This is a genomic window from Pseudomonas sp. McL0111 (assembly GCF_052567255.1).
In genome coordinates, this window is record NZ_CP199585.1 from 1,526,573 (window position 1) to 1,641,915 (window position 115,343).

Sequence of the window (115,343 nt, forward strand, 5' to 3'; positions counted from 1 at the left end):
ATTCTCTCGCCTGGCTGGAATGTCGAAATCAGCTCATCAGGGTGCGCAGGGTTGATCGCGGGACAATCGGCGCATCGCTTCCAACCCGGCGCCAACACATAGAAGCCGTCGATCCGGGTCAAGGCATCTGTGTCACGATTAAAACTCACAGAGGCTTGAAGCGCCGAACGCTGATCCAACACATACAGAGTGTCGGCATCATACTTTCCAGATTCGACAATCCGGTTCGCTGTGCGCTGCATAGCCTCCTGAGCCACCGCACTGACCCGTCCCAGATAAACGGCATCCGTTGCCAGGTTGTACTTGCTCGCATAATCAGACAGCGTCATCCAATGAGTCGAAAAATTTTGAGGCACCACCCATCGCACCTTCTGATAGTGCAACGCCGCATCGCGCCAGAAGGGGTCGACCAGAGGCGTGGTCCATTCCTTACCTGGCGAGGCCATCAACTGACTGCGGGTGTTTGCCCACCCGGCACGGGTATCGGCAATCTGCAGCACCATTGCTGATGCCAACAGCATGATTGCCGTGTGTGGACGATGTTCACGGGCAATCAGAAAAACAACAGCGAAGATGGCCGCATACATGACGGGCCAGATCATCCGCCCGGAGGCTCGAAAGACACTCGCCATCGCAACGACGGCATCAGGTAACGCGTAGTCGAACTCAAACGCGCCAATGCCTACCTTGTTGGAAAAAGCAAAAACCATCAGCCCGACCAACGCCAGTATCAATACCCAGCGATTAAGCATTGCGTTGAAAATACTGGTTTTGCTCGACACCAGCAGCGGTAACGCGCAGACCAGCAGAAACATTACCCCCAGCCCAGGGAATGCCATGCCGTCCCCATCGCCAGCGACCCCCGGGAGAGCCGGTAAAACGTATGACCAACCAGCGGATGTAAAGAACGTCAGAGCGTTCGCTCGGAACAATCCAAATCCAATGGAAGCCAGACCGGGCCCCTGGAGAACGAAATAACCCGCTTGCCAGCAACACGCGGCGGTCAGTAATAACAGGCAGAACAGTTCGATAAGTGCCTTGCGTACGGTAAATTGATAGTGGGTGGTTCTATGCAGGAGATCGGCAATCCAGATCAGTGCAATCATCGCCAGTAAATAGGCGTGCACCAGTGCCGCTACCGCCAGCAACAGGCCCCAAGCCGTCGAGCGTTTGCCGTTCTCAGGGCGTAAAGCCAGATACAGCGCGGCCAGGATAAGAAAATGCCCGGCAAGGGATAGATGCACTCCCATCCGCACGATCATCGCCGGATTAAAGAGAAACAGCACCGAGCCAAGTAAACGCACGGGCACATTGACCGTGGCCAGCCCCATCAATTTCCAGGCAAACCAGCTTTGCAAAACAAAACACATCAACAGCCAAAGCCCGAAATACTGGAAAGGCTCCGGAAGTAAAGAGGTAAACGGTTTGAAGACGAAGGCAAACAGCGGATTTGAGTCCGAAAAGATGATGGCGTTGCTCAACTCCAGCCCGTACGAAGGGTTAAGTCCCAGTGGAAACGACCAAGGCGCATTCCTGAAAAAAGCCCAGCCCAGATAGTGTGTGGCGGGATCACTGTGACCCAGCCACGCAATGTTCTGGGGATTTAGCGCTCGGGGTCCGATGACAATAAAAAAAGCCAGAATCCCCAACATTGCCGGTAATAGATTGACCGGCAGCCGTTTGACCCAATCCTTCATCGATACACGTCCATTTGTCAGGCTTAAAGGAGAGTCTGGAGTTGAGCTGCATCGTACGCAAAAAAAAGCCCGCTTGCGCGGGCCTCTTCTTGGCTTGACCGACCACCCCGATAGGGTGACCGAATCATCGTACCGGATCAGAAATCCAGGTTCGAAACCGCCAGAGCGTTGCTCTCGATGAAATCACGGCGAGGTTCGACCGCATCACCCATCAGGGTGTTGAAGATCTGGTCTGCGCCAATGGCGTCTTCGATGGTCACTTTCAGCATCCGGCGCTGCGCTGGGTCCATGGTGGTTTCCCACAGCTGATCCGGGTTCATTTCGCCCAGACCTTTGTATCGCTGGATGGTGTGACGCTTGGTGCTTTCAGCCATCAGCCATTCAAGGGCTTCCTTGAACTCGGTGACCGGCTTCTTGCGTTCGCCGCGCTGGATGTACGCGCCGTCGTCGAGCAAGGTGCTCAATTGAGCGCCCAGCGAAACCACGGTTTTGTAATCATTGCTGCCGAAGAAGTCACGGTTGAAGGTGATGTAGTTCGACAGGCCGTGGGAGATCAATTCGACCTCTGGCAGCCACACGCCACGTTCACGATCTTCACGCAGGCTGGCCTTGTAGACCAGACCGGATTTTTCGACAGTGCGCAGGCGGGTTTCGTACTTGGCCAGCCAGGTCTGCATCGCGGCGTGGTCGCCGAGCATTTCCAGGCTGACGGCCGGCAGGTAGATGAAGTGCTCGGTCAGCTCCTGCGGGTACAGGCGCGACAAACGCTTGAGGGTCTTCATCACCAGACGGAAATCATTCACCAGACGTTCCAGCGCTTCACCGGAGATGCCCGGGGCTTCGTCGTTCAGGTGCAGGCTCGCATCTTCCAGGGCCGACTGCGTCATGTACTCTTCCATGGCGTCATCGTCTTTGATGTATTGCTCTTGCTTGCCTTTCTTGACCTTGTACAGCGGCGGCTGGGCGATGTAGATGTAGCCGCGCTCGATCAGCTCCGGCAACTGACGGAAGAAGAAGGTCAGCAGCAGGGTACGGATGTGCGAACCGTCGACGTCAGCATCGGTCATGATGATGATGTTGTGATAACGCAGCTTGTCGATGTTGTACTCGTCGCGACCGATACCGCAGCCCAGCGCGGTAATCAAGGTGCCCACTTCTTGCGAAGAGATCATCTTGTCGAAGCGTGCTTTCTCGACGTTGAGGATCTTGCCCTTGAGCGGCAGGATCGCTTGCGTGCGGCGGTTACGTCCCTGCTTGGCGGAACCGCCAGCAGAGTCACCTTCCACGAGGTACAGTTCGGACAGTGCCGGGTCTTTTTCCTGGCAGTCAGCCAGTTTGCCCGGCAGGCCGGCGATGTCCAGCGCGCCTTTGCGGCGGGTCATCTCACGAGCCTTGCGCGCGGCTTCACGAGCACGCGCGGCGTCGATCATCTTGCCGACGACCAGCTTGGCTTCGTTCGGGTTTTCCAGCAGGAAGTCGGAGAAGTACTTGCCCATTTCCTGTTCGACCGCGGTCTTCACTTCGGAAGAAACCAGCTTGTCTTTGGTCTGGGAGCTGAACTTCGGGTCTGGTACTTTCACCGAAATGATCGCGGTCAAACCTTCACGGGCATCGTCACCGGTGGTGGCGACTTTGTGCTTCTTCGCCAGGCCTTCCGCTTCGATGTAAGTATTGAGGTTACGCGTCAGTGCGGAACGGAAACCCACCAGGTGGGTGCCGCCATCGCGCTGTGGAATGTTGTTGGTGAAGCACAACAGGTTCTCGTTGAAGCTGTCGTTCCACTGCAGGGCGATTTCCACGCCGATGCCGTCTTCACGCTGGATGTTGAAGTGGAACACCTGGTTGACCGCAGTCTTGTTGGTGTTCAGGTATTCAACGAATGCACGCAGGCCGCCTTCGTACTTGAACAGCTCTTCCTTGCCGCTGCGCTCGTCCTTGAGGACGATGCCAACACCGGAGTTGAGGAAGGACAGTTCACGAATCCGCTTGGCCAGGATGTCCCAGCTGAAGTGGATGTTCTTGAAGGTGTCGGCGGACGGTTTGAAATGGATCTGGGTACCGGTCGATTCGCTGTCGCCAACGATTTTCATCGGCTCTTGCGGAACACCGTGGACGTAGGTCTGTTCCCAGATCTTGCCGCTGCGGCGAACGGTCAGGATCAGCTCTTCCGACAGTGCGTTCACTACCGAAACACCTACACCGTGCAGGCCGCCGGATACTTTGTAGGAGTTGTCGTCGAACTTACCGCCAGCGTGGAGGACGGTCATGATGACCTCGGCGGCGGAAACGCCTTCCTCTTTGTGCACGTCTACCGGGATGCCACGGCCGTTGTCGCGAACGGTGATGGACTCATCCGGGTGGATAATGATGCTGATGTCGTCGCAGTGGCCGGCGAGGGCTTCGTCGATCGAGTTGTCGACCACTTCGAACACCATGTGGTGCAGACCGCTGCCATCGTCGGTGTCACCAATGTACATACCGGGACGTTTGCGTACGGCATCCAGGCCTTTCAGCACTTTAATGCTCGTTGAGTCGTACGTATTTTCTTCGCTCAATGCCTTCACTCCCGATGGTCGTGGGTCTGGGTGATACGGCCTTGTTCCACGTGGAACAAAGCGACTGGCGTTTCCGTCTGCCAGCCTTCCCTCAATAATTCGTGATCTACACAGGTGATGAAAACCTGGCAGCGTAAGTCTTCCAGCAAGCGGCACAGCGCGCGACGGTGGTTCTCGTCCAGTTCGGACGGCAAGTCATCCACCAGATAAATACACTGACCGCGTCGGGCCTGGCTCACCAGATGCCCCTGGGCAATTCGCAAGGCACAGACCACCAACTTCTGCTGACCCCGGGACAAGATGTCCGCGGCATTGTGTGCGCCCAATCTAAGACGCAAATCAGCGCGTTGTGGTCCGGCCTGGGTATGACCCATTTGCTGGTCCCGCTGTAGGGAACCTGCAAGTACGGCACTTAATTCCCGGTCTTTGTCCCAGCCTCGGTAATAGCTGAGCGTCAAACCTTCAAGCTCAACCAGTTCGCTCAAGGTTTGTTCAAAGACTGGTTTCAAGGCTTTGATGTAAGCGCGGCGGTATTCATCGATTTCAGCGCTGGCCTGGCACAGTTCCCTGTCCCAAACCGCTTGCGAAACGGCGTCAAGTGTACCATGCCGCAGCCAAGAGTTTCTCTGGCGCAGGGCCTTCTGCAAGCGCTGCCAGGTCGCCATGAATCGCGGTTCGACGTGGAACACACCCCAGTCGAGAAACTGCCGGCGAATCTTCGGCGCACCCTCCAGCAAGCGGAAGCTGTCTGGGTTGATCAACTGCAGCGGCAGGATCTCCGCCAGTTGCGCAGCGCTGCGGGCGTTTTGGCCGTCGATACGGATCTGGAACTCGCCCTGACGGTCGCGAGATATCCCCAGAGCGCTATGTCCGCCCTCGGCCAATTCGACCTGGCCGAACACGGTGCAGGCGAGCTGCTCGTACTGAATCACCGGCAATAGCCGCGTGCTACGAAACGAACGGGCAAGCCCCAGCAGATGAATGGCTTCCAGAACACTGGTTTTGCCGCTGCCGTTGGCGCCGTAAAGAATGTTGATTCGGGGGGAGGGGGAGAAGGTCACCGGGTGCAGATTGCGCACCGCGGTGACCGAGACGCGACTTAAGGACATCTAGTTTCTGCTGATTACAGGCGCATCGGCATAACAACATAAGCCGAGTCGTCATTGTCGGACTCTTGCACCAGCGCACTGCTGTTGGAGTCGGACAGGATCAGGCGAACCTGTTCAGTGGTCATCACGCCCAGCACGTCGAGCAGATAGCTCACGTTGAAGCCGATTTCCAGGTTGCCGCCGTTGTACTCGACGCCCACTTCTTCTTCCGCTTCTTCCTGCTCCGGGTTGTTGGCCTGGATCTTCAATTGACCGTTGGCCAGTTGCAGACGGATACCGCGGTACTTCTCGTTGGACAGAATCGCGGTACGGCTGAATGCTTCGCGCAATGCCTGACGGTCGCCCAGTACCAGCTTGTCGCCGCCCTTTGGCAGAACGCGCTCGTAGTCCGGGAATTTACCGTCGACCAGTTTCGAGGTGAAGGTGAACTCACCGGTGGTAGCGCGGATGTGGTGTTGACCCAGCACGATGCTGACGTTGCCGTCCGGCTCGGTGAGCAGACGCGCCAGTTCGAGGATACCTTTGCGCGGCACGATCACCTGGTGGCGATCCGGCTGACCGATATCGGCCTGCATCGAGCACATCGCCAGACGGTGGCCGTCGGTGGCCACAGCACGGATCACGCCGGCCGAGACTTCCAGCAGCATGCCGTTGAGGTAATAACGCACGTCCTGCTGGGCCATGGCGAAGCTGGTGCGTTCGATCAAACGACGCAGTTTGCTCTGCTCCAGAGTACAAGTCAGCGAACCCGGGCCTTCTTCCACAGTCGGGAAGTCGTTGGATGGCAGGGTCGACAGGGTGAAGCGGCTACGACCGGCCTTCACGACCAGTTTCTGCTCGTCGACCTTGATGTCGATCAGTGCATCGTTGGGCAGGCTTTTGCAGATATCCATCAGCTTGCGCGCAGGCACGGTGATGGAACCTGTTTCAGCCGGCTCCTCAAGTTGCACGCGACCAACCAGCTCGACTTCCAGGTCGGTACCGGTCAGCGACAGTTGCTGGCCTTCGACAACCAGCAGCACGTTGGACAGTACCGGCAAGGTCTGTCGGCGCTCGACGACGCCTGCGACCAGTTGCAGGGGTTTCAACAGGGCTTCGCGTTGAATGGTGAAATGCATGGTCTAGTCCCTTGCCTTAATAAGCTGCGCTGGTGTTCATCAAGTAGTCAGTGTACGCAGCAGGTTCTTGTAGTCCTCGCGGATGTCCGCGTCGGATTCCTTAAGTTCGTTGATCTTGCGGCAGGCGTGCAAAACAGTCGTGTGGTCGCGGCCGCCAAACACATCGCCGATTTCCGGCAGGCTGTGGTTGGTCAATTCTTTTGACAACGCCATGGCGACCTGACGCGGACGAGCCACCGAGCGCGAACGGCGCTTGGACAGCAAGTCGGAGATCTTGATCTTGTAGTACTCGGCGACAGTGCGCTGAATGTTATCCACAGAGACCAGTTTGTCCTGCAACGCCAACAAGTCTTTCAAGGATTCACGAATCAACTCGATGGTGATGTCGCGACCCATGAAGTGCGAGTGGGCGATCACGCGTTTCAGCGCGCCTTCCAGCTCACGGACGTTGGAGCGGATTCGCTGGGCAATGAAGAACGCGGCGTCGTGCGGCAACTCGACTTTGGCCTGGTCGGCCTTCTTCATCAAGATCGCGACGCGGGTTTCCAGTTCCGGCGGCTCGACGGCAACCGTCAGGCCCCAGCCGAAGCGGGATTTGAGGCGCTCTTCAAGGCCTTCGATTTCTTTCGGATAGCGGTCACTGGTGAGAATGACCTGCTGGCCACCTTCAAGCAGGGCGTTGAAGGTGTGGAAAAACTCTTCCTGTGAGCGCTCTTTGCGGGCGAAGAACTGAATGTCATCGATGAGCAAGGCGTCGACCGAACGGTAGAAGCGCTTGAACTCGTTGATCGCGTTCAGTTGCAGGGCCTTGACCATGTCGGCCACGAAGCGCTCGGAATGCAGGTACACGACCTTGGCATTCGGGTTCTTCTTTAATAGATGGTTACCCACAGCGTGCATCAAGTGAGTCTTACCCAAACCAACGCCGCCATAAAGGAACAGCGGGTTGTAACCATGCTTCGGGTTATCCGCCACTTGCCAGGCCGCCGCGCGGGCGAGCTGGTTGGATTTACCTTCGACGAAATTCTCGAACGTAAACGTGCGGTTGAGGTAGCTGGTGTGCTTGAGCGCGCCTTCGACCTGCACGGTGCGCTGTTCGGCGCGAACCGGGGCCTGTTGCGAACTGGCACCGGCCATCGGATCAAAGCTGTCGCGGGACGGCTCTTCACTGATTTCGGCGGATTTCTGCGTGGCACGTTTCGCCGGGGCTGCCGTCGGGGCAGGCGCTGGCGAGCTGACCGGCACAGCATTGGCCTGTACCTGGGAAGCTTGCGCGGCGGCCAACGGTGCATTCGGAGCGGCACGCGGTGCCGAGCTGCGCTTGCTGCCTATTAATAAGGAAAGCGCAGGCGCCATGCCATTGCCATGCTCATCCAGCAGTTCAAGGACACGGCCCAGGTACTTTTCGTTGACCCAGTCCAGCACAAAACGGTTCGGTGCATACACGCGCAACTCGTCGCCTTCGGCTTCGACCTGTAGTGGACGGATCCAGGTGTTGAATTGTTGGGCAGGCAGCTCTTCGCGCAAAAGCTCCACGCACTGCTGCCAAAGTTCCACTGACACGGATATCCCCTAAGTTGAAAGCCGGTGAGGCAAAAACAAGCGGCCATTGTAGCTGCGAGCCGCCCACTTATCCACATGCAGGTTGCTCGTCGCCCATGATTTATCAATGCGTTGAACCAGAAAAAGGCGACCAACGGTGTGTGCATAAGCTCTGTGGATAACCGCCTCTAAGGGCACTGGACAACTGGGGGTTGAACTCGGTGGATAACCAGCCTGTGGATAACAGGCCATTCCACACACAGGTTATCCGATAGCGCAGCACAGGCTGACCACGGTTTTCCACTGTAGTTGTCATTCTCTGTACATCAGGTAAAACAACGGCTGAAGGTAGTTATCCACAGACGATGGCGTCCCTAGCTTTTATAAGCTTTACAGAAAAGCTTTAAATAATTCCCTTCTTTATTTCTATATCTAGTGATCAGGGTTTCGACCCGAATAGCCGTGCAGATCTATTTATAAGGAAACGCTGGTTGGAAATTGACCTGAAGGCTTGCTTTCTCTAGAATCCCCGGTCTCTTAAAACGGGGGCCATTCCGGCCCGTTGTGGACGAACCAGGTAACACGACAATGAAACGTACTTTCCAACCAAGCACTATCAAACGCGCTCGTACCCACGGTTTCCGTGCTCGCATGGCTACCAAGAACGGCCGCGCAGTCCTGTCGCGTCGTCGCGCCAAAGGTCGTGCGCGTCTGGCAGTTTGATAATCCGGTACTGGAGGTGAGTCAGGACTTCAGTCGGGAAAAGCGTTTGCTTACCCCCCGGCATTTCAAGGCAGTCTTTGACTCCCCTACCGGCAAGGTTCCGGGGAAAAATCTCCTGCTCCTTGCGCGCAACAACGATCTCGATCACCCCCGTCTCGGGCTGGTTATCGGGAAAAAGAGCGTAAAGCTCTCCGTCGAGCGCAATCGCCTCAAACGTCTGATGCGCGAATCGTTTCGCCTGCACCAGGATTCTCTGGTCGGCTGGGACATAGTTATCGTCGCGCGCAAAGGTTTGGGTGACGTAGAGAACCCCGAATTGATTCAGCATTTCGGCAAACTCTGGAAACGTCTTGCACGCAGCAAGCCTGTTCCAGAAGTCAAAGCCGAAACTGTAGGGGTAGACAGTCCCGATGCGTAAACTGGCACTCGTTCCGATCCAGTTTTATCGCTACGCCATTAGTCCTTTGATGGCCAGTCACTGTCGTTTCTACCCCAGTTGTTCCTGCTACGCGTATGAAGCCATCGAAAATCATGGCCTTCTGCGCGGTGGCTGGCTGACCTTTCGTCGTTTAGGTCGCTGTCATCCGTGGAATCCCGGTGGTTATGACCCGGTTCCGCCTATCCCTACCTCCCGTTCTTCTTCGATGGCCGAGTAATCATGGATATCAAACGCACGATCCTGATCGTCGCCCTCGCAATCGTGGCTTACGTTATGGTTCTTAAATGGAACCAGGACTATGGCCAGGCTGCCTTGCCGACTCAGAATGTTGCTTCCAGTACGACCACATCTGGCCTGCCGGATACCGTTCCTGGCAATAATGCTGCTGCCAGTGACGACATTCCACGCGCCGCAAACGATACCAGCGCACCTGCCGAAACTCCGGTCGCTGCCAGCAAGGATCTGATCCAGATCAAAACCGACGTGCTCGATCTCGCGATCGATCCACAAGGTGGCGATGTTGCTCAACTGACTTTGCCTCTGTATCCACGTCGCCAGGATCGTCCTGATGTTCCGTTCCAGCTGTTCGATAACGGCGGCGAGCGTGTTTATCTGGCACAAAGTGGTCTGATCGGCACCAACGGCCCGGATGCAAATCCGGCCGGTCGTCCGGTTTACTCCTCGGAGAAGAAGACTTATCAACTGGCTGACGGTCAGGACCAACTGGTCGTAGACCTCAAGTTCAGCAAGGACGGCGTCAATTACATCAAGCGTTTCACTCTGAAACGTGGCCTGTATGACGTAAACGTGTCCTACATTGTGGATAACCAGAGCGCTCAGCCGTGGAACGGGGCAATGTTTGCCCAGTTGAAACGCGACGCCAGCGGTGATCCATCGTCCACAACAGCGACCGGTACTGCGACGTACCTCGGCGCTGCCCTGTGGACAAGTTCCGAGCCGTACAAGAAAGTGTCCATGAAGGACATGGACAAGGCCCAACTGAAAGAAACCGTCACCGGTGGTTGGGTAGCATGGCTGCAACACTACTTCGTGACTGCATGGATTCCGGAGAAGGGCGAAAACAACATCGTCCAGACCCGTAAAGACAGCAAAGGCAACTACATCATCGGTTACACCGGTCCTACACTGACCGCTGCTCCAGGTGCCAAAGTTGAAACCAGCGCTATTCTTTACGCAGGTCCGAAAAGCCAGGCAGTTCTGAAAGAGTTGTCCCCAGGTCTGGAACTGACTGTCGACTACGGCATTCTGTGGTTCATTGCTCAACCAATCTTCTGGTTGCTGCAACATATCCACGCCATTGTCGGTAACTGGGGCTGGTCGATCATCTTCCTGACCATGCTGATCAAAGGCTTGTTCTTCCCTCTGTCGGCTGCCAGCTACAAATCGATGGCGCGCATGCGTGCTGTTGCTCCAAAACTGGCCGCACTGAAAGAACAACATGGTGATGACCGGCAGAAAATGTCGCAATCCATGATGGAGCTGTACAAGAAAGAGAAGATCAATCCACTGGGCGGCTGCTTGCCGATCCTCGTGCAGATGCCGGTTTTCCTTTCGCTGTACTGGGTTCTGCTCGAAAGCGTGGAAATGCGCCAAGCGCCGTTCATGCTGTGGATCACTGACCTGTCGATCAAGGACCCGTTCTTCATTCTGCCGATCATCATGGGCGCGACCATGTTCATCCAGCAGCAGTTGAACCCGACTCCTCCGGATCCGATGCAGGCGAAGGTCATGAAAATGATGCCAATCATCTTCACCTTCTTCTTCCTGTGGTTCCCGGCTGGTCTGGTGCTGTACTGGGTTGTGAACAACTGCCTGTCGATCACCCAACAGTGGTACATCACGCGTAAGATCGAAGCGGCGACGAAAAAAGCCGAGGCGTAACTTGCACTGTGGATAACACCACTCAAAACGCCCCCTAGTGGGGCGTTTTGCTATCTGTCACTTTTGTCTGGATTCCGGTTTATGAGCGTACCTCGTGAAACCATTGCTGCCATTGCCACTGCCCAAGGCCGAGGCGGTGTGGGTATCGTCCGTATTTCCGGGCCGTTGGCGAGTGCCGCGGCGCAGGCCATCAGTGGCCGCGAACTGAAACCGCGATATGCGCATTATGGCCCGTTTTTCAGTGATGACCGGCAAGTGCTGGATGAAGGTCTGGCGCTGTATTTCCCCGGCCCCAACTCGTTTACCGGCGAAGACGTGCTGGAATTACAGGGTCATGGCGGCCCGATCGTTCTGGATATGTTGCTCAAACGTTGCCTGGAACTGGGATGTCGTCTGGCCCGGCCGGGCGAATTCAGCGAGCGAGCCTTCCTCAACGACAAACTCGACCTGGCCCAGGCCGAGGCGATTGCCGACTTGATCGAGGCCAGTTCTGCACAAGCGGCGCGCAATGCCCTGCGTTCTTTGCAAGGCGCGTTTTCCCAGCGTGTGCATAACCTTACTGAGCAGTTGATAGGTCTGCGCATTTACGTCGAGGCTGCAATCGACTTTCCGGAAGAGGAAATCGACTTCCTCGCCGATGGCCACGTGCTGAGCATGCTCGACAAGGTACGCGACGAGTTATCCACCGTGCTGCGCGAAGCCGGGCAGGGTGCGTTGCTGCGCGACGGCATGACCGTAGTGATCGCAGGCCGGCCGAATGCCGGCAAATCCAGCCTGTTGAATGCCTTGGCCGGTCGCGAAGCCGCAATCGTTACCGAGATTGCCGGCACCACCCGGGACATTTTGCGTGAACATATCCACATCGATGGCATGCCGCTGCACGTAGTGGATACCGCTGGTCTGCGTGATACCGATGATCAGGTGGAAAAGATCGGCGTGGAACGCGCATTGAAAGCCATCAGCGAAGCAGATCGCGTGCTGTTGGTGGTGGATGCCACTGCTCCTGAAGCTGCAGATCCGTTCGCCTTGTGGCCGGAATTCCTCGAAACCCGTCCCGATCCGGCAAAAGTTACCTTGATCCGCAACAAGGCTGACCTGACCGGGGAGGCGATTGCCCTGGAAATCTGTACCGATGGCCACGTGACCATCAGCCTGAGCGCAAAGTCGGCCGGTGAAGGCCTGGAGTTGCTGCGCGATCATCTCAAGGCCTGCATGGGCTATGAACAGACGTCGGAAAGCAGCTTCAGTGCGCGACGCCGGCATCTGGAAGCATTACGTCATGCCAGTTCTGCACTGGAACATGGCCGCGCTCAGCTGACATTGGCGGGCGCCGGCGAGCTGTTGGCTGAAGATTTACGTCAGGCACAGCATTCGCTCGGTGAAATCACCGGGGCATTCAGCTCCGATGATCTGCTGGGACGGATCTTTTCCAGCTTCTGCATCGGTAAGTAACTCAGCCGCTGCATTCAAACGGGCCCATTCGGGCCCGTTTTTGTTTTCCCTTTCCAAATAAACCAACCCGAGTGCCCGACTGAATCTTCAGGCGAGCGCTTTTCTCGTGTCTGGAATTCCTTCAATCAACGATTTTCTGTGGATTAAGCCCTGTGAATAACTGCCACTGAGGTCAGTTGATAACAGGGCCTGAAAACTGGATATAACCGTGCCTGTGGATAACCATCCCATTCATCCACAGGCTTAGACCGGTTATCCAAGGGCCTTATTGGCACATGGACACAGGGTTTTGAATCTCTGTACATATTGAATATAAAGGCCTGTAGAGATCTATCCACAGAAAGGTGCCCCAGTAAAAATAAACATAAAAACAAAGGTTTTATAAATTTCTTTCTTTTTTATTCTTTTAACCGCGAGTTCTCCACAGCTGGTTAAATTTTGTGCAAAGGGTTCTTTAGGAAGGGCGAAGTCCCTATACTTGTCGACCAGGTTCAGAAACCTGATCTCAAACTATTCCTGAATTACCTACTTAAGCAGGCACGAGGTGCGTGGTGGATTTCCCTTCCCGTTTTGAAGTGATCGTCATCGGCGGCGGTCATGCCGGTACCGAGGCAGCACTGGCGTCAGCACGTATGGGGGCAAAAACCCTGTTGCTGACGCATAACGTGGAAACCCTCGGTGCAATGAGCTGCAACCCGGCCATCGGTGGCATCGGCAAAAGCCATCTGGTCAAGGAAATCGATGCCCTCGGCGGCGCGATGGCCACGGCTACCGATCTGGGCGGCATCCAGTTTCGTGTGTTGAACAGCCGCAAAGGCCCGGCCGTACGGGCGACCCGTGCGCAAGCTGACCGGATTCTCTACAAAGCCGCTGTCCGCGAAATCCTCGAAAACCAGCCGAACCTGTGGATATTTCAACAGGCAGCCGATGACTTGATCGTCGAGCAGGAGCAAGTACGCGGTGTTGTCACCCAAATGGGTCTGCGTTTCTTCGCAGATTCCGTGGTGTTGACCACTGGTACGTTCCTCGGTGGACTTATCCACATCGGTTTGCAGAATTTTTCCGGCGGTCGCGCCGGTGATCCGCCGTCGATTGCCCTGGCTCACCGCCTGCGTGAACTGCCGCTGCGTGTGGGTCGCCTGAAAACCGGGACCCCGCCGCGCATTGACGGCCGGTCTGTGGATTTCTCGGTGATGAGCGAGCAACCGGGCGATACGCCGATTCCCGTGATGTCGTTCATGGGCAACAAAGAACAACATCCACGGCAGGTCAGTTGCTGGATTACCCACACCAACGCCCGCACCCACGAAATCATTGCCGCGAACCTCGACCGTTCGCCGATGTATTCCGCTGCCGGCGAGATCGAAGGCATTGGCCCGCGTTATTGCCCGTCGATCGAAGACAAGATCCACCGCTTTGCCGACAAGGAAAGCCATCAGGTGTTCATCGAACCGGAAGGTTTGACCACCCATGAGCTGTACCCGAACGGGATATCCACAAGCTTGCCGTTCGACGTGCAATTGCAGATCGTGCAATCGATCCGCGGTATGGAAAACGCGCACATCGTGCGTCCGGGTTATGCCATCGAGTACGACTACTTCGATCCGCGTGATCTGAAGTACAGCCTGGAAACCAAAGTCATTGGCGGTCTGTTCTTCGCCGGGCAAATCAACGGCACCACCGGTTACGAAGAAGCCGGCGCCCAGGGGTTGCTGGCCGGGGCCAACGCTGCGCTGCGCGCGCAGGGCAAAGAAGCTTGGTGCCCGCGTCGCGATGAGGCGTACATCGGCGTGTTGGTCGACGACCTGATCACCCTCGGTACCCAAGAGCCGTACCGCATGTTCACTTCCCGTGCGGAGTACCGCCTGATTCTTCGCGAGGACAACGCCGATCTGCGTCTGACCGAAAAAGGTCGCGAGCTGGGTCTGGTCGATGACGCGCGTTGGGCGGCCTTCTGCAAGAAACGCGAAAGTATCGAAATTGAAGAGCAGCGCCTGAAAAGCACCTGGGTTCGCCCGGGCACGCAACAGGGCGATGCGATTGCTGAAAAATTCGGCACGCCGCTGACCCACGAGTACAACTTGCTCAATCTGCTGAGCCGTCCGGAAATCGACTACGCTGGTCTGGTCGAAGTGACCGGGCACGGCGCCGAAGATCCACAGGTTGCCGAGCAGGTCGAGATCAAAACCAAATACGCCGGTTACATCGACCGTCAACAGGACGAAATCGCCCGTCTGCGCGCCAGTGAAGACACGAAACTGCCTGTGGATATCGATTACACCAACATTTCCGGTCTCTCCAAGGAGATCCAGGGCAAGCTCGGCGCGACTCGTCCCGAGACGCTGGGTCAGGCTTCGCGGATTCCGGGCGTGACCCCGGCAGCGATTTCGCTGTTGATGATTCATTTGAAAAAACGCGGCGCGGGCCGTCAGTTGGAGCAAAGCGCTTGAGTTCTAAGGTCACTTCGCAACACGCCGAAGAGTTATCCACAGGAGCCCGTGAACTCGGGATCAATCTGAGTGAAACCCAGCACGAATTGCTGCTGGGTTATCTGGCCCTGTTGATCAAATGGAACCAGGCTTACAACCTGACTGCGGTGCGCGATCCCGACGAAATGGTTTCGCGGCACTTGCTCGACAGTCTCAGCGTAATGTCGTTTATCGAAAACGGCCGCTGGCTCGACGTCGGCAGCGGCGGCGGCATGCCGGGGATTCCGTTGGCGATCCTGTTTCCCGACTCGCAAGTGACCTGTCTGGACAGCAACGGCAAGAAAACCCGCTTCCTGACCCAGGTCAAACTCGAACTCAAACTGGATAACCTGCAAGTTATCCACAGCCGCGTCGAATCTTTCCAGCCTGCACAGCCATTCAACGGGATCATTTCCCGGGCTTTCAGCAGCATGGAGAACTTCAGCAACTGGACTCGCCACCTCGGCGACACCAATACGCGCTGGCTGGCAATGAAGGGCGTTCATCCGGCCGATGAGCTGGTAGCATTGCCGGCAGACTTCCACCTCGATAGCGAACACGCCTTGGCCGTACCCGGTTGCCAAGGCCAACGCCATCTGCTGATACTGCGCCGCACGGCATGATTGGGAACACAAGCAAGAATGGCTAAGGTATTCGCGATAGCGAACCAAAAGGGTGGTGTGGGCAAGACCACCACCTGCATCAACCTCGCAGCATCGCTGGTCGCGACCAAGCGCCGGGTGCTGTTGATCGATCTCGATCCACAGGGCAACGCCACCATGGGTAGCGGTGTGGATAAACACGGCCTGGAAAACTCGGTTTATGACCTGCTGATCGGCGAATGCGATCTGGCTCAGGCCATGCACTACTCCGAACACGGTGGTTATCAACTGCTGCCGGCCAACCGCGACCTGACTGCCGCCGAAGTGGTTCTGCTGGAAATGCAGATGAAGGAAAGCCGCCTGCGCAGTGCGCTGGCGCCGATCCGCGAAAACTACGATTACATTCTGATCGACTGCCCGCCGTCGCTGTCGATGCTCACGCTGAACGCACTGGTTGCCGCCGACGGGGTAATTATCCCCATGCAGTGCGAGTACTTTGCGCTCGAAGGTTTGAGCGACCTTGTGGATAACATCAAGCGTATCGCCGAACTGCTGAACCCGAATCTCAAGGTCGAAGGCCTGCTGCGGACCATGTACGACCCGCGCCTGAGCCTGATGAACGATGTTTCGGCGCAGCTCAAGGAACACTTCGGCGAGCAGCTGTACGACACGGTGATCCCGCGCAACATCCGCTTGGCCGAAGCCCCGAGTTACGGCATGCCGGCTCTGGCCTACGACAAGCAATCACGCGGCGCGCTGGCCTACCTGGCCCTGGCGGGCGAGATGGTTCGCCGTCAGCGTAAAAATTCACGCATCGCCGCCGCTCAGGCAACTTAAGGAATCCCCATGGCCGTCAAGAAACGAGGTCTCGGACGTGGACTGGATGCACTGCTGAGCGGTCCGACTGTCAGCTCTCTGGAAGAGCAGGCAGTTCAGGCCGATCAGCGCGAGTTGCAGCACCTGCCGCTGGACCTGATCCAGCGCGGCAAATATCAGCCGCGCCGGGACATGGACCCGCAGGCGCTGGAAGAACTGGCGAATTCGATCAAGGCGCAAGGCGTCATGCAGCCGATTGTGGTCCGCCCAATCGGCGCAGGTCGTTTTGAAATCATCGCTGGTGAACGCCGCTGGCGTGCGAGCCAGCAGGCTGGCCAGGAAACCATCCCGGCGATGGTTCGCGATGTGCCGGATGAAACCGCGATCGCCATGGCGCTGATCGAGAACATCCAGCGCGAAGACCTGAACCCGATCGAAGAAGCGATTGCCCTGCAACGCTTGCAGCAGGAATTCCAGCTGACCCAGCAACAGGTCGCCGAGGCTGTGGGCAAGTCCCGTGTCACTGTCGCCAACCTGTTGCGCTTGATTGCGTTGCCTGAAGTGATCAAGACCATGCTGTCCCACGGTGACCTGGAAATGGGTCATGCCCGTGCATTGCTCGGTCTGCCGGAGAATCAGCAGGTGGAAGGGGCGCGACATGTTGTCGCACGAGGCCTGACTGTGCGCCAAACCGAGGCACTGGTTCGCCAGTGGTTGAGTGGTAAACCGGAGCCTGTGGAAGCAGCAAAACCAGACCCGGATATCGCTCGCCTCGAACAGCGCCTGGCCGAGCGCCTAGGCTCTGCGGTGCAGATTCGCCACGGCAAGAAGGGAAAAGGTCAGTTGGTGATCGGTTACAACTCCCTCGATGAGCTTCAGGGTGTGCTCGCGCACATCCGCTGAAACATTTCCTCATGTAGCGCGCAGTCGGAAATCACTACCTGACAGTTGAATAGGGGCAGAACCGCCCCTATACTCTGCGCGCATTTTGTCGGCACAAATTATGCCAAGTTATTGAATTCTGGCAGCCGACCATTGGAGAGCAATAGTGATGGAAACCCGCAAGCCAAACCGCCTGCCGTTCCATCGCATGGCAGTTTTTCCGGTGTTGATGGCTCAGTTTGTCGTTTTGCTCATTGCTGCTTTGGCGCTTTGGCAATGGCACGGAGTCGTAGCCGGATACTCGGGACTTTGCGGAGGCCTGATAGCCTTGCTGCCCAATGTTTATTTCGCTCACAAGGCATTTCGGTTTTCCGGCGCCCGAGCAGCCCAGTCCATCGTCCGGTCTTTTTATGCCGGCGAGGCAGGCAAATTGATTTTGACGGCAGTGCTGTTTGCACTGGTGTTTGCAGGTGTGAAGCCATTGGCGCCGATAGCAGTATTCGGTGTCTTCGTGCTGACTCAGTCAGTCAGCTGGTTCGCTCCCCTGCTGATGAGAACAAGACTTTCGAGACCTTAGGGCGTTTGAGGCAACCATGGCAGAAACAACCGCTTCGGGCTATATCCAGCACCACTTGCAGAACCTGACCTTCGGTCAGCTACCTAACGGCGGCTGGGGCTTTGCCCATACCGCAGCAGAAGCCAAAGAAATGGGCTTCTGGGCTTTCCACGTCGATACCCTCGGCTGGTCGGTCGCGTTGGGTCTGATCTTCGTTCTTCTTTTCCGCATGGCGGCAAAGAAGGCGACTTCCGGTCAGCCTGGTGCTTTGCAGAACTTCGTTGAAGTATTGGTCGAATTCGTCGATGGCAGCGTGAAAGACAGCTTCCATGGCCGTAGCCCGGTGATTGCACCGTTGGCACTGACCATCTTCGTCTGGGTGTTCCTGATGAACGCCGTCGACCTGGTACCGGTCGACTGGATTCCTCAGCTGGCCATCCTGATCTCCGGCGACCACCACATCCCGTTCCGTGCCGTGTCGACTACCGACCCGAACGCGACACTGGGCATGGCGCTCTCGGTTTTCGCACTGATCATTTTCTACAGCATCAAGGTCAAGGGCATCGGCGGCTTCATCGGCGAACTGACCCTGCACCCGTTCGGCAGCAAGAACATCTTCGTTCAAGCCCTGCTGATCCCGGTGAACTTCCTGCTGGAATTCGTGACCCTGATCGCCAAGCCGATCTCTCTGGCTCTGCGTCTGTTCGGCAACATGTATGCCGGCGAGCTGGTGTTCATTCTGATCGCTGTGATGTTCGGCAGCGGCCTGCTCTGGCTCAGCGGCCTGGGCGTTGTTCTGCAGTGGGCGTGGGCTGTGTTCCACATCCTGATCATCACGCTGCAGGCGTTCATCTTCATGATGCTGACCATCGTCTACCTGTCGATGGCGCACGAAGAAAACCATTAAGACTGGTTTCGACTAGTCTGATGTCCCTCCCCGTCAAACGGGAGGGGGCTCCTGACGGGGCCGCTGAAACGATTTGTTTTACCCGCTTTAAATTAAAAAAACCTAAACCATACGACGTAAAAGTCGGGAGGAAAGATGGAAACTGTAGTTGGTCTAACCGCTATCGCTGTTGCACTGTTGATCGGCCTGGGCGCACTGGGTACCGCAATTGGTTTCGGCCTGCTGGGCGGCAAGTTCCTGGAAGGCGCAGCGCGTCAGCCAGAAATGGTTCCAATGCTGCAAGTTAAAATGTTCATCGTTGCCGGTCTGCTCGACGCCGTAACCATGATCGGTGTTGGTATCGCTCTGTTCTTCACCTTTGCGAACCCGTTCGTTGGTCAGATCGCTGGCTAATTACCCGGATTCTTCCGAGTAATTTGATGTGATGGACAACGTAACTGCGAGGTGTTGGCGTGAACATTAATGCGACCCTGATTGGCCAGTCCGTTGCGTTCCTGATTTTTGTACTGTTCTGCATGAAGTTTGTATGGCCTCCGGTCATCGCAGCTCTGCACGAACGTCAAAAGAAGATCGCTGATGGTCTGGACGCTGCCAGCCGAGCAGCTCGCGACCTGGAGTTGGCCCAAGAGAAAGCGGGTCAACAACTGCGCGAAGCGAAAGCTCAGGCAGCTGAAATCATCGAGCAAGCCAAGAAACGCGGTAACCAGATTGTCGAAGAGGCCGTTGAAAAGGCCCGTGTCGATGCTGACCGTGTGAAGGTTCAGGCTCAAGCCGAGATCGAACAGGAACTGAACAGTGTCAAAGACAAGCTGCGTGCCCAAGTGGGTTTGCTGGCTGTCGGCGGCGCCGAGAAGATCCTGGGTGCCACAATCGATCAAAACGCGCACGCAGAGCTGGTTAACCAACTGGCTGCTGAAATCTAAGCGAGGGCGATCATGGCAGAACTGACCACGTTGGCCCGACCTTACGCTAAGGCGGCCTTCGAGCACGCTCAGGCCCACCAGCAACTGGCCAATTGGTCAGCCATGCTCGGCCTGGCTGCAGCGGTGTCACAAGATGACACCATGCAGCGCGTGCTCAAGGCCCCGCGACTGACGAGCGCAGAAAAGGCCGCCACGTTTATTGACGTGTGCGGCGACAAGTTTGATGCCAAGGCTCAGAACTTCATTAACGTCGTTGCCGAAAACGACCGTCTCCCGCTTCTGCCGGAGATCGCCGCTCTTTTCGACCTGTACAAGGCCGAACAAGAGAAATCGGTAGACGTTGAAGTGACCAGTGCTTTTGCATTGAACCAAGAACAGCAAGACAAACTCGCCAAGGTTCTCAGTGCACGACTCAACCGGGAAGTGCGCCTGCAAGTTGCGGAGGATGCTGCCCTTATAGGTGGTGTCGTAATCCGCGCCGGCGACCTGGTTATCGATGGCTCGATTCGCGGCAAAATCGCGAAACTTGCCGAAGCATTGAAATCTTGAGTTTGAAGGGGCAGCAGAGCAATGCAGCAACTCAATCCTTCCGAAATAAGTGAAATTATCAAGGGCCGCATCGACAAGCTCGATGTGACCTCCCAAGCCCGTAACGAAGGCACTGTCGTCAGCGTATCTGACGGCATCGTGCGGATTCACGGTCTGGCCGACGTAATGTACGGCGAGATGATCGAGTTTCCGGGCGGCGTCTACGGTATGGCCCTCAACCTGGAGCAGGACTCCGTAGGTGCCGTTGTATTGGGCGCATACCAGTCTCTGGCTGAAGGCATGAGCGCCAAGTGCACCGGCCGCATCCTCGAAGTTCCTGTTGGTAAGGAACTGCTGGGTCGCGTAGTCGACGCACTGGGTAACCCAGTTGACGGCAAAGGTCCTCTGGGCAACACCGAGACCGACGCGGTCGAGAAAGTTGCTCCAGGCGTGATCTGGCGTAAGTCGGTAGACCAGCCTGTACAGACTGGCTACAAGGCTGTCGATGCCATGATCCCTGTCGGCCGTGGCCAGCGTGAGCTGATCATCGGCGACCGTCAGATCGGTAAAACCGCTCTGGCAATCGACGCGATCATCAACCAGAAAGACAGCGGCATTTTCTGCGTCTACGTAGCAATCGGTCAGAAACAATCGACCATCGCCAACGTGGTTCGCAAGCTGGAAGAAAACGGCGCCCTGGCCAACACGATCATCGTGGCTGCCAGTGCTTCGGAATCTCCTGCGCTGCAATTCCTGGCACCGTACTCCGGTTGCACCATGGGTGAATTCTTCCGCGACCGCGGTGAAGACGCGCTGATCGTTTATGACGATCTGTCCAAGCAAGCAGTGGCTTACCGCCAGATTTCCCTGCTGCTGCGCCGTCCACCAGGCCGTGAAGCTTACCCAGGCGACGTGTTCTATCTCCACTCCCGTCTGCTGGAGCGCGCATCCCGCGTTTCGGAAGAATACGTAGAGAAGTTCACCAATGGCGCAGTGACCGGCAAAACCGGTTCCCTGACCGCACTGCCAATCATCGAAACCCAGGCTGGCGACGTTTCCGCGTTCGTTCCGACCAACGTGATTTCCATCACCGACGGTCAGATCTTCCTGGAATCGGCCATGTTCAACTCGGGCATCCGCCCTGCAGTGAACGCCGGTGTTTCGGTATCCCGTGTGGGTGGTGCCGCTCAGACCAAGATCATCAAGAAGCTGTCCGGTGGTATCCGTACCGCTCTGGCTCAGTACCGTGAGCTGGCGGCATTCGCCCAGTTCGCTTCTGACCTGGACGAAGCGACCCGTAAGCAACTTGAGCATGGTCAGCGCGTTACCGAGCTGATGAAGCAGAAGCAATACGCTCCAATGTCGATTGCTGACATGGCGCTGTCGCTGTATGCCGCTGAGCGTGGGTTCCTGACCGACGTTGAAATCGCCAAGATCGGCAGCTTCGAACAAGCGCTGATTGCTTTCTTCAACCGCGATCACGCCGAATTGATGGCGAAGATCAACGTGAAAGGTGACTTCAATGACGATATCGATGCTGGCATGAAAGCCGGTATCGAGAAGTTCAAGGCCACCCAAACCTGGTAAGCCGCAGCGGGAGCCGCAAGGCTCCCGCTTGCTAACCTGATAGGTGTTACATGGCAGGCGCAAAAGAGATTCGCAGTAAGATTGCGAGCATCAAAAGCACGCAAAAGATTACCAGCGCCATGGAAAAAGTGGCGGTCAGCAAAATGCGCAAGGCACAAATGCGCATGGCTGCTAGCCGTCCTTATGCGGAGCGTATCCGCCAGGTAATTGGGCATCTGGCCAACGCCAACCCGGAATACCGCCACCCGTTCATGATCGACCGCGCAATCAAGCGTGTCGGTTATGTCGTAGTGAGCAGTGACCGTGGTTTGTGCGGCGGCTTGAACACCAACCTGTTCAAGGCCCTGGTCAAGGACATGGCGGTAAACCGCGAAAACGGCGTCGAGATTGATCTGTGTGTTGTTGGTAGCAAGGGTGCGGCCTTTTTCCGCAACTTCGGCGGTAACGTCGTTGCAGCTATCAGCCACCTGGGTGAAGAGCCGTCGATCAATGATCTGATCGGCAGCGTCAAGGTGATGCTGGATGCCTACCTGGACGGCCGTATTGACCGCCTGTCCGTGGTGTCCAACAAGTTCATCAACACCATGACGCAACAGCCTACCGTGGAGCAGTTGATTCCACTGGTGGCAACCCCGGATCAGGATCTCAAGCACCACTGGGACTATCTCTACGAACCGGACGCCAAAGAGCTGCTTGACGGCTTGATGGTTCGCTACGTGGAGTCGCAGGTCTACCAGGCGGTGGTCGAGAACAACGCGGCTGAACAAGCTGCGCGGATGATCGCGATGAAGAACGCTACCGACAACGCCGGTGATTTGATCAGCGATTTGCAGCTGATCTACAACAAGGCGCGTCAGGCTGCGATCACCCAAGAGATCTCGGAAATCGTCGGCGGCGCTGCCGCGGTTTAACGGTTCAAATATTCAGAGGATCCAGCTATGAGTAGCGGACGTATCGTTCAAATCATCGGCGCCGTTATCGACGTGGAATTTCCACGCGACAGCGTACCGAGCATCTACAACGCTTTGAAAGTACAAAGCGATGCCGGCACCACTCTGGAAGTTCAGCAGCAGCTGGGCGACGGCGTGGTTCGTACCATTGCGATGGGTTCCACCGAAGGCTTGAAGCGCGGTCTGGAAGTTACCGACTCTGGCGCAGCCATCTCCGTACCGGTCGGTAAAGCGACTCTGGGCCGGATCATGGACGTCCTCGGTAACCCGATCGACGAAGCTGGCCCGATCGACACCGAAGAGCGTTGGGGCATTCACCGTCCAGCGCCTTCGTTCGCTGAACAGGCAGGCGGCAACGACCTGCTGGAAACCGGCATCAAGGTTATCGACCTGGTTTGCCCGTTTGCCAAAGGCGGTAAAGTCGGTCTGTTCGGTGGTGCCGGTGTAGGCAAAACCGTAAACATGATGGAACTGATCCGTAACATCGCCATCGAGCACAGCGGTTATTCCGTGTTCGCCGGTGTGGGTGAGCGTACTCGTGAGGGTAACGACTTCTACCACGAGATGAAGGACTCCAACGTTCTGGACAAAGTGGCACTGGTTTACGGTCAGATGAACGAGCCGCCGGGTAACCGTCTGCGCGTAGCACTGACCGGCCTGACCATGGCCGAGAAGTTCCGTGACGAAGGTAACGACGTTCTGCTGTTCGTCGACAACATCTATCGTTACACCCTGGCCGGTACTGAAGTATCCGCACTGCTGGGCCGTATGCCTTCGGCAGTAGGTTACCAGCCGACTCTGGCTGAAGAGATGGGCGTTCTGCAAGAACGTATCACTTCGACCAAAGAAGGTTCGATCACTTCGATCCAGGCGGTATACGTACCTGCGGATGACTTGACTGACCCGTCGCCAGCGACCACCTTCGCCCACTTGGACGCCACCGTCGTTCTGTCCCGTGACATCGCTTCCCTGGGTATCTACCCGGCGGTCGATCCACTCGACTCGACTTCGCGCCAGCTGGACCCGAACGTAATCGGCCAGGAACACTACGACACCGCTCGCGGCGTTCAGTACGTTCTGCAGCGTTACAAAGAACTGAAGGACATCATTGCGATCCTGGGTATGGACGAGCTGTCGGAAGCCGACAAGCAGTTGGTAAACCGTGCTCGTAAGATCCAGCGTTTCTTGTCGCAGCCGTTCTTCGTGGCTGAAGTCTTCACCGGTGCCTCGGGTAAATACGTTTCCCTGAAAGACACCATTGCTGGCTTCAAAGGCATCCTCAACGGTGACTACGACCACCTGCCAGAACAAGCGTTCTACATGGTCGGCGGCATCGAAGAAGCGATCGAGAAAGCCAAGAAACTGTAATCCTGGCGCCCGGCAACGGGCGCTCATTAGGTTGAGGCAATCAGATGGCTATGACAGTCCATTGCGATATCGTCAGCGCGGAAGGGGAAATCTTTTCCGGCCTGGTCGAGATGGTGATTGCGCACGGTGCACTGGGTGATCTTGGTATCGCTCTGGGTCACGCGCCGCTGATCACTAATCTGAAGCCGGGTCCGATCCGCCTGATCAAGCAAGGTGGCGAAGCCGAGGTGTTCTACATCTCTGGTGGTTTCCTCGAGGTTCAGCCGAACATGGTCAAGGTACTTGCCGACACCGTGCAACGTGCTGCCGACCTGGATGAAGCTCAGGCTCAAGCAGCTCTCAAGGCTGCCGAAGCTGCATTGCATGAAAAGAGCGCAGATTTCGACTACGGAGCTGCGTCCGCACGTCTGGCCGAGGCCGCAGCTCAGCTGCGTACCGTCCAGCAGATCCGCAAGAAGTTCGGCGGTTAATTCGCCAGCGACTTGTTGTGTGATTGATTAAAAAGGGTAGCCTCGGCTACCCTTTTTTCTTTTCCGAATTCAAAACCCGGTCGCAGTTGCTGACCACCCAGGATTGGTAGCCAGTCATGTCTCTCGAAATCGTTATCCTCGCGGCCGGTCAAGGCACCCGTATGCGCTCGGCGCTGCCGAAAGTGCTGCACCCAGTGGCCGGAAACTCGATGCTTGGCCATGTTATCCACAGCGCCCGGCAGCTTGATCCACTGCGCATCCACGTCGTCATCGGACATGGTGCCGAAGTGGTACGTGAACGTCTGGCGGCAGACGACCTGAATTTCGTCATGCAGGACAAGCAATTGGGTACCGGTCACGCCACCGCCCAAGCTGTACCGTTCATTACCGCCGACACCGTACTGATCCTTTACGGTGACGTGCCCCTGATTGAAGTCGAAACCTTGCAGCGTCTGCTCAAGCAGGTCGTTCCAGGCCAGATGGGCTTGCTGACCGTTGAACTGGAAGACCCGACCGGTTACGGACGCATCGTGCGCAGCGCCGACGGCAAGGTTGCCGCTATCGTCGAACACAAAGACGCCAGCGAAGCCCAGCGCCAGATCACCGAAGGCAACACCGGGATTCTTGCGGTGCCTGCCAGTCATCTGGCCGACTGGATGAGCCGGCTGTCGAACAATAACGCCCAGGGCGAGTATTACCTGACCGACGTAATCGAGATGGCAGTGAGTGATGGTCTGGTGGTTGCCACCGAACAGCCTCATGATCCGATGGAAGTGCAGGGCGCCAACGATCGCAAGCAGTTGTCCGAGCTTGAGCGTCACTATCAGTTGCGCGCAGGTCGTCGCTTGATGGCCCAAGGCGTAACCCTGCGTGATCCGGCGCGTTTCGATGTACGTGGCGAAGTGATCGTCGGTCGCGATGTGCTGATCGACATCAACGTCATCCTCGAAGGCAATGTGGTCATCGAAGACGACGTTATCATCGGCCCGAACTGCGTGATCAAGGACAGCACGCTGCGTAAAGGCGTGGTGATCAAAGCCAACAGTCATATCGAAGGCGCGATTATGGGCGAAGGCAGTGATGCCGGCCCGTTCGCCCGTCTGCGCCCCGGTACTGTGCTTGAAGCACGCGCCCATGTGGGTAACTTTGTCGAACTGAAGAACGCACACATGGGCGAGGGCGCCAAGGCCGGGCACCTGACCTATCTGGGCGATGCCGAAATCGGTGCACGCACCAACGTCGGCGCCGGCACCATCACCTGCAACTACGATGGCGCCAACAAGTGGAAAACCGTGTTGGGCGCAGATGTGTTCATCGGCTCCAACAACTCGTTGGTCGCGCCTGTGGATATCTCTGACGGTGCGACTACGGCAGCCGGCTCGACCATTACCCAGAATGTGGATAACGAGCAGTTGGCAGTAGGTCGGGCGCGTCAGAGGAATATCGATGGCTGGAAACGGCCGGAGAAAATCAAAAAGGGCTGAGTTATCCACAGTCGTTTTTGAAATCAAAAGATCGCAGCCTTCGGCAGCTCCTACAGGGCTGTCGGGGCTGCGATTTTTTATGACGACGTCTTGACGATTTGCGGCCGATAGGTTTTGATTGCTTCCGTTATCTTTCGAATCGAAACTTAAGCTACCATGTCGAAACGCAACACGCCCCAGCGCCGTCACAACATCCTCGCCTTGCTCAACGAGCAGGGAGAAGTCAGTGTGGATGAACTGGCCAAGCGCTTCGAAACCTCCGAAGTTACGATTCGCAAGGATCTCGCCGCGCTGGAAAGCCACGGTTTGTTGCTGCGCCGTTATGGCGGCGCAATCAGCATGCCGCAGGAACTGGTGGCCGAGACCAGCCTCAGCGTTTCCAAATACAAACAGGCGATTGCCCGTGCTGCGGTGAAACGTATTCGCGAGCATGCACGCATCATCATCGACAGCGGCAGCACCACCGCCGCAATGATCCCGGAACTCGGTCAGCAGCCGGGTCTGGTGGTGATGACCAATTCCCTGCACGTCGCCAACGCCTTGAGCGAACTCGAACACGAGCCCGTCCTGTTGATGACCGGCGGCACCTGGGACCCGCATTCGGAGTCCTTTCAGGGGCAGGTCGCCGAGCAGGTACTACGCTCTTACGACTTCGACCAATTGTTTATCGGCGCTGATGGCATCGATCTGGTGCGCGGCACCACCACCTTCAATGAATTGCTCGGTCTGAGCCGGGTAATGGCCGACGTGGCGCGGGAAGTCATCGTGATGGTCGAGGCCGACAAGATCGGTCGCAAGATTCCCAATCTGGAGCTGCCATGGAGCAGCGTCCATACCCTAATTACCGATGATCGCCTGCCCCAAGAGGCAAGGGATCAGATTCAGGCCCGCGGTATCAGCGTGATTTGCGCGGCTGTCAGTCAGGAGAAATAAGCATGTGTGGAATTGTCGGCGCAGTTGCAGAACGTAATATCACCGCCATCCTGCTCGAAGGCCTCAAGCGCCTGGAATATCGTGGCTATGACAGTGCGGGTGTCGCGGTCTTCACCAACGACGAAAAGCTTGAGCGCATGCGTCGTCCGGGCAAAGTCAGCGAGCTCGAAGCAGCGCTGGCCGAACAGCCACTGATTGGCCGTCTCGGTATTGCTCACACCCGTTGGGCGACCCATGGCGCACCGTGCGAGCGCAACGCCCACCCGCATTTCTCCGGCGACATCGCGGTGGTTCACAACGGCATCATCGAAAACCACGAAGCCCTGCGTGAGCAACTCAAGGCGCTGGGTTATGTGTTCACTTCGGATACTGACACCGAAGTCATCGCCCACCTGCTGGCGCACAAGCTCAAGGACCAGCCTGACCTGACCACCGCCCTGAAAGCTACGGTCAAGGAACTGCATGGCGCCTATGGTCTGGCGGTGGTCAACGCGCAGCAGCCGGACCGACTGGTCGCTGCGCGCAGCGGTAGCCCGCTGGTGATCGGTCTGGGCCTTGGGGAAAACTTCCTCGCCTCCGATCAGTTGGCATTGCGTCAGGTCACTGACCGCTTCATGTACCTGGAAGAAGGCGATATCGCCGAAATTCGCCGCGATAGCGTGCAAATCTGGGACGTGAACGGCAACCCGGTCGAGCGCGCCACCGTGCAGTACAGCGACGGTGCCGAAGCCGCAGACAAGGGCGAATTCCGTCACTACATGCTCAAGGAAATCCACGAGCAGCCATCCGTAGTGCAGCGCACTCTGGAAGGTCGTCTGAGCGCGGATCAGGTATTGGTCCAGGCATTCGGTCCACAAGCGGCTGAACTGTTCGCCAAAGTGCGCAACGTGCAGATCGTCGCCTGTGGCACCAGCTATCACGCCGGCATGGTTGCGCGTTACTGGCTCGAAGAACTGGCGGGGATTCCGTGCCAGGTCGAGGTCGCCAGCGAATTCCGCTACCGCAAAGTGGTGGTGCAGCCGGACACCCTGTTCGTGACCATTTCGCAGTCCGGCGAAACCGCCGACACCCTGGCCGCATTGCGCAACGCGAAGGAGCTAGGCTTCCTCGCCAGCCTGGCGATCTGCAACGTCGGTATCAGCTCGCTGGTACGTGAATCCGATCTGACCCTGTTGACTCAGGCCGGTCGTGAAATCGGCGTCGCTTCGACCAAAGCGTTCACTACGCAATTGGTTGGCCTGTTGTTGCTGACTCTGTCGCTGGGTCAAGTGCGTGGCACTCTGGCGAAGGGCGTAGAAGCCCGTCTGGTCGAAGAACTGCGCCGCCTGCCAACCCGTCTCGGTGAGGCGCTGGCGATGGACAGTACCGTGGAAAAAATCGCCGAGTTGTTCGCCGACAAAAACCACACGCTGTTCCTCGGTCGCGGCGCGCAATACCCGGTGGCGATGGAAGGTGCTCTGAAACTCAAAGAGATTTCCTACATCCACGCCGAAGCCTACCCGGCCGGTGAACTGAAGCACGGCCCGCTGGCGCTTGTGGATAACGACATGCCGGTGGTCACCGTGGCGCCGAACAACGAACTGCTGGAAAAGCTGAAATCCAACCTGCAGGAAGTCCGCGCCCGTGGCGGCCAGTTGATCGTCTTCGCTGACGAAAAGGCTGGGATGACCAATGGCGAAGGCACTTATGTGGTGCAGATGCCGCACATCCACGACATCCTCTCGCCGATCCTCTACACCATCCCGCTACAACTGCTGTCGTATTACGTCGCTGTGCTCAAGGGCACTGACGTTGATCAGCCGCGTAACCTGGCGAAGTCGGTGACTGTGGAATAAGTTATCCACAGCAGCTCAATCAAATGTTTCCAAAGAATAAAGGTTGTCACAAATCGTTAAAGTGTGTCACAAGGCTCTATCCCGGCGCCTTTGCCGGGGTAGTGGCAGGTTCAGGAATAACGGCTCATTATCTACCTCGCCACTGTCACTTCTGTAGTGGTCAACTAATCCCGGACACGACGTTAAATTTTTCTTCGGCCCGAGCTGGCGCCAGCCCACCGTTGAATTGATGGGGTCGAACCCAGTTGTACCGATGCATCAAGAAGTGACTGATATCTCGCTGGGCTTCTTGAGCCGTTCTATAGCCCGTGGTCGGTATCCATTCCGTTTTCAAGCTGCGGAATACGCGCTCCATTGGCGCGTTGTCCCAGCAATTCCCCCGGCGACTCATGCTCTGGCGCATGCGATAACGCCATAGCCGCTGGCGAAATAAACGACTCGCATACTGCGACCCTTGATCCGAGTGAAACAGCAGGCCCTGAGGTCTTCCTCGTTGCTCGTACGCCATATCCAGCGCCTTGATAACCAGATCGGCGTCCGGCTTTTCCGACAACGCCCAGCCCACTACCCGGCGTGTGCAGAGATCCAGCACAACAGCCAGGTAATGCCATTTCCCCTGGGCCCAGATGTAGGTGATGTCGCCGCACCACACCTGGTTGGGTGCTGGAACATTGAACTCCCGATTCAAGATGTACGGGATATCCAACCGTTCAACGGTCGCTCGTTTATAGGCATGTGATCCGGGCTGTTTACTGACGAGGTCAAGCTCGCGCATCAGGCTGCGCACTTTGAACCGACCGAGCTGCTCACCGTCGTCACGCATCAGCGACAGGATGCTGCGGCTGCCCGCAGCACTGCGACTTTGCGTGAACAACGCGCTCACCCGGCTGCGCAACCGAAGCCGTTTGACATCTGGCGTGCGGCGCCTAAGGCGCTGGGCGTAGTAGCACGAACGGGGGACTTCAAACACCTTGCACAGCCAATCAATCGGCTCATGGACGCTCAGCTGATTGATCAGCGCGTACGCTCGTGATCTTCCGACATCAAGAGCGCGGTAGCCTTTTTTAATATCGATTTTTCCCGTTCAAGGCGGGCGATCCGGGCTTCCAGCTCTTGGATTTTCTGCTGTTCCGGGGTCAATGCTTTGCTCTGCGGAGTGACGCCTTGACGTTCCTGCTGGACCTGATCAACCCAGCGGCGCAGTGCAGACTCGCCGACGCCGAGTGAACGGCTGGCTTCGATGTAGCTGTAGTTTTGCTTGAGCACGAGGTCGGCAGCCTCGCGTTTGAATTCAGCAGAAAAGGAACGGCGTTGTTTGGTCATCTGACACCTCGATCTGGCGAGCATTCTCGCCTAAATGGGTGTCCGGTTTCATTAGACCACTACACACCTTCAGACGGGGTGTGAACGCCTTAGCGACCTTTTTCTTCTGATGCATGCTCACTGGTTGAGCGAGTGCGATATCCGACTGGGGCGCTTCTACCGGAGTGGCACTAATTTGTTCTGCTGGCGCGGGGTTACCGAAGAGCGCTAGGCGCATCTCTTCCTCAGTCAATTCTGTGTTCATGTGATTTCCTGTGGATGGTATTTAGCTAGCCTAATTCTACCTGTTTGATCCAGTGCGCGCGGTTCAACGGCCATGATCCATATGCCTATTTGAAGGTGTCCTCACGCGGCTGCTGACGCAGCAGGCGAGTGGAGTTTCCGAATCCGTGACCAATTGCGACATGACACCTTTGCCTTGCTGCGCCGCAAGCGGGACGCTGAGCGCGCTAAGTGCTGGTCTGCTGAGAGCTTTCGAACGGGCGCTGAGCGACGCTCGGAAGTGGCGTTGCGGATTGGGGGCGATAAGCCGCTTTTGATCTATATGTAACAACGGTAGACACGGGTATCCACGGAGGTAGGATATCGATTCAGTGCATCAGCCAAGTTAGGAGGGAGTGTCCAATGACTGAATCAGTACGGACGACTGTAAAGTGCCAAGACCCAGGCGACGGAAGCGGGGACGTCATCATTGATCTCCCCCCAGAGGTCCTTGCAGCCATGAACGTGGGGCCCGGTGATTTGCTGAGCATCGAGTTGGCTAACGGCGCGATAGTGCTCAAAAGTATTCGCGATGCAAATACCATATCCTAAAGCGTATTCGACCCGATGCAGTCAGTCCAGCCTCCGGTCGATGTCGACCATGGGCTGCTCGTTCATGGCAAGGAAATATCCGAATATATCCTGCTGACTATAATTTATAGCGCGTTGGATATATTGGTATAAATCAGCTGATGTAAGATTTTTTTGTATACGTTTAGTTTGCCTGGCTGTACCCAATGTCTCGATTAGTAGCAATACAGGAACTGCTGAATCCTCTCTCCGCTATCATCGCTGAAAAACGCTTCCTTTTATCTGTCCTCGGTAATCACGCCATTCTCCATGAGCACCACTTGGTTAGCCGCTTCACTGGCGAAGCGCGGTTCGTGGGTGGCTGCTAGTCATTGTCATGCCAGCGTCTGCCAGTTCGCGCATGACTTTCAGAACCTCATCTCGTAACTCGGGATGGAGCGCTGAGGTCGGCTCATCAAAGAAATCACTTCCGGATCTATCGCCAGTCCCCGGGCTATGGCGACACGGTGCTTCTGCCCCCCCTCACAGTTTGGCTGGGTAGCTTCCCCCGGATCGCATAGCCTCAGTGATCTGTCGACATGTAGAACCCTACTTCTCACTCTTTTCGGTTTTCAGGACCTTCACGCCGTGGATGTCCGGAGTCGCGCAAAAGACCGCTAGCGCAGCAGCCTTGACGCAAATTTGGTTATAGCCCTGAAGGATCCCATAATTGTTGACATTGAGAACGGCGTTCACCGTGGTGGCTATTTTAGCCTTGAGCTGCTCTCGGAAAACCAGATCTCCAGCACGCGCGCCCATCAGCCTATCCAAATACTCGCCCTCAACGAACGTATGCTGAATTGCGATCACGCAGTTTTTTGACACGTTCATATAGGTTGCTGGACCGTGTTCAGTAGAGTGCTTGACCACTCCAGTGTCTGTAAGTAGCGCGCATCGCTCGTCAAATACGTTTACAAGGAAAGTTGTAGAGAATTCTTTCGCAACGAAGAACTCTTCCACAAATCCATCTAAGTTTGACGCTTTACCGTCTTCTGTGTACAGAAATAGCAGTAACAGTCGAATCCACTGCTTATACTCGCCAGAGGAAACGCCATAGGTTTTACATATATATGTTTCTTCAGAAGAATTTTTTTCAGTTAGCGCTAGGTACAACGCAAATGCACCAGGCTTATCAAGTGAGTGATCCAGAAAAGGCGTGAAATTCTTCAGCACCTCCCTAATTTTATGAGGATTTCTCAGCCAATTCATCGTCTTATAGGTATAGATGAATTTGACGTAACCGAGAAATTTCGCGAAATCGAAACCCTCGACCTTTATCAAATCGAGGGTTTCACGAGTATCCGCGCGTGATCTGGCGTCGTCGATCAGCTCAAGCAAACCGTCTACTTGTTCAGGATATGGGCCTTCGTAGCGACTGAATAAGTGTTCAAAATTCAACCTTTCCTTGTCGCCAATTCGTACCAGCGTGAACAGATCCTGAAACTCGAGAGTTCCACCTATCCGCTTTTTTCCATCTAGGCGAACTGTAAGGTCTTTTCTGTCAATCACAGAAAATCGATAGATTTCCGGATTTTTTGACTTAGGATCTGCTGAGCAGGAGTTCAGTCGCTGTTCCGCTTGCGAAACGTAATGCTGACTACGTGTTGGATTTCTGAACGCATCAAGACTCATTAAAGCTGACCTTTTTGTTTAAAAATGGACCGGGGGAGCGCCGTGTCTAAGCGTGCACCGCATCAGGGTGATTAAAGATACGCATAGAGGCACTTGATCATCGCAGGCGGAAAAACTCATCAATGCCCTGAATTCAGAGTATCAAACCTATATGTCATCTTGGGTTTTTTGAAAGAGCATACGGCGCCCCTTTATAGACTTGGCCCGTATCAATATCGAGGCCGTTCTCACAAGTCTCCCTTTTATGGGGTGTACACAGGCTTCTGCCACCAGCGAAACTAGAGCGCCAATCCTTCATTCAACTGTATCAGCATATCTTCGACAATTCGCCTGCCAATCAGAGTGGAAAACAGTCCAACAGGGCTGCTGCCCAACAGGCGCTTTTTGGGTTTGTTCAACCAGCGGTAAGTCTTCTGACGGTTCCCGAAAACCACTTCGGCGATAGCAGTCACGGGTGCAACACGATACAGGCGGTAGCTCTCACTTGCTGTCAAACGTTGAAGGCGCAGTACCCGAAGACGAAGCATTCTGCTGCTTGCATGCCTCCTGGCTCAAGGCGCACGTGTCGACGAGCGCCTGTAAGGTGACAGCTGGAAACCCAGCCTCAATGAGCTTGTGAATCATTTGATCATCAGGTTGCTCCGGAATCTGTAGAAGCCTGCACAAGCGGGCCCGGTAGGCGGCATCCCTTTCAGCGCTTATGGTTAAAGTACTCATGCACTCTCCTGAAGACTTTTACTTCTACCAGCGCCTGATCGGGATATACCTGAGAGCTGGCCCTGTAGAGTTTAGTCTCGCTCAATCGCTGGGCCAAACTTGTCAGCCTCGGCACTGTTAGGTCACGCACGACGCCGGAGCGTTGCTCTAGATCGTAGGTATCCTCAGGCCAACGAGCAACTCATCTACGGGCCCAAGCTACCTTTAGATTCTGCCGCATCGATCCTTCCCCGGGCGACCGGATGCACTGCGCTGATGACATGCACCGTTGTATGCTGAATATGCAGAACGTCGCAACTCGCAGGTGGCAATAATGAACTCAAGCGCACAACCCACGCTTGGCTACTGGTCAATCGCCATGAGCGTGTCCGCAACCTCGCAATACCTGGAGCGGACACTGCCAAGATTATCGGCAGCCGCTATCTCGCCGTGAATTGGTTGAACAAACCCGCCTGCGACTTGATTTACCGACCGCCCTGCAGCGTTGCCTCTGATGAACATGGCTATCGGTTGGTCAGAGATTATCTGTGTCGCATCGAATATGGCGTGTAATGAAAACCGTCGGAAGCCGTCCGTTATTGGCTTCGCCAGATGCTGTCGTTGGCGGGAGGGGAAATGACCAGCACGATCGAAGCCATAGCCACACTGATCGGGGGTGCAAAGCGAATCGTGGTGTTCACCGGCGCCGGTATCTCGGCGGAGAGCGGTATACCTACTTTTCGCGACCCGCTGACAGGAATCTGGGCCCACCATGATCCGGAGAAGCTTGAAACCGCAAACGCGTTCCGCGCGGACGCAGCGCTGGTTTGGGGATGGTATCTGTGGCGGCGTGCCCAAGTCGCGCGAGCGGAACCGAATGCCGCACATCTGGCCATAGTGCATTTGGCCAAGACCCGACAGGTCACGGTGGTCACCCAAAACATCGACGACCTTCATGAGCGCGCCGGGTCAACGGATGTAATCCATCTGCATGGAAGCCTTGCGCAGCCCAAATGCTTTGCTTGCCATCGAATACCCGCGGACCAATCCTTCGAAAATCCGATCGCCAGTGAGGGCTTGAAGATCGAACCACCTCGCTGCCCACGCTGTAAAGGCAAACTCCGCCCTGGTGTAGTGTGGTTCGGAGAAGATCTGCCGGCCGCAGCCTGGCAGTCTGGCGCTTACGTCGTGCACGTCAACCCTGCACCAGTTGCCCTTCAGAGCAACCGGGTGTTTTGCCTGATAGGACGTGCAGCAGAGCAAATCCCTGCCCTCGTTTCGCTTATTGGATCGACTCACCCGTTGCCGCATTGAGAGATCGCTGCAGCTGAACCTCACAATCACAGCTCACAGAAACCTCCTTTTATATCGCTACTGGGGACGGTGCAATGGCGATTAGACGGGCGTCGACCGCGTGACCTGCAGCTATGTCAGAGATCGGTGACCATGGTCCCAAGCCTGAGGACGAGATTAGTCTAACTGACAAAAGACAGGGAAAATGAGCATCTTTAGGCGGCGCTCCCCCCTGTGTTAGGTCCCCCAATAAAGTATCCTACGAGTATTGATAAAGCCTGCCACGAGGCTTGGGGTAAGTAGGATGAAGGTTTTGTTTGACACCCGCAGGATCCAGAAGCTGGGGCGCGTTTCGCTTAGCGAGCAATTGCTGAGGAATGCCGGCCTACACGAAGGCGACCAAGTAGATATTTACTTTGATGCCGCCACGAAACGCATCATTATCGAGCCAGCAGCTCAGAGCAACGACCAAGCTGCTTCGGAGAAATTGGCCCCAGGGAGGAAAGGTTGATGTCGAGCATTCAACGACGAGATGAGCGCTTCTCGGGACATGAGTCCTTCGTTTGCCGTTACGGATGGCTGCCAAAGCTACATCAAGCAATTATCAGCAATCCCCTTGCGCTGAAAGATGAAGCTCAGGCGACTATTACATTGGGCATTGGCCGCAACATGGTCAAGTCGATTCAATTTTGGGGTGAGGCTTTCGGGATAGTCGACGGCCGCGATTCTTCTGGCCTGCAATCCGGTCCGATTGGAAGCTTGCTGCTTTCGAAAGATGGTTGGGACCCTTTCCTCGAACAGCCGGAGTCGCTTTGGCTGCTTCACTGGTGGATTTCATCTCACGCGGAGATTGCAGTTTGGAATTTGGTCTTCGGGAGCGCAACGTATTCCCGTTTTGATCGAAAGACACTCATCGCGGGTCTCGAGAATCAGGCATCCGCTAGTAACAAAAAGCTGGCGGACTCCACACTTGAGCAGCATTCAAGCATTTTCCTGCATTCGTACAAGCGGGAAGAGTCTGCAGGTGATGATACCTCGTGGTGTCCACTGCAAGATTTGGGACTTTTTGAAGAGGTCACTGCCGACGACGGCAGAACTGTTTACCTAGTAGGTAGAAATGCGCCCTTAGGTCTGTCTCCAAGAGTTTTCCTTTTTTCCTTGATTGATTACTTCGAACGTCAAAATACCAACTCTCTCAGTCTCACCAAGATTGTTCATGGTGAATTCAGTCCCGGTAGCGTTTTCAGGTTGGATAACTTTCAAGTGAGTAGCTTGATAGAAGGTGTAGAAAAAGAGTTTGGTGGCGTTGTGCGATTTATTGATACCGCTGATACCCAGCAAATTATTCTGGATACAACTTTAGCGCCCGCTTGGGCTGATTGCTTGCTGGGTCTGGGAGAAGAATCGAATGTCTGATCGACTGATAGATCACCTTGAGCTGGACTCCAAATTCCTGCGCTCCATTTCGCTGACTAGGGATTTGCGGTCACAAGATTCGCTCGATAGTTATCTGATCACTCCTGCTGTCTTGGCAGTGCTTCGTCAGATTGGCGGCGCGTTGAAGTCGGGTAGCGCACAACGCGCCTGGAAACTCATTGGGCCCTACGGCAGTGGTAAGTCGGCGCTAGGGTTGCTGCTCGCACGTTTGTTAGAAGGGCAAAAGAGCTCTCATGCAATTTACAAACAGCTCATTGAGGCCTCTACAGAAGTCGCTGAGCTTTTCCCCCAAGAGCAAAATCGCTTTGCACTGGCAATAAGCGGTTCGCGCGTATCGTTGGGTGACGCGTTAGCACAGTCTATTCTTGAAGCGCTTGAGCACCTGCCAAAAAGCAAGCTGGCTACTGAGCTTAAGCGCCAGTTGGATACGAAAGCTCAGACCTATCGTGACGTACCCCTTAACGCAGCGACGAGTAGATTGCTGAATGACTTTGTTCTAATCACCAAAGGTGCTGGATGTTCCGGTGTCCTATTGCTGATTGACGAGCTTGGCAAATTCATCGAGTACGCAGCTCTAAATCCGGAAGCCGGCGATTTGATGTCTCTGCAGCAAATCGCTGAGGTCGCATCTCATCCTACGGACGATGGTCTACTAGTCATATCAATGCTGCACCAGCACTTTGATGCTTATGCCACAGGTGTAGGTCGGACGCTTTCCGATGAGTGGCATAAGGTCTCAGCACGCTTCGATGAAGTGCCTTTTGATGAGCCGGTCGAGCGGTATGCGCATTTCGCTCTTCATGCCCTAGGCGCGGATGGAACCATTACTGAGTCGGTTGCCCTGAAAAAAGATGCCCGGAGCATCTACAAGCAAGCAATTGATTTCAACTTTTTCCGCGGAACTGGTGAGAGTGAGCTGTTCTCTCAGGCAGAGCGCCTGTACCCATTGCACCCAGCAGCTCTGGCTTGCTTAGCGGTCATATCTAAGCGATTTGGTCAGAGCGAGCGTTCATTTCATGCATTCATGCGTGGATATGAGTCCGGAGCACTGAGAGACTTCGCGGAGCATAATATCGTCGATCATTCTTCTTGGTATGGAATGAGCGAGCTTTTTGACTACCTCACGACAGGGATAGGGCTTCGCTTCCGTGATCTTGAAGCTGAACGACGCTGGGATTTCGCTCGCTCTGTCGTAGAGCGTAATGACGCGGAGATGACGGCGTTACAGCTTGAATTACTCAAGTCGATTGCCGTCATCGAGCTGGTCGCTCAAGTCCTCCATGTGGTGTTGAGCGTTGAGCTCCTTAGATTTGCTATGGGGGAAGACCTTGGAGCTATCTCTGAAGCTTTGAGTGAGCTAACTGCCAAAAGAATCCTAGTACATCGTCCTGCGAGTCATGATTATGGTTTTGCCGTCAGTCACGCTATCAACGTCGAGGCTTTATACGAGGATACGATGCAGCGCTCGGCTGATGAACTGATGTTCAATGGCGTTTCACAGGCCCTATCTGAAAGAAGCGTTATTGCAAGTCGTCATTATCAGCAGACAGGAACAATCCGCTCGGTAAGAGTGACTGCAGGCACGTCGGATAGAATTGCGCAGTCCATCGGTAATCATGGTCGCCATGATGGCAGTGTGGGGCTGATATTTGCAGACGCCGAATCGTCTGCTTTAGTCGGTGCTGCTGAAGAGGTAGCTCGCTCTACTGACGACGTTTTATCGCTTACCGCAATTGTCAAAGTCGGTCCGGATGAGCGTAATGCTCTCATTGAATACTCCCGCTGGTTGATGGTTCATGACCAGGTCAAGCTTAGTCATTTGGATCCCTGGACTGAGCGCTATGTCGAGTCGAGGTTCAGCACGGCACGTGAGCGTGTTAGCCGACTGGTCTTGGCATTGCTGAACCGGCAAGCAAAAGGGTCGTCCGGTATGCAGTATTGGCATAAAGGAAAGGTGATCGCCGATAGCGGAGCAATGAACCTTAGTCAAGCCGCCTCTTGGCTGTTCGATAAGGTTTACGAGGCGGCTCCGGCGATCAATAACGAATTGATCAACAAAGAGAAGCCTTCATCTGCAATCAATGCAGCTCGGCAGCGTCTATTTGACCTGCTGGATAAAAAGGTTGATTCAGAGCTGCTAGGTATCGTCGACTTCCCACCCGAACGATTGCTCTACAGCTCTCTGCTTCAATCCACTGGACTGCATCGTAAAGGGGCTGGCGGCCGTTGGCTGTTAACGGCACCGGACGGTAATTCTCCTGCCGGCATACGTAAAGTTTGGGCGGAGCTTGATAAGCAACTGATGATTGACGGGCAGGTCACTTTTGCTGAGGTCATTTCCAGTCTGGCACTACCGCCGCTAGGGGTCCGAAATGGGCCGGCCAGCGTGTGGTTCATGGTTTACCTTCTTGTTAACAAGGAATCGTGCGCGATTTTCGAACGAGGAAGTCTGATACTGGAGTTGACCTCCGATCATCAGCAACGGATGTTCAGGAGCCCTCACACCTTTAGCTTCCGCCGCTTCGACATTGCAGCAGAGCGCAAAGACCTGATCAAAGATTATGCAAAGGCATTTGGAACGGTAGGTGTGCAGTTGGGGTTGAACGCATCTTACCTGGATGCTGCGCGGGAGCTGATCCGCTGGTACGGGCGTCTCCCGCAATATTCGCAAGAGACACTGCGACTTACAAACCAAACCAAAGCCCTTCGCGACGTAATCAAAAGAGCAACCGACCCGGTTTCGTTGCTCGCCGTTGATATGCCGCGCGTGGTGATGGCTGGGAAGGGGAAGGACGCTAGTAGCTTCCCCGATCTGCTGGCTAAAAGCCTCACTGAGCTTGGTATGGCATACCGACGGTTGCAGGACGAGGTTAGCTTTTCCATGGCGCAGGCTTTTGAGATCACAGGCCCTCTGAAGGCCCTTCGATCGCAGCTCCAGGAAGAGTGCGCCGATACCGCGCAGTCTCTTGCCGAGGTAGATCTTAAAGCCTTCATCATGCGCTGTTCGGACATCACCCTGACTGACGACAAGTGGATGGATTCCATTGCGAGTGTTGTAGTTCATAGACCCTTAGATATCTGGAAAGACAGTGACGCTCCGATATTTGCGGAGTCCGTCCTTGAGCTATGCGGGCGCTACAAGCGCTGGCTTAGGGTCGCTATGCGTAAAGGCGAGTTTGAGCGTCAAGCGCAACGCTTCGTCGGGGTGACTTTGACTCTCCCCAGTGGCGAAGAGGCAGCGATGCTATTGACCTCTGATCATGAGACCAAGATCATGGCCAATAGCCTGCTAGAGACTCTCACTAAGCAAGTGGGCGGCAATTTGAATTTGGCCGCGTCAGCCCTTGCTCAAGCGTTGCTGCAATTGCAGCAGGGCTCCACTGAACACGATGAGAATGAGCTAAGCGATGAGCAACGAACCGCGGGTTAGACACATCCTTAGCCTTTCAGGGGGCAAGGACAGCGCAGCGTTAGCGATTTACATGCGAGATCGTGTGCCCGAAATGGAGTACATCTTCAGCGATACCGGTAAAGAGCTGCCCGAGACTTATGACTATTTGCAGCGCCTGGAAAATTACCTCGGGAAGCCGTTGCATCGTTTGAATGCTGACCTCGGTTTCGACCACTGGTATGACATGTATGGAGGGATGATTCCCTCCAATCATCGTCGTTGGTGCACGAAAATGCTCAAGCTTAAGCCTTTTGAGGACTTTTGCGGCGACCAACCAATAATCAATTATGTTGGGCTCCGTGCTGATGAAAATCGCACGGGGTACATCAGCCATAAGACAAATATCGAAGCTGTTTATCCGTTCCAGGAAGACGGGTTGATCCTGCGCGATATTGAAGAAATTCTTCGAGTTTCTGGGGTTGGGATGCCCCCCTACACAAAGTGGGGAAGAACTCGCTCTGGATGCTACTTCTGCTTCTATCAGCAAAAAATTGAATGGGTAAAGTTAAAAGAAACACATCCCGATTTGTATGAGAAAGCTAAAGAGTATGAAGTACCATTCGAAAAGACAGGTAACTTCTTTACTTGGAGTCAAGGTGAAAGCCTTTCAGAGCTTGAACAACCGGAGCGTATGGCTCAGATAATACGTGATCACGCTTTACGTGTGGAGCGTATGGCCCAAAGAAAAGATAATTCCACATTGATAGCTGTATTTTCAGAGCTCGATTCGACCGACACCCCGGAAGAAGACGATGATCAAGGATGTTTAATCTGTCAGGTGTGAAATATGGGCATTAAATTTAAAGCGAGAGTATTGCTCGAGCTCGGTGCAGAACTAATAAGTTCCGATCAGATCGCGTTGTATGAGCTAATTAAAAATGCATTGGATGCTAGATCTCCAAAGGTCGTAGTTACTATTTCGTCTGTACTATCTAGAGGTGAGCTGCAGCGGCTTGAGTACGGACTGAAAAATGATGAATTTGCTGACGACGATTTGGAAGAGGAAATCTCCTCATCTATCGACCCGTCTGCCTCATCTGAAGTGATTTCCAAATTTACGGACTCGATTTGCTCTGCATTGCCTGAGTTACGAGCTTCAATCTTGCTAGAACTCTATAGTGAATATACTTGGATTCGTGTAGAGGATACAGGTCACGGAATGAGTGAGGAGGAACTGGATTCTATCTTCCTCACTATTGGAACTCCGAATAGATTACTCCAGCGCGCGCTGATAGACGATGGGTCTGTTTTGGGCGAGAAAGGTATTGGCCGCCTATCATCAATGCGCCTTGGAGACTTTTTAGAGGTTGAAAGTACCAAGGTCGGGGAAAAATCCTGGAATAAACTTGTAGTCGATTGGTCCGTGCTGAAAAGGAACCCAAATTTAGATGCGGATAAATTTGAAGTTTCTGTAGGGCGTGGAGAGCGAAAAAGCGATTCATCAATTAAGGGTACTTGCATTACTATAAGGAATCTGCAAAGTGATTGGAGCTCTGAGAAGTTACGTTCAATCGCAGATACAGATTTTGCGAAATTAATAAATCCTTTTAACCCTGACGCGAACCGACCGGATATCAGGTTTTTCTTCAACAAAGAAAAGATAACTATTCCGACATTTGAGTCGGAAAAGCTGGCTTATGCGCACGCAACATGCAAAGCGCAGTTCGGATACGACAAGAGCGGGCAACCGGTCTTGAAGGGTAGCGTAACGTACAATGTGTATGGGAAATCAAAACAGTTTGAGTTGACAGGAGTCCATCTTAGAAGCGCTCTTGCTAAGAAAGCTGGAAGAAAGAAAAAAGCTATCGGTGCCACTTCCATAAGTGCTAGCTTAACTCAAGGTTTAATGAAGCTCGGAGAGTTTAAGTTAGAAGCTCATTGGTTTAACAGACAAAAACTAAGACTTGATAAACCTGATGGTTATGACTCAGCTTTAAAGTGGTTGGCGAATTGGGGGGGCGGGCTACTTCTGTACCGGGATAACTTTCGTGTTTATCCATACGCTGAGATACGAGACGATTGGCTGGATCTAGATGGGGTCGCTTTTGGTAGTGGCGGCTACAAAATGAACCGAAAACAAATTGTCGGTTCAGTAAGTATTAGTGGCAAAAAGAATCCAGAACTTCAAGATCAAACTAATCGCGAAGGTTTACGGGATAATGACGAGAAAGCAGCACTTGTCGCGCTTCTAAGGCATACACTTCTTACCGAGTTTAAAACCTATCTAAACAGTGTCGAGGGAGAAACCACAGAGTCAGCAGCAAAAGAATTTCCAAAGTTAGAGAAACGGCTGGATGAAGCTCAGCAGGAAGCTGTTAAGCATGCGAAGAAGTTGCGCGAACGCGTCGGAAAAGAAGATGTGGCCGTCGTTAATTCTTTACTAGACAGAATGCAAGACATGGCCCTCGCTTGGGAAAAAGCTAAGTTAGCAATAAAAAATTACGAAGCCGAAATAGATAATTATGTGCATTTGGCGGGTGTTGGTCTGATGACAGAGTTCATATTTCATGAGCTCAGTCGCATGACGCATAGCACCCTAAAAACCCTAAAGGGATATAGTGCTTCTACACCTGCAGAAAAAGCTCAGTTGAAGCTACTTAGGGAGCAGCTTGATACATTAGATAAACGTATAAGAATCCTCGATCCACTGGCTACACCGGGTAGACAGAGAAAAGAAAACTTTGATTTGGTCGAGCTAATTAAAGAGGTTTTACAGGCACATTCTTCTCAGTTTGAAAGGCACGAAATAAAATATAGTTTAGATGCTTTGGATAGTTCTTTTAAAGTATATGCGGTAAAAGGTCAGGTGATACAGATTTTCGAGAATTTGATATCAAACTCTGTTTATTGGCTGAAGCAAGAACTTGAATTAAGACGTTTTTCTCCTAAGATAGAAATTATGCTGGACCCTTTGGTGGGTGAAATCCAGTTTTCTGATAACGGGCCTGGGATACCTGTTGTAAGAGGTGAAGAAATATTTAATCCGTTCTTCAGCACCAAACCGGCTGACGATGGAAGAGGGCTGGGACTATTTATTTCAAGAAAGCTCGCAGAATACAACTCTATTACTATTGATCTTGATGATCCTGGGGTTTCTAAAACTCATCGTGGATTTGTAATTTGTTTTAAAGGGAAGAAATAAATGGAAGTTCAAGCTCTTTTGGCTGGGGGCAGCATTGATAAAGTTTTAGTTATCGATGATGCTTTTGCTCCACCTTCTTTGAGTGATATCAATGGAGAGGCTCTTACATTGTTTTCAGAGCACTTGATTGATCATCCAGAGGCTAGAGAACTGATTGAGAAAACCTTCGGTGAAGAAGGTATATTTGATACCTCTAAATCCTCCTTGGTGCATTCCTTTGTCTATAATGAAGGTAGGATGCTTAGACTCTGGCAGATGAGAAATGAGCCTAACTGGGTCTGGGTCAAGGAAAGTTTGTTTGATACCTATCAAAGTGATATTGATTCAAAGCTTTCAGATATAGCGCCATTACTAGGTGAGCTGAAAAAATTTAATATCCATTATGATTGCGATTGTGATCTAAATTTGGAAGGCGCAGAACCTTATAGGTTGATTTTTTTAGACTTTTTTTTAAAAGATGAAAGAGATCCCGACTCCGCTTATGAGAGGGCTGCCAAACTTCAAGGCTGGATAAAGCAAAAAAGATTAGTAGATGGTTTAGAATTTTATCCGTTAGTTGTTTTGATTTCTTCAAGAGACCAAGCAACTGGATTTTCTTTGGAGTTCAAAGATAAAACTGGATTGCGATCGGAGTTCTTTTCTTTCTTAAGCAAGCCTGATGCAGGGTCGGATAGGCTTGAGAGCGAACTGGTGAGGATACTTATTGACTACGCTGAAAAGCAGTGTCTTGCTAATTTTCTAGATGAATATTGGGTCGCTGTTCAGCGTGCATCAGATGATATCCATAGGCATATTCGAGCTATCGAACCTTCTGAGCTAAAACTGTTAAATGTCGCATCGCTATCCGTAGAAAAGGAATCTGTTGGCGATTACCTGACTTGGCTAATTGGCGCTTTTCTTAGTAATAAAATATTAGACGATCAGAATTTAGCAAAAAAGGTTGAGTCACTCCCTGCCGTTTTGAGTGTTAACTCTTTAGCCGGCAACGTACCGGCGACTAGTCAACTAGCTGATATGTTTCTAAAGGCCGGTTTCAGGGGAGATGTGTCTGACGATCGTAGTGCTAACCTAGAAAGGTACGCGCTAGCATTGGGCGATGTTTTTGTGTGCGTGGAAGATGGGCGTCTCAACTATAATAAACTATTTGTTATTTGCGACCAAAGTTGTGATCTTCGGCATTCATTAGAAAAAACTAGGGTGGTGTGCTTATGGGCGTCGGATGTGCAAGAAATTACCGATCTCATGTCCGCTTTTTACGCAAACGGTATGCCCACGTCGGGTCGCCCACCACAGTATTTGATCAAGGTACTGGTTGAAGGCGTTGAAAAGTATCTGTGGGTTACTTTTTCTATTGATGATCCGGATGCGATAAGCAGGGAAAGTTTGAAGTCACGAACGGGATACAAGCGCATTGGCCGTTTTTCTCAGTTATTAGCGTTGCAAATCCAAGAGCGATTTACCCAAAATTTAGGTCGAATTGGTGCTCCAGTATCACCTCCAAGAGTTTCGGCACTTTCTGTATCGTTAATACTAAGAGCCAAAGGGCAGCAGGATGTAGTAATTGACTCCCGAAACCAAAACTGGGCCTCGCTAATTATCGTTCAGGGAAGGCATGATTTAACTCCTCCTAAGTCTATTGCTGCTGAAGGCGAAGAAAATGTCGTTAGTATTGTAAAAAAAGATGACAGTATCGACAAAACTACTAAATCGAGAGCTAGTTTTACCGAAGAATACATTCAGTGGTTAGCTGAATATTTGGACTCAAACAAAAAGCCATCGCCCCCAGCACTAGCTACTCAATGGGATGGTCTGAAGTTGCTTCTTGCTTCACGAGCAGTACAGCATTTAGAAATCGTTAAGAAAAAAGATGCCACCGTAGTGAAAACCTCTGGCAATCCTAAAGAAATCTATCTTTCTTTTAGTCAAGATGAGTCAGACCGTATTGAAGGTTTTCCATTATTTTCAGCAATTCCCTACCCTACCACTTCAGTGGCCTCTGGCGAACATACAGATGATTAGAGTTTTATCATGTTCGCTGATGGTTCCTATGCGAATTTTAGCTCCCAACTCAGTAATTAAGTACGATGATTACCGTTGCTCCCATCGCGGATAAAATTTTGCTGGAAAGCTTTATACAGCGAGCACGCAAATGATCGAGACCGAGAACCAAGGCTGCGTTGTCAACCTGGAATACTCCTTTGCTCGTATGGCTGTGGACAAAGCCAAGCTCTGTCCGGTTGATGCAACGCGATCAAATCCTGCTCCCCGCGTCGCAATTATCTTGGAGCTTAACGGGATAGTCCTCGGCTGGGCAGCTAAGGGATATGGAGGTAGCATCCGCAACGCAGATGGTACGGATTTAGCGTTTCAGGTTAAGGCTAGCGAGCATGCTGAGAAAGCATTGCTCGACAATCTAGCCGATATTGACCTCGCGGGAGCAACGGCATATGTAACGTTAGAACCATGTGCGAAGCGCAGACGAGGCGAATCGTGCGCAAATTTGCTCATCACTCGCAAGATATCTGTGGTTCACATCGCGAATTGCGACCCTAACCCGGATGTAGGTGCATTGGCCTGGAAGATATTCCATCGGCATAACGTGACGGTGCGCGACTTTCCAGGTGATCTCAGGAACGAGGCTAGACGCGATAACTCCGCGTTTTTCTCTAAGTTTCAATGTTCGACCAAGATGTACGACGGTGGCGCCTTTGACTACAACTCAAACGGCGGAATAAGGCTAATGGGCCCCCCTGGGCGTGAGTTCAAGACGAGCTGGACTAATCGCGGCAACGGAACCATCTATGCGCTCGATTATGCTCACAACGTGTGCTTGGCTAAAAACTGCACTGAGTTCTCTCAAATTGACGACCCGGGGAGGTGGCTTGAGGACAGCCACTACACGAAACCAGTCAACGAAGGTGAGATAGTCATCTTTCAAAATGAATATGGGTTCGCGTTGGTTAAAGTCATGCGCGTCTCCACGAGGACACCCACTACAAACGCAGAGCTTCAATTCGAATTTGAATTACGCTATCGCTAGCCCCTTTCTGAGAGCACTCTGCGAAAGCCGCTGAGGGTTACGAACGTTCCGATCCATCTTGTTTACTACCATCGCTAACGTGTTGGGTAGGAAATCCTGTGGGGACATCCATCTGCCGAATTTTTGCTGACCCAAGCTTCTACTTCCTAAAGCGCTAGCAGGTCTGACTTTGGGATAACTACTTATGAGGCAACGCCAAGTCGGCAGATGGATCAATGCATCCAGCGATAACATGAAAAGTAACATCATAGCTGAATAGGATGTTTTTGCTCCCCGCTCGGATTCAGCTTTGGCTACTCGTCCGCTGTGACAGCCTTTATTCTATTGAAAATACCGACATGTTATGAATGGACGATATTTGTGACCTCCTTTTTTAATCTGTCAAGGCTAGACTTATCCATGCAAGGCGCTAACTACAAGGGCTATTGTGACAATCTTTATTCCTTGGGCACATCAAACCCCCGAACTTCGGGGGTTATTTTTGACCTTCTTTCAGCCACGCGATCCAACCAATTGTTCTATCCCGACAACAGTCTTCGCCGCCTCCTCACGCAATACCTCACAAAACGCATCAACGGTCACCGACGCCGGCCGATGATTCGGGCGGATCAGCATGATCCGGTACGGCACCGACAACGTCAGTGGGCGAATCAGCAGATCGCGGCCGGACTCTTCCAGCGCGGTCAGTGGATTGATGATGGCCACCCCCAGGCCTTGCCTGACCATCGCGCAGACAGACGCAGCATTGCTGGTTTCGATCACGGTGCGTCGATTGACCCCGGCCTGGCGGAAGTGCACGTCAAGTGTCTGCCGGTAGATGTCGAGATTGGCGAGGTTGATGAAGTCGACTTCATGGAAGTCTTCCAGCGACAGCACGGTTTTCGCCAGCAGTGGATGCCCCGGCGCAAGGACGCAAACCAGATCGGAACTGAACAGCAATTCGCCTTGGGTGCCGCGTGGCACCTGATCGACTTCGGTCAGACCGAGGTCATGTTGCTGGGTGACCAGCGACTCCTCCAGCAACGGCGATTCCTGCGCGACGATGCTGATGCTGATGCCCGCATGTGCCTGATGAAAACGCCGACAGACTTTCGGCAGCAAGGTCTGCGAGAACAACGGGAGGCAGGTGAGGGCGAGGCGACCGTGTTCGAAGTTGCGCAGCGATTGTGCATAACGGTCAATCCGCTCAAGCCCGACGTAGCTGCGCTCAACCTCGTCGAGCAGCATCAAGGCCTGCGCAGTCGGCAGTAATCGACCGCCCTCGCGATCAAACAGGCGCAAGCCGCACACATGTTCGAGCCTCGCCAGTTCCCGGCTGACGGTCGGCTGCGACGTGAAGAGCAAACGTGCGGCGCCGGTGACGCTGCCGGCCAGCATGATCGAGCGGAAAATCTCTACCTGTCGCAGTGAAATCTTCACCGGCATACCTCGCGGATTTTGAAGGCCTCATATCAGATATGAATGGCTGATGAATAAATAGCTATTTTTACAAATGATGATGACTCGGCATGCTTGCTTCAATCTTTCCTGCGAGCCCGCGTCATGACCCAATCTCCGCCGTTCACGCTTCTTGCCGATTCCCTGAAACTTCATGGTTCACCGCTGTGGTGCTACGACGCCGCGACGATTGTTGAGCGGATCGAGCGCTTGCGAGGGTTCGATACCGTTCGTTATGCACAGAAGGCCTGTTCCAACATCCACGTTCTGCGCTTGATGCGTGAACAGGGATTGCACGTCGATGCTGTGTCCCTCGGTGAGGTCGAGCGGGCGTTGATGGCGGGTTTCAGTACCGAAGGTTCGCCGGCCGGGATCGTGTTCACCTGTGATCTGTTCGACCGTAAAACCCTGGATCGTGTGGTCGAGCTGGGCGTTGAGGTCAACGCCGGTTCCATCGATATGCTGCGTCAGTTGGGCGAGCGCTCCCCCGGCCATCGCGTGTGGCTGCGGATCAACCCGGGGTTTGGTCACGGCCACAGCCGCAAGACCAATACCGGTGGCGAAAACAGCAAACACGGTATCTGGCATGAGCAGATTCACGACGCTCTGGCGGTGATCCGCGAATTCGACCTGAAGCTGGTCGGCGTGCATATGCACATCGGCTCGGGAGTGGATTACTCGCACCTTGAGCAAGTGGCGCGGGCGATGGTGGATCTGGTGAGTTCGCTGAAGCAGGACATCGAGGCGTTCTCCATCGGCGGCGGGCTTTCAACGCCGTATCGTCTGGAAGACAAGGCTGTGGATATCCAGCGTTACGCGCAGACCTGGGCTGCTGCCCGGCAAGAGATCGAAGCGCTGCTCGGCCATCCGGTGCGCATGGAAATCGAACCCGGCCGGTTCCTGATGGCCGAATCGGGTTTTCTGGTGTGCGAAGTACGTGCGGTCAAACGCATGGGCAACCGCAACTATGTGCTGGTCGATGCCGGTTTCAACGACCTGATGCGCCCGGCGATGTACGGTGCCTACCACCATACGACGTTGATCGACGCCGATGGCCGTCCGGTCGAGCGACCGCTGACGCCAACCGTGGTCGGTGGCCCGCTGTGCGAATCCGGGGATATCTTCACTCAGGACGAACACGAACTGCGCCCGCAAATGCTGCCCGAAGCGCAGGTCGGCGACTTGCTGGTGTTCCACGATACCGGCGCGTATGGCGCGTCGATGTCGTCCAACTACAACACCCGCGCTTTGTTGCCCGAGGTGTTGTTGGCGAACGGTGAAGCGCGGTTGATCCGTCGTCGGCAGGCGCTCAGCTCTCTATTTGAGCTAGAAATGGGGCTCTGAGATTGTTCTGCCGTGGTGCCGAGGGATATGCATAATTCACCGGATGCTCACCGTGAGATTTTCAACCCATGGATCGCTTCCAGGAAATGCAGGTCTTCGCCGCTGTCGCTCAGGAGCAGGGTTTCTCCGCTGCGGCGCGGCGCCTGGGTTTGTCCGCCGCCAGCGTCACTCGCGCCGTGGCGGCGCTGGAGCAGCGGATCGGCACGCAACTGCTGATCCGCACCACGCGCAGCGTGCATGTCAGTGAGGCTGGGCAGCGTTATCTGGAAGACTGTCGGCGGATTCTCGCTGAAGTACAGGAAGCCGAGGACTCCGCTGCCGGCAGCCATACCCAGCCCCGTGGGCAATTGACGATCACCGCTCCGGTGCTGTTCGGTCAGTTGTTCGTCACGCCGGTAATGGCCGATTACCTCGCGCAGTATCCGGACGTGTCGATCAACGCGCTGTTGCTCGACCGGGTGGCGAGCATGGTCGAGGAGGGCATCGATGTCGCGGTACGCATCGGCGAACTGCCGGACAGCAATCAGCATGCAGTCCGGGTTGGCGAAGTACGTCGGGTGATTTGCGGATCGCCCGGTTACTTTGCTCTTCATGGCCGGCCGACGCATCCGCAGGACCTGGCTGGCGCTCCGGTAGTGGCAACTTCTTCTATCGGGCAACTGCGCAGTTGGCCGTTTCTCGATCAGGGTGAACCGCTGAATGTGCGTCCGGAACCGCGACTGGTGGTCACCGCCAATCAAGCTGCGATCACCGCCGCCTGCATGGGTGTCGGGCTGACCCGCGTACTTTCCTATCAAGTGGCGGACAAGGTGGCTAGCGGCGAACTGGAAGTGGTGCTCGCGGACTTCGAGCTGCCGCCGCTGCCAATCCACGTGGTGTATCAGGGCGGGCGCAAGGCCCCGGCGCGGGTGCGCAGTTTTGTCGATTTCGCGGTCAAGGCCTTGCGTGAACATCCAGCGCTGAAGAATGCGGCGTTATTGCGCTATCTGAAATAATCGATTGCGATTTGTGGTGATTCTGTTGTTTTCGCGATGGGTAGAAGATGGCCCTCATCGGCGCCGTCAGTCCTGAGCGGCGCCACTCCAGCGGAGTCGACCATGCAACCGATCAAGTTCTACAATTTCCCGCGTTCCGGTCATGCCCATCGGGTGGAACTGATGCTGTCCCTGCTGCAACTGCCGACCGAAGAGATCTTCATTGATCTGGCCAAGGGCGAGCACAAGCAACCGGCCTACCTTGCAATCAATAGCTTCGGGCAAGTACCGGCGATCGACGATGACGGTGTGGTGCTGGCCGATTCCAATGCAATCCTTGTGTATCTGGCACAAAAATACGGCAATGGCCGTTGGCTCCCCGCCGATCCGGTCGGTGCCGCTCGGGTCCAGCGCTGGTTGTCGGTGGCGGCGGGGCAGATTGCTTTCGGGCCGGCAGCGGCGCGGTTGATTACGGTATTCGGTGCTCAATTGAATGCCGAGGACACGATTACCCGTGCACACAACCTGCTCAAGGTAATGGAACTGGAACTGGGCAAATCGGCCTGTCTGGCCGGCAGCGAGCCGAGCATTGCCGACATCGCGGCCTACAGCTACATCGCCCACGCGCCGGAAGGTAACGTCTCGCTGGATGACTACAGCAATGTCCGCGCCTGGCTGCAACGCATCGAAGCCTTGCCAGGTTTTGTCGGCATGCCGCGCACTGTCGCCGGGTTGCAGAAAACCGCCTGATGTTACGGCCCGGTTCGAGCCGGGCCGTCCACACTGCGCCAGCGGCGCAGGGGAGATGCCGTGATGGAGCCTTCACCGTGGCATGCCGGCGAGCAGCAATTGCAGGCTCGCATCGGCGTCGCTGAACGCATGGAGGCCTTCGGGCGTAAGGTCATTCGCAACTGGATGCCGGACCAACACCGTGAGTTCTATCGGCAATTGCCGTTCATGTTGTACGGCGCGGTGGATGGCGACGGTCGTCCTTGGGCCAGCGTGCTTGAAGGTGCGCCGGGGTTTGCCCAATCGCCAGAGCCTGCGCAATTGCAGTTTTCCAGCCTGCCCGACGTTGATGATCCGGCGCAGTTGCAGGACGGCGCAGCCATCGGCCTGCTCGGCATCGAGTTGCACACACGACGGCGCAATCGCCTCAATGGCCATGTCGGCACGATGAGCGATGCAGGTTTTCAGGTAACGGTGGATCAAGCCTTCGGCAACTGTCCGCAGTACATTCAGTTGCGGCAGTTTCAGCGGGTGCCGTTGACCGACCCGCAGACACGTAAATCTCAGCACCTCGACGGCCTCGATGAAGCCGCCCGAGCCTTGATCGAAGGCGCCGACACGTTCTTTGTCGCCAGTTATGTGGATATCGACGGCCAGCGTGCGGTGGATGTTTCGCATCGTGGCGGTCAGGCCGGTTTCGTACGGGTTGCAGGCAACCGTCTGACGATCCCTGATTTCGCCGGTAATCTGCACTTCAACACCCTCGGCAATCTGCTGCTCAACCCCCGAGCGGGCTTGCTGTTCATCGACTTTTCCACAGGGGATTTGCTGCAACTGAGCGGGCGTACTGAAATTGTCCTCGAAGGCGCAGAGATCGAAGCCTTTCAAGGTGCCGAGCGTCTGTGGACGTTCGATGTGGAGAAACTGGTGCGGCGCTTGGCAGCCCTGGCTCTGCGCTGGCGCTTCGACGGCATGTCGCCCACCAGTCTGTTGACCGGCAACTGGGCCGAGGCCGAAGCGCGGTTGCAGGCGCAGGCTTTGGGCAATGCCTGGCGACCGCTGCGGGTGGTGAAGATCGAGGCGGAAAGTCGCAGCGTTCGTTCGATCTATCTGGAGCCCGCCGACGGCGCTGGTTTGTCGGTGTTTCAGGCCGGTCAGCATTTGCCGCTGAGGTTCACCCTCGATGGTGAGGTGCATATCCGCACCTACAGCCTGTCGAGTGCGCCGTCGGATGGTTTTTTTCGTATCAGCGTGAAGCGCGAAGGGCTTATTTCGAGCCATTTGCACCAGCAGATTCGTGTCGGCGATGTACTGGAGGCGCGCGCGCCGCAGGGGCATTTCACGGTCGCGCCGCTGGAGCGACGGCCATTGGTGTTGCTGGCGGCGGGTGTAGGCATTACGCCGTTGTTGTCGATGCTGCGGGAAGTTGTATATCAGGGACTACGCACTCGGGGGATTCGTCCGACGTTGTTATTGCAGGGTTCACGCACGCTTGCCGATCAGCCGTTCCGGGCAGAGCTGGATCGTTTGCAGGAAGACGCTGGTGGTGCCGTTCGCGTGATACGGGTGCTCAGCCAACCGGAGGCGGATGTATTAGAAGGCGCGGACTTTGATCTGACGGGGCGCGTCGATGTGGCCTTGCTGCAAAGCGTGCTCGACGTTGAAGATTTCGATCAGGTGGATTTTGTCCTCTGTGGCCCGGGCGCGTTTACTCAGGGGCTTTATGACAGCCTGCGGGATCTCGATGTGCGCGATGCGCAGATTCACGCGGAAACTTTTGGCCCTTCGACCCTCAAGCGCCAAGCCGATCCGGATGCCATCGTCATCGAACAACCGCCGGCAGCGACCACTTCAATGCCAGTGGTGTTTGAACGCTCGGCCAAGGAAGCGCGCTGGCAACCGGACGGCAGCAGCTTGCTGGAACTCGCGGAAAGCCGAGGTCTGCGCCCGGAGTTCAGTTGTCGCGGCGGTTCCTGCGGCACCTGCAAAACCCGTTTGATCAGCGGCGCAGTGAATTATCCACAGCCCCCGGCGGACATGCCGGAAGCAGGACAAGTGCTGATCTGCTGCGCGGTGCCTGCACAAAGTGATGCACCGCTGGTGCTGGACCTGTAACCAACTCTGTGGATAACACTCAATCCCTGTGGGAGCGGGCTTGCCCGCGATTGGGCCGGTGTATCCAGAATCATTGTTGCCTGACCGGACGCTATCGCGGGCAAGCCCGCTCCCACAGGGTCTTCATCAGAAATGCGTTATGCGTAGGACAGGGATTTTTCTTCGAGCAATTCCTGATACAGCTCCGTCCACTTGCGGCCCATTTCGTCGGCGGTGAACAGCTGCCGGTAGCGGGCTTCAGCCTTCACACCCATCTCGGCAGCGCGTTGCGGGTTTTCCCACAAGGTACGCATCGCTTCACGGAAGGCCTGTGGATTACTCGGCGGCACGACCAAACCGGTTTCGTTGTGGATATTGATGTAACTGGTGCCGGTGCCGATCTCGCTGGAGATCATCGGTTTGCCGTACATCGCGCCCTCCAGCAGCGAGATGCCGAAGGCTTCCGAGCGCAGGTGCGAAGGGAACACGATGGCGTAGCTCAGTTGCAGCAGGGCGACTTTGTCTTCGTCACCGAGGCGGCCGAGGAAGTGAATATTGCGCAGGCCCAGTGCGACGGCCTGGGCGTGCAGCTCCAGTTCCAGCGGCCCGGCGCCGACGATCACCACCGGGTAATCCACGTCTTTCAACGCTTCGAGCAGGATGTGCAAACCCTTGTAATAGCGCATCACCCCGACGAACAGGAAGAACTTATCCCCAAGCTGCTGGCGCCAGCGGTTCATCCGCTCGGTGTCTGCCTGTGGATAACCGGCCTTGTTCAAACCGTAGGGAATTACCCGGGTCTTGTCCTGGAATTGCTGCAATACATCGCTGGTGTGCAGGTAATTCGGCGAGGCCGCGACAATCCGGTCGGCGCTGGCGAGGAAGCGGTTCATCAGCGGTCGGTAAAGTTTGAGCAGATGCTTCTGGCGAATGATGTCTGAGTGGTAGGTGACCACGCTCGGTTTGTTCATGCCGCTGGCGAAATGCACCAGATCCATGAACGGCCAAGGGAAGTGGTAGTTGACCACGTCGGCCTCGGCGGCCATCTCGCGAAACTGTTTGAACACGCTCCAGGAAAAACCGGTGGAGGCGAATTGAATGTCGAGTCTGGCGCGATGCACTTGGTGCTCGCCGAGTTTGACCACGGCGGGCGTCGGATCGGCGCTGAGGGTCAGCACCTGGCCATCGATACCATGTTTGGCGCCGCTTTCGCACAGCTGGAAGATTACTTGCTCGATACCGCCGACGGAATCAGGCAGGTACGTCTTGAAAAAATGCAGAACTTTCATTCAACCTCCCATGGCCTGGCGATAAGCACCGGCCGTGGCCTGTGCACAACGTTCCCAGGAAAAAAGCCGTGCCTGCTGCAATCCGGCTTCTCGGCATGCCTGCCAGTGCGCTTGATCGTCGATCAGACGGCTCATTGCGTCGCGCAAGCCGTTCGTATCGTCAGGTTCAATATAGTTACCCGCAGCGCCAGCCACTTCAGGCATCGCCGAAGTGCGGGTGAGGATCACCGGTGTTGCGCTGGCCATCGCCTCCAGCACCGGCAGGCCGAAACCTTCGTACAGCGACGGAAACACCAGCGCCCGGGCCCCGGCCAGTAATTGTCCGACGTCTTCATCCGGCAGATAGCCGAGCAGGCACACGTGACCCGAGGCCAAGCCCAGACGCAACTCATCGCTGAACTGCGCCTGCTGCCAGCCGGCCATACCGACAATCAACAACGGAAAGCGCTGGCGCACCGCTTCCGGTAGCAAGGCATGCGCGCGCAAGGCCAGATTGAGGTTCTTGCGCGGTTCCAGCGTTCCCACGCACAAAAAGTATTCCCGCGCCTCGACGGCATGCGCCTTGAGCACCGCTTCGATGGCGTGCGGTTCGCGTGGATGGAAGCGTTCGGCAACCCCCAGTGGCGCGACGACAAAGCGCTCGGCGGGCAGGCCGAAATAATCCTGCGCTTCATCGGCGATGGCTTGGGAGTCGGTCAGAATCAGCCGCGCCTGCTGCACGCCCGCCGCTAGCCGTCGTTCAATTTCCTTCAGTCGCGCTGGCGGCTGAGTGTCGGGGAAATGTACGTGGGTCAGGTCATGCAGGGTGATCACGGTCGGGCCGTCGAAGGCTAGCGGCCACAAGCTTGGCTCGTGATACAGGTCGATGTTCTGTGCCCGGCCCTGATCGAAGCGCTTCTGCTCCAGCCAGCGCCGCGCCTGATAAGCCCCGGGAATCTGCCGCAGCAGCGGGGTCAGCCGCGAGTAACCGGGCATGGCCGCGTCCGGCAATGCCGAACTCCAGCCCCAGCCGTGGAACAACGCGACCTCGACATCGTTTTCGCTGCGCAAGGCGTTGACCAGTTCGGCGACGTATTGGCCGATGCCGGTGCGTGGTGCCTGGAGAATGCGGGCGTTAAGAGCAATGCGCATGCCGCCTCGCCTGCGTCGTCGGCGCCTCCAGAACATTGCGCAGGGTGCGTTCAGTCAATTGCGCACTGGCTTCGCCCCAGCCGATCCAGCGCCAGTCAGCCACATCAAGGGCCGCCGGGAACTGGCCGCTGCTGGCGAACGCTGCGACCAGATCGGCGAGGCTTTGCGGATCGTGCAAATCGAAGTAAGCCATGAACTCGCCACCAATCTCACGGAACACCGCAATGTCGCTGCCCATCGCCGGCAAGCCACGCTGCATGGCTTCCACCAGCGGCAGGCCGAAGCCTTCAACGAATGACGGGAACACCAGCGCACTGGCGTGGGCGTAGGCGTGTTCGAGGCTGGTGTCGCCTAGGTCATTGAACACGAACAGCCGACGGTTGAGTTCGGGATGGTTGCGCACACGGGCGAGCAGGGCATCGCATTTCCAGCCGATGCGTCCGGCGATACACAAACGCGCTGGCGAGCCAGCGGCCCAGGCCCGGTCGAAGGCGTCGAGCAGGTATTGATGGTTCTTGCGTGGCTCGATGGTGCTGACCATCAGGAACACCGGTTCGGGCGTGGCGAACAGGCGTTGCAGGCGCGGTTCGACGACGGCTTCGGCGCTGTGCAGATCCAGTTCGGAACCGAGATGGAAATAGTCGAACCAGAGTTTGTCTGTCTGTGCCGCGCCAAGCTGCCGCTGCAACTCTTCATGCACTTGATCACGCACTGTCGCCGAGATTGCCATGTAGCCATCAGCCGTGCGGGTGATCCAGTCGAACCATTCGCTGAATACCTGCACCAGCCGAGTGTCGTAGAACTGCGGATGCGTCAGCGGGATCAGGTCGTAGATCACCGCGACGATGCCCACGCCGTCGCGCTTGAGCTGCTCGGCGTGAGGGAAAAAATCCGAATGCCAGGACGAATCCAGCAGTACCAGTTGATCGCCGGGTTGATGTTGCAGCGGTGTGCAGCGTTTGAGTAGTTGCGTGCGGTTGATCCGTCCGATCACCCGCAACGGCAAGCCGAAAACGCCGATGGATGTCAGGCGATAAGCGACGTACAGCACTCGGCGTAGTGTTTTGGATGAGCATTTTTTATCGAGCCGCTGGTGCAGTTGCCAAAAGCGATGGGCCAGTCGCTCCAGCCGCCCGCCGAAGGTTTCAAGTGCGTTGAACAGCGGAGTATCCAGTGCCGCCAGCCGCGTGACGCGGTAGAGCTCGCCCTTGATCGACACCACCGGCATGCACTCGACGTTATTGACACTGGCCGGCAAACGATTGATGACGTTGCGCACCACGCGCTGAATCCCGGAGTTGATCTTCGGGTTTTTGAATACGTGAGTGCATTCCACCAGCAGCCGGGTCATGGCGCACGCTCGGTCTGCGTTGCCTCGGATTGGCGGGTGATCGTGGTCGTGGCGCCCAGCCATGAGCAACCGACAAAATCTTCCTGGCGATTGTTGATCACATGGAACACCAGACCGTAATCGCGCCATTCGAAATTGCGATCCATGTGCGAATCCAGCCGCGACAGGCTCAGCGACACCGAATAGTTGCCCTTGCCCAACCCCATGACGAAAGCAAAGCGATAGGTGAAGCGTTCCCCCGCATGCAGGTCGGTCAGTGCCTTGCCCAGACGATGGGTATTGATCCCATACATCATCTGACCCAGCCGATCCTTGAGGATGAAGCCGAGCACCAGACGTTCGATGTCCTGACGCACCTCAACCTGCACTTCCAGCACGACAGGCTGACCGACCTCTGCCACGTCAATGGAACGGCCTTGTTCATCCAGCAGGCGCACGCCGAGAATCCCGGCCTCGCCAGTGCCGGAGATGGTTTGCACTTCGCCGCCAGCGAGCATTTCCTGACGCACGACCTGGCCTTCGCGTTCGGCCATCAGCGCGTTGTAGTAATCCAGCACCACTTCGGGTTTGTCGTACATGGCCATGTGGCCATCCTTGAGCAGGATCGCCGAGTCGCAGATTGACTGGATCGCCGAGCGATCGTGGGACACGATCAGCAGCGTGGTGCCGGCCTTGCGGAAGCTGCGGATGCGTTCGAAGCTTTTGTGCTGGAAGTAGGCGTCACCCACCGACAACGCTTCATCGACGATCAGGATATCCGGGCGCCGAGCCGTCGCAACGCTGAATGCCAGGCGCATCTGCATGCCGCTGGAATAGGTGCGTACCGGTTGATCGATAGCCTCGCCGATTTCCGCGAACAGTTCGATATCTGGCATCAACGCTTCGATTTCGCCGACCTGCATTCCCAGCAACTGACCGGCCATGAACGCGTTCTGCCGTCCGGTGAAATCCGGGTGAAAACCCATGCCCAGCTCAAGCAGCGCTGCCACGCGGCCGTTGAGTTCGATCTTGCCGCAGGTCGGTTGGGTGGTGCCGGTGATCATCTTCAGCAAGGTGCTTTTACCGGCCCCGTTGGCGCCAACGATGCCCACCGCCTCGCCGGGCTGGATCTCGAACTCGACGTCTTGCAGGACCCAGTGCTGGCGGTGGCGAATCGGCGAAAACGGGATCAGCCACTCGGCCAGACGGCTCCAGCGATTCGGGTATTGCTTATAGGCCTTGCCCAGACCGGTTACGCGAATATGCCCCATCAGAGTTCATCCACCATTTCGCCGACCCGTTGACGAAACAGCCGCAGCCCGATCAGGCACATCACCACGCCGGCAATAAACACTGGCAGCAGCGAACTCCAGACCGGCCATTGCCCATACAGGAACAGATTCTGATAGCTGGCGATCAGGTTGGTCAGCGGGTTGAGTTGCAGCAGGCGCTGCACCCAGTCCGGGAGGATGCTGATCGGATAGACGATCGGCGTCAGCCAGAACCAGAATTGCAGGCAGATGGCGAAGAGTTGTCCAACGTCACGAAAGAACACGTTGAGCACGCCGAGCACCATGCCCAGTCCGGCACAGAACATCATTTGCAGGGCGATCAGCGGGATCAGCGCCAGCAGGGCGGTGCCCGGCCAGCGTCCGGTGATCAGCAGAAACCCGAGAAACAGGCCGATGATGATGGCGAAATTGATCGCCGCGTTGCACAGCACGATCACTGGCAGGCAGATCCGCGGGAAGCTGATTTTCTTCAGCAGGTTGGCGTTTTCCAGAAACATGTTCTGGCTGCGCAGGGTGATTTCCGAAAACAGTCCCCAGGCCAGCAGCCCGGCACACAGGTAGACGCTGTAAGCCATGCTGTCATCCACGCCGGGCAGGCGGGCACGCATGATGTGGGAGAAAATCACCGTGTAGACGATGATCATCGACAGCGGATTGAAAATCGGCCAAAGCGCACCGAGCAGCGAATTGCGATACCGCGCTTGAAACTCTCGCTGCACGCTGCCGAGGATGAAACCTCGATAGCCATACAGCGAGCGATACAGGGAAAGCAGCATTTAAACCGTCCTGCCGTAATGGTCTTCGAAGCGGACGATGTCGTCCTCTCCCAGGTATTCGCCGCTTTGCACTTCGATGATCACCAGATCAATCACGCCGGGGTTTTCCAGGCGATGCTTGTGGCCGGCGGCAATGAACGTCGATTCGTTCTTCGCTACCAGCGTGGTACCGCTACCGTTGTTGGTGACCTTGGCCATGCCTTCGACCACAACCCAGTGTTCATTGCGGTGATGGTGCATTTGCAGGGACAACTTGCCGCCGGGCTTGACCACGATGCGCTTGATCTTGAAGGTGTAGGTGCCCCACAGCCGGCTGACCGTCAGGTTCTCGCTGAGGCCCCATTGCAGGCTGAGGAATTCGGCCGACAGTTTGCTCACTGCATACGGGTTGCGCGGGCAGGGCGGTTGCTGTTCGGTGATGGGCGGTTCGGGTTCGCTGACCTGGCCATAGACATCGCCGGAGCTGACGTACAGGAAGGTGCCGGTAAAGCCGCGAGTCTTGAACGCCTGCAACAGATTGAGCGTGCCGAGCAGATTGATTTCGAGGGTACGCGCCGGGTCACGAAAGGCTTGCGGAACGAAGGTCTGGCCGGCCAGATGAATGACGGCGTCGGGCATCTGCGGCCATAGACCGACAAGGCTGTCAGGTGCCGTCAGGTCGTAGGGCGCAGCGGCAGGCAGCAGCTCCCACGATGAGTCGGTCAATGTCAGACGCGACTGGATATGTTGTCCCACGAATCCACTCAGACCCGTGACGAACAGACGCTTTTTCAAACAGCGACCCCTTGGTCTTTAACTTTCGCCATTTCCCACAGGCTTTGAGGGAAGGTCTGTCAGACCGGTAGTTGAAACCGGAAATCAGGCAGGCGAAGTCGTTGTTGTAGTTGTTTGGCAACAATCTGTGCCAATTGCGCGGCAATTTCAACAGGTCCAACCGTGACTGGTCAGTTCTCGTCAGCGTAGCCCGATTTATTCTCGCCGGGCGGTTCACGAATCCTCAACGGATGTGTTTAGAATGCCCCTCGTCGCGATCATCCGGGGTTCGCCAGGATCGTCGCGCAACAAGGTAAAACCGACCACTAAAACAAGAACAAAGACGTGACCGAAGACGCAGGACGGAAGACGGCATTGCCGACCCGATCCCACGCTCGGCCGTCACAGTGTGAGACTGCCGGGATGGCGGTTTCATCGTGGGATGCCATGAATTTCATTCTTTACTCGGACGTCAACGACAGTTCCATCAGCCAGAGTCTCGGGCGTCCCGAATACAGTTACTACTTCGTGCTCAAGGCATATCGTCCGGTGCTCGAAAGCCTTGGGCGAGTGCATGTGGTGTCCTCCACCGCCGAGGTCGATCCGCTCTTCCGGCAATTGCGCGCTGCGGGCGAAGACAGCCTGTTCCTGTCGTTCACTCCGCCGCAGAAAACCCCGAACGATCTTGAATGCCCGACAGTCTGCGTTGTGGCGTGGGAGTTCGATTCGATTCCCGACGAACAGCGTGACGACGACCCGCGCCAGGACTGGACGCAAATGCTTGCGCGTCAGGGCCGGGTCATCACCTTGTCAAGCCATACCGCCCGTGCCATCCGCCGGTCGATGGGGGAAGACTTTCCGGTGCTGGTGCTGCCGACACCGTTGTGGGAAAACTTTGCCGCCATTCGTGAGCGTCATGTCAGTGCGCCGGTCAATCCCGGTGTGTCGCTGGCGATCAAGGGTTGCCTGTTCGATACGCGTACGCTGAACTTGTCCGCCGATGCGCTGATTCCCACGCCGTTGACCGCCGAAGAAGAGGCCGCACTGGCCGCGCAAATCGAAGCGGCGCGCCCACCTCCGTTGACCCTCAAACGGCGTTTCGTGATTGCCCGGCACTATTTGCGTCTGTGGGCACTGAACCTTGGCCGCGAGCAATCGCCGCCAATACCTCGCGTGAAGTTTCTTCATCACTGGTATTGGGAAGGCGTTCGCGACCTGGTGTCGGACAAGGCGCATGCCTGGCTTGAACAACGTCTGCCGGCGATTGCCGGTGCGCCCGCCATACTGGTGATCGAGCCACCGCCGCTGGATTTGCCGGACACCTCATCGGTGGTCGAAACCAACGTGGACGGGGTGATCTACGTCACCGTGTTCAACCCTCAGGATGGCCGCAAAAACTGGCATCAACTGATCACCGCATTCTGCTGGGCATTCCGCGAAACGCCTGACGCGACGCTGGTGCTGAAGATTACCCAGGGCGATCTGGCGTCCTACTACAGCGAATTGATGACCCTGCTGGCGCAGCTTTCGCCTTGCGCCTGCCGCGTGCTGGTGATGCACGGCTATCTGGATGATGCACAATTCGCCCGGCTCTACGAGGCTGCCAGTTTCTACGTGAATGCTTCGCGCTGCGAAGGTCTGTGCCTGCCGCTGATGGAATTCATGGCCAGCGGCAAACCGGTGATCGCGCCGAATCATACGGCGATGGAAGACTACATCGATGAATCGGTGGCGTTCGTGGTCAAGTCCAGTGAAGAGCTGACCATCTGGCCTCAGGACACGCGCATCATCTATCGCACCCTGCGCTATCGCCCGGACTGGGGATCGCTGAAAACCGCTTACGAAGACAGTTACCGAATGGCCACGACGCAACCCGGGCAATATCGGCAGATGTCCGATGCGGCGATTGAGCGTATGCACGATTACTGCGCGTTCGCCCCGGTGCAGCAGCGCATGGCCGATTTCTTCGGCCTCGCCCCGCAAGCGGCCAACGTTGGAACCGTGACGGATAACGCCTCATGCTGATCATCATTCATTCGGAAACCAATCAGCACACCATCGTGCAGAACCTCGGACGCTCGGAGTACAGCTATTACTTCGTCCTCAAGGAATACCGGCCAGTCCTTGAACGTCTGGGCCGGGTGATCGAAGTCACCGATCCGGCGCGGGAAGTCGATGCGTTGTACCTGGAATGTCTGGCTCGCGGTGAGCCCTGTGTGTTCCTGTCGTTCTCGCCGCCACACCGCACGCCACTGCATTTTGCCTGCCCGACATTGCCGGTGTTCGCCTGGGAATTCAGCACCATTCCCAACGAGCCGTTTGCCGGCGAACCGCGCAACGACTGGCGTACGGTGCTGCGCGCTTGCGGTGCAGCGATCACCCATTCCAGCTACACCGTCAACGCGGTGCGCGAGGCGATGGACGCCGATTACCCGATAGTCGCCGTGCCGGCGCCAGTGTGGGACCGTTTTGCCGCGCGTGGCGAGCAACTCAAGGGTCAAGCGCAAAGCGGCCCGGTGCGCTTGAAGATCAAGGGGCTGGTGGCCGACAGCCGTCAGCTCGACGTCAACGCCTTTGGCCCGAAACATCTGCGCCGTGGCGTCGGCATCGACTTCGAGGCGCCGGTCACCGAGCAGGAGTTGTTGCTCGACGGCGTGGTCTACACCTCGGTGTTCAACCCCGGTGATGGCCGCAAAAACTGGGAAGACATGCTCAGCGCTTTTTGCGTGACCTTCCGTGACACCGAAGACGCGACGCTGGTGCTCAAGCTCACGCACCACGATGCCGAACTGGCGATGAGCGACATCCTCCATCACCTGTACAAGAACCAGTCCTATCGCTGCCGCATCGTGCTGATTTACGGCTATCTGGCGGATGCGGACTACGAGCGTCTGGTGCAAGCGACCCGCTATGTGGTCAACACTTCCTACGGCGAAGGCCAGTGCCTGCCGCTGATGGAATTCATGTCCTGCGGCAAACCGGCCGTGGCGCCACGCACCACGGCGATGATCGATTACCTGAGCGCCGACAACGCGTTTCTGATCGAGTCCACCGACGAACTCACCGCCTGGCCTCACGACCCGCGCAAGGCTTACCGCACGCTGCGTTACATGACCAACTGGGCATCGTTGTGCGTGGCCTATCGCGCCAGTTACGAAGTGGCGAAACACGATCCGCAGCGTTATGCGCAGATGTCGGCGCAAGCGGTTGTCAGTCTTCAGGGGTTCTGCAGCCAGGCTGTGGCTGAGCAGCGACTGGGAGATTTCCTGGCCCAATTGTTCGAGCATCGTGGCATCGCTCATGTCGAGGCTCCCGGCGCATGAGCAGCAAACGGATCATGGACATTGAAGTGCTGCGCGCTATCGCGGTGCTCGGCGTGCTGTTCCATCATTTGCAGGGCAGTCTTTTTACCGATCCGGTGCCGTTGCTGGAAAAGGCTCATGGCGTGGCGCAGACGTGGTGGGGCGTTGATCTGTTTTTTGCGATTTCCGGATTCGTCATCGCCCGTAGCCTGATCCCGCAGTTGCAAGACTGCCGCTCGCCTCGGGAATACTGGCAACAGACCCGCAACTTCTGGTTGCGCCGGGCGTTTCGGCTGTTGCCGTCGGCGTGGTTGTGGCTGGCGCTGATGTTGCTGGCGTGCATGTTTCTCAACCGCTCAGGGGCCTTCGGCACACTGTCGGCGAACCTGCAGGCGACGTTGGCGGGGGTGTTGCAATACGCCAATTTCCGTTTCGCCGACAGCTTCTTTCATTACGAGTACGGCAGCAGTTTCGTTTACTGGAGCCTGGCGCTGGAGGAACAGTTCTACCTGTTGTTCCCGCTGCTGATTGTGCTGTGCCGCAAGCATCTGGTCTGGGCGTTGCTGGCGTTGGTGGCGGTGCAATTGTTCACGCTGCGTACGCCGTTGCTGATGGTGGTTCGCACGGATGCGCTGGCGCTCGGCGTGCTGCTGGCGATATGGAGCGTGCAGCCGGGCTATCGGCGCTGGGAACCGAAGTTTTTGCGCCATGGCTGGGCTGGATTAGCTGTATTTATCAGCGCAGCGCTGCTGCTCAGCTTCATGGCCACCGACCGATTCACCTTTGCGCCGTATCGCATCGGCTCAATCGCCGTGCTCAGTGCGCTACTGGTATGGATCGCCTCGTACAATCGCGACTACCTGCTGCCGACCGGTCGTTTGCAGCGGCTGATGGCGTGGGTTGGCAGCCGTTCGTATGGCATCTATCTGATCCATATCCCGGCCTATCTGCTGGTGCGTGAACTGATCTTCCGCTTGCAGGGCGCGGGTTTGCCCAGCCCGGCCGGGCATCCGATTGTTACGCTGGTGCTCGCCTTTGGGCTGATCGTGCTGCTCAGCGAGCTGAATTACCGCCTTATCGAAATGCCGATGCGCAATCGCGGCGCTGCACTGGTGCAACGCCTCGGTACGTCGCGAACCGCCGTCCCATCCCCTGGAGCCACCTCATGCTGAGCCTATTGAAGAAACTCACGGCGTCGACGCCTGCACCGGCCCCGGTGGAGCCTGCCGCTCCGGTCGCCAACAAGGTCGATCCGTACATGCTCGGTCTGTACGACGCGAAGCTCAGCGGCTGGTTCAACCAGGAGACCGACGAACTGTTCAAAGGCTTCAAGGTGTCGGCGGATGACATCCTGCTCGACGTTGGCTGCGGCGATGGCGGCAACGTGCATTTCTGTGGGATGCGCGGGGCGAAGATCATCATTGCCGACATCGACGGCGCCAAGGTTGAAGCCACGCGCCAGCGCCTCGGCGATACGCCGGCACGTGAGATCGAGTGCCATGTCACCGACTGCAATCCGCTGCCGATTGCCGACGGCACCGCGACTCGTGTGGTGTCCACTGAAGTCATCGAACACGTCGAAGACCCGGCGCAGTTTCTTGCCGAACTGGTGCGTGTCGGCCAATCGGGTGCGCTGTACCTGCTGAGCGTGCCGCATCCCAGCTCCGAAGACTTGCAGAAAGATATCGCGGCGCCAGAGTACTTCCAGAAGCCCAACCACATTCGCATCATTACCGAAGAGCAGTTCAAGGCGATGGTCAGCGACGCCGGTCTGGAGATCGTCAGCCACAGCCAGTACGGCTTTTACTGGTCGATGTGGATGCTGTTGTTCTGGGAAGCCAAGGTCGATTTCAGCAACCCCGATCATCCTTTGCTCAATCACTGGGCCGACACCTGGCAAGCGGTACTCGACTCACCGCGGGGCACGCAGATCAAGGACGCGCTGGACGCCGTTGTAGCGAAGAGTCAGGTGATCATTGCCCGTAAGCCCTGAGCCACGGGGTTTTGTGTAACCTTGCAGCCTTGGATTGATTGGGATTGTGCAAGGTATGCGCTTTATCGCTGGGGTATCAGCCCTGTTGGCTTCGGTGTTTTTGCTCTCTGCCTGTGAGCAAAAAGATGCACCGCCGCTCGATCAACAGCTTTACGTCTGGCAGCGGCAATGGACGCCGGCCCATGAGTCCGCGTTGAAGGACAGTCGTTCTGACTTTTCGACGTTACGGGTGCTGGCGTTGCAGGCCTTTCCGAATGCCGGGTGGAGCCGGGCGCGGATTGATCCGGCGCTGCTGAAACAGGACGGTCGCCCGTTGATCGCAGTGATCCGTCTTGATGGGCAGCTCAAGGCTCTGGATCAGCAGCAAGTCACTGCGCAAATCCTTCAGGTAATCGCCGAATGGCAAGCGCAGGGCCTGACGCTGAGCGGCGTCGAGATCGATCACGACGCCGGTAATGCACGCCTGCCGACCTACGCCGAATTCCTCAAACATCTGCGCGCTGCGTTACCAGCTACCTTACCCCTGAGCATCACTGCGTTGCCGGCATGGCTCGCCAGTCCGCAGCTGCCGACGCTGCTGGCAACGGTGGACAGCAGCGTGTTGCAGGTGCATGCGGTCAGTGATCCACGCCGCGGTTTGTTTGATGCCAAGCAAGCTCGGGACTGGGCGACGGCGTGGGGAAAAATCACCGACAAACCGTTTTACCTGGCGTTGCCGGCCTACGGCGTTGCGCTGTTGGCGGATGCCGAAGGTGCGCCAGTGGTGGAGAGTGAAGTACCACTCGAACGCGGCGGAAAACGTCGGGAACTGCTCGCCGATCCGCTGCAACTGAGCCAACTCGCCATAGCGCTGCGCAAAGACCCGCCGGAACACCTGGCCGGCCTGATCTGGTTTCGCCTGCCGCTGGCCAATGATCGCCGGGCCTGGAGCCTGACCACCTTGCGCGCCGTGGCCCGGGGTGACGCACTGAGCAGTCATCTGGCGCTGGCCTTCAGCGACCAGAATGGCCTGCAAGACATTCGCCTGAGCAACGGCGGCAACCTCGACAGCGCCTGGCCTGAACGGATCACCGTGAAGGCACAGAACTGCGAGGGTGCCGATGCGCTCGCCGGTTATGCATTGCAACAGAGCGCCGATCTGCTTACCTTCACCCGCCTGCGCGAAGGCCGTCTGCCGGCTGACGGGCAGCGCGCCATCGGTTGGGCGCGTTGCGCAAATATTGATCAAGGAGGTTCGCATGTTGACCCGTAACTGGCCCCGCCATCTGCTCTGCCTGAGCCTCAGCCTGCCGCTGGGTACGGCGCTGGCCTGCGGGCCGGACTTCCCGATGCGTCTGCTCGACAATCGCGGGCAAACGCTGGCGGACTTGCCTGAGGGCAACTTCAACTTCGAGATCAGCCGCCTCGGCAAAACCATCGCCGGCCTGAACAATGTCACCGCCGCGACCTACAATCCCGACGAAATGTACGGCGAGGAAAATGCCCGCGCCGAGCTGCGCGACAAGGCCGAACAGGCAGGTTTGAGCGCCGAGCAGCAAGCACTGGTCAAGCAACTGCGTGGCCTGACCGATGCACGTCAGGTCGAAGAGCAGGGCGCCAGTCTGCCGGCGGAAATCCGTTTGTACGTGGCTGGCGCGGTAGCGTTTGCCACGGGTGATCATCAACTGGCGACCGAATATTTCCGCAAGCTGCTGGCACTGCCGGCCGATCAGCGACCGTTGCGCAGCACGTGGGCTGCGTATTCTTTGGGGCGTACCTGGTTTGCCAGAAGCGCCGAAGCGGGTGATCCCGTCGAGGCGCTGGAACAGGCCCGTGATGCCTTCCGCCAGACGCGGCAAATGAGCATCGACGGTTTCAGCGATCCGCTGGAACTGGGGGTCGCCAGCCTCGGTGAAGAAGCACGGGTGTTGCGCAGCGCTGGCGACTGGAGCGGCGCCATCGAACTGTATGAGGCGCAGAACCTGCACGGTTCGGCGGTGGGCAACACCTCGCTGAAACTGCTGATGAATGATCTGGCGCAATTGCCCGAGCCCGAATTGGCCAACCTGCTGCAGCACAAGGCAGTGCAGCAACTGGTCACGGCATCGTTGGTCAGTCGCATGGGCTGGTCATTTGACGAACAACCGCCGAACGAGAAAAAACTCATCAAGCTGCTGCAAGACAGCACCCGTGGCAGCCTGGAAAACGCCGATCGACTGGCGGCAATGAATTATCAACAGGGCGATTACACCAGCGCCAAGGCCTTCCTCGAAAACGCCGGGGACAGCGGGCTGGCGTGGTGGCTGCGGGCAAAACTGGCAGTGCGCGATGGCGACAAAGTTGCTGCCGCCGCTGCTTATTCGAAAGCCGCGCAGGCCTTCCCGCAGAACGAGGATTGGGGTTATCGCCGCACGCCGGACTGGGCGTATGAAACTGTCCAGCCGAAATGCCGGGTCGAAGGTGAGAGCGCAATTCTGGCGCTGCAACGGGGTGAATACCTGCAAGCGTTCGTCCAGTTGTATCGCAGCAACAGCATTTATTGGTTCGATGCCGCGACCGTGGCCGAGCGCGTGCTGACAGTTGATGAGCTCAAGCGCTACGTCGATGAAAACGTGCCGGCCCCACCGGAGTTGACTCAGCAGGATCGTGACAACTATGTGCCGCTGCCGGTCGCGGCGAGTTTGCGCAATCTGCTTGGCCGGCGCTTGTTGCGTGAAGGGCATTATCAGGAAGCCGTCGCCTACTTCGACAATGACGACTTGCGACACAAGGCCAGACTCTATGGCGATCAGCGGCTGAAGGCCGATAGCGCCTGGTGGCCGACCAAGCGTGCCAGTGCCTTGTACAACGCGGCGTGGACGGCCCGCGAATGGGGCATGGATATTCTCGGTTACGAGATGGCGCCGGACTACGCCACGTTTGGCGGTAACTACAGCCTGGAATCCGTCGAACTGAAGGTCGGGCCGCTGGTGGCCGAAGACGAAGTGAAACGTCAGCAAGCCAGCGAAGCCAAACCGGATCAGCGTTATCACTACCGTTTCGTCGCCACCGCACTGGCCAGCCGCGCCGCCGATAATCTTCCGCATACCAGTCAGGCGTTTGCCGCCGTACTGTGCAATGCCGCCGGCTGGAACAGCAGCCTGGAAGAGCAGAGCGCGCTCTATCAACGGTACGTGAAGGAAGGCCCGTATGTGCTGTGGGCGGTGGACTTCGGTAATCAATGCCCGTTTCCGGACTTTGAAAACGCCAACAAGCGCTACATCACCCAGGTCACCGATTCTGCTCGTGCTGCTTTAAGGCCATACAAGCGGCCGGTGCAGATCGGTGCAATCGTGCTGTTCACGGCCGGGGCATTGCTGTTGATCAACCGTCGCCAGCGCAAGGCCCGCAAAGGCTAAGCCTGCTGCACGAAGGTCAGGCGCACGGCGAAGCCGATCAACAGGCTGCCGAACAGCCATTGCTGCAAGCGTTGGGCTGATGGACTGCGTTGCAGCCAACGGCCCAGCGCGGCGCCGGTCAGGGCGTAGGCGCTGTCGAACAGCAGACCGACGCCGACCAGCAGCATCCCTAGGGTGGCGAACTGCGTCAGCACCGGTGCGCCATTGGCGACGATGAACTGCGGCAACAGCACCGAGCAGAACAGCAAGGCTTTCGGATTTAGAAGGTTAGTCAGCAAGCCACGACGGATCGCTTCACGCCATTGCCCGTGAGTGGCAGCAACATCGCCGCTATTCAGGTTCGGCACCAGCGTGTTGCGTAAGCACTGAATACCGATCCACAACAGATACGCCGCACCCGCCAGCCGCACCACATCGAACGTCCACGGCGCAGCCTTGAACAACGCCGCCAGCCCCAGCGCCGCCAATGCCACATGACAAGCCCGGGCAATCCCCAGACCGATGGCGGTGGCCAGCGCCGCGCCGCGACCCTGACGGGCGCCGGTCTGCAACAGCAGGATCATGTCCGGCCCGGGCAACAGATAAACCACCGCCAGTGCCATAAAGAACAGCCATAAACTCGCCATGTCGCAGCCCTTTCGTTGTCGATTCGGTCTGCTCAGTCTATGGCTGAGGGGCAGGGCAGGTGCTTGCGTAGTTCGCTTCAAAAGCGGTCAGGATTGGCATAACCTGCTTTCTTTTTATACGTTAGCCATCGAGATCTGCCAAACATGAAACTGGACGCCTTCGACCGCAAGATCCTCGCCGCTCTGCAACGGGACGGGCGCCTGAGCAATGTGCAACTGGCCGATGAGATTGGATTGTCGGCGTCGCCTTGCTTGCGCCGGGTACGGATGCTTGAGGAGGCCGGGGTGATTCGCGGTTACCAGGCGACACTGGATCGGGATGAAATCGGGCTGGGGTTGACGGTGTTTGTCGGGGTCAAGGTCGAGCGCCATAACGATGAACAGGCAGAAGCCTTTTACACGGCGGTAACGGCGTTGCCGGAAGTGATTTCGGCGTTTCTGGTATCCGGGGAATCGGATTTCCTGTTGCAAGTGGTGGTGCCGGATCTGCGCGCTTACGACCGTTTTCTCACCGGCTGCCTGCTGAAATTGCCGGGTGTGAGTGATATTCGCAGCAACTTTGCGATCCACACGGTGAAGACGCCGGGAGCCTTGCCGCTGGGGCATTTGCCTGCTTGAGACCGAGTTGCCTTCATCGCTAGCAGGCTAGCTCCCACAGGGGTTTTGTATTGACCAAAAACTCACTGTGGGAGCTAGCCTGCTAGCGATGACGACTGTCCAGGCAATAAAGATTTCGCAACCTACATCTGCGTCGCCATCCCCTGCACATTCATCGCCGCCTGACGCAACGCTTCCGAGCGCGTCGGGTGCGGGTGGCAGGTAAGAGCAATGTCCTCCGCCGAGGCGCTGAATTCCATCGCCACGCAGAACTCACCTATCATTTCACTGACGCTCGGGCCGACCAGATGCACTCCGAGCACTTCATCAGTGCGCTCATCGGCGATGACTTTGGCAAAACCTTCGGTCTCGTGGTTGATCTTCGCCCGGCTGTTGGCGGTGAACGGGAATTTGCCGACCTTATAGGCGCGGCCCTCGGCCTTGAGCTGCTCTTCGGTCTTGCCGACGCTGGCCAGCTCAGGTTTGGTGTAGATGACGTTGGGGATCAAGTCGTAATTGACCTCACCGGCCTTGCCGACTATCTGCTCGATGCAGGCCATGGCCTCATCTTCAGCCTTGTGCGCGAGCATCGGGCCTGAAGTTACGTCGCCAATCACCCAGACACCGGCGGCCTCGGTGCGGTGCTGTTTATTGGCGAGCATGCCGCGTTTATCAGTGCTCAAACCGACGTTTTCCAGACCCAGCCCTTGGGTGTAAGGGCGGCGGCCGATGGCAACCAGCACGTAATCGGCTTCGAGCAATTCAGCAGTGCCGCCGGCTGCCGGTTCAACGCTGAGTTGCACGCCGTTGGCCGAGGTGGTGGCGCTAGTGACTTTTGAACTCAATTTGAAGGCGATCCCTTGTTTGCTCAGCGAACGCTGCAAGGTTTTGCCGGCCTCGCCATCGACGCCCGGGCAGATGCGGTCGAGGAATTCGACCACGGTCACCTGCGCGCCGAGGCGGCGCCAGACTGAACCGAGTTCGAGGCCGATCACTCCGGCACCGATCACCACCAGATGCTTCGGCACTTCGCTCAGGGACAGCGCGCCGGTGGAGTCGAGAATACGTTGGTTGTCGATCTCTACACCCGGCAGCGGTGTCGGTTCGGAGCCCGTGGCGATGACGATGTCCTTGGCCGTCAGCTCGATTTTGCTGCCCTGATCGCCTGTCACCGTGACCTTGCCCGGGCCATCGATGTGGCCCCAGCCCTTGATCCAGTCGACTTTATTCTTGCGAAACAGAAACTCGATGCCTTTGGTCAGGCCGCTCACGCTTTGGTCTTTCTGTTTCATCATTTGCGCGAGGTTTAGGGTCGGTTTGACCTCGATTCCCAGGTTGGCGAATTCCGCGCCCATCGCCGCGTCGTACAGTTCCGAGGCATGCAACAAGGCTTTGGATGGCATGCAACCGACGTTCAGGCAGGTGCCGCCGAGGGTCGTGCGACCTTCAACGCAAGCGACCTTGAGGCCCAACTGCCCGGCGCGAATAGCCGCGTTGTAACCACCGGGGCCGCCGCCGAGAATCACCACGTCATAGTTGCTCATGCTCTTGCTCCTGGTTGAGAGATGCGGATTACTAAAAATAGAGGGCGAATAAAATTACGAGCGTAATATGTGCGTTTCCCTACATTTCGGTCAAGGCTTCAGGTAAGCGACAGGTTGGGCATCTTTAGATAAGCGCAATTATGTACAAATATTTCACGGCTTTCGTTATATCGTAACGACAACAGACGTGAACCAATGGCTTTGGGGTGATATGCAAGTCGATCTGGACATCGATGGCACGCAAGTGACCGGACTGCCGCGCTTTCAGCAGGCGGCCACGCAGGGCCGGCGCTTGCGTCGGCTGGCTATCGGGCTCGCTGTGTTGGCCGGGGCAGGGTGGGTACTCGCGTTTTTTGTCGGGCTGTTTGCTGCGCAATCGTTATGGCCGGCGCTGCTGGTCAATCAGAGCGCAGCGTTGCTGGTGCTGGTCGCAGGCTTGCAGTCGGCAGCCTGGGTCACACAATGGCGCGCACGGGTGATCAATCCGGTAGAGCTGACGCCCGTGACCGAGGAGCCGCAGCCCGCGCCGGACGGTTGGTATGAACGCCTGCTGGATCGCCTGAGCCAGCGCGGTGTGTATCTGCTCCGCCAGATCGGCGCCGGCACGCTATGGTTGGGCGCGTGGGCGCTGCTGGTGTTACTCAGTATCGAGCAGGTGTGGAACCTCGCGTTACCGCCCGCTGCGGTCGGCTTATCAGCCACGGTCGGCGCGGCTTTCGCGTTGCTGCTGGCCTTCGGTTTGCTGGTCATCGAGCGGCAACTGGCGCAGGAAAACCCGGCGCAATGGCCCGAAGCCGGAGCGTTGGCGCAGCTGCTGCGGGTGACCATCATCAGTCTGCTGCTCGGCGCGGCGTGTCTGTTGTTTGCCAGCGAAAACTCCGTTTGGCCTGTGCGGTTGTCGGTACTGATCGGTATTTTGCCGGGATTGGTCGCGATTGAGTTGTTATTGCGCGCCGTTCTATCAGTATTCAGTCCGCGCCGCGAACGTCTCGAACCAACGCTGCTGGCGCGTAGTTTTGTCGCGGATTTGCTGCGCTGGCCGCCGCAACCCTTGCTCGCGTTGCAGCACGAATTGCACAACCGTTTCGGTATCGATCTGCGGCAGATCTGGGCCTTCAGCTACATGCGCCGGGCGTTTCTGCCGGTGCTGGCGCTGGTCGCGGCAGTCGGCTGGTTGTTGACCGGCATCCACGAAATCCCCCTGCAAGGCCGAGGCATTTATGAGCGTTTCGGCAAACCGGTCGAGGTGTTCGGCCCGGGTTTGCACACCGGTTTGCCGTGGCCGTTGGGTCGCGTATTGATCGTGGAAAACGGCGTGGTACATGAGCTTGCCACCAGCGTCGCGGAAACTCCGGCGCCGACTCAGCCCGAATCCGCTGAAGGCCCGGCACCGATGACGGCCAACCGCTTGTGGGACGCCAGTCACGTCAACGACAAATCCCAGGTGATCGCCAGTAGCCGGGGCGAGCAGCAGAGCTTTCAGATCGTCAACATGGACGTGCGTTTCGTCTATCGCATTGGCCTGAGCGATCAGGCGGCATTGGCCGCCACCTATAACAGCGCAGATGTGCCGACGCTGATCCGCAGCACCGCCAGCCGGATTCTGGTGCACGACTTCGCCTCGCGAACCCTCGACGGTTTGCTCGGCGCAGACCGCGTCGGGCTAGGGGAAGAAATCGGCCAGGCGGTGCAGAGTGATTTGCAAAAACTCGACAGCGGCGTGGAAATTCTCGCCACTGTGGTTGAAGCAATTCACCCGCCAGCCGGTGCGGCCAATGCCTATCACGGCGTGCAGGCCGCGCAGATCGGGGCGCAGGCGTTGATCTCGCGTGAACGCGGAGCGGCTGCCGAGGCAAGTAATCAGGCGCAATTGCAGGCCAGTCTGGCCAAGGATCAAGCCAGTGCCAGCGCGCATGAAATCAATGCCACGGCGCGTGCGGCAGATCTGAAATTCAGCGCTGAACAAAAAGCCTATGCCAGCGCCGGCCAGGCCTTTGTGCTGGAGCAATATCTCAGTCAGCTCAGCCAGGGTTTGAGCAAAGCCAAACTGCTGGTGCTCGACCACCGCCTGGGCGGCAGCAGCAATCCACCCACCATCGATTTGCGTACGTTTACGCTGCCGGCTGATCCAACGCCAGCGCGCACCACCGCTCAGCCAGGAGTTGCCCATTGAGCCAGTCGCACACTCACGATCAGCATGACCACAGCGGCCACGACGATCACGGCCATGGCGGGCATCACCATGGGCATCATCACCATCATCACGGTGCGCCGGAAGAGGCGGGGCCGTTCCCTTGGCGGCGCATGGGCTGGGCCGTGTTGCTGGTGGCGTTTGCCATTGCGGCGGCAAGTTTGGTGCAAGTGCGCTCGGGCGAAGCCACGGTCATCACCCGTTTCGGTAATCCGTCGCGGGTATTGCTCGACCCGGGTTTGAGCTGGCGCTGGCCGGCGCCGTTCGAGGCGGCGATTCCGGTAGACCTGCGTCTGCGCACCACCTCCAGCGGTTTGCAGGATGTCGGCACTCGCGATGGTTTGCGCATCATCGTCCAGGCCTACGTGGCGTGGCAGGTGCAGGGTGATCCGGACAACGTGCAGCGCTTTATGCGCGCAGTACAGAACCAGCCGGACGAAGCGGCACGACAGATTCGTACCTTTGTCGGTTCGGCGCTGGAAACCACGGCGAGCAGTTTCGATCTGTCGAGTCTGGTGAACACTGATGCGAGTCAGGTGCGTATCGCTGATTTCGAAGCGCAACTGCGTCAGCAAATCGATCAGCAATTGCTCGCCACTTATGGCGTGCGTGTGGTGCAGGTCGGCATCGAACGCCTGACCTTGCCCTCGGTGACGCTCACCGCCACCGTCGACCGCATGCGCGCCGAGCGTGAAACCATCGCTACCGAGCGCACTGCTATCGGCAAGCGTGAAGCTGCACAGATCCGTTCTGCCGCCGAGCGCGACGCGCGAATTGTGCAAGCGGACGCTACGGTGAAAGCCGCCGAAATTGAAGCGCAGTCGCGAGTCGAAGCCGCGCAAATCTACGGTCGCGCCTACGCCGGTTCGCCGCAGTTGTACAACTTGCTGCGTTCGCTGGATACGCTCGGCACCATCGTCACCCCGGACACCAAACTGATTCTGCGCACCGACGCGGCACCGTTCCGTGTATTGGTCGACGGCCCGCCGACGCTCGACAGCAAAAGCGGATCGCAGCCATGAATGAAGAAGTTCCACGTGGAACACATTCGTTGAATAGCCCATGGATTCAGGCCGGACGTCTGGCGTTTTTTGCCTTGTACGCGGTGACAGTGTTGGCCGCTTTGGCGTGGGCATTCTCCAACGTGCGGCAGATCGATACGCAAAATCGGGCGGTGGTTTTGCACTTTGGCGCGCTGGAACGCATCCAGAACGCCGGGCTTTTGTTGGCTTGGCCGCAGCCGTTCGAGCAGGTGGTTTTGCTGCCAGCGGCGGATCGGGTGATCGAACGCCGAGTGGAAAACCTGCTGCGCAGCAATGAAGCGGTGAAGGCTGATCGTGTCGCCACGTTCGCTACTCCGCTGAGTGATGCATTGGCCGGTTCCGGTTATCTGCTGACCGGTGATGCCGGTGTGGTGCAACTGGATGTGCGGGTGTTTTACAAAGTCACCGACCCTTATGACTTCGTGCTGCAAGGCGAACATGTGCTGCCCGCTCTGGATCGACTGGTGACACGCAGCGCCGTTGCACTGACGGCGGCGCGGGATCTCGACACGATTCTGGTCGCCCGGCCGGAGCTGATCGGTGCTGACAATCAGGCCGCCGAACGTCGTGAGCGTCTGCGTGGCGATCTGGTGCAAGGCATCAATCGGCGCTTGGCCGAATTGAAAGCCAGCGGGCAGGGCATCGGTATCGAAGTGGCGCGGGTCGATGTGCAATCGAGTCTGCCGGAGCCAGCGGTGAGTGCGTTCAACGCCGTGCTGACAGCTAGTCAGCAAGCCGACAAGGCCGTGGCCAATGCGCGCACTGACGCCGAAAAACTTACTCAGACCGCCAACGAACAAGCCGACCGTGCGCTGCAAGTGGCTCACGCTCAGGCCGGTGAACGGCTGGCAAAAGCCTCAGCCGACACCGCCACCGTATTGAGTCTGGCCAAAGCGCAGCAACAGGGTACCGACCCACAATTGCTGTTGCGCCTTTACCGCGAGCGGATGCCGAAGATTCTCGGACAGGCCGGTTCAGTGACCACGGTCGATCCGAAAGACGATTCCCGCCTGATCATTCAGGGAGCCAGTAAATGAGCGCTACTACCGCCGCACCGAGCCTGTTGTCCTCGGCCGAACAACGCCGCGCTGCGCGTCAGCTGACCCTGGCCATGCTCGCACTCGGTCTGCTCGGCCTCGGGTTGATCTGGCGCTGGCTGGTGCCCGAGCAGACCGGCGTCAGTCAGTTGCTGCTGGGTTTTGCTTCTTTACTGGTCGCGGTGCCGGTGATGCGTTCGGCGTGGTACAGCCTGCGTTATCCGAGCCTGCACGGCATCACCGATCAGTTGATTGCGCTGGCAATGCTCGGCGCCTGGGCCACCGGGGATTTGCTGACCGCCGCGCTGCTGCCGATCATCATGATCTTCGGCCATGTGCTGGAAGAGCGCAGCGTGATCGGCTCGCAAGAGGCGATTCATGCCCTCGGCCAATTGACCCGCAGTCATGCGCGTAAGGTTCAGGCTGACGGCTCGATCATCGAAGTCGATAACGGCACGCTCAAGGCCGGTGACACTGTTGAGGTTCGTGCCGGGGATCGGGTGCCGGCCGATGGACGGATTCTCTCGGGTCAGGCCAGTCTCGATACCGCATCGATCACTGGTGAATCGGTACCGGTGGAAGCGGCGGCAGGCATGACGGTCTTCGGCGGTGCGATCAACCTCGACGGTTTGCTGCGCATCGAAGTGACCCGCACCGGGGGTGAATCGACCCTCGGCAAAGTCATCGCGTTGATGCAGAACGCCGAGCGATCCAAGCCACCGATTACCCGTTTGCTCGAACGTTATGCCGGCAGCTACATGGTGCTGGTGTTGTTACTGGCGGCAGTCACCTGGTTCATCACCAATGACGCGCAGGCGATGCTCGCGGTGTTGGTGGCGGCGTGTCCATGCGCGTTGGTGTTGTCGGCACCGGCTACGGCGATTGCCGGGGTGGCGGTGGCGGCGCGGCACGGGATTCTGATCCGCAGTTCGGCGTTCCTTGAAGAACTGGCTGACCTCACTTCGCTGGTGGTGGACAAGACCGGCACCCTGACTTACGGCACTTTGCGTTTGCAGTCGATCAACAGCCCGCGTCTGGATCAGCCAACCGTGAAGGCACTCGCCGCCAGCCTCGGCGCGGCCAGCAGTCATCCAGTGAGTCGCGCTCTGGCCGGTCTGGTCAGTCAGGAAGATTGCCTGGCACTGACCGATATCCATGAACGCCAAGGACTCGGTGTGGTGGCAATGACCGCTCAAGGCGAAGCTGCTTTGGGTCGCCCGGAGCTATTCGCTCAGTTGGGTATTGCCACCACGACCGTTCCCGAACACGACGGGCCGATTGCCGGTCTGGCGCTGAACGGGGAGTTCGTTGCATGGCTGTTGCTGGCCGACACCGTCAAACCAGAGGCACGGTTTGCCCTTGGCGAGCTACGCGAACTCGGTCTTGGCCGACAATTGTTGCTGACCGGTGACCGCCAAAGTGTCGCGCAGACACTGGCCCACGAAGTCGGTTTACAAGAGGTCGAAGCGCAGGCATTACCGGAAGACAAACTCAATCGTGTGTTGAAGGAAATCGACAACGGCTTCCGGCCAATGGTGGTCGGCGACGGCATCAACGATTCGCTGGCCCTCAAGGCCGGCGTAGTCGGGGTGGCGATGGGGGCGGGCGGTGCGGACATCGCCCTGGCCTCGGCGGACATCGTGCTGATCGGTAGCGACCTGCGCCGGCTCGGCACCTGCGTGCGCCTGAGTCGTCAGTGCCGACGCACCTTGCAGGTCAACGTGATCATCGGTCTGGGCTGGACGCTGGCCATCGTGGTGTTCGCTGCATTCGGCTGGCTTGGTGCTGCCGGGGCGATGATCGCCGCGTTGCTGCATAACCTCAGCACGTTACTGGTGCTGGGAAATGCCGGGCGCTTGCTGCGGTTTCAGGAGCCTTTACTGAAGCTCGAAAAAGATATTTAAAAATATTTCTGGTTGCCCTGTAACGCCGTCGGGGCTGGTCTCTCTAGTGCTATGTCGGGACTGAACAACCTTCCAGCCGACACCCCTGACGATAACGAGGATAAGAAAAATGACTATCAGAACCGCTGCTGCTGGTGCCGCTCTCGCTTTGGCCGCCGCTACCATGTTTGCCGGTGTCGCCACCAACGCCATGGCCGCTGATGCCCAGGTTCATTGCTACGGCGTGAACGCCTGCAAAGGCCAGAACGATTGCAAAACCAAAGACCACGCTTGCAAAGGCATGGGTGCTTGCAAAGGTCAGGGCTTCAAGGCAATGACTCAATCGGCTTGCGCGAAAGCAGGTGGCAAGGTCGGCGAATAACCGACCTCCAAGTGCCGCCGCAGTGGTTCACGCCACTGCGGCCACTTTGCAAGGAGTCTGCACATGTCTGCCACTCATCCTTTCCTGGGCTATGGCCTGGGTTTGCGCAGTGCTTATTACCAGCAGATCCTCGAACAGTCGCCGGACGTGGACTGGTTCGAAGTGGTCTCCGAGAATTTCATGGTGCAGGGCGGCAAGGCTCTGTACTACCTGGACGCCATCGCCGAGCGCTATCCGCTGGTGATGCATGGTGTGTCCTTGTCCATCGGCGGGCCACACGCCCTCGATCCGGACTATCTGCAACAACTCAAGAAACTGGCCGACCGGGTCCAGCCGGCATGGATCTCCGACCACTTGTGCTGGAGTCGCGGCAACGCCCATCAGTTGCACGATCTGCTGCCTCTGCCTTACACCGAAGAAAGTCTCGAATATATTGCCGGACGCGTGGCCCAGGTGCAGGACGTGTTGCAGCGGCCATTGGTGCTGGAGAACGTCTCCAGTTATGTTCGCGCCGCGTCTGACGACTTCTCCGAATGGGAATTTCTTGCGGCCCTGAGCCGGGTCAGCGGCTGCGAGCTACTGCTCGACGTCAACAATGTCTATGTCAGTTCGCGCAATCACGGCTTCGATGCGTGGACTTTCATTCAGAGTCTGCCGGCAGACAAAGTTCGCCAACTGCATCTGGCCGGGCACAGCGATTACGGCGATTACGTGATCGATACCCATGACCATCCAGTGAGTGATCCGGTCTGGGCGCTGTACCAACGCACACTGGAGCACTTCGGCCCGGTGGCCACGCTGCTGGAGCGTGACGATCATTTCCCTCCGTTCGAAGAGCTGCTCGCCGAACTGCAAATGGCTCGTGAACTGGGTGAAAAAGTCCTGGCGGGGAGACAGCAATGCGCCTGAAAGAATGGCAATTGGCATTTGAGTCGTTTCTGCTGGATCAGTCCGCGACCGCAAACCTGACCCTGGGCGACAGCCTGATCGGCGGCCCGACGCTGGACGTCGGCACCGGGCTGGCGATTTATCACAATGCCTATCAGGCGCGATTGCTGGAGGTTCTGCGGGATGACTTCCCGACCATCTGGAACTGGATGGGCGACGAAGAGTTTGATGCTCTGGCTCAGGCTTACATCCGCAAATACCCATCCGCGCATTACAGCTTGCGGTGGCTGGGCAAGGGCTTCGAAGGATTTATCCGCGAGCATCTGGTGCCGGAGCAGAGCGCGCCTCTGGCGGAACTGGCGGTGTTGGAATGGGCGTTTACCCTGGCCTTTGATGCGGTGGACGGCCAAGCGCTGACGATCAACACCATGGCCACACTTTCCCCCGAAGAATGGCCAGCCTTGCAGGTTAAACCGATACCGTCATTGCAGTGGCTTGAATGCCGTTTCAACAGCCTCGCGCTGTGGCGTTCGGTCAAAGAGCAAAGCGATTTCCCGCACAGCGAGCTGCTGGAAAACCCACAAGTCTGTCTGATCTGGCGTCAGGGACTTATCTGCAATTACCGCAGCCTTGAGTCCGCCGAAGCCAATGCCCTGCAAGGTGTGTTCAATGAAGGCTGGAATTTCGCCGAACTGTGCGCCGAGTTAGCAGTCATTTATGGTGAGGGCGCTCCACTTCAAGCCGTCACCTGGTTGAAACAGTGGGTGCAGGATGGCCTGTTGGAGCGTCTGGAACGATAGATTCGGCTAATCAAATCGATAGCCTGCTATTTTTCAAGGATGGTCTACCCTCAGATCTGACGTCTGAAACAAGGGGGGATTTTCCATGCTCGCGCAACTTCCACCGGCCTTACAGAAACTGCAGCTTCCGCTGCGCCTGCGTCTCTGGGACGGCCATGAGTTCAATCTGGGCCCGGCGCCCAGCGTTACCATCGTCGTCAAGGACCCGCAGATGGTCACCCAGTTCACCCATCCAAGCCTTGATGCATTGGGTGCGGCGTTTGTCGAAGGCAAACTGGAACTGGAGGGCTCGATCAGCGAGGTCATCCGGGTCTGCGATGAATTGAGCAACGCTTTGCTCGATGGCGACGAAGACACTCAGCCGGTGCGTGCGGTGCACGACAAGGAGACGGACGCCAAAGCCATTTCCTATCACTACGACCTGTCCAACGAGTTCTATCAGCTGTGGCTCGATAGCGACATGGCGTATTCCTGCGCGTATTTCGAAACCGGCAGCGAAACGCTGGAGCAAGCCCAGCAGGCAAAATTCCGCCATTTGTGCCGCAAGCTGCGTTTGCAGCCTGGCGAGTATCTGCTGGATGTCGGCTGTGGTTGGGGCGGACTGGCGCGATATGCCGCACGCGAATTTGGCGTGAAAGTGTTCGGCATCACGTTGAGCAAGGAACAACTGGAGCTGGCTCGCGAGCGAGTTAAAGACGAAGGTCTGGAAGATCAGATCGAGCTGCAACTGCTCGACTATCGCGATCTGCCTCAGGACGGGCGCTTCGACAAAGTGGTCAGCGTCGGCATGTTCGAACACGTCGGGCACGCCAATCTGGCCGAATACTGCAAAACCCTGTTCGGCGCAGTGAAGGAGGGCGGTCTGGTGATGAACCACGGCATCACCGCCAAGCACACTGATGGTCGTCCGGTCGGGCGCGGTGCCGGAGACTTCATCGAGAAGTACGTATTCCCCAACGGCGAGCTGCCGCACTTGTCGATGATCTCGGCGGAGATCAGCGAAGTCGGCCTGGAGATTGTCGACGTCGAAAGCCTGCGCCTGCATTACGCGCGCACGCTTGACCACTGGAGCGAACGGCTTGAGGACAACCTCGAAGCCGCCGGCAAACTGGTGCCTCAGCAAGCGCTACGTATCTGGCGTTTGTACCTGGCCGGCTGTGCTTACGCATTCGCCCGTGGCTGGATCAATCTGCACCAGATCCTCGCGGTGAAAGCTCACGCCGATGGCAGCCATGAATTGCCATGGACCCGCGACGACATCTATCACCCTTGAGGTTAGAGAATCGGTGAAATAAGCCGGGCGATCCGCATGCCAAGTTGTTGCAGGCGGTGGATCTCCCGGCTTTCCTGTTTGTCGATTTCAAAGGCCAGGGCGAAGTCGTCGATGAGCATCTGTTCCACGGTTGCCGCAAACGCGCTGTCGACGGTCAGCAACATCACTTCGAAATTCAAGCGGAACGAGCGGTTGTCGAGGTTGGCACTGCCAATGGCGCTGATCTCGCTGTCGATCAACACCACTTTCTGATGCAGGAATCCGGGTTCGTAACGGAACACCCGCACCCCGGCGCGCACGGCTTCGAACGCGTAGAGACTGGAAGCGGCATAAACGATGCGGTGATCGGGACGTGACGGCAACAGCAGACGCACATCGACGCCGCGCAGAACTGCGAGGCGCAGCGCTGCGAACACTGCTTCGTCGGGGATGAAATAAGGGCTGGTGATCCATACCCGTTCGGTCGCCGCGTGGATCGCCTCGACGAAGAACAGCGAGCAGGTTTCGTAAGCATCTGCCGGGCCGCTCGCCAGCAACTGACAGAGCACGCCGTCCTCTGGATAAGCGTCCGGCAGGATCATCGGCGGCAGCGTTCGTGCCGCCCAGAACCAGTCTTCGGCGAATGACTCCTGCATGCACGCCACCACCGGGCCACGCACCTGAACGTGGGTATCGCGCCACGGTGCCAGTGGCGGTTTTTCACCCATGTATTCGTCGCCGACGTTGTGCCCGCCGACAAACCCGAGCAAACCATCGACCACGACAATTTTGCGGTGGTTACGGAAGTTCACCTGAAAGCGGTTGAGCCAGCCGCTGCGGGTGGCGAAGGCTTTGACCTCGACACCGCCATCGCGCAGGGCCTGGACGTAACTGTGGGGCAGGGCGTGGCTGCCGATACGGTCGTAGAGCAGGTGAATCGTCACGCCTTCAGCGGCTTTCTTCAGCAGCAGATCACGCAGACGCTGGCCGAGGCGATCGTCATGGATGATGAAAAACTGGATCAGCACGGCTTCCCGGGCTTGCTCGATGGCGCTGAAAATCGCCTCGAATGTTGCCGTGCCGTTGATCAGCAGTTTCACTTCGTTGTTGGCCAGGCACGGCATGCGCCCGAGCTTGGGCATGGCACGTAATGAGGCGTAAGCGTTCGAGGCGCGGGCGGTAAGTGCTTCTTCTACCCAGGGGCGCCAGTTCAGCTCGGAGATCGCCTGGCGCATCTGTTCGTTGGCCTGGCGTCGAGCCTTGATGTAGCCGTCGAAGGTGCTGCGGCCGAACACCAGATATGGAATAAGTGTCAGGTAGGGGATGAAGATCAGCGACAATGCCCAGGCAATCGAACCTTGGGCGGTGCGGACCGTCAACACGGCGTGGATGGCAGCGATCAAACCGAGGCTGTGTATCAGGGCGATCAGATAACCGAAGATGTGCGGTCCAAAATAATCCATGGGGCAGCCTTGCTCCTGAAGATTCAATGCCTAACAGACCATGTTCCATGGCGATTGTCGCTAATTTCTTTTTGCCTGGGCCGGGCATGAACCGAAGCACGCAGCTGACGTCTAACGGCCACTACTGATCAGGAGCTTTTCAATGAATGTTCGTCTGCTGGGTTTGGCGTTGGGCCTGGGTTTGGCGCTGCCGGTAATGGCGCAGGCGCAGATGTTGCAGCCGGGCTTGTGGGAAATGACGTCGAGTAACGTCAAAGTCGATGATCAGCCTATGGACGTGCAGTCGATCCTTGGCCAATTGCAGGGCCAGATGACCCCGCAGCAGCGCGCGGCACTGGAGAAAAACGGGATCAATATCGGCGGTAAAGGCATTCGTGCTTGCCTGACGCCAGAGCAAGTGGCGACCAATGATATTCCGCTCGCTGATCCACAATCGGGCTGCAAACAGCAGATCACCGATCGCACAGGCAACCAGTGGAAATTCCGTTTCAGTTGTCCGAAAGCGCAGGGCACCGGGGTGGCTACGTTCCTCAGTGATCGCGAGTTCACCACGGTTGCCAACGGCACGTTCAATGCCATCGGGATCAACCAGAAGGGCAGCCTGGAAACCCGTGCCGTTTGGTTGGGTCAGGATTGCGGCACTGTTAAGCCTCGCGCCTGAAAAGCTTCGCGAGCAAGCTCGCTCTCACAACTGGAATACATTTCCCTGTGGGAGCTAGCCTGCTAGCGATAGCAGACGCCACTGCTCTCACCGCATAAACCGCAAAGGCAATCCCCGACACCCCTCATTCAATCGATTGCCCTGCCAGGCAATCTGTCCCGATACCAACGTCGTATTCACCCGATGCCGAAAGCGCCGACCGGCAAACGGCGTCCATCCGCACTGAGAAAGAATCGGTTGTCGCGACACCTCCAGACTCCGCGGCTCAATCAACACCAGATCCGCCCAATACCCTTCCCGCAAATACCCTCGATCCGGAATCGCAAACAAGTCCGCCACCCGGTGGCTGGTCTTCGCTACCAGCGTGGTGATTGGCAGCACGCCATCCGCGACCAGTTCCAGTAATGCAGGCAACGCGTGTTGCACCAGCGGCAAACCCGATGGCGCCTCGGCGTATGGCCGCTGTTTCTCCGCCCAGGTATGCGGCGCGTGATCGCTGCCGATCACGTCCAGACGATTGCTCAGCAGTGCCTGACGCAACGCATCACGGTCGGCCTGAGTCTTGATCGCCGGGTTGCATTTGATCAGATTGCCGAGGGCCGGATAGTCGCGGTCATCGAACAACAAATGGTGCAGACAGACTTCAGCGGTGATGCGTTTTTGCGCCAGCGGTTTGTCTTCGAACAGCTCCAGCTCGCGCGCGGTGGTCAGGTGCAAAACGTGCAGGCGTGTGCCGTGACGCTTGGCCAGCTCCACCGCCAGAGAAGACGAGCGATAGCAGGTCTCGGCATTACGGATCAGTGCATGCGCCGCCGCTGGTAAATGTTCGCCGAACAAGTCGCGCAGGTTGGCCGCATTGGCGTCGATGCTCGGCGTGTGTTCGCAGTGGGCCAGCAGGATGGTCGGCACCTCGGCAAACAATCGCTCGAGGATCTTCGGATCGTCCACCAGCATGTTGCCGGTGGAGGCGCCCATGAACACTTTTACCCCGGCAACTTCGCACGGATTCAACGCGGCGGCGGTGTCGAGATTGTCTTGGCTGACGCCAAAGTGAAAGCCGTAATTGGCCACCGAGTTGATCGCCGCTCGGCGCTTTTTGTCGGCCAGTGCTTCGAGGGTCAGGGTGGCGGGATTGGTATTGGGCATGTCCATGAAACTGGTGATACCGCCGGCCACCGCTGCGCGAGACTCGGTGTAGATGCTGCCCTTGGCCGGTGCGCCGGGTTCACGGAAATGCACTTGGTCATCGATCATCCCCGGCAGCAACCACTGGCCGTTGGCATCGATTTCCAGGTCAGCATTTTCCCCGTTGATGCTGCGAGCAATCTTGACGATGCGGCCATGGTTGATGAACAGATCAGCGTCGAACTCACGTCCTTCGTTGACCAGCCGTGCATTGCGAATCAGCACGCTGCTCATGGTTCAGAACTCGTTCTGCAAGGCTTTGTAGCCGCGCACCAGATCGACGTTGGTGCGCGCCACATCCTCGGAAAACTCCGAGGCGCTGACGCTCACCGGGGGAAACTGCGAGAGATCGGTATTCGGTCCGATGCGGGTGGTGGAGGGCACGTAGAACGCGTCCGGCAAATCCCGGCCATCGACCACCGAGTTGTGCCGCACCACGCAACCGTCACCCACCACGCAGTTAAACAGCACGCTATTGAAACCGATGAATACCCGGTCACCGACCGTGCAGGGACCATGCACGATTGAGCGGTGGGCAATGGAACTGAACTCGCCGATGGTTACGGCTGCGCCGGATTTGGAGTGGATCACCACACCGTCCTGGATGTTCGAGTTGGCGCCGATGGTGATCGGCTCCATCTCGCCCGAGGCGTCCACTTCGTCGGCGCGAATCACCGCATAAGGGCCGACGAACACGTTTTCGCCGATCACCACTTTGCCGCAGATGATCGCGGTTTTATCGACGTAGGCTGACTCGGCAATACGCGGCAGATCGCCGGAAGGATTCTTGCGGATCATGGCTGGCTCAAGGCGTTGTACAGCGTGTTGAGGTTGTATTCGAACAGCCCGGCGAAGGTGCTGGCCGGGCCACTTGCAGCCAGTGCGTCGGAGTACAAGGTTCCGCCAATGTGCGCGCCACTTTCATTGGCGATCTGTTTGAGCAGGCGTGCGTCCTTGATGTTTTCCATGAACACCGCTTTGACCTTGGCCTGACGGATCTGAGTGATCAACGCAGCGACTTCGGCGGCCGAAGGTTCGCGTTCAGTGGACAGACCTTGGGGTGCCATGAAGTCGATGCCGTAAGCCTGGCCGAGATAACCGAAGGCATCGTGGCTGGTGACGATCTTGCGATTACCCGGCGGCAGTGAACCGAGTTTGGCCTTGGCTTCAGCGAGCAGGGCGTAGATCTGTTTCAGATAGGTCTGGCTGTTGCGCACATAGTCAGCCTTGTTCGCCGGGTCGGCGGCGATCAGCGCCTTGGTGATGTTGGCGATGTACAACTCGGTGTTCGCCAGATTGTGCCAGGCGTGTGGGTCGGGAACGGTTTCGCCGTCCTCATCCAGCGAGCGCGGAATCACTCCGTGACTGGCGCTGATAACCGTCGCCTTGGTTTCGGTGCTGGTTACCAGACGGTCCAGCCATGGTTCAAAACCCAGTCCATTCTTGACGATCAGTTTCGCCTTGAGCAGTGCTTTGGCATCGTCCGGGGTCGGCTCGTAGGTGTGCGCGTCGGCATCCGGTCCGACCATGTTGGTGATCTGGATATGCTCGCCACCGACCTGATGGACCATGTCGGCGAGGATGCTGAAGCTGGTGACCACGGGTAACTTTTCCGCTGCCGACAATGACATCGAGAGCATCAGGCTGAACAGCACGAGTAGAGCGCGCATCGGGGAACACCTCATTGGGATGTGAGCAAAGGCGGGCGGCGCAGCAAACCGTGTACCGGCCCGAACACCACGGACAGCAGATAACCGACGCCTGCAACCAGCACGATGGCCGGGCCGCTGGGCAGCGAGTAGTAAAACGACAGGAGCAATCCGAGCCAGACCGACAGGCAACCGATGAGGCCGGCGATGGCGATCAGGGCCGGCAAGCGACGACTCCAGAACCGAGAAGCCGCGGCTGGAAGCATCATCAAGCCGACCACCATCAGTGCGCCGATGGCCTGGAAACCGATCACCAGATTGAGCACGACCAGGGTCAGGAACACGCCATGAGCGAGTGGGCCGAGTCGGCTGACGGTTGATAGAAACAGTGGGTCGAGCGTATCGAGCAGTAGCGGTTTGTAGATCAGCGCCATGGCGATCAGGCTCAATCCTGAGACCCACAGCATGCCAGTGAGCGTCGGTCCGTCGACGGCTAACGCCGAACCAAACAGCAAGTGCAGCAGGTCCAGACGTTTGCCGGCGACGCCTAGAATCAGCACGCCGCTGGCCAGCGAGATCGGGTAAATAGCCGCGAGGCTGGCGTCTTCACGCAGGCCGGTGCGGCGGGTGATCCATGCGGCGAGGCCGGCCATGCTCATGCCGGCACCGAGGCCGCCGATGGTCAACGCCGGCAAGCTCAGGCCGGCGAACCAGAAGCCCAACGCGGCGCCGGGGAGGATGCCGTGGGCGACGGCGTCACCGATCAGGCTCATGCGGCGCAGGATCAAAAACACTCCGAGCGGCGCAGTGCTGCAGGCCAGAACCAGACCGCCGATCAGCGCCCGGCGCATGAACACGAACTCGTTGAACGGTTGCCAGAAATGCGCGACAGCGAGCATCAGGCCACCTGCATGTTGGGTGTGGGTTGGATCAGTTCGGCGCTGGTGCCGTAAACACAATCTTGGTTCTTGATCAGCAGCGTCTGCGGGATGTGCTGGCGCACCGCAGCGAGGTCATGGCAGACCATCACTATGGTTCGTCCTTCGGCATGCCAGGCGTGGATGTGTTGCCACAGCAGTTTTTGGCCCAATTCATCGAGCGCGGCGTGGGGTTCGTCGAGCAACAGCACGGGTGTGTCGGCGAGGCTTAAACGAGCGAGCAGGGCGCGTTGCAGTTCACCGCCGGAGAGCGCCATCAGTGGACGTTGTTCGAGGCCGCTCAGATGCCAGTTCTCCAGTGCTGCGCTCAGTCGTTGTGCGCGCAGTGTTGTCGACAGTCGGCGTCCCCAGAAACCTGCGGCGACCAGTTCTTCAAGGCTGATGGGGAACTGGCGATCAAGGTGTTGCTGTTGTGGCAGAAAAGACAATCCACCCTGACGTGGAACACTCAGCGTGACTTTGCCTGCCAAGGGTTTTTGCAGGCCGGCGATGACTTTCAGCAGGCTGCTTTTACCGCAGCCGTTGGCACCAATGATCGAGGTCAGGCTGCCGCTTTCTAGTTCCAGGGAGAGGGGCGAGGTCAGAGGCTGGCCGGGTGCGCCCCAGCTCAAGGCTTGGCAGCGGATCATGCGCTCTCCCGAGTCCAGTGACTTTCAGCAACGGCATCGTGGGCGTGCAGGCTTTCGGCGTGGATCACTCGCAAGTGGAAGGCGCTGACCCCCGGTGATCGGCGCAAGGCGAGATTGAGCCGGCGCGCTGCGTCTTCGCAGAACATAAGGTTCTGCCCATTGGCGAGGGCGAATGCTTGCTCGTCGGCGCGTTTTACTGCGGTTTGCACCGCGGTGCCGAGGGCTGCTTCGGCATCATTGATGATGACGCTCAGCGGCAATTCGTCGATGAACTCGTCGAGGTGAAGGTGCAGTTGGGCATTGCTGCGCTGGCTGTGCGGTGTAGCGACGATGCCTTTGGTTGAACCGAGCCAGGCTAAAACTTCGGCGTGTTGCAGCGGCTTGTTGGCGAAATCATCGACGAATTGCGCTTGGATAAGTTGCCGGGCCAATGCAGCGGAGCAGGGACAGGTAGAGGAATAAGCGACGTCGATTTTTAGTTCCACGTGGAACATCTGGTTTTTCAGGCTTGCTGCGATGCTCAGTGGATAGCTTTTCCAACCGGCCAATGGGCTAATCAGCGCGGGCCTTTTTAGCAGCAAATCGGTGTGAATATTCAGATAGGCGTTGTTAGATAAACCTTCATGACTGTCGAGAAATTGCTGGAGTACTCTGCGCAACAGGGCGGGTGAAAGGTTTTCTCTTTCTAGCACTTCCAACGCCAGATACAGACGTGACATATGAATGCCGCGCGCCTCGCCATCATCGAGACTCACCCCCGCATCGGCTTTCGCACTGACACGTTGGCCCTCCAGTGAAACAGGCAGAGCGATGCCGCACATGCCCACCCATTCGAGTGGCAACGTTTGGCGAGCGGCCTGCGCAGCGATATCCGGGAGTGTCAGCGCATTCATGTTCAAGTCCATCGTGTTGATTGAATTTGATGTTACATTATAACAATTCAAATCACGATGCCTTTTTCATGAACGGGCTTTCATATGCACAGACGCCATCTGCTTAATCTGATTCTGGCCAGCGCGGCCTTCGCTCTACCTTTCACTGTTTCGGCCACGCAAATTCGCAATGCGCGGCTTTGGCGTTCGGATGACAAGTTGCGTTTAGTGTTCGATCTAAGCGGGCCCGTTCGCTACAAAACCTTCTCTTTGAGCGCTCCGGAGCGGCTGATCATTGATCTCACCGGCGCAAATTTGAGTGGTGATTTCAGTCAGCTGGCGCTGGAAAACACGGTGATCCGTTCGATTCGATCCGGACATTTTGGCCAGGGCGATACGCGGATTGTTCTCGATCTGAGCAGTCCAGTGTTATTGAACAGCTTCCTTTTGGCGCCACAGGACGGGCAAGGGCATCGATTGGTGCTGGATCTGGTGAACAGCAAGACGCCAGTTTTACCAATGGTTCCACGTGAAACACTTGAGAAAAAGGGCCATCTCAAGCGCGACATTATTGTGGTTGTTGACGCTGGGCACGGTGGTAAAGACCCTGGTGCAGTCGGCTCCAAGGGCGAAAGAGAGAAAGATGTGGTGCTGTCTATCTCGCAACTACTCGCCAAACGCCTGAAAAAAGAGAAGGGATTCGACGTCAAACTGGTGCGCAATGACGATTTTTTCGTTCCTTTACGCAAGCGTGTAGAGATCGCTCGTCAGCACAAAGCCGACATGTTTATCTCAGTGCATGCGGATGCTGCACCGCGTCTGACCGCTTCCGGCGCCTCGGTTTATTGCTTGTCTGAAGGGGGCGCAACGTCCGCGACTGCCCGCTTCATGGCCCAGCGGGAGAACGGCGCAGATCTGCTCGGCGCTACCAGTCTGCTCAATCTGAAGGATAAGGACCCGATGCTCGCCGGAGTCATTCTCGACATGTCGATGAATGCGACCATCGCTGCAAGTTTGCAGCTTGGCAGCACGGTATTGGGCAGCTTGGCGGGCATCACCACGCTGCATCAGAAGCGCGTGGAACAGGCGGGTTTTGCCGTGCTGAAGTCGCCAGATGTGCCGTCGATTCTGGTGGAAACAGGCTTCATTTCAAATGTGCGTGATAGTCAGCGACTGGTTACCGCGAGGCATCAACAGGCTGTAGCCGATGGATTGTTTGAAGGATTGCAGCGTTATTTCCAGAAGAATCCCCCTGTCGACAGCTACATGGCCTGGCAACAGGAGCAGCAAAAAGCGCGGGTCTAGCAGCCGGTGATCCGGCTGCAAGTGAACTTGGCACTGCTGCCACCGGAACTGGAGAAGCGATTGATCGTGGTCCAGCCGACGCGACGGGTATAGCCGACCCAGGCTTCCCCGTCGGAGGCGATGCCGGTGAAGAACGTCAGTTGCCCGAAGCGACTGTTGGTTTGTGCCCAATAACGTTGACTGCTCTTGTCGAAACCCCGCAGGTAAATCGTGCTGCCGGCCGTGTTGACGCTGTAAGCGTTGCCCTCGGCATCGACACAGGCCAGCAGATTAGCGCTGCGCGTGCAGTTGGCGAGGGCTGGAATTTGCGCCCAGGCGTTGGCTGCGCTCAACAGGGCAAGGCTCAATACCGCGCATTTCGACGCATTTTTCATCACATTTCCTGAGGAGCAAATTACCTGCAGCTTCCGGTTCTTTGTCGTCTACGGCAAGAGGGGGCTGGCTTATTCATATTGTTATACTATAACATAAATTTGAATTAAGCCTGAGTCAGCCGATTTTCAAGCGTCCGCTTCTGCGAGCACTTCGTTTGAAGCCAGAGAACGTCACGCGCTACGCGAACGCACCGTTTCGGGCGTTGATCGGCTACTACCGTGAGGATTACCCCATGTCTACCCAGCTTCCTGTGACCGTTCTTTCGGGCTTTCTCGGCGCCGGAAAAAGTACACTTTTGAATTACGTACTACGTAATAGAAACGGTTTGCGCGTGGCGGTGATCGTAAACGATATGAGCGAGATCAATATCGATGGCAGCGAAGTTCAGCGCGATGTCAGCCTGAACCGTGCAGAAGAGAAACTCGTGGAAATGAGCAACGGTTGTATCTGCTGTACGTTACGCGAGGACTTGCTTGAAGAGGTCAGCGAACTCGCCCGTGATGGCCGATTCGATTACTTGCTGATTGAATCGACCGGAATCTCCGAGCCGCTGCCGGTAGCGGAGACCTTCACCTTTCGCGATGAACAGGGGCAAAGCCTCGCGGACATCGCCCGTCTCGACACCATGGTCACCGTCGTCGACGGCATGAACTTCCTGCTTGATTACCAGGCTGCGGAAAGCCTCGCCTCTCGCGGTGAAACCCTTGGCGAGGAAGATGAACGTTCGATCACTGACTTGTTGATCGAGCAAATCGAGTTCGCCGACGTCCTGCTGATCAGCAAGATCGACCTTATCAGCAGCAGCGAGCGCGAAGAGCTGACGGCGATCCTCAAAAACCTCAACGCCATCGCCGAGATTGTGCCGATGGTGATGGGCGAGGTGCCGCTGGAGAAGATCCTCAATACCGGCCGCTTCGATTTCGACAAAGCCGCCCAGGCCCCCGGCTGGCTACAAGAGCTACGCGGCGAACACATCCCGGAAACCGCCGAGTACGGCATCGCATCCACGGCTTACCGCGCGCGCCGGCCGTTCCATCCGCAACGTTTTTTCAGCTTCATTGATCGTCCGTGGTTGAACGGCAAACTACTGCGCTCCAAAGGGTTCTTCTGGCTCGCGAGCAAACCTACCGACGCCGGTAGCTGGTCTCAGGCTGGCGGCTTGATGCGCCATGGTTTTGCCGGACTCTGGTGGCGGTTTGTGCCAAAAAACCAATGGCCAGAAGATCAGGAAAGCACCGCTGCGATCATGGAAAACTGGACCGCCAGTGTCGGAGATTGCCGTCAGGAGCTGGTGTTTATTGGCCAGAACATCGATTTCCTGCAGCTTGCGAAGGAACTGGATGACTGCCTGCTGACCGATGCCGAAATGGCCGTCGGTGCCGAAGGCTGGCGAATGCTGCCGGACCCGTTCGGCCCTTGGCATGAAGAGGCCGCCTGATGCTTGCGCTGAAACTGCAGCAAAACAGGACGCGCTATCAGCATCAGGGCCCGACCCCCAAAGCACTGGCGCGAATCCTTGAAGACCCGATCAACCTTGCTGTTTGGCAGCGCCAACTGCCGCTGCACATCGCCGAGTTCGCAAGTTTGTTGTTATCACTTAACGAGCCTTTGGCGGAATCGCTGTGCCTGGAGTTATTGGACGAGGAGGCTGAACCCGATCTAACAGGATTGGCCGCAGGCTTTCGCGATCTGGAAGGTTATGAAGGCTTTATCGCCGATCTGAAATGGCTGACCAGCGCCTTCGCCTGCCTGCTCGGCGCCAAACGTATCGGCCTGCGTCTGCGGGTGCTGGACAAGGCCATGTGCCCGCGTTTTCACGTCGACCATGTGCCCGTGCGCCTGATCACCACCTATGCTGGCATCGGCAGCGAATGGCTCAAGGAAGGCGCGATGGATCGCCAGCAACTGGGTCAGCCGAACGCTGAGCCGCAAGACGCGCGGCAGATTCAGCAACTCGCCAGCGCTGACGTGGCGCTATTGAAAGGCGAGAAGTGGCACGGCAATGAAGGCTTCGGTCTGATCCATCGCTCGCCACAACTGGCCCCCGGCGAGCAGCGGCTGATATTGACTCTCGACTGGCTCGGCTGAAGCCTCAGGGCTTGAGCCAGTTGCCTTGGCTCTGGCTCTCGCAGTACGGCTGCAAATACGCGGCGTCGGTGGCCACGCCGTAATAGTGGATATCCTGGCGATAGGGCATATTGGCGACTTGAGCGTTGCTGCACACGCCGAAAGCGCCGCTCGGGCATTGGTCGACGTATTGCACTTCGACTTTTTGTCCGGCCAGATTGGGCTGGCAGAAGCCGTCGCTGAAGAGTTTTTCCGGGATGTTGCGATTCTGCTGGCAGACTTTCACGTCGAGCCGTTCTGCCTGGCTATGCACCACGCACGCCTGAGCCAGCGCTTCGCCCGACAGCAGCATCAACAGCAACGACCATCCCATCCACCGCATCTTCGACCTCCTCAGAAAACTTGCGCCCATGTTGCAGAACATTCCTACCCATGTCATCGCCGGGCCGTTGGGCGCCGGCAAGACCAGCCTGATTCGCCACCTTATGGCCCAGCGACCGGCTGATGAGCGCTGGGCGGTGCTGATCAACGAGTTCGGCCAGATCGGCCTCGACGCCGCGCTGCTGATCCGCGATGCCGATGGTATCGCACTGGGCGAAGTGGCCGGCGGCTGCCTGTGTTGCGTGAATGGCGCACCGTTTCAGATCGGCCTCGGACGTTTGCTGCGCAAGGCGAAACCGCACCGCTTGTTTATCGAGCCTTCCGGGCTGGGGCATCCGGCGCAGTTGCTCAAGCAACTCAGTGAGGCGCCGTGGCTCGGAGTTCTCGCGGTTCAGCCCTGCGTGCTGGTGCTGGACGCTCAGGCGCTGGCGGCGGGTAAGGTGTTGCCGGCAGCGCAACAAGGCGCGTTGGCCAGCGCGGGATTGTTGTTGCTCAACAAGGCCGATGATCTTGATGACATGACTCGGCAGAAAATCGCCGATCAGTTGCCGCCCATCAGGCTGATCTGGACGCAGCAGGCGCAATTGCCCTTGAGTGAGTTACCGGGATTGGCGGCGCAAGCGGCGGCGGGTGTGGATAAGTTGGTCGTTCCCAAAGGATTGGAGCAAATGCCGGCGATCTGGACTGATCCGACGGCGCCAATCTGCCTGAGTCAGGCGCAGGAGGGCGGCTGGAGCATCGGCTGGCGTTGGCATCCGAGTCAGGTGTTTGACGAGCAGCGCATGGCCGATTGGCTGCAAGGGCTGGACTGGCAGCGGGCGAAACTGGTTATCCACAGCTCGGACGGCTGGGTTTCGGCCAATGCTTTGGATAACGCCGAGTTGAGTTGGCAGGCAAGTGAATGGCGGCAGGATTCACGGATAGAGCTGATTTTCGGCGAGGCACAGGATGTTGCGGCGCTACAGAAGGCAATGTCTGGCTGTCGGTCGAATTAAAGATCAGCAGATCGCAGCCTCTAAGGCTTCCACTTGGTATGTTCCTGGCGCCACTGGCTTAGCTCGATGACTTCGGCTCGGGGCTTCTGGACTTCGACCACGGGTGGCGTGTCGTCGAACGGGGCCGGGTAGGGCGCCAGTTCGATCTGCGCGCTATGGGCGCCGAACTGGGTGATGGTGCCGTTGTGACGGGTTTCGCCGGTCACGGTGAACTCGAAGTTGTACACCCGGGCCAGGCGCCGACGACCGCTGGCATCCTTGATGAAACCGATCTTCTTCAGCGCAACGTTGCCGTCGAGCAACTCGACGCGCACGTTCAGACAGTGCTGTTTGACCCGCTCCAGCGCCCGCTCGCGCAAGCCGTGGTTGTGCCAAAGCCACGCGCCGGCAGCGGCGAACAGCATCAGCACGAAAATGTTTTCGAGGGTCAGCATCAACAAGGAACTCCAAAAGATAGCGTCAGCTTAACTGCGTCGCCGGTCTGTCGTACAGGCTGCGTTTCGTCGCATACTGCGCGGCTTGAATTTCAATCGTTTTACGGAAAAACCCGAATGAAACGTACACCTCATCTGCTCGCCATTCAGTCCCATGTGGTGTTTGGCCACGCCGGCAACAGCGCTGCGGTCTTTCCGATGCAGCGGGTCGGGGTGAACGTCTGGCCGCTCAACACGGTGCAGTTCTCCAATCACACCCAATACGGCCAATGGGCGGGCGAAGTGCTGTCGCCGCACCTGATTCCCGAGCTGGTCGAAGGCATCGCCGCGATTGGCGAGCTGGGCAACTGCGACGCGGTGCTGTCCGGTTATCTGGGCAGTGCGGCGCAGGGACGGGCGATTCTCAGCGGTGTGGCGCGAATCAAGTCGGTCAATCCCAAGGCTTTGTATCTGTGCGACCCGGTGATGGGCCATCCGGAGAAAGGTTGCAGTGTGCCGACCGAAGTCAGCGATTTCCTGCTGGAAGAAGCGGCGGCGGTGGCGGACTTCATGTGCCCGAACCAACTGGAGCTGGACAGCTTCTGCGGGCGCAAGCCGAGTTCGCTGTTCGATTGCCTGGCCATGGCGCGTTCATTGCTGGTGCGCGGGCCGAAAGCAGTGCTGGTCAAGCATCTGGACTATCCGGGCAAACCGTCCGACGTTTTCGAGATGTTGTTGGTGACTGCCGACGAGAGCTGGCATCTGCGCCGTCCGCTGTTGGCGTTTCCGCGTCAACCGGTGGGCGTGGGCGATCTGACTTCCGGACTGTTTCTGGCGCGAGTGCTGCTTGGCGACAGCCTGGTGGCGGCGTTTGAATTTACCGCTGCGGCGGTGCATGAAGTGCTGCTGGAAACCCAGGCGTGTGCCAGTTACGAGTTGCAACTGGTGCGGGCGCAGGATCGGATTGCGCATCCACGGGTGAAGTTCGAGGCGACTTCGATCAGCCTCTGAGGCTGCGCTGCCTCCATTCGCGAGCAGGCTCGCTCCCACCTTGGAATGTAATCCCCGTGGGAGCGAGCCTGCTCGCGAAAGCTATCTGAAAGACGAAATGATCAAGCGTCGCCCTTGATCTCCTGATAGCGCTTCTCCAGCTCCTGACGGATCTGCCGACGCTGCTGGGCCTGCATGTAGCGGCGTTTGTCTTCGCTGTTCTGCGGTTGCAGCGGCGGGACGGCGGCCGGTTTGCGCTGGTCATCCACCGCAACCATGGTGAAGAAGCAGCTGTTGGTGTGGCGCACCGAGCGCTCGCGGATGTTCTCGGTCACCACTTTGATGCCGACTTCCATCGAGGTATTGCCGGTGTAGTTGACCGACGCGAGGAAGGTCACCAGTTCGCCGACATGAATCGGCTCGCGGAAAATCACCTGATCCACCGACAGCGTCACCACGTAGCGACCGGCATAACGGCTGGCGCAGGCGTAGGCCACTTCGTCGAGGTATTTGAGCAGGGTGCCGCCGTGGACATTGCCTGAGAAATTGGCCATGTCGGGGGTCATCAGTACCGTCATCGACAGCTGGGCGTTTCCGGGTTCCATAACGTTCTCACGGGTCAAGGCTGGGTTGCTGGAAGCACCTCTGCGGGTGCCTGGTCGCTTTTCAAAACCACCGTTATCGGGACGCCAGGCGACAGGCTGCCGTCACGCCGGGATCGATCTGTTTCCATATATTGCACCGCCTTTCAGCCGGAAGTCGCGGTGTTACCCTGCAAAAGCCCCTGCCCAAGGGCAATTCCTACACGAAAAGCGGATTTTTACCCAGCTCGCCCAGACTTTTCTGACGTCTGCCCGCGAGCCATTCATTCAAGGAGCCCACGCCATGCATGCCATCAGCTTTATTCAGGATCTGGCAGTGATCATGTTGGTCGCGGGTGTGGTGACCGTACTGTTTCACCGTTTCAAGCAGCCGGTGGTGCTCGGCTACATCGTCGCCGGTTTCATCATTGGCCCGCACACGCCGCCATTCGGCCTGATCCATGATGAAGAGACGATCAAGACCCTCGCCGAGCTGGGGGTGATATTCCTGATGTTCTGCCTCGGGCTGGAGTTCAGCCTGCGCAAGCTGTTCAAGGTCGGTGCCACGGCGTTTATCGCGGCGTTCCTGGAAATCGTGCTGATGATCTGGATCGGCTACGAGATCGGCCGCTGGTTCGACTGGAACACCATGGACTCGCTGTTCCTCGGCGCAATTCTGGCGATCTCCTCGACCACCATCATCGTCAAGGCGCTCAACGATCTGAAGATGAAGAACGAGCGTTTTGCCCAGTTGATCTTCGGCGTGTTGATCGTCGAAGACATCCTCGGCATCGGCATCATTGCCTTGCTGTCGAGCATTGCGGTCAGCGGCACGGTGAGTTCCGGCGAGGTGTTTTCCACGGTCGGCAAGCTGTCATTGTTCATGATCGTCGCGCTGGTGATCGGCATCCTGCTGGTGCCGCGACTGCTGGCCTACGTGGCCAAATTCGAAAGCAATGAGATGTTGCTGATCACCGTACTTGGCCTGTGTTTCGGCTTCTGCTTGCTGGTGGTCAAGCTTGAATACAGCATGGTGCTCGGCGCATTCCTGATCGGTGCGATCATGGCCGAGTCGCGGCAATTGCTGAAAATCGAGCGCCTGATCGAACCGGTTCGCGACCTGTTCAGTGCGATCTTCTTCGTCGCCATCGGCCTGATGCTCGATCCGATGATTCTTCTGCAATACGCGTGGCCGATTGCGGTGATCACCGTGGCGGTGGTGCTGGGCAAGATGTTGTCCTGCGGCCTCGGGGCGTTTATCGCCGGCAATGATGGACGCACCTCACTGCGCGTTGGCATGGGTCTGTCACAGATTGGCGAATTTTCCTTCATCATCGCCGCGCTGGGCATGACCTTGCAGGTCACCAGCAACTTCCTCTATCCGGTAGCGGTGGCGGTTTCGGTGATTACCACGCTGCTGACGCCGTATCTGATCCGTGCTGCCGACCCACTGTCGATCAAGTTGTCTGCTGCGATGCCTCAGCGTCTCGGGCGGGTGTTCGGCATGTACGGCGAATGGTTGCGCAGTATCCAGCCGCAGGGCGAGGGCGCGATGCTGGCGTCGATAATCCGGCGGATTCTGCTGCAGGTCGGGGTCAATCTGGCGCTGGTGATCGCGATATTTTTTACCGGCGCATTCTTTGCCGGGCGACTTTCGATCTGGATGCAGGACTGGATCAGCGATCCGAGCTGGCAGAAAGCGCTGATCTGGGGCGGCGCGCTGCTCTTGTCGCTACCGTTTCTGATCGCGGCTTATCGCAAGCTCAAGGCGCTGTCGATGTTGCTCGCAGAGATGGGCGTGAAGCCGGAGATGGCCGGGCGTCACACACAGCGAGTGCGCCGGGTGATCTCCGAAGTGATCCCGATTCTCTCGCTGCTGGTGATTTTCCTGCTGCTGGCAGCCTTGTCGGCCAGTATTTTGCCGACCAACAAGTTGCTGGTGCTGATCGCCGTGGTCGCAGCCGCCGTGGCGGCGGTGCTGTGGCGCTGGTTCATCCGCGTGCACACGCAGATGCAGGTGGCCTTGCTCGAAACCCTCGACAACCACAAGGAGTCGTCGGGGCACTGACCACCCGGGGCGTTGGGGCGATCAGCTTTCCAGCCAGACGTCCCGTGCCCAGTGCCATACCGATTCCCAGGTTTCTTCGGCAATCAGCTCTTCTTCGGCCTGCCACAACACCACGGTGCCGTCTTCTTCGACGCAGTAGTAGTCGTCGCCGTCCTGGCAGATCGGAATCAGGCTGCGGTCGACGCCGGCATCCCAGGCGTTGGCGGCAACGTCCGGCAGATAGGTGTGCGATTGCGGGTCGGTGACGGTCACCGGCTCCAGGCTGCCGTAGACCACGTCGCTCACGGTCAGCAGGAATTCTCTGAAGACAAACGGGATATCGATGAACAGTTGTTCTTCGATTTCCACCAGTTGGTCTTCGTCAGGCAACTCCAGCGGAACCGGTACGGGTTCGTTGGCTTCGCGCAATTGTTCGATGATTTCTTCCACGTCCGGGATCCTCTTGCTTGTATGGCGCGGTTTATATGGGGCGGTTTATACAGTAGCTCGCTATAGATGCAACTGCGAAATAGAAAAACCCCGGACGAGTCCGGGGTTTTCGTTACTGCATGCTTAACGCAGGAAGTATCAGCCGTTCTGGCGGATACCGGCGACCAGCCAAGGCTGGTTGTCGCCCTGTGGACGTTCCATGTTCCAGCTTTCGCTGAACACTTCGCCCTGGTCGAAACGCGAGTTTTTCGACACGCCGCTGAAGGTCAGGGTGGCGATGGTCTTGTCTGCACGATCATCCACGCCATCCAGTTGTACCTGGAGGTTATCGATGAAGGTCGACTGGAACGCATCACCCAGTTCAGCACGCTCACGCTTGAGGAACTCGAGCATTTGCGGGGTCACGAACTCGGCGATCTTGTCCATTTCGTTGGCATCCCAGTGCTGCTGCAGCGACTGGAAGTGGCTGCGCGCAGCTTCAAGGAAGCTATGTTCGTTGAACCAGGCTGGCGCGTTGATCACCGGACGGGCGGCAGCAGGTGCAGCCGAACCACCGAAGATCGAACCCATTGCCGCTGGCTTCTGTTCGAACACTTCACGCTGCATCGGCGCGCCAGCCGGAGCCATGTGCTCCTGCTGCTTGCGTCGACGAGCGGCGATGAAACGGAAGATCACGAACGCGATCACAGCCATGATCAGGATGTCGAAGATCTGCATGCCCTGGAAGCCGCCGCCCATGAACATGGAAGCGAGCAGGCCACCGGCGGCGATGCCGGCCAGAGGGCCGAGCCAGCGCGACGCACCGCCGGCCTTGGCCGCGGCGCCAGCGGCACCGGCAGCACCAGCGGTCGCCGCAGCGCCGCCCATGCCTGGAGAAGAAGGAGCCATCTGGCTGGTCTGGTGCGACGGCGCAGCGCCGGCGCTTTTGCCACCACCAAAGCGCTTGGCGTTGGCGTCGAGGCTCATCGTCAGGCCGATGCACAACGCCATGGCGATGCTAAGAAAACGTTTCATAAAGGGAATTCCCGTTTGTGGAGACACGCGCGCCATGTTGCACAGCTGAAGTGTTACTGGCTAGCGAGAGAGTGTTTCGGGCTTTTGCCTGACAGGTTACGTTCAGCTCAGTCGAAGCAATAAGGCCATGTACTTTTGTCTGTAGGAAAACCGGACAGGTTCAGTGAGAAAGGTGCTTAGCGACGAAACGCCAGCATCACCACACCGGCCGTGATCAGGCCGATGCCGCCCCATTGGCGCAGGTCGAGTTTTTCGCCCAGCAGGACCACGCCGAGCACCGCCACCAGCACCACGCTGAGTTTGTCGACCGGAGCGACCAGCGAGGCCGGGCCGACTTTCAGTGCGCGGAAGTAGCACAGCCACGACGCGCCTGTGCCCAGACCGGACAACAGCAGGAACAGGTAGCTCTTGGCGGAGATCGATCCCAATGACTGATATTGGCCCGTGGCGTACAAAATCAAGGCCAGGCTGACCAATACCACGATGGTGCGCAGCAGCGTGGCGAAGTCGGAATTGACGTTTTCGATGCCGACCTTGGCGAAAATCGCCGTCAGCGCGGCGAACGTGGCCGAGAGCAGCGCCCAGAATGTCCAGGAAGAAAAGAAGCCTGAGCCCATGGAAATGTCCTTGATAGATCATCCAACGCTGAAACCTGTGGGAGCGGGCTTGCCCGCGAAGGCGTTGTGTCAGTCTGAATAGATGTCGACTGATCACCCTATTCGCGAGCAAGCTCGCTCCCACATTTGGTCCGGCGTAAGCTTTAAATCGCTTCCAGCTTCGCGTAACCGAGCATCAACCACTTGCTCCCTTCGCTGAAGTTCACCTGCACCCGTGCCTGCGCACCTGCGCCTTCGAAGTTGAGGATCACCCCTTCACCGAAGATCGAATGCCGCACAGCCTGGCCGAGGCTGAAGCCGGTTTCCGGAATCTCGCTGCCGCTGAACAGGTTGCTGCCACTCATCGACTGATTGCCGCCGAACGGTCGGCTGACGCTGTTCGACAGACGTACTTCCTGAATCAGACCTTTTGGCACTTCCCGTACGAAACGCGAGACCTTGTTGTAGGTTTCGCTGCCGTAGAGGCGTCGGGTCTCAGCATAGGTCATCACCAGATTTTGCATCGCCCGGGTGATGCCGACGTAAGCCAGACGCCGTTCCTCTTCAAGACGCCCCGGTTCTTCCAGGCTCATCTTGTGCGGAAACAGGCCTTCTTCCATGCCCACGAGGAACACGTAAGGGAATTCCAGGCCTTTGGCGCTGTGCAGCGTCATCAACTGAATGCTGTCTTCGTGCTCGTCGGCCTGAGTGTCGCCAGCCTCCAGCGAAGCGTGGCCGAGGAACGCAGCCAATGGCGTCAGTTCCTCGTCTTCTTCGGTGTTCTCGAAGTTGCGTGCAGCGCTGACCAGTTCCTCAAGGTTTTCTACCCGGGCCTGACCTTTCTCGCCTTTTTCCGCTTCGTGATAAGCGATCAGGCCGGATTGCTCGATGACGGTCTGGGTCATCAGGTGCAGCGGCATCTCGGCGCACTTGGCGGCGAGGTTTTCGATCAGCTCGATAAAGGCACCGAGGGCGCCAGCCGCGCGACCGGTCAGGCCTTTGTTGGCGACCAGCAGGCGCATGGCTTCCCACATCGACACATCGCTGTGGCGTGCATGTTCGCGGATCGCTTCGACGGTTTTCTCACCGATGCCGCGTGCCGGAACGTTGATCACCCGCTCCAGTGCCGCGTCGTTGCCGCGACCTTCCAGCAAGCGCAGGTAGGCCATGGCGTTTTTGATTTCCGCACGCTCGAAGAAGCGCTGGCCGCCGTAGATGCGGTACGGAATGCGTTCGCGCAGCAAGGCTTCTTCGAGAACGCGTGATTGGGCGTTGGAGCGGTACAGAATCGCGATATCGCTGCGGGCCAGGCCGGTTTTCAGCGCGCTTTCGATGGTTTCGACAACGTAGCGTGCTTCGTCGTGCTCATTGAACGCGGCGTACAGGTTGATCGCTTCGCCGTCGCCCCCGTCGGTCCACAGCTCTTTACCGAGGCGTCCGGTGTTGTTGGCGATCAGGGCGTTGGCCGCTTTGAGGATGCCGGCGGTGGAGCGGTAGTTCTGCTCCAGACGAATGGTCTCGGCGTCCGGGAAGTCGGCGGAATACTGGTGGATGTTCTCGATTTTCGCGCCGCGCCAGCCGTAGATCGACTGGTCGTCGTCGCCGACCACCATCAGGCTGTCGCCGCCATGACCGAGCAGACGCAACCAGGCGTACTGCACGGCATTGGTGTCCTGGAACTCGTCCACCAGAATGTGCCGGAAGCGCTTCTGATAATGCGCCAGCAGACCCGGATGGTCGCGCCACAGGTCGAGAGCGCGCAGCAACAGTTCGGAGAAATCGATGACGCCGGCGCGCAGGCAGGCAGCCTCGTAGGCTTCATAAATGCTGCGCATGGTGGCCAGGTACAGATCACCGCTGGCCTGAATGTGTTTCGGGCGCAGACCTTCGTCTTTCTGCCCGTTGATGAACCACTGCGCCTGACGGGCCGGCCAGCGTTGCTCGTCGAGTCCCAGCTCGCGGATCACCCGCTTGACCAGACGCTGCTGGTCATCGCTGTCGAGAATCTGGAAGGTCTGGCTCAGGCCGGCTTCCTGCCAATGCGCCCGCAGCAAGCGGTGCGCCAGGCCGTGGAAGGTACCGACCCACATGCCGGCCGGGTTGATACCCATCAACTGCTCGATGCGGTGACGCATCTCGGCAGCGGCCTTGTTGGTGAAGGTCACCGACAGAACGGAGTGGGGCGAGGCGTTTTCGACCTGGATCAACCAGGCGATACGGTGCACCAGCACTCGGGTTTTACCGGAGCCAGCACCGGCCAGGACCAACTGACGGCCAACGGGGGCCGCTACGGCCTGGCGTTGGGCATCGTTGAGAGAGTTCAGCAGAAGGGAGAGATCATCGCGCATCGGCGCATTCTAGGGTGCGCCGCCAGCCCGGGCAAACCGAGCTTTGCATTAGCCGATGAAAGTCCTGCCAATGACGACCGGTCGGTCACTGCCTGAAGGCGTCAGCCCGTCTGGCTCTGCGGGTTTTGTCGATGTCTCGGAGGCGAAAAGTTTCGTTGAAATTATGATCTGGAGCAGTTTGGCAAGTGGGTTGGCTTGTGTATGCTCCGTCCACGTTTCGGGCGCACGCCCCCCTTATAAGAACAAGAACGTTGCCCATGACCCTCAGCTCCGAACTGTCGGGCCCCTCTGTGGAACCCCGGGTTATCCGCAAGCATTACGCCATGGAGATGGCGGTAGAGCGCACGCGCCTGTTGTATCAAGGCTCCTTGTTGCCCACTCTTTTCATGTTGATCAATGGTCTGGTCTGCGCCGGTTTGCTCTGGAGCCCGCAGCGCTACTTCGTGGTCAGCATCTGGCTGGTGTGGTTGCTGTCGCTGGTGGCGCTGCGGGTGATTCAGGTCGCCGCGTTCGATTCGGCGATCCCCAATCGCCAGGCGCAGCCAATCTGGGGCCGGATGTTCCTGCTCGGTTCGACCATGACCGGCCTGACGCTGGCCGGCGCCGGCATCGCTCTGGTGCCCGCCGACAATTTCATACAGCAAGCATGGGTGTTCGGCCTGATCGGCGCCGCAACCCTGTCGGCGAGTGTTGCTTACGCGGTGAGCCTGCCGGCCTTTCTGTCTTTTACCTTGCCGTGTCTGCTGCCGGCCATCGGTTATCTGTTCTGGGGTGGCGACGAACTGGCGCGTGGCTGGGGCTGGCTGGGATTGATCCTGCTCGGTTCGCTGAGTGTGGTGGCGTGGCAGGTCAATCGCCTGATCGACCGAGGCCTGCTGCGACGCTTCCAGAATCAGCACCTGATCGAACATTTGCAGCAAGCCCAGGCCCGCAGTGACCAGCTCAATAAAGAGCTGGCGAAGGAGATCGAGCATCGCCGCTGTGCCGAGGGCAAGCTGCGCGAGGCGCAAGTCGCGCTGGAAGATCGCGTTGCCCAGCGCAGCCGCGAACTGGACGTCGCCAATCAGGCCCTGAGCAAAAGCGAAGCGCGGCTGGCGCTCGCGTTGAAGGCCAGCGAACTGGGCTTGTGGGACTGGAACCTGCAAACCGACGAAGTCCATCACACGCAGATTCAGGAGCTGTTCGGCCTCGCCCCGGAATACGTCACGGCGATCCTGCGTGACCTCAAGCCGCGCCTGCACTCGGAGGACGTGCCGGCGCTCAAGCATGCGCTGATCGAACATCTGAAGGGCCGCACCGAGGACTATCAGATCGAATACCGCGTGCGTCACGGCGACGGTCATTGGGTCTGGATCGAAGACCGTGGGCGTGCGGTGGAGCGTAGCGAAAGCGGGCGGGTGATCCGCATGGTCGGCACCCGGCGCGACATCAGCGCCAGCAAAAACCTCGAACAGCAACGGCAACTGGCGGCAACGGTGTTTGAAGCGGCCAGCGAAGGCATTGTGATTCTTGACCCTGATTACGCGTTGATTGCGATCAATCAGGCGTTCAGCCGGGTCACCGGTTATGACATCGATGACATGCTCGGGCGCAACGTTGTCGAGTTGCCTTGCAGCCGCGATGCCCGTCGCCATTACGTCACGATCCGCCAAGCCCTTGAGCAGCACGGCAGTTGGCAGGGCGAACTGGTCGAAACCCGCAAGAACGGCGAGCTTTATCCACAATGGCTGCAATTGAACGCAGTGCGCGATGGTCGGGGAAACGTCAGTCATATTGTGGGCTTCTTCGCCGATCTTTCGGCCCGCCGCGAATCCGAAGAGCGCATGCGCTACCTGACGCATTATGACGAACTGACCGGGCTGGCCAATCGCTCGCTGTTCCGCGAACGTCTGCATGAAGCCCATCAGCGCGTGCGCCAGGGCGGGCGGCGCAGTCTGGCGCTGCTGCACATCAATCTGGATCGCTTCAAGTTGCTCAACGACAGCCTCGGTCACGAGGTCGCGGATCAGTTGCTGCAGAAGATGTCGCGACGGCTGGTCAACGCTTTGCCGGAGGCCGACACCATCGCCCGATTGTCCGGCGACGAATTTGCGGTGCTGTTCGATGCGTACGGCAATTTGTCGAGTCTGGCGCGGGTGGCGACGCGGCTGTCGGCCAAGCTGCGCTTGCCGCTAACAGTTGAAGGGCATGAACTGGTAGTCAGCGCCTCGATGGGCATCAGTATGTTGCCGGACAACGCTCGGGAAATTTCCGCACTGGTCAGCCAGTCGAACATGGCCATGCAGCACGCCAAGCATCTGGGCGGGAACAACTTCCAGTTCTACACCGAGAGCTTGCAGGCCAGCACCCTTGAGCGCTTGCAACTGGAAAACCAGCTGCGCAAAGCCATCGAGGAAAAGCAGTTGAACGTGTTCTACCAGCCGAAACTGTGCCTGGCGACCGGTCGCCTGAATGCGGCGGAAGCGCTGGTGCGCTGGGATCATCCGACCATGGGCCGGGTGCCGCCGGGGGACTTTATCGGGCTGGCCGAGGAGACCGGGCTGATCGGCCCGATTGGCGAATTCGTACTGCGTCAGGCCTGCTGGCAGGCGTGCGAATGGCAGCGTCAGGGTCTGGCGCCGCTTCGGGTCTCCGTGAATCTGTCAGTGCATCAACTGCGTCAGGGCAAACTGGTCAGTCTGGTACGCCAGGTACTGGAAGAAACCGGCCTGGCGCCACACTGCCTGGAGCTGGAACTCACCGAAAGCCAACTGCTCGACAGCGTCGAACACATCATCGCGACCTTCCAGCAACTGCGCGACCTCGGGGTGAAGCTGGCGATTGACGACTTCGGCACCGGCTACTCGTCGTTGAGTTATCTCAAGCGCATCCCGGTGGATTACGTGAAGATCGATCAGGCATTCATTCGCGGTCTGGGGCAGGGCAGTGAAGACGCGGCGATCACCCGGGCGATCATCGCCATGGCGCATGGACTATCGCTGAAAGTGGTGGCCGAAGGCGTCGAACGCGAGGATCAGCTGGAATTCTTGCGGGCCGAGCGTTGCGATGAAGTGCAGGGCTATCTGATCAGTCGTCCGGTCGAGGCCATTGCGCTGGCCAGGCTTCTGCGTGAACAGGAAAACCCGCTTTAAGGGCTACATGCAGCCCATCGCGCCTGATACGGGGGCATCGAGTTACGCATTGAGCAGGCAAAAAGCCGATTCATGTAGTATAACTACAAGCTTGCTACATCCTTGGCGTCTGCCCATAAACAGTCCTGCCCACAACAAGAGTCCAGCCCCTTGAATCTGCTGCAACACATTGCCCAGTCACGTCACCTGTTACGCAAGTCGGAGCTCAAGGTCGCCGACCACGTGCTGCTTGACCCTGCGGCGGTGATGCACAGTTCCATGGCCGACCTGGCCCACAGCGTTGGCATCAGTGAGCCGACCATCGTGCGCTTTTGCCGCGCCATCGGTTGCTCCGGTTTTCAGGATCTGAAACTCAAGCTGGCGCAGAGCCTCGCCGCCGGTGCCAGCTTCGGCCAGTTCGCGATCCACGAAGACGACTCCGTCGCCGACTACAGCCTGAAGATTTTCGACACCACCCTGCACACCTTGATGGAGGTTCGCGAGAAACTCGATCCGGTGGAATTGCAGCGTGCGGTGACGCTGATGTCGCAAGCACAGCGCGTCGAGTTCTACGGTTTTGGCGCGTCGGGCGCGGTGGCAGCGGATGCGCAGCATAAATTCTTCCGCTTGCTGCTGACCGCAGCGGCGTATTCCGATCCGCACATGCAGGCGATGTCGGCCGTCACCTTGAAGCCGACCGATGTGGCGATCTGCATTTCCCAGTCCGGTCGCTCCAAGGATCTGCTGATCACCGCCAACCTCGTGCGCGAGAGCGGTGCATCGTTGATTACCTTGTGCCCGAGCCAGACGCCGCTGGCTGAGCTGTCGACGGTCAATCTGGCGATCGATGTGCATGAAGATACCGAGATCTACACGCCGCTGACTTCGCGTATCGCGCATCTGGTGGTGATCGATGTGTTGGCGATGGGCGTGGCCATGGCGCGCGGTCCGAGCCTGGTCAATCACCTCAAGAGCGTGAAGCGCAGTTTGCGCAGCTTGCGATTGTCTCCGAAAGCGGCAAAAGCCCTTGATGACTAAAGTCATCGTAAGGTCGTTCCGACCTTAATCGCGAGCAGGCTCGCTCCCACAGAGGATCTGCGGTGAACACAAACTCTGTGTCTTATCGGGATCAAATGTGGGAGTGAGCCTGCTCGCGATGGCATCTATGAAAACACCGCAACCATCCGCAAGTTTCATCGCACTGTCATCCGCGCGCAGCCAAACCGTCATCCCTCGCGCCTATCGTGAAACTCCCGTAATCGCCTTGGGAGACTCGAAATGGCTCAGCCTTACGAAGAACGCAACAGCGCCGCGAAGACCCGTCGTCAGCAGGAAGATCAGCGCCGCATGGAATTCCGTCGTGCTATCGAAGATCGCTTCGAACTTCGCCAGCTTCAGGCCGAAATCGGCGACTTCCCCGACATCAATCACTGGCAGGCAGCACTCGCAGCTTCCCGTCGAAGCGCTCAACCAGCGCGCTGATCTGCGTCCGTTCGCTGCGGATAAACGCCAGGAAGGCGTGCGCCACCGGTGACAGGCGTTTGGCCTTGGCCTGCACCAGGCACCAACTGCGCAGCAGCGGCAATTCCTCGATCGGCAACTCGACCAGTCCGCCGGTCGCCAGCTCTAGGTTCAGGGCATGGCGCGTCAACAGCGCCAGGCCCAGACCTGCCAATACGCACTCGCGCTGAGCTTCGGCGGATGCCACTTCCTGGGTCTGGGTGAAGTGCACGCGCTTCTCTTTGAAATACTCTTCGCACGCCAGTCGAGAACCCGAGCCGGGTTCGCGGATCAGCAGCGTATAGGGTTCCAGATCCTGTAAACGCAGCGGGCCCATGTGCGCCAATGGATGATCCGGTGGAGCGACGGCGACAATCGGGTTGTTGAGAAAGGGCAAAAACTCCAGGCCCATGTCCTGCGGGACCATCGACATGATCACCAGATCATCGCGGTTGTCGGAGAGGCGGCGGATCACTTGGCCGCGATTGACCACTGTCAGTTGCAGATTCACTTCCGGGTGCTGGCGCTTGAAGGCGGCGAACAGGTGCGGCACAAAATATTTGGCGCTGGACTCAACTGCCAGCTTCAATTGTCCCTGCAGCGATCCCTGCATGTCCGATAGCTGCATATCGAGGTTTTCCAGACGCCCGAAAATGTCCCGGCTGGCGCGTTGGAGTGCCTCAGCGGCTTCGGTCATGTAGAGTTTTTTGCCGACGTAATCGAACAATGGCTGGCCGATCAGCTCCTCCAGCTGACGAATCTGTAGGCTGACGGCCGGTTGCGTGAGAGACATTTCCTCGGCTGCGCGGCTGTAAGAGCGTAAATCACACACTTCGTTGAAGATTTGTAATTGACGCAATGTCATACGCATCAAGGACTTACGCATTTTTATAGGCTCTGGCCGGGGGCTGATGGTTTAACTATAAGTCTTTGCTTATGCCTGACCCAATAATTATTCATTTTTGTTAATCCCTTGTGGGCGCTAGTGTGAAGACGCGACCAGATTGAAACATTTGGTCACGCGTCGACCTGGGTCTAGCAGGTCGTGATGCCACCGGCTCAAGGGAACCTCCAAGTGATAACAAAGATCCTGATCGCCAACCGTGGTGAGATTGCCGTAAGAATCGTGCGAGCCTGCGCCGAAATGGGCATTCGCTCGGTTGCGATCTTTTCCGACGCCGACCGGCATGCCCTGCATGTGAAGCGTGCGGATGAGGCCCACAGCATTGGTGCCGAGCCACTGGCCGGCTACCTGAACCCGCGCAAGCTGGTGAACCTGGCGGTGGAAACCGGCTGCGATGCATTGCACCCGGGTTACGGTTTCCTTTCGGAAAACCCCGAGCTGGCAGACATCTGCGCCGAACGCGGAATCAAATTCATTGGTCCATCGGCTGAAGTGATTCGCCGCATGGGCGACAAGACCGAAGCCCGCCGCAGCATGATCAAGGCTGGCGTGCCGGTCACACCGGGCACCGAAGGCAACGTCGCGGACATCGCCGAAGCGCTGACCGAAGGCGACCGTATCGGTTACCCGGTGATGCTCAAGGCCACCTCCGGTGGTGGCGGTCGCGGCATCCGTCGCTGCAACAGCCGCGAAGAACTCGAACAGAATTTCCCCCGGGTCATTTCCGAAGCGACCAAGGCCTTCGGTTCGGCGGAAGTGTTCCTGGAAAAGTGCATCGTCAATCCGAAACACATCGAAGCGCAGATTCTCGGCGACAGCTTCGGCAACGTCGTGCATCTGTTCGAGCGTGACTGCTCGATTCAGCGCCGCAACCAGAAGCTGATCGAAATTGCCCCGAGCCCGCAACTGACCCCGGAACAGCGCGCCTACATCGGCGACCTGTCGGTGCGTGCGGCCAAGGCCGTGGGTTACGAGAACGCCGGCACCGTGGAGTTCCTGCTCGCCGAGGGCGAGGTGTACTTCATGGAGATGAACACCCGGGTGCAGGTCGAACACACGATCACCGAAGAAATCACCGGGATCGACATCGTCCGCGAACAGATCCGCATCGCCTCCGGCCTGCCGCTGTCGGTGAAGCAGGAAGACATTCAGCACCGTGGTTTCGCGTTGCAGTTCCGCATCAACGCCGAAGATCCGAAGAACAACTTTCTGCCGAGCTTCGGCAAGATCACCCGTTACTACGCCCCCGGCGGTCCCGGCGTGCGCACCGACACGGCGATCTACACCGGTTACACGATTCCGCCGTTCTACGACTCGATGTGCCTGAAGCTGGTTGTGTGGGCGCTGACTTGGGAAGAGGCGATGGACCGTGGGCTGCGCGCCCTCGACGACATGCGTCTGCAAGGCGTGAAGACCACCGCCGCGTATTACCAGGAAATCCTGCGCAACCCGGAATTCCGTAGCGGCCAGTTCAATACCAGCTTCGTCGAAAGCCACCCTGAACTGACCAACTACTCGATCAAGCGCAAACCCGAAGAGCTGGCCCTGGCCATCGCCGCCGCCATCGCCGCCCACGCAGGCCTGTGAGGAATACAACAATGTCCAAGAAGATCTTTGTCACCGACACCATCCTGCGCGACGCTCACCAATCGCTGCTCGCCACCCGCATGCGCACCGAAGACATGCTGCCGATCTGCGACAAGCTCGACAAAGTCGGCTACTGGTCGCTGGAGTGCTGGGGCGGCGCGACGTTCGACGCCTGCGTACGCTTCCTCAAGGAAGACCCGTGGGAGCGTCTGCGCCAACTGCGCGCGGCGCTGCCTAACACCCGTCTGCAAATGCTCCTGCGTGGGCAGAACCTGCTGGGCTACCGCCATTACAGCGACGACGTGGTCAAGGCCTTCGTCGCCAAGGCTGCGGTCAACGGCATCGACGTGTTCCGTATCTTCGACGCGATGAACGACGTGCGTAACCTGCGCGTGGCCATCGAAGCAGTGAAAGCTGCCGGCAAACATGCCCAAGGCACCATCGCGTACACCACCAGCCCGGTGCACACCATCGACGCGTTCGTTACCCAGGCCAAGCAAATGGAAGCCATGGGTTGCGACTCCGTGGCGATCAAGGACATGGCCGGTCTGCTGACCCCGTACGCCACCGGTGAACTGGTTCGCGCATTGAAAGCCGAACAGTCGCTGCCAGTGTTCATCCACTCGCATGACACTGCCGGTCTCGCGACCATGTGCCAGCTCAAGGCTATCGAGAACGGCGCCGACCACATCGACACCGCAATCTCCAGCTTCGCTTCGGGAACCAGCCATCCAGGTACCGAATCGATGGTCGCGGCGCTCAAGGGCACCGAGTACGACACCGGTCTGAACCTCGAACTGTTGCAAGAGATCGGCCTGTACTTCTATGCCGTGCGCAAGAAATACCACCAGTTCGAAAGCGAATTCACCGCCGTCGACACCCGTGTGCAAGTCAACCAGGTGCCGGGCGGGATGATCTCCAATCTTGCCAACCAGTTGAAAGAGCAGGGTGCCCTCAACCGCATGGGCGAAGTGCTGGCGGAAATCCCGCGCGTGCGTGAAGACCTCGGCTTCCCGCCGCTGGTGACCCCGACATCGCAAATCGTCGGCACCCAGGCGTTCTTCAACGTGCTGGCTGGCGAGCGCTACAAGACCATCACCAACGAAGTGAAGCTCTACCTGCAAGGCGGCTACGGCAAGGCGCCGGGAGTGGTGAACGAAAAACTGCGTCGTCAGGCGATCGGCAGCGAAGAGGTAATTGACGTACGTCCAGCCGATTTGCTCAAGCCGGAAATGACCAAACTGCGTGCCGACATCGGCGCGCTGGCCAAGTCCGAAGAAGACGTCCTGACCTTTGCGATGTTCCCGGACATCGGGCGCAAATTCCTTGAGGAGCGTGCCGCCGGCACCCTGACCCCGGAAGTGCTGCTGCCGATCCCGGAAGCAGGCAGCGTGGCTTCGGCTGGCGGCGAAGGCGTGCCGACCGAGTTCGTCATCGACGTGCACGGCGAGACCTATCGCGTCGACATCACCGGTGTCGGCGTCAAGGCTGAAGGCAAGCGTCACTTCTACCTGTCCATCGACGGCATGCCGGAAGAAGTGGTGTTCGAACCGCTCAACGAATTCGTCAGCGGTGGCAGCAGCAAGCGCAAGCAGGCTTCGGCCCCGGGCCATGTCAGCACCACCATGCCGGGCAACATCGTTGATGTGCTGGTCAAGGAAGGCGACACCGTCAAGGCTGGCCAGGCTGTACTGATTACCGAAGCGATGAAGATGGAAACCGAAGTCCAGGCCGCGATTGCCGGCAAGGTCACCGCCATTCACGTTGCCAAGGGCGACCGGGTCAACCCGGGCGAAATCCTGATCGAGATCGAAGGCTGAGATAACCGCCTCGATCCAACGCTTTAAACCTCGGGGGGGCATGTGCTCCCCTTTTTTTTCGCCCGTTGGAAGCTGCCGCAGGCTGAAATCTTCAAGATCAAAAGATCGCAGCGTGCCGCAGCTCCTACAGAATGCGTTTTGTCAGAACGCCATTCGCCATTGGCCCATTACGCCGTGGCTGCGGCTGTCGGTGCCGGCCTCGGCGGTGAGGCCAACGCCAACGGTGTGACGTGCCGAGAGGGTGAGATCCAGACCCGCGTCGAGCATCAGGCTGTTGCGATCTGTCTCGGCGCCGGCCACCTCAAAGCTTTTCCCTCCGCTCACCAATTGCTGACGTGTCTCGTTGGAGAGCTCGCCATAGGTGTGCTTCACGCTCGCACTCAGGCGCGGAGTCAGCTGCATGCCGTTGTCCAGACGATTGATTTTGGCAACGCGCAAGCCAAGAGTGCTGCTCAGATTGTCCTGAGTCTGGCCGTGCACTTTGAGCGCCGCATCACCTCCTTTCTCGGTGTAATCGTCGCGTTGATAGCGCTGATAACCAAGGCTGGCGAACGGTTCGATACTGACATTGCCTCGTCCGAGGTTGTAGCCGACTTCGGCAAAGGCTTGCTGGGTGTTGGCGTCGTAGTTGCTCTTGAGGTGGTTGCTGAATCCGCTGAATGCTACCCGGCGTTTGCCGCTTCCATCATGGCCGCCGTATGACGCGCCGAGCCGTAGCGCGAACGGTCCGTCCTGACGTACCGCGTAGGCGCCGAGGTGCCAGCTGTCGAGGTCGCCATCGAATTGCCGGGCATCCAGCCGGGTTTGCGATTTGCCGCCCATCAGGCCGACATGCCATTGCTCATCGAGTCGCCAGTCGGCGCCCAGCACAAGGCCTTGGGTGGAGTGTTTCAGGGTATCGAAGTCGCGATCAACCTTGCCGCCGTGCCCTAAAGCTTGCAGCCAGACCCGTCCCGAATCTTCACCACCAGCGGCCAGACTTGGCGCATTGGCTGATCGACTTGAGCCATTGCTGTCGAGTTGATTCATCGCCGAGAGCATGCTGGCGCTGACCGGATTAATGCTGTTCAGGGTGGCGTTTGCGAGGTTGGCGTTGCTGCCGGCTGCGAGTTGCTCAATGGCGGCAGTTGCAGTTGTTTTGTTGCTATTCACAAGGGTGCGAATGGCCGTGTTTGAGGTCGCAGCTTTGGATGTATCGACGCTACGGGCGAGGGCTTTACCGCTTTCCGAGTCAGCCAGTTGCTCAAACGCAACGGCGTTGCGTTGGTAAGTCAGGGCTACTTGGTTGGCAGAGTAAGAAAGTGTCGGTTTCATGAAGGCAAGGTTGTTGGTTATCTCCCCGAATTCACCTTCAATTTTTTCGGCCAACAGAACCGAATGCACTGTGCTGTTGGCATAGTCACCTGGTACTCCGTGAACCTGAAAGGCAGCATTGGCCAGCACGGCAGTGCCTTCGACCAGAACAGGTGTGGAGTAGCCCTTGCCGTTTACACCATAGGAAAAAATCGCCCCCTCGGAAAATTCCAGATTGCCATTAATGATGGGTGATCCAAGATCCGGGCTTGCGACCAGTGCGCCGTCTACATACAGGTTGGTGACTGCACCATGACCGCCATAGACAGCATTTGACTCGACATAGGCATCGCCTTTTATCAATCCGTTGTTGAACAGGCTTGCTCCGGTTTTAATCTCGGTATCGCCGTGAAACTCATGCTGCAACCGCCATTCGCCCCTGGCGACCCGCATGCCAGCGAAGTTCGCAGTCTCGCCAATTTCGCCTCCTTGCGAGGCATTCAACAGCAAGCCGTTTTTTCCCTTGCCGCCATCAATCCGACCATCCCACTGGGCTCCGCTGCTGATCACCAGCAGGTCATCTGCCTCGCCCAGTTGCAGCGAAACCCCGTTGATATTCTCAAGCGGCTTTGAAAGGATCGTGTGTTGTGTTGTGTAGGCGTTCTTGAATTTGTTGAAGGGATTTTCTTCGACAGATGCTTCTACTGTTTCAGGCTCGGGGAAGTCGAGAAGCTCATAGAAGACGGCATCGAACTCAACGGGGATAGCGGGTGGTCGCGGATTTGGTGTTTTTTGTTCCTGCGGATCAGCGGTCCAGGCCGAATGTTCCAATGGTCCGATGAATTCTTTGATTTTAAAAATATCATCGTCGAGCGGAACCGCTTTCACAGGTCTCTTTTTCCGCGGCTTTGGATCTTGTGCATCAGTCACCGCGGAAACTTCCGCTTGCTGTGCCATGGAAACGTCTACGCAGCTGACTGCCAGAGCAATTGCCAGTGCCAGATGTTCAGGTCGGTATTTGTGTTGGACAGCCATCAAGTTCGGCCTCTGTAAAGGGAGGCCAAACTCTAAGGGGACAGGCCTATGGCCCGATGTCAGCTACTTCCCACGTCTTTGCAGGTGTCGTCAGTTTGTTCTGCGGAAAACTGACGACAACGGAGGAAAGTGCAATTTTGCCGGGCGTTTCCGATGCCTTTTCCTACGCGTGTTCCAGATACCACCCGCTGGCAATAATCAGAAACTCATCTGCCACTGCCCAATCAACCCATGATTGCGACTGTTGCTGCCAATCTCGCCGCTATACCCCACGCCCAATGTATGGCGCGCCGAAATCCCCACATCCAGTCCCGCCTCCAGCACCAGACTGTCGCGATCCAGTGATGAGCCATCAACATTGAATGCAGTCCCGCCAGTCACGAACGCTTGCCGCGTCGAGCTGCTGACATCGCCATAAGTGTGTTTCCAGCCGACCGCCATGCGCGGGGTCAGGCTCATGCCGTTGTCCAGGCTGCTCAGGTGCGCGAGGCGCAGGCCGAAGGTGCTGTTGAAGTTGTCCTGGGTCTGGCCGTCGACTTGCAAAGCTGCAGCGCCGCCCTTTTCCTGATAGCTGTCGCGGTGGTAGCGCTGATAGCCGAGGCTGGCGAACGGTTCAGCGCTGAGGCGGCCGTTGCCCATGGCGTAACCGAGTTCGGCGAAGGCTTGCTGGCTGTCGGCGTCGTAGTTGCCTTTGGGCCGATCACTGAAACCGTTGAACGCCACGGTGCGTTTGCTCTCGCCTTGATGGCCGCTGTACGCCGCGCCCAGACGCAGTGAATACGGGCCGCTCTGACGCAACGCGTAAACCCCGGCGTGCCAGCTCTCGACATTGCCATCGACGCCAGTTGCGTCCAGATCGGTCTTCGAGTAACCGCCGAGTACGCCCAGACGCCATTGCGGTGTCAGCGACCAGTCTGCGCCGAGCACGCTGCCTTTGCTGCGCTGCTCCAGGCCACTGTTGCCGTGTTTGCCATTGAGCTTGCCGTAGCCGCCGATGGCTTGCAGCCAGATGCGTCCACGGGCGTTCGGGTCGTTCAGGTTACGTGCTTCGGAAGGTACGCCGTTTGCCGCGAGCACCGGAGTGTCGCGTTGATCCAGTCCAACCATCAGGCCCGGGCCGCCGCCCATTTGTTGCATTGCCGAAAGCATGCTGCTGCCGACCTGACTGCTGGCGCCGAGGGTGGCACTGGTCAGGTTGGCGTTGCTGGCGCCAGCGAGTTGCTCAATGGCGGCGCCAGCACTGTTTTGGGTGGTGTTGAGCAATGCGTTGTACAGCGCATTGTTTTTGCCCATCGAAGCGAGGCTGTTGGCCGCGTTGCTGCCGTTGCCGGTGACGGCAAACTCATTGAACGCTACGTCGTTGCGGGTGTAGGTCAGATCGACCTGAGTCGGGGTGTAGGCGAGTGTCGGCGTGAGGAACGCGTAGTCGCTGGTGACTGTGCCGAAAGTGCCGTTGACCCGCGCCGCTTGCAGCACGGTGTATTGGCTCTGCCACGGATAAGTGCCGGTGCCGGGATTGATCGCCAATGTTGATCCATTGAGATTGGCCGTGCCGCCGACGATCACCGGGGCACTGCTGCCGTCGGCGTTGACGCCGTAAGCGAGGGTCGATGCGCTGCCCATGTTCAAATCCTGAACGATGGTTGCCTGACCGAGGCTGGTGTTGGTGCGCAAGGTGCCGTTGACATTGAGATTGCCGACCGAGCCGCCACCGGCATATACGCCGCCAGCATCCACGGTCAGAGTGCCGGCAATGCCGCCCTGGTTGATCAGTGTCGCGCCGTTGCGCACCGCGCCGCCGTCACTGAAATCGCCGCTCCCGGTGAGGGTCCACGCACCTTGTTTGACCTCCAGCCATTCGAAGTTGCGACTGGCACCGAAGCTGCCGCCCGCTGCGTCGTCCATCACCACCTGATCGTACCCGCTGCCGCCATCGACCACGCCGACGAAGCGGCTGCCATTCTTCAGGGTCAGGCTGTCGTTGCCGCCGCCCAGATCCAGCGCCAGGCCATTGCTGCCGCTGATGGTGCCGCCGTTGATCACGCTGTCGGCGAACTCGCCGACGAACTTCACACCGAAACCGTCGAGACCCTGAATGGTGCCGAAGTTTTCCAGCGTGGTGGCCCCGACTCCGGAGCCGCCGCTACCGTCGTCCACCAGAATTGCCGCGTTGGCGCCGCTGATCAGCGCACCGCTGGCGTTGTGAATGAAACCGCCGCCCAGCGCGATGCCTTCGCTGCCATTGGCGAAACCGCCCTTGTCCACGCCACCGGCGCCGACGCCTTGAATCGTGCCGTAGTTTTCGATGTGGGCGATTTTGTCGATATCCACGCCATCGCCGTCGCCATTGGGTTGCAGCCCGGAGTAGGCACCCGTGATGGTGCCGTGGTTGATCACTGTGCCGTCGCCATCGGAGCCAAAACCGGAGCCGTTGCGCCCGGTAATTTCCCCGTAGTTGACCAGCGTTGCACCGAGATCGGTGGTGATGCCATGACGGCCGCCGGAAATCATCCCGTAGTTGGTCACGCTGACGCCGCTTGCGGAGTCGATATCGATGCCGTCGAATTTTTCGTCGGCGTTGTGCGAGTCGCCGGTGGAAATCTCGCCGTAGTTGGTAATCGTCGCATTGGCGCCGGTCTTCATACCGTCACTGGCATCGCCGCGAATCAGCCCGCCCGCGCGGTTGATGATCGTGGTTTTGACTCCGTCACTGCGCAGCGCATCCAGATCCAGCGCCTGGCCGGTGGTCGAGCGAATGATGCCGCTGTTGTCGATCAACAGACTGCCGCTGACGAAATTGCTGTCGATGCGCAACGCATCATTGGAACCGAGAATCTGCCCGCCGCTGCGGTTGTAGATTTTGTAGTCACGCGCCTTGGTCAGGTCGCCGCTGCTGTCGATGGCACGGCCACCGCTGGAGATGATCTTGCCCGAGTTATCGATCACCACACCGACGCCGCTGGTGCTGTCCTTCAGGCTTACGGCCTTGCCGCTGTTGGTGATACTGCCCGGCGCCGAAATCGTCAGCGTGTCACTGCCGCCAAGGGTTTGCGAGGCGGTGGTGGCGGTATCGATCTGCACGGTTTTGCCGTGGGCGATGTTGGCAGTGATCAGCAGGGCGATGGCGAGAGACAGACGCTGAGGCGGGAAGGGCATTGGGGGACGGCCTTTTTGTTATAAGCGGGGCGTCCTGTATAGCGGAGGGTTTTTACAGAATGATGTCTAAAGTGTGATTGATCACATCTGCATTATTTTGCGTTTTGATGGAGGATATAAACAGCGTATCTGCATTTTGTTGCAGATCAATCATGTCATGTTGAACTAAAAATGCACTATATTGCATTTAAAGCCAAACAAAGGCTGCGCGGAATGCATTTAAG

The 115,343-nt window shown here is 57.5% G+C and carries 97 protein-coding genes and 3 pseudogenes (1 of these 100 cut by a window edge); 62 read left to right on the forward strand and 38 right to left on the reverse strand.

Annotated features, from left to right (window positions below):
* The 5 genes from ACTWLJ_RS06895 to dnaA all read right to left on the reverse strand — a co-directional run.
* On the reverse strand, positions 1–1,697 hold the 5' portion of the coding sequence (locus tag ACTWLJ_RS06895) for a DUF6311 domain-containing protein (RefSeq protein ID WP_445180332.1). Its footprint begins 409 nt before the window's first position; only the first 1,697 of its 2,106 coding nucleotides appear in the window; it begins with the start codon at positions 1,695–1,697; its stop codon lies off the left edge, out of view.
* Between the two features lie 137 nt (positions 1,698–1,834).
* Entirely contained in the window at positions 1,835–4,252 is a 2,418-nt protein-coding gene (gyrB, locus tag ACTWLJ_RS06900; protein WP_445180333.1) for a DNA topoisomerase (ATP-hydrolyzing) subunit B, read from the reverse strand.
* Positions 4,253–4,257: 5 nt separating this feature from the next.
* The gene (recF, locus tag ACTWLJ_RS06905) at positions 4,258–5,361 is read right to left on the reverse strand and encodes a DNA replication/repair protein RecF (protein ID WP_053125303.1); all 1,104 of its coding nucleotides are present in this window, start codon (positions 5,359–5,361) and stop codon (positions 4,258–4,260) included.
* 14 nt (positions 5,362–5,375) lie between these two features.
* Complete coding sequence (gene dnaN, locus ACTWLJ_RS06910; protein WP_445180334.1) at positions 5,376–6,479, reverse strand: DNA polymerase III subunit beta; 1,104 nt, start codon at positions 6,477–6,479, stop codon at positions 5,376–5,378.
* A 39-nt stretch (positions 6,480–6,518) separates the two neighbouring features.
* On the reverse strand, positions 6,519–8,042 hold the full coding sequence (dnaA, locus tag ACTWLJ_RS06915; protein WP_445180335.1) for a chromosomal replication initiator protein DnaA: 1,524 nt from the start codon (positions 8,040–8,042) through the stop codon (positions 6,519–6,521).
* 567 nt (positions 8,043–8,609) lie between these two features.
* Here dnaA and rpmH point away from each other — a divergent pair.
* The 21 genes from rpmH (at position 8,610) to glmS (ending at position 28,846) form a co-directional block, all read left to right on the forward strand.
* Complete coding sequence (gene rpmH / locus ACTWLJ_RS06920; protein WP_003213577.1) at positions 8,610–8,744, forward strand: 50S ribosomal protein L34; 135 nt, start codon at positions 8,610–8,612, stop codon at positions 8,742–8,744.
* A gap of 16 nt (positions 8,745–8,760) precedes the next feature.
* Positions 8,761–9,162 carry a ribonuclease P protein component gene (gene rnpA / locus ACTWLJ_RS06925; RefSeq protein ID WP_445181329.1) on the forward strand — a complete coding sequence of 134 codons (402 nt, stop codon included), beginning with the start codon at positions 8,761–8,763 and terminating at the stop codon, positions 9,160–9,162.
* Positions 9,155–9,400: a membrane protein insertion efficiency factor YidD gene (yidD, locus tag ACTWLJ_RS06930; RefSeq protein ID WP_010465488.1), complete on the forward strand. Its 246-nt coding sequence runs from the start codon at positions 9,155–9,157 to the stop codon at positions 9,398–9,400. Before rnpA ends, yidD begins: the two co-directional genes overlap by 8 nt.
* Positions 9,401–9,402: 2 nt before the next feature.
* A complete protein-coding gene (gene yidC / locus ACTWLJ_RS06935) occupies positions 9,403–11,085 on the forward strand; it encodes a membrane protein insertase YidC (RefSeq protein WP_445180336.1) in 1,683 nt (560 codons plus the stop codon).
* A gap of 81 nt (positions 11,086–11,166) precedes the next feature.
* The gene (gene mnmE / locus ACTWLJ_RS06940) at positions 11,167–12,537 is read left to right on the forward strand and encodes a tRNA uridine-5-carboxymethylaminomethyl(34) synthesis GTPase MnmE (protein WP_445180337.1); all 1,371 of its coding nucleotides are present in this window, start codon (positions 11,167–11,169) and stop codon (positions 12,535–12,537) included.
* Between the two features lie 551 nt (positions 12,538–13,088).
* Positions 13,089–14,987 carry a tRNA uridine-5-carboxymethylaminomethyl(34) synthesis enzyme MnmG gene (gene mnmG / locus ACTWLJ_RS06945; RefSeq protein WP_445180338.1) on the forward strand — a complete coding sequence of 633 codons (1,899 nt, stop codon included), beginning with the start codon at positions 13,089–13,091 and terminating at the stop codon, positions 14,985–14,987.
* Complete coding sequence (gene rsmG / locus ACTWLJ_RS06950; RefSeq protein ID WP_445180339.1) at positions 14,984–15,628, forward strand: 16S rRNA (guanine(527)-N(7))-methyltransferase RsmG; 645 nt, start codon at positions 14,984–14,986, stop codon at positions 15,626–15,628. Before mnmG ends, rsmG begins: the two co-directional genes overlap by 4 nt.
* Positions 15,629–15,646: 18 nt before the next feature.
* Entirely contained in the window at positions 15,647–16,444 is a 798-nt protein-coding gene (locus ACTWLJ_RS06955; RefSeq protein WP_007911909.1) for a ParA family protein, read from the forward strand.
* A 9-nt stretch (positions 16,445–16,453) separates the two neighbouring features.
* On the forward strand, positions 16,454–17,326 hold the full coding sequence (locus ACTWLJ_RS06960; protein ID WP_401221634.1) for a ParB/RepB/Spo0J family partition protein: 873 nt from the start codon (positions 16,454–16,456) through the stop codon (positions 17,324–17,326).
* 148 nt (positions 17,327–17,474) lie between these two features.
* Positions 17,475–17,882 carry a F0F1 ATP synthase subunit I gene (locus tag ACTWLJ_RS06965; RefSeq protein ID WP_445180340.1) on the forward strand — a complete coding sequence of 136 codons (408 nt, stop codon included), beginning with the start codon at positions 17,475–17,477 and terminating at the stop codon, positions 17,880–17,882.
* Between the two features lie 16 nt (positions 17,883–17,898).
* On the forward strand, positions 17,899–18,768 hold the full coding sequence (gene atpB / locus ACTWLJ_RS06970; RefSeq protein WP_445180341.1) for a F0F1 ATP synthase subunit A: 870 nt from the start codon (positions 17,899–17,901) through the stop codon (positions 18,766–18,768).
* Between the two features lie 135 nt (positions 18,769–18,903).
* Entirely contained in the window at positions 18,904–19,161 is a 258-nt protein-coding gene (gene atpE, locus ACTWLJ_RS06975; protein WP_003097235.1) for a F0F1 ATP synthase subunit C, read from the forward strand.
* Positions 19,162–19,220: 59 nt separating this feature from the next.
* On the forward strand, positions 19,221–19,691 hold the full coding sequence (locus ACTWLJ_RS06980; protein WP_007954149.1) for a F0F1 ATP synthase subunit B: 471 nt from the start codon (positions 19,221–19,223) through the stop codon (positions 19,689–19,691).
* Positions 19,692–19,703: 12 nt separating this feature from the next.
* On the forward strand, positions 19,704–20,240 hold the full coding sequence (locus ACTWLJ_RS06985; protein WP_007911956.1) for a F0F1 ATP synthase subunit delta: 537 nt from the start codon (positions 19,704–19,706) through the stop codon (positions 20,238–20,240).
* Between the two features lie 21 nt (positions 20,241–20,261).
* Positions 20,262–21,806 (forward strand): F0F1 ATP synthase subunit alpha, encoded by a 1,545-nt coding sequence (atpA, locus tag ACTWLJ_RS06990; RefSeq protein WP_445180342.1) that lies wholly within the window; start codon positions 20,262–20,264, stop codon positions 21,804–21,806.
* A 50-nt stretch (positions 21,807–21,856) separates the two neighbouring features.
* Positions 21,857–22,717, forward strand: coding sequence for a F0F1 ATP synthase subunit gamma (gene atpG, locus ACTWLJ_RS06995; protein WP_008084419.1), 861 nt, complete (start codon positions 21,857–21,859; stop codon positions 22,715–22,717).
* 27 nt (positions 22,718–22,744) lie between these two features.
* Entirely contained in the window at positions 22,745–24,124 is a 1,380-nt protein-coding gene (gene atpD / locus ACTWLJ_RS07000; RefSeq protein ID WP_445180343.1) for a F0F1 ATP synthase subunit beta, read from the forward strand.
* 44 nt (positions 24,125–24,168) lie between these two features.
* Positions 24,169–24,594, forward strand: coding sequence for a F0F1 ATP synthase subunit epsilon (locus ACTWLJ_RS07005; protein ID WP_007954164.1), 426 nt, complete (start codon positions 24,169–24,171; stop codon positions 24,592–24,594).
* Positions 24,595–24,710: 116 nt separating this feature from the next.
* Positions 24,711–26,078 (forward strand): bifunctional UDP-N-acetylglucosamine diphosphorylase/glucosamine-1-phosphate N-acetyltransferase GlmU, encoded by a 1,368-nt coding sequence (gene glmU / locus ACTWLJ_RS07010; protein ID WP_445180344.1) that lies wholly within the window; start codon positions 24,711–24,713, stop codon positions 26,076–26,078.
* Positions 26,079–26,234: 156 nt separating this feature from the next.
* Positions 26,235–27,011 (forward strand): DeoR/GlpR family DNA-binding transcription regulator, encoded by a 777-nt coding sequence (locus ACTWLJ_RS07015; RefSeq protein WP_401213004.1) that lies wholly within the window; start codon positions 26,235–26,237, stop codon positions 27,009–27,011.
* A 2-nt stretch (positions 27,012–27,013) separates the two neighbouring features.
* Entirely contained in the window at positions 27,014–28,846 is a 1,833-nt protein-coding gene (gene glmS / locus ACTWLJ_RS07020; protein ID WP_445180345.1) for a glutamine--fructose-6-phosphate transaminase (isomerizing), read from the forward strand.
* Between the two features lie 160 nt (positions 28,847–29,006).
* Here the strand turns inward: glmS and ACTWLJ_RS07025 are convergent.
* Positions 29,007–30,169 (reverse strand): IS3 family transposase gene (locus ACTWLJ_RS07025; protein WP_445180346.1). Its coding sequence is split into 2 segments (ribosomal slippage): positions 29,007–29,914 and positions 29,914–30,169, totalling 1,164 coding nucleotides; the frame shifts between segments, so codons are not numbered across the junction.
* Positions 30,138–30,413: a hypothetical protein gene (locus ACTWLJ_RS07030; protein WP_445180347.1), complete on the reverse strand. Its 276-nt coding sequence runs from the start codon at positions 30,411–30,413 to the stop codon at positions 30,138–30,140. Before ACTWLJ_RS07030 ends, ACTWLJ_RS07025 begins: the two co-directional genes overlap by 32 nt.
* Before the next feature lie 44 nt (positions 30,414–30,457).
* On the opposite strand from ACTWLJ_RS07030, the pseudogene ACTWLJ_RS07035 reads away from it, so the two are divergent.
* Positions 30,458–30,555, forward strand: a pseudogene (locus ACTWLJ_RS07035) (transposase domain-containing protein); the annotation flags it as partial.
* A 238-nt stretch (positions 30,556–30,793) separates the two neighbouring features.
* Entirely contained in the window at positions 30,794–30,982 is a 189-nt protein-coding gene (locus tag ACTWLJ_RS07040; protein WP_445180348.1) for an AbrB/MazE/SpoVT family DNA-binding domain-containing protein, read from the forward strand.
* A 567-nt stretch (positions 30,983–31,549) separates the two neighbouring features.
* Here ACTWLJ_RS07040 and ACTWLJ_RS07045 read toward each other — a convergent pair.
* The 3 genes from ACTWLJ_RS07045 to ACTWLJ_RS07055 all read right to left on the reverse strand — a co-directional run bounded on the left by ACTWLJ_RS07045 (position 31,550) and on the right by ACTWLJ_RS07055 (position 33,349).
* The gene (locus tag ACTWLJ_RS07045; protein WP_445180349.1) at positions 31,550–32,632 is read right to left on the reverse strand and encodes a hypothetical protein; all 1,083 of its coding nucleotides are present in this window, start codon (positions 32,630–32,632) and stop codon (positions 31,550–31,552) included.
* A 278-nt stretch (positions 32,633–32,910) separates the two neighbouring features.
* Positions 32,911–33,159 carry an antitoxin Xre/MbcA/ParS toxin-binding domain-containing protein gene (locus tag ACTWLJ_RS07050; protein ID WP_445180350.1) on the reverse strand — a complete coding sequence of 83 codons (249 nt, stop codon included), beginning with the start codon at positions 33,157–33,159 and terminating at the stop codon, positions 32,911–32,913.
* Positions 33,113–33,349: a hypothetical protein gene (locus ACTWLJ_RS07055; protein ID WP_445181449.1), complete on the reverse strand. Its 237-nt coding sequence runs from the start codon at positions 33,347–33,349 to the stop codon at positions 33,113–33,115. Before ACTWLJ_RS07055 ends, ACTWLJ_RS07050 begins: the two co-directional genes overlap by 47 nt.
* Before the next feature lie 408 nt (positions 33,350–33,757).
* On the opposite strand from ACTWLJ_RS07055, the gene ACTWLJ_RS07060 reads away from it, so the two are divergent.
* The 8 genes from ACTWLJ_RS07060 (at position 33,758) to ACTWLJ_RS07095 (ending at position 45,691) form a co-directional block, all read left to right on the forward strand.
* Positions 33,758–33,901: an antitoxin Xre/MbcA/ParS toxin-binding domain-containing protein gene (locus tag ACTWLJ_RS07060; RefSeq protein ID WP_445181330.1), complete on the forward strand. Its 144-nt coding sequence runs from the start codon at positions 33,758–33,760 to the stop codon at positions 33,899–33,901.
* A 63-nt stretch (positions 33,902–33,964) separates the two neighbouring features.
* Positions 33,965–34,642, forward strand: coding sequence for a Sir2 family NAD-dependent protein deacetylase (locus ACTWLJ_RS07065; RefSeq protein WP_445180351.1), 678 nt, complete (start codon positions 33,965–33,967; stop codon positions 34,640–34,642).
* A gap of 489 nt (positions 34,643–35,131) precedes the next feature.
* A complete protein-coding gene (locus ACTWLJ_RS07070; protein WP_445180352.1) occupies positions 35,132–36,037 on the forward strand; it encodes a DUF4007 family protein in 906 nt (301 codons plus the stop codon).
* Positions 36,030–39,488 carry a hypothetical protein gene (locus ACTWLJ_RS07075; RefSeq protein ID WP_445180353.1) on the forward strand — a complete coding sequence of 1,153 codons (3,459 nt, stop codon included), beginning with the start codon at positions 36,030–36,032 and terminating at the stop codon, positions 39,486–39,488. Before ACTWLJ_RS07070 ends, ACTWLJ_RS07075 begins: the two co-directional genes overlap by 8 nt.
* A complete protein-coding gene (locus ACTWLJ_RS07080) occupies positions 39,466–40,293 on the forward strand; it encodes a phosphoadenosine phosphosulfate reductase family protein (protein ID WP_445180354.1) in 828 nt (275 codons plus the stop codon). The genes ACTWLJ_RS07075 and ACTWLJ_RS07080 overlap by 23 nt, the downstream gene beginning before the upstream one ends.
* Positions 40,294–40,296: 3 nt before the next feature.
* Positions 40,297–42,651 carry a sensor histidine kinase gene (locus ACTWLJ_RS07085; RefSeq protein WP_445180355.1) on the forward strand — a complete coding sequence of 785 codons (2,355 nt, stop codon included), beginning with the start codon at positions 40,297–40,299 and terminating at the stop codon, positions 42,649–42,651.
* Positions 42,652–44,670 (forward strand): hypothetical protein, encoded by a 2,019-nt coding sequence (locus tag ACTWLJ_RS07090; RefSeq protein WP_445180356.1) that lies wholly within the window; start codon positions 42,652–42,654, stop codon positions 44,668–44,670. It begins immediately after the preceding gene.
* 130 nt (positions 44,671–44,800) lie between these two features.
* Entirely contained in the window at positions 44,801–45,691 is an 891-nt protein-coding gene (locus ACTWLJ_RS07095; protein ID WP_445180357.1) for a hypothetical protein, read from the forward strand.
* 492 nt (positions 45,692–46,183) lie between these two features.
* On the opposite strand, the gene ACTWLJ_RS07100 is transcribed toward ACTWLJ_RS07095, so the two are convergent.
* Positions 46,184–47,110: a LysR family transcriptional regulator gene (locus ACTWLJ_RS07100; protein ID WP_445180358.1), complete on the reverse strand. Its 927-nt coding sequence runs from the start codon at positions 47,108–47,110 to the stop codon at positions 46,184–46,186.
* 123 nt (positions 47,111–47,233) lie between these two features.
* Between ACTWLJ_RS07100 and lysA the strand changes: the two genes are divergently transcribed.
* The 4 genes from lysA (at position 47,234) to ACTWLJ_RS07120 (ending at position 52,290) form a co-directional block, all read left to right on the forward strand.
* Complete coding sequence (gene lysA / locus ACTWLJ_RS07105) at positions 47,234–48,472, forward strand: diaminopimelate decarboxylase (RefSeq protein WP_445180359.1); 1,239 nt, start codon at positions 47,234–47,236, stop codon at positions 48,470–48,472.
* 68 nt (positions 48,473–48,540) lie between these two features.
* Positions 48,541–49,467, forward strand: a complete 927-nt coding sequence (locus ACTWLJ_RS07110) for a LysR family transcriptional regulator (protein ID WP_445180360.1) — start codon at positions 48,541–48,543, stop codon at positions 49,465–49,467.
* Between the two features lie 102 nt (positions 49,468–49,569).
* Positions 49,570–50,196 (forward strand): glutathione S-transferase family protein, encoded by a 627-nt coding sequence (locus tag ACTWLJ_RS07115; RefSeq protein ID WP_445180361.1) that lies wholly within the window; start codon positions 49,570–49,572, stop codon positions 50,194–50,196.
* 63 nt (positions 50,197–50,259) lie between these two features.
* Positions 50,260–52,290 carry a pyridoxamine 5'-phosphate oxidase family protein gene (locus ACTWLJ_RS07120; RefSeq protein WP_445181331.1) on the forward strand — a complete coding sequence of 677 codons (2,031 nt, stop codon included), beginning with the start codon at positions 50,260–50,262 and terminating at the stop codon, positions 52,288–52,290.
* A gap of 137 nt (positions 52,291–52,427) precedes the next feature.
* Here ACTWLJ_RS07120 and ACTWLJ_RS07125 read toward each other — a convergent pair whose 3' ends face one another.
* The 7 genes and pseudogenes from ACTWLJ_RS07125 to ACTWLJ_RS07155 form a co-directional block, all read right to left on the reverse strand.
* Positions 52,428–53,558, reverse strand: a complete 1,131-nt coding sequence (locus ACTWLJ_RS07125; RefSeq protein ID WP_445180362.1) for a glycosyltransferase family 4 protein — start codon at positions 53,556–53,558, stop codon at positions 52,428–52,430.
* A complete protein-coding gene (locus ACTWLJ_RS07130) occupies positions 53,559–54,689 on the reverse strand; it encodes a glycosyltransferase family 4 protein (RefSeq protein ID WP_445180363.1) in 1,131 nt (376 codons plus the stop codon).
* Complete coding sequence (locus ACTWLJ_RS07135; RefSeq protein WP_445180364.1) at positions 54,673–56,040, reverse strand: glycosyltransferase family 4 protein; 1,368 nt, start codon at positions 56,038–56,040, stop codon at positions 54,673–54,675. The genes ACTWLJ_RS07130 and ACTWLJ_RS07135 overlap by 17 nt, the downstream gene beginning before the upstream one ends.
* Positions 56,037–57,290 carry an ABC transporter ATP-binding protein gene (locus ACTWLJ_RS07140; RefSeq protein ID WP_445180365.1) on the reverse strand — a complete coding sequence of 418 codons (1,254 nt, stop codon included), beginning with the start codon at positions 57,288–57,290 and terminating at the stop codon, positions 56,037–56,039. Before ACTWLJ_RS07140 ends, ACTWLJ_RS07135 begins: the two co-directional genes overlap by 4 nt.
* Positions 57,290–58,087: an ABC transporter permease gene (locus tag ACTWLJ_RS07145; protein WP_445180366.1), complete on the reverse strand. Its 798-nt coding sequence runs from the start codon at positions 58,085–58,087 to the stop codon at positions 57,290–57,292. Before ACTWLJ_RS07145 ends, ACTWLJ_RS07140 begins: the two co-directional genes overlap by 1 nt.
* Positions 58,088–58,408: pseudogene (locus tag ACTWLJ_RS07150) on the reverse strand (cupin domain-containing protein); the annotation flags it as partial. It lies immediately after the preceding gene.
* Positions 58,403–58,861, reverse strand: a pseudogene (locus ACTWLJ_RS07155) (SDR family oxidoreductase); the annotation flags it as partial. The pseudogenes ACTWLJ_RS07155 and ACTWLJ_RS07150, both read right to left, overlap by 6 nt.
* 426 nt (positions 58,862–59,287) lie before the next feature.
* Here ACTWLJ_RS07155 and ACTWLJ_RS07160 point away from each other — a divergent pair.
* The 6 genes from ACTWLJ_RS07160 to ACTWLJ_RS07185 are packed head-to-tail and all read left to right on the forward strand — an operon-like array spanning position 59,288 to position 67,512.
* On the forward strand, positions 59,288–60,865 hold the full coding sequence (locus tag ACTWLJ_RS07160; protein ID WP_445180367.1) for a glycosyltransferase family 4 protein: 1,578 nt from the start codon (positions 59,288–59,290) through the stop codon (positions 60,863–60,865).
* Entirely contained in the window at positions 60,859–62,163 is a 1,305-nt protein-coding gene (locus ACTWLJ_RS07165) for a glycosyltransferase (protein ID WP_445180368.1), read from the forward strand. Before ACTWLJ_RS07160 ends, ACTWLJ_RS07165 begins: the two co-directional genes overlap by 7 nt.
* Entirely contained in the window at positions 62,160–63,314 is a 1,155-nt protein-coding gene (locus ACTWLJ_RS07170) for an acyltransferase family protein (RefSeq protein ID WP_445180369.1), read from the forward strand. The genes ACTWLJ_RS07165 and ACTWLJ_RS07170 overlap by 4 nt, the downstream gene beginning before the upstream one ends.
* The gene (locus ACTWLJ_RS07175) at positions 63,308–64,135 is read left to right on the forward strand and encodes a class I SAM-dependent methyltransferase (RefSeq protein ID WP_445180370.1); all 828 of its coding nucleotides are present in this window, start codon (positions 63,308–63,310) and stop codon (positions 64,133–64,135) included. The genes ACTWLJ_RS07170 and ACTWLJ_RS07175 overlap by 7 nt, the downstream gene beginning before the upstream one ends.
* Before the next feature lie 55 nt (positions 64,136–64,190).
* The gene (locus ACTWLJ_RS07180) at positions 64,191–65,387 is read left to right on the forward strand and encodes a DUF3142 domain-containing protein (RefSeq protein ID WP_445180371.1); all 1,197 of its coding nucleotides are present in this window, start codon (positions 64,191–64,193) and stop codon (positions 65,385–65,387) included.
* A complete protein-coding gene (locus ACTWLJ_RS07185) occupies positions 65,374–67,512 on the forward strand; it encodes a hypothetical protein (RefSeq protein WP_445180372.1) in 2,139 nt (712 codons plus the stop codon). Before ACTWLJ_RS07180 ends, ACTWLJ_RS07185 begins: the two co-directional genes overlap by 14 nt.
* Here ACTWLJ_RS07185 and ACTWLJ_RS07190 read toward each other — a convergent pair.
* Positions 67,509–68,138, reverse strand: coding sequence for a LysE family translocator (locus ACTWLJ_RS07190; protein WP_445180373.1), 630 nt, complete (start codon positions 68,136–68,138; stop codon positions 67,509–67,511). The genes ACTWLJ_RS07185 and ACTWLJ_RS07190 overlap by 4 nt on opposite strands.
* A 144-nt stretch (positions 68,139–68,282) precedes the next feature.
* Between ACTWLJ_RS07190 and ACTWLJ_RS07195 the strand changes: the two genes are divergently transcribed.
* Entirely contained in the window at positions 68,283–68,756 is a 474-nt protein-coding gene (locus ACTWLJ_RS07195) for an Lrp/AsnC family transcriptional regulator (protein WP_445180374.1), read from the forward strand.
* Positions 68,757–68,878: 122 nt separating this feature from the next.
* Here ACTWLJ_RS07195 and lpdA read toward each other — a convergent pair whose 3' ends face one another.
* Positions 68,879–70,279, reverse strand: coding sequence for a dihydrolipoyl dehydrogenase (lpdA, locus tag ACTWLJ_RS07200; protein WP_445180375.1), 1,401 nt, complete (start codon positions 70,277–70,279; stop codon positions 68,879–68,881).
* Positions 70,280–70,490: 211 nt separating this feature from the next.
* Here lpdA and hflK (ACTWLJ_RS07205) point away from each other — a divergent pair, with 211 nt between their 5' ends.
* The 8 genes from hflK (ACTWLJ_RS07205) to cfaB all read left to right on the forward strand — a co-directional run bounded on the left by hflK (ACTWLJ_RS07205) (position 70,491) and on the right by cfaB (position 79,776).
* On the forward strand, positions 70,491–72,452 hold the full coding sequence (gene hflK, locus ACTWLJ_RS07205; protein ID WP_445181332.1) for a protease modulator HflK: 1,962 nt from the start codon (positions 70,491–70,493) through the stop codon (positions 72,450–72,452).
* Positions 72,449–73,492 carry a protease modulator HflC gene (hflC, locus tag ACTWLJ_RS07210; protein ID WP_445180376.1) on the forward strand — a complete coding sequence of 348 codons (1,044 nt, stop codon included), beginning with the start codon at positions 72,449–72,451 and terminating at the stop codon, positions 73,490–73,492. The genes hflK (ACTWLJ_RS07205) and hflC overlap by 4 nt, the downstream gene beginning before the upstream one ends.
* The gene (gene hflK / locus ACTWLJ_RS07215; RefSeq protein WP_445180377.1) at positions 73,489–74,550 is read left to right on the forward strand and encodes a protease modulator HflK; all 1,062 of its coding nucleotides are present in this window, start codon (positions 73,489–73,491) and stop codon (positions 74,548–74,550) included. The genes hflC and hflK (ACTWLJ_RS07215) overlap by 4 nt, the downstream gene beginning before the upstream one ends.
* Positions 74,547–76,454: a heavy metal translocating P-type ATPase gene (locus ACTWLJ_RS07220; RefSeq protein WP_445180378.1), complete on the forward strand. Its 1,908-nt coding sequence runs from the start codon at positions 74,547–74,549 to the stop codon at positions 76,452–76,454. Before hflK (ACTWLJ_RS07215) ends, ACTWLJ_RS07220 begins: the two co-directional genes overlap by 4 nt.
* Before the next feature lie 109 nt (positions 76,455–76,563).
* The gene (gene bufA2, locus ACTWLJ_RS07225; RefSeq protein WP_401213091.1) at positions 76,564–76,815 is read left to right on the forward strand and encodes a BufA2 family periplasmic bufferin-type metallophore; all 252 of its coding nucleotides are present in this window, start codon (positions 76,564–76,566) and stop codon (positions 76,813–76,815) included.
* 63 nt (positions 76,816–76,878) lie between these two features.
* A complete protein-coding gene (bufB, locus tag ACTWLJ_RS07230; RefSeq protein WP_445180379.1) occupies positions 76,879–77,724 on the forward strand; it encodes an MNIO family bufferin maturase in 846 nt (281 codons plus the stop codon).
* Positions 77,715–78,503 carry an HvfC/BufC family peptide modification chaperone gene (locus ACTWLJ_RS07235; RefSeq protein ID WP_445180380.1) on the forward strand — a complete coding sequence of 263 codons (789 nt, stop codon included), beginning with the start codon at positions 77,715–77,717 and terminating at the stop codon, positions 78,501–78,503. The genes bufB and ACTWLJ_RS07235 overlap by 10 nt, the downstream gene beginning before the upstream one ends.
* Positions 78,504–78,588: 85 nt before the next feature.
* Entirely contained in the window at positions 78,589–79,776 is a 1,188-nt protein-coding gene (gene cfaB / locus ACTWLJ_RS07240) for a C17 cyclopropane fatty acid synthase CfaB (RefSeq protein WP_445180381.1), read from the forward strand.
* 2 nt (positions 79,777–79,778) lie between these two features.
* Here cfaB and cls read toward each other — a convergent pair whose 3' ends face one another.
* Positions 79,779–81,218, reverse strand: coding sequence for a cardiolipin synthase (gene cls / locus ACTWLJ_RS07245; RefSeq protein ID WP_445180382.1), 1,440 nt, complete (start codon positions 81,216–81,218; stop codon positions 79,779–79,781).
* Positions 81,219–81,360: 142 nt separating this feature from the next.
* Here cls and ACTWLJ_RS07250 point away from each other — a divergent pair, with 142 nt between their 5' ends.
* On the forward strand, positions 81,361–81,879 hold the full coding sequence (locus ACTWLJ_RS07250) for a DUF3617 domain-containing protein (RefSeq protein WP_401213107.1): 519 nt from the start codon (positions 81,361–81,363) through the stop codon (positions 81,877–81,879).
* Between the two features lie 87 nt (positions 81,880–81,966).
* Here ACTWLJ_RS07250 and ACTWLJ_RS07255 read toward each other — a convergent pair whose 3' ends face one another.
* From ACTWLJ_RS07255 to folE2, 6 genes are read right to left on the reverse strand one after another with little or no spacing between them, the layout of a single operon-like run.
* The gene (locus ACTWLJ_RS07255) at positions 81,967–83,298 is read right to left on the reverse strand and encodes a dihydroorotase (protein WP_445180383.1); all 1,332 of its coding nucleotides are present in this window, start codon (positions 83,296–83,298) and stop codon (positions 81,967–81,969) included.
* 3 nt (positions 83,299–83,301) lie between these two features.
* Positions 83,302–83,862 (reverse strand): gamma carbonic anhydrase family protein, encoded by a 561-nt coding sequence (locus ACTWLJ_RS07260; RefSeq protein WP_401213112.1) that lies wholly within the window; start codon positions 83,860–83,862, stop codon positions 83,302–83,304.
* A complete protein-coding gene (locus tag ACTWLJ_RS07265; RefSeq protein WP_445180384.1) occupies positions 83,859–84,734 on the reverse strand; it encodes a metal ABC transporter substrate-binding protein in 876 nt (291 codons plus the stop codon). Before ACTWLJ_RS07265 ends, ACTWLJ_RS07260 begins: the two co-directional genes overlap by 4 nt.
* Before the next feature lie 11 nt (positions 84,735–84,745).
* Complete coding sequence (locus ACTWLJ_RS07270; protein WP_445180385.1) at positions 84,746–85,612, reverse strand: metal ABC transporter permease; 867 nt, start codon at positions 85,610–85,612, stop codon at positions 84,746–84,748.
* On the reverse strand, positions 85,612–86,280 hold the full coding sequence (locus ACTWLJ_RS07275) for a metal ABC transporter ATP-binding protein (RefSeq protein WP_445180386.1): 669 nt from the start codon (positions 86,278–86,280) through the stop codon (positions 85,612–85,614). Before ACTWLJ_RS07275 ends, ACTWLJ_RS07270 begins: the two co-directional genes overlap by 1 nt.
* The gene (gene folE2 / locus ACTWLJ_RS07280) at positions 86,277–87,173 is read right to left on the reverse strand and encodes a GTP cyclohydrolase FolE2 (protein WP_445180387.1); all 897 of its coding nucleotides are present in this window, start codon (positions 87,171–87,173) and stop codon (positions 86,277–86,279) included. Before folE2 ends, ACTWLJ_RS07275 begins: the two co-directional genes overlap by 4 nt.
* Before the next feature lie 84 nt (positions 87,174–87,257).
* Between folE2 and ACTWLJ_RS07285 the strand changes: the two genes are divergently transcribed.
* Positions 87,258–88,457 (forward strand): N-acetylmuramoyl-L-alanine amidase, encoded by a 1,200-nt coding sequence (locus ACTWLJ_RS07285; RefSeq protein WP_445180388.1) that lies wholly within the window; start codon positions 87,258–87,260, stop codon positions 88,455–88,457.
* Here ACTWLJ_RS07285 and ACTWLJ_RS07290 read toward each other — a convergent pair.
* Complete coding sequence (locus tag ACTWLJ_RS07290) at positions 88,454–88,831, reverse strand: glutamine synthetase (RefSeq protein ID WP_445180389.1); 378 nt, start codon at positions 88,829–88,831, stop codon at positions 88,454–88,456. The genes ACTWLJ_RS07285 and ACTWLJ_RS07290 overlap by 4 nt on opposite strands.
* Positions 88,832–89,064: 233 nt before the next feature.
* Here ACTWLJ_RS07290 and zigA point away from each other — a divergent pair, with 233 nt between their 5' ends.
* Together zigA and ACTWLJ_RS07300 are read left to right on the forward strand one after the other, a co-directional pair.
* The gene (gene zigA / locus ACTWLJ_RS07295; RefSeq protein ID WP_445180390.1) at positions 89,065–90,270 is read left to right on the forward strand and encodes a zinc metallochaperone GTPase ZigA; all 1,206 of its coding nucleotides are present in this window, start codon (positions 89,065–89,067) and stop codon (positions 90,268–90,270) included.
* Positions 90,270–90,920, forward strand: a complete 651-nt coding sequence (locus ACTWLJ_RS07300) for a DUF1826 domain-containing protein (RefSeq protein ID WP_445180391.1) — start codon at positions 90,270–90,272, stop codon at positions 90,918–90,920. The genes zigA and ACTWLJ_RS07300 overlap by 1 nt, the downstream gene beginning before the upstream one ends.
* A gap of 4 nt (positions 90,921–90,924) precedes the next feature.
* Here ACTWLJ_RS07300 and ACTWLJ_RS07305 read toward each other — a convergent pair whose 3' ends face one another.
* A complete protein-coding gene (locus ACTWLJ_RS07305; RefSeq protein WP_445180392.1) occupies positions 90,925–91,281 on the reverse strand; it encodes an NADH:ubiquinone oxidoreductase in 357 nt (118 codons plus the stop codon).
* Between the two features lie 28 nt (positions 91,282–91,309).
* Between ACTWLJ_RS07305 and ACTWLJ_RS07310 the strand changes: the two genes are divergently transcribed.
* The gene (locus ACTWLJ_RS07310) at positions 91,310–92,275 is read left to right on the forward strand and encodes a CobW family GTP-binding protein (protein WP_445180393.1); all 966 of its coding nucleotides are present in this window, start codon (positions 91,310–91,312) and stop codon (positions 92,273–92,275) included.
* Positions 92,276–92,295: 20 nt separating this feature from the next.
* On the opposite strand, the gene ACTWLJ_RS07315 is transcribed toward ACTWLJ_RS07310, so the two are convergent.
* Positions 92,296–92,709 carry a DUF3301 domain-containing protein gene (locus tag ACTWLJ_RS07315; protein ID WP_401213141.1) on the reverse strand — a complete coding sequence of 138 codons (414 nt, stop codon included), beginning with the start codon at positions 92,707–92,709 and terminating at the stop codon, positions 92,296–92,298.
* A 117-nt stretch (positions 92,710–92,826) separates the two neighbouring features.
* On the opposite strand from ACTWLJ_RS07315, the gene pdxY reads away from it, so the two are divergent.
* The gene (gene pdxY, locus ACTWLJ_RS07320; protein ID WP_445180394.1) at positions 92,827–93,699 is read left to right on the forward strand and encodes a pyridoxal kinase PdxY; all 873 of its coding nucleotides are present in this window, start codon (positions 92,827–92,829) and stop codon (positions 93,697–93,699) included.
* A 101-nt stretch (positions 93,700–93,800) separates the two neighbouring features.
* Here pdxY and ACTWLJ_RS07325 read toward each other — a convergent pair whose 3' ends face one another.
* Positions 93,801–94,283, reverse strand: a complete 483-nt coding sequence (locus ACTWLJ_RS07325; protein ID WP_003229693.1) for an acyl-CoA thioesterase — start codon at positions 94,281–94,283, stop codon at positions 93,801–93,803.
* Positions 94,284–94,563: 280 nt separating this feature from the next.
* Between ACTWLJ_RS07325 and ACTWLJ_RS07330 the strand changes: the two genes are divergently transcribed.
* On the forward strand, positions 94,564–96,327 hold the full coding sequence (locus ACTWLJ_RS07330; RefSeq protein WP_445180395.1) for a cation:proton antiporter: 1,764 nt from the start codon (positions 94,564–94,566) through the stop codon (positions 96,325–96,327).
* Positions 96,328–96,348: 21 nt separating this feature from the next.
* Here ACTWLJ_RS07330 and ACTWLJ_RS07335 read toward each other — a convergent pair whose 3' ends face one another.
* From ACTWLJ_RS07335 to uvrD, 4 genes are all read right to left on the reverse strand, one after another.
* Positions 96,349–96,756: an SMI1/KNR4 family protein gene (locus ACTWLJ_RS07335; RefSeq protein WP_053163993.1), complete on the reverse strand. Its 408-nt coding sequence runs from the start codon at positions 96,754–96,756 to the stop codon at positions 96,349–96,351.
* Between the two features lie 138 nt (positions 96,757–96,894).
* Positions 96,895–97,770: a Tim44 domain-containing protein gene (locus ACTWLJ_RS07340; protein WP_401213149.1), complete on the reverse strand. Its 876-nt coding sequence runs from the start codon at positions 97,768–97,770 to the stop codon at positions 96,895–96,897.
* 176 nt (positions 97,771–97,946) lie between these two features.
* The gene (locus ACTWLJ_RS07345) at positions 97,947–98,387 is read right to left on the reverse strand and encodes an EamA family transporter (RefSeq protein WP_201229418.1); all 441 of its coding nucleotides are present in this window, start codon (positions 98,385–98,387) and stop codon (positions 97,947–97,949) included.
* 143 nt (positions 98,388–98,530) lie between these two features.
* The gene (uvrD, locus tag ACTWLJ_RS07350) at positions 98,531–100,714 is read right to left on the reverse strand and encodes a DNA helicase II (RefSeq protein ID WP_445180396.1); all 2,184 of its coding nucleotides are present in this window, start codon (positions 100,712–100,714) and stop codon (positions 98,531–98,533) included.
* Between the two features lie 257 nt (positions 100,715–100,971).
* Here uvrD and ACTWLJ_RS07355 point away from each other — a divergent pair, with 257 nt between their 5' ends.
* The 3 genes from ACTWLJ_RS07355 to ACTWLJ_RS07365 all read left to right on the forward strand — a co-directional run bounded on the left by ACTWLJ_RS07355 (position 100,972) and on the right by ACTWLJ_RS07365 (position 105,306).
* A complete protein-coding gene (locus ACTWLJ_RS07355; RefSeq protein WP_445180397.1) occupies positions 100,972–103,845 on the forward strand; it encodes a putative bifunctional diguanylate cyclase/phosphodiesterase in 2,874 nt (957 codons plus the stop codon).
* Positions 103,846–103,995: 150 nt separating this feature from the next.
* Entirely contained in the window at positions 103,996–104,862 is an 867-nt protein-coding gene (gene hexR / locus ACTWLJ_RS07360) for a transcriptional regulator HexR (RefSeq protein ID WP_007912071.1), read from the forward strand.
* Positions 104,863–105,102: 240 nt separating this feature from the next.
* Positions 105,103–105,306 (forward strand): PA3496 family putative envelope integrity protein, encoded by a 204-nt coding sequence (locus tag ACTWLJ_RS07365; RefSeq protein WP_445180398.1) that lies wholly within the window; start codon positions 105,103–105,105, stop codon positions 105,304–105,306.
* Here ACTWLJ_RS07365 and ACTWLJ_RS07370 read toward each other — a convergent pair.
* Complete coding sequence (locus tag ACTWLJ_RS07370) at positions 105,248–106,210, reverse strand: LysR family transcriptional regulator (protein ID WP_445180399.1); 963 nt, start codon at positions 106,208–106,210, stop codon at positions 105,248–105,250. The genes ACTWLJ_RS07365 and ACTWLJ_RS07370 overlap by 59 nt on opposite strands.
* A gap of 189 nt (positions 106,211–106,399) precedes the next feature.
* On the opposite strand from ACTWLJ_RS07370, the gene ACTWLJ_RS07375 reads away from it, so the two are divergent.
* Both ACTWLJ_RS07375 and oadA read left to right on the forward strand, forming a co-directional pair.
* Positions 106,400–107,815, forward strand: a complete 1,416-nt coding sequence (locus tag ACTWLJ_RS07375) for an acetyl-CoA carboxylase biotin carboxylase subunit (protein ID WP_401213163.1) — start codon at positions 106,400–106,402, stop codon at positions 107,813–107,815.
* A gap of 11 nt (positions 107,816–107,826) precedes the next feature.
* Positions 107,827–109,635 carry a sodium-extruding oxaloacetate decarboxylase subunit alpha gene (oadA, locus tag ACTWLJ_RS07380; RefSeq protein WP_150649083.1) on the forward strand — a complete coding sequence of 603 codons (1,809 nt, stop codon included), beginning with the start codon at positions 107,827–107,829 and terminating at the stop codon, positions 109,633–109,635.
* Between the two features lie 141 nt (positions 109,636–109,776).
* On the opposite strand, the gene ACTWLJ_RS07385 is transcribed toward oadA, so the two are convergent.
* Together ACTWLJ_RS07385 and ACTWLJ_RS07390 are read right to left on the reverse strand one after the other, a co-directional pair.
* Positions 109,777–111,963 (reverse strand): autotransporter outer membrane beta-barrel domain-containing protein, encoded by a 2,187-nt coding sequence (locus ACTWLJ_RS07385; RefSeq protein WP_445180400.1) that lies wholly within the window; start codon positions 111,961–111,963, stop codon positions 109,777–109,779.
* 198 nt (positions 111,964–112,161) lie between these two features.
* Positions 112,162–115,119, reverse strand: coding sequence for an autotransporter outer membrane beta-barrel domain-containing protein (locus ACTWLJ_RS07390; protein ID WP_445180401.1), 2,958 nt, complete (start codon positions 115,117–115,119; stop codon positions 112,162–112,164).
* Between the last annotated feature and the right edge of the window lie 224 nt (positions 115,120–115,343).

Excerpts from the sequence above, each read along its gene's own strand:
- ACTWLJ_RS07180 (WP_445180371.1), top strand. The coding sequence starts at position 64,191 with ATGCGCTTTATCGCTGGGGTATCAGCCCTGTTGGCTTCGGTGTTTTTG.
- ACTWLJ_RS07290 (WP_445180389.1), bottom strand. The coding sequence starts at position 88,831 with ATGAAAAATGCGTCGAAATGCGCGGTATTGAGCCTTGCCCTGTTGAGC.
- ACTWLJ_RS07220 (WP_445180378.1), top strand. The coding sequence starts at position 74,547 with ATGAGCGCTACTACCGCCGCACCGAGCCTGTTGTCCTCGGCCGAACAA.
- glmS (WP_445180345.1), top strand. The coding sequence starts at position 27,014 with ATGTGTGGAATTGTCGGCGCAGTTGCAGAACGTAATATCACCGCCATC.
- atpG (WP_008084419.1), top strand. The coding sequence starts at position 21,857 with ATGGCAGGCGCAAAAGAGATTCGCAGTAAGATTGCGAGCATCAAAAGC.
- ACTWLJ_RS07120 (WP_445181331.1), top strand. The coding sequence starts at position 50,260 with ATGGAGCCTTCACCGTGGCATGCCGGCGAGCAGCAATTGCAGGCTCGC.
- atpA (WP_445180342.1), top strand. The coding sequence starts at position 20,262 with ATGCAGCAACTCAATCCTTCCGAAATAAGTGAAATTATCAAGGGCCGC.
- ACTWLJ_RS07195 (WP_445180374.1), top strand. The coding sequence starts at position 68,283 with ATGAAACTGGACGCCTTCGACCGCAAGATCCTCGCCGCTCTGCAACGG.
- ACTWLJ_RS07140 (WP_445180365.1), bottom strand. The coding sequence starts at position 57,290 with ATGGGGCATATTCGCGTAACCGGTCTGGGCAAGGCCTATAAGCAATAC.
- ACTWLJ_RS07385 (WP_445180400.1), bottom strand. The coding sequence starts at position 111,963 with ATGGCTGTCCAACACAAATACCGACCTGAACATCTGGCACTGGCAATT.
- mnmE (WP_445180337.1), top strand. The coding sequence starts at position 11,167 with ATGAGCGTACCTCGTGAAACCATTGCTGCCATTGCCACTGCCCAAGGC.
- ACTWLJ_RS07115 (WP_445180361.1), top strand. The coding sequence starts at position 49,570 with ATGCAACCGATCAAGTTCTACAATTTCCCGCGTTCCGGTCATGCCCAT.
- rpmH (WP_003213577.1), top strand. The coding sequence starts at position 8,610 with ATGAAACGTACTTTCCAACCAAGCACTATCAAACGCGCTCGTACCCAC.
- ACTWLJ_RS07345 (WP_201229418.1), bottom strand. The coding sequence starts at position 98,387 with ATGGGCTCAGGCTTCTTTTCTTCCTGGACATTCTGGGCGCTGCTCTCG.
- oadA (WP_150649083.1), top strand. The coding sequence starts at position 107,827 with ATGTCCAAGAAGATCTTTGTCACCGACACCATCCTGCGCGACGCTCAC.
- ACTWLJ_RS07095 (WP_445180357.1), top strand. The coding sequence starts at position 44,801 with ATGATCGAGACCGAGAACCAAGGCTGCGTTGTCAACCTGGAATACTCC.
- ACTWLJ_RS07165 (WP_445180368.1), top strand. The coding sequence starts at position 60,859 with ATGCTGATCATCATTCATTCGGAAACCAATCAGCACACCATCGTGCAG.
- atpB (WP_445180341.1), top strand. The coding sequence starts at position 17,899 with ATGGCAGAAACAACCGCTTCGGGCTATATCCAGCACCACTTGCAGAAC.
- ACTWLJ_RS07340 (WP_401213149.1), bottom strand. The coding sequence starts at position 97,770 with ATGAAACGTTTTCTTAGCATCGCCATGGCGTTGTGCATCGGCCTGACG.
- ACTWLJ_RS06985 (WP_007911956.1), top strand. The coding sequence starts at position 19,704 with ATGGCAGAACTGACCACGTTGGCCCGACCTTACGCTAAGGCGGCCTTC.
- ACTWLJ_RS07050 (WP_445180350.1), bottom strand. The coding sequence starts at position 33,159 with ATGCTTCGTCTTCGGGTACTGCGCCTTCAACGTTTGACAGCAAGTGAG.
- ACTWLJ_RS07170 (WP_445180369.1), top strand. The coding sequence starts at position 62,160 with ATGAGCAGCAAACGGATCATGGACATTGAAGTGCTGCGCGCTATCGCG.
- cls (WP_445180382.1), bottom strand. The coding sequence starts at position 81,218 with ATGGATTATTTTGGACCGCACATCTTCGGTTATCTGATCGCCCTGATA.
- ACTWLJ_RS07005 (WP_007954164.1), top strand. The coding sequence starts at position 24,169 with ATGGCTATGACAGTCCATTGCGATATCGTCAGCGCGGAAGGGGAAATC.
- ACTWLJ_RS07305 (WP_445180392.1), bottom strand. The coding sequence starts at position 91,281 with ATGCGGTGGATGGGATGGTCGTTGCTGTTGATGCTGCTGTCGGGCGAA.
- yidC (WP_445180336.1), top strand. The coding sequence starts at position 9,403 with ATGGATATCAAACGCACGATCCTGATCGTCGCCCTCGCAATCGTGGCT.
- ACTWLJ_RS07090 (WP_445180356.1), top strand. The coding sequence starts at position 42,652 with ATGGAAGTTCAAGCTCTTTTGGCTGGGGGCAGCATTGATAAAGTTTTA.
- ACTWLJ_RS07045 (WP_445180349.1), bottom strand. The coding sequence starts at position 32,632 with ATGAGTCTTGATGCGTTCAGAAATCCAACACGTAGTCAGCATTACGTT.
- ACTWLJ_RS07250 (WP_401213107.1), top strand. The coding sequence starts at position 81,361 with ATGAATGTTCGTCTGCTGGGTTTGGCGTTGGGCCTGGGTTTGGCGCTG.
- cfaB (WP_445180381.1), top strand. The coding sequence starts at position 78,589 with ATGCTCGCGCAACTTCCACCGGCCTTACAGAAACTGCAGCTTCCGCTG.
- ACTWLJ_RS07260 (WP_401213112.1), bottom strand. The coding sequence starts at position 83,862 with ATGATCCGCAAGAATCCTTCCGGCGATCTGCCGCGTATTGCCGAGTCA.
- ACTWLJ_RS07310 (WP_445180393.1), top strand. The coding sequence starts at position 91,310 with ATGTTGCAGAACATTCCTACCCATGTCATCGCCGGGCCGTTGGGCGCC.
- ACTWLJ_RS07145 (WP_445180366.1), bottom strand. The coding sequence starts at position 58,087 with ATGCTGCTTTCCCTGTATCGCTCGCTGTATGGCTATCGAGGTTTCATC.
- ACTWLJ_RS07355 (WP_445180397.1), top strand. The coding sequence starts at position 100,972 with ATGACCCTCAGCTCCGAACTGTCGGGCCCCTCTGTGGAACCCCGGGTT.
- atpD (WP_445180343.1), top strand. The coding sequence starts at position 22,745 with ATGAGTAGCGGACGTATCGTTCAAATCATCGGCGCCGTTATCGACGTG.
- yidD (WP_010465488.1), top strand. The coding sequence starts at position 9,155 with ATGCGTAAACTGGCACTCGTTCCGATCCAGTTTTATCGCTACGCCATT.
- ACTWLJ_RS07270 (WP_445180385.1), bottom strand. The coding sequence starts at position 85,612 with ATGCTCGCTGTCGCGCATTTCTGGCAACCGTTCAACGAGTTCGTGTTC.
- bufB (WP_445180379.1), top strand. The coding sequence starts at position 76,879 with ATGTCTGCCACTCATCCTTTCCTGGGCTATGGCCTGGGTTTGCGCAGT.
- glmU (WP_445180344.1), top strand. The coding sequence starts at position 24,711 with ATGTCTCTCGAAATCGTTATCCTCGCGGCCGGTCAAGGCACCCGTATG.
- lysA (WP_445180359.1), top strand. The coding sequence starts at position 47,234 with ATGACCCAATCTCCGCCGTTCACGCTTCTTGCCGATTCCCTGAAACTT.
- ACTWLJ_RS07185 (WP_445180372.1), top strand. The coding sequence starts at position 65,374 with ATGTTGACCCGTAACTGGCCCCGCCATCTGCTCTGCCTGAGCCTCAGC.
- ACTWLJ_RS07315 (WP_401213141.1), bottom strand. The coding sequence starts at position 92,709 with ATGCTGACCCTCGAAAACATTTTCGTGCTGATGCTGTTCGCCGCTGCC.
- pdxY (WP_445180394.1), top strand. The coding sequence starts at position 92,827 with ATGAAACGTACACCTCATCTGCTCGCCATTCAGTCCCATGTGGTGTTT.
- hflK (WP_445180377.1), top strand. The coding sequence starts at position 73,489 with ATGAATGAAGAAGTTCCACGTGGAACACATTCGTTGAATAGCCCATGG.
- ACTWLJ_RS07030 (WP_445180347.1), bottom strand. The coding sequence starts at position 30,413 with ATGAACACAGAATTGACTGAGGAAGAGATGCGCCTAGCGCTCTTCGGT.
- ACTWLJ_RS07135 (WP_445180364.1), bottom strand. The coding sequence starts at position 56,040 with ATGACCCGGCTGCTGGTGGAATGCACTCACGTATTCAAAAACCCGAAG.
- ACTWLJ_RS07065 (WP_445180351.1), top strand. The coding sequence starts at position 33,965 with ATGACCAGCACGATCGAAGCCATAGCCACACTGATCGGGGGTGCAAAG.
- ACTWLJ_RS07110 (WP_445180360.1), top strand. The coding sequence starts at position 48,541 with ATGGATCGCTTCCAGGAAATGCAGGTCTTCGCCGCTGTCGCTCAGGAG.
- ACTWLJ_RS07175 (WP_445180370.1), top strand. The coding sequence starts at position 63,308 with ATGCTGAGCCTATTGAAGAAACTCACGGCGTCGACGCCTGCACCGGCC.
- uvrD (WP_445180396.1), bottom strand. The coding sequence starts at position 100,714 with ATGCGCGATGATCTCTCCCTTCTGCTGAACTCTCTCAACGATGCCCAA.
- dnaN (WP_445180334.1), bottom strand. The coding sequence starts at position 6,479 with ATGCATTTCACCATTCAACGCGAAGCCCTGTTGAAACCCCTGCAACTG.
- folE2 (WP_445180387.1), bottom strand. The coding sequence starts at position 87,173 with ATGAATGCGCTGACACTCCCGGATATCGCTGCGCAGGCCGCTCGCCAA.
- ACTWLJ_RS06955 (WP_007911909.1), top strand. The coding sequence starts at position 15,647 with ATGGCTAAGGTATTCGCGATAGCGAACCAAAAGGGTGGTGTGGGCAAG.
- ACTWLJ_RS07390 (WP_445180401.1), bottom strand. The coding sequence starts at position 115,119 with ATGCCCTTCCCGCCTCAGCGTCTGTCTCTCGCCATCGCCCTGCTGATC.
- ACTWLJ_RS07370 (WP_445180399.1), bottom strand. The coding sequence starts at position 106,210 with ATGCGTAAGTCCTTGATGCGTATGACATTGCGTCAATTACAAATCTTC.
- ACTWLJ_RS07275 (WP_445180386.1), bottom strand. The coding sequence starts at position 86,280 with ATGATCCGCTGCCAAGCCTTGAGCTGGGGCGCACCCGGCCAGCCTCTG.
- atpE (WP_003097235.1), top strand. The coding sequence starts at position 18,904 with ATGGAAACTGTAGTTGGTCTAACCGCTATCGCTGTTGCACTGTTGATC.
- zigA (WP_445180390.1), top strand. The coding sequence starts at position 89,065 with ATGTCTACCCAGCTTCCTGTGACCGTTCTTTCGGGCTTTCTCGGCGCC.
- ACTWLJ_RS06965 (WP_445180340.1), top strand. The coding sequence starts at position 17,475 with ATGGAAACCCGCAAGCCAAACCGCCTGCCGTTCCATCGCATGGCAGTT.
- ACTWLJ_RS07075 (WP_445180353.1), top strand. The coding sequence starts at position 36,030 with ATGTCTGATCGACTGATAGATCACCTTGAGCTGGACTCCAAATTCCTG.
- ACTWLJ_RS07125 (WP_445180362.1), bottom strand. The coding sequence starts at position 53,558 with ATGAAAGTTCTGCATTTTTTCAAGACGTACCTGCCTGATTCCGTCGGC.
- lpdA (WP_445180375.1), bottom strand. The coding sequence starts at position 70,279 with ATGAGCAACTATGACGTGGTGATTCTCGGCGGCGGCCCCGGTGGTTAC.
- ACTWLJ_RS07285 (WP_445180388.1), top strand. The coding sequence starts at position 87,258 with ATGCACAGACGCCATCTGCTTAATCTGATTCTGGCCAGCGCGGCCTTC.
- ACTWLJ_RS07365 (WP_445180398.1), top strand. The coding sequence starts at position 105,103 with ATGGCTCAGCCTTACGAAGAACGCAACAGCGCCGCGAAGACCCGTCGT.
- ACTWLJ_RS07265 (WP_445180384.1), bottom strand. The coding sequence starts at position 84,734 with ATGCGCGCTCTACTCGTGCTGTTCAGCCTGATGCTCTCGATGTCATTG.
- bufA2 (WP_401213091.1), top strand. The coding sequence starts at position 76,564 with ATGACTATCAGAACCGCTGCTGCTGGTGCCGCTCTCGCTTTGGCCGCC.
- hflK (WP_445181332.1), top strand. The coding sequence starts at position 70,491 with ATGCAAGTCGATCTGGACATCGATGGCACGCAAGTGACCGGACTGCCG.
- ACTWLJ_RS07130 (WP_445180363.1), bottom strand. The coding sequence starts at position 54,689 with ATGCGCATTGCTCTTAACGCCCGCATTCTCCAGGCACCACGCACCGGC.
- ACTWLJ_RS07300 (WP_445180391.1), top strand. The coding sequence starts at position 90,270 with ATGCTTGCGCTGAAACTGCAGCAAAACAGGACGCGCTATCAGCATCAG.
- ACTWLJ_RS07085 (WP_445180355.1), top strand. The coding sequence starts at position 40,297 with ATGGGCATTAAATTTAAAGCGAGAGTATTGCTCGAGCTCGGTGCAGAA.
- ACTWLJ_RS07015 (WP_401213004.1), top strand. The coding sequence starts at position 26,235 with ATGTCGAAACGCAACACGCCCCAGCGCCGTCACAACATCCTCGCCTTG.
- ACTWLJ_RS07055 (WP_445181449.1), bottom strand. The coding sequence starts at position 33,349 with ATGAGTACTTTAACCATAAGCGCTGAAAGGGATGCCGCCTACCGGGCC.
- ACTWLJ_RS07040 (WP_445180348.1), top strand. The coding sequence starts at position 30,794 with ATGACTGAATCAGTACGGACGACTGTAAAGTGCCAAGACCCAGGCGAC.
- ACTWLJ_RS07080 (WP_445180354.1), top strand. The coding sequence starts at position 39,466 with ATGAGCAACGAACCGCGGGTTAGACACATCCTTAGCCTTTCAGGGGGC.
- ACTWLJ_RS07160 (WP_445180367.1), top strand. The coding sequence starts at position 59,288 with ATGAATTTCATTCTTTACTCGGACGTCAACGACAGTTCCATCAGCCAG.
- ACTWLJ_RS07235 (WP_445180380.1), top strand. The coding sequence starts at position 77,715 with ATGCGCCTGAAAGAATGGCAATTGGCATTTGAGTCGTTTCTGCTGGAT.
- ACTWLJ_RS07325 (WP_003229693.1), bottom strand. The coding sequence starts at position 94,283 with ATGGAACCCGGAAACGCCCAGCTGTCGATGACGGTACTGATGACCCCC.
- ACTWLJ_RS07330 (WP_445180395.1), top strand. The coding sequence starts at position 94,564 with ATGCATGCCATCAGCTTTATTCAGGATCTGGCAGTGATCATGTTGGTC.
- ACTWLJ_RS07070 (WP_445180352.1), top strand. The coding sequence starts at position 35,132 with ATGTCGAGCATTCAACGACGAGATGAGCGCTTCTCGGGACATGAGTCC.
- recF (WP_053125303.1), bottom strand. The coding sequence starts at position 5,361 with ATGTCCTTAAGTCGCGTCTCGGTCACCGCGGTGCGCAATCTGCACCCG.
- ACTWLJ_RS06960 (WP_401221634.1), top strand. The coding sequence starts at position 16,454 with ATGGCCGTCAAGAAACGAGGTCTCGGACGTGGACTGGATGCACTGCTG.
- ACTWLJ_RS07190 (WP_445180373.1), bottom strand. The coding sequence starts at position 68,138 with ATGGCGAGTTTATGGCTGTTCTTTATGGCACTGGCGGTGGTTTATCTG.
- ACTWLJ_RS07255 (WP_445180383.1), bottom strand. The coding sequence starts at position 83,298 with ATGAGCAGCGTGCTGATTCGCAATGCACGGCTGGTCAACGAAGGACGT.